The organism is Algoriphagus aquatilis, from assembly GCF_042657405.1.
Lineage (GTDB): Bacteria > Bacteroidota > Bacteroidia > Cytophagales > Cyclobacteriaceae > Algoriphagus > Algoriphagus aquatilis.
The window spans coordinates 83372-198714 of sequence record NZ_JBHSKS010000004.1; the positions used below are offsets into that span (position 1 = coordinate 83372).

General features: G+C 43.3%; 101 protein-coding genes and 1 pseudogene (1 of these 102 cut by a window edge). 47 read left to right on the forward strand and 55 right to left on the reverse strand.

The genetic code is table 11. The annotated features are described in order from the left end of the window. Positions 1–1828, reverse strand: a 1828-nt coding sequence (locus tag ACFPIK_RS06600) for an Ig-like domain-containing protein (protein WP_377913481.1), incomplete at its 3' end; no start/stop codon positions are given. A gap of 468 nt (positions 1829–2296) precedes the next feature. On the opposite strand from ACFPIK_RS06600, the gene ACFPIK_RS06605 reads away from it, so the two are divergent. Both ACFPIK_RS06605 and ACFPIK_RS06610 read left to right on the forward strand, forming a co-directional pair. After that, on the forward strand, positions 2297–3721 hold the full coding sequence (locus ACFPIK_RS06605; RefSeq protein WP_377914066.1) for an aldehyde dehydrogenase family protein: 1425 nt from the start codon (positions 2297–2299) through the stop codon (positions 3719–3721). 2 nt (positions 3722–3723) lie between these two features. Beyond that, positions 3724–4587: a prolyl oligopeptidase family serine peptidase gene (locus tag ACFPIK_RS06610; protein WP_377913483.1), complete on the forward strand. Its 864-nt coding sequence runs from the start codon at positions 3724–3726 to the stop codon at positions 4585–4587. 42 nt (positions 4588–4629) lie between these two features. Here ACFPIK_RS06610 and ACFPIK_RS06615 read toward each other — a convergent pair whose 3' ends face one another. Both ACFPIK_RS06615 and ACFPIK_RS06620 read right to left on the reverse strand, forming a co-directional pair. Next, positions 4630–4863 carry a hypothetical protein gene (locus ACFPIK_RS06615; RefSeq protein WP_377913485.1) on the reverse strand — a complete coding sequence of 78 codons (234 nt, stop codon included), beginning with the start codon at positions 4861–4863 and terminating at the stop codon, positions 4630–4632. After that, positions 4838–5440, reverse strand: coding sequence for an RNA polymerase sigma factor (locus ACFPIK_RS06620; RefSeq protein WP_377913487.1), 603 nt, complete (start codon positions 5438–5440; stop codon positions 4838–4840). The genes ACFPIK_RS06615 and ACFPIK_RS06620 overlap by 26 nt, the downstream gene beginning before the upstream one ends. A 339-nt stretch (positions 5441–5779) precedes the next feature. Between ACFPIK_RS06620 and ACFPIK_RS06625 the strand changes: the two genes are divergently transcribed. Continuing rightward, the gene (locus tag ACFPIK_RS06625) at positions 5780–6121 is read left to right on the forward strand and encodes a DUF3127 domain-containing protein (RefSeq protein WP_377913489.1); all 342 of its coding nucleotides are present in this window, start codon (positions 5780–5782) and stop codon (positions 6119–6121) included. A gap of 38 nt (positions 6122–6159) precedes the next feature. Beyond that, entirely contained in the window at positions 6160–6618 is a 459-nt protein-coding gene (locus ACFPIK_RS06630) for a hypothetical protein (protein ID WP_377913491.1), read from the forward strand. Between the two features lie 40 nt (positions 6619–6658). On the opposite strand, the gene ACFPIK_RS06635 is transcribed toward ACFPIK_RS06630, so the two are convergent. From ACFPIK_RS06635 to ACFPIK_RS06645, 3 genes are all read right to left on the reverse strand, one after another. Next, on the reverse strand, positions 6659–8230 hold the full coding sequence (locus ACFPIK_RS06635) for an Rne/Rng family ribonuclease (protein ID WP_377913493.1): 1572 nt from the start codon (positions 8228–8230) through the stop codon (positions 6659–6661). Between the two features lie 182 nt (positions 8231–8412). Continuing rightward, positions 8413–9243, reverse strand: coding sequence for a tetratricopeptide repeat protein (locus ACFPIK_RS06640; RefSeq protein WP_377913495.1), 831 nt, complete (start codon positions 9241–9243; stop codon positions 8413–8415). 18 nt (positions 9244–9261) lie between these two features. Further along, entirely contained in the window at positions 9262–9570 is a 309-nt protein-coding gene (locus ACFPIK_RS06645; RefSeq protein ID WP_187174447.1) for an HU family DNA-binding protein, read from the reverse strand. 145 nt (positions 9571–9715) lie between these two features. Here ACFPIK_RS06645 and mutY point away from each other — a divergent pair, with 145 nt between their 5' ends. The 5 genes from mutY (at position 9716) to ACFPIK_RS06670 (ending at position 19063) form a co-directional block, all read left to right on the forward strand. Beyond that, the gene (gene mutY, locus ACFPIK_RS06650; protein WP_377913497.1) at positions 9716–10765 is read left to right on the forward strand and encodes an A/G-specific adenine glycosylase; all 1050 of its coding nucleotides are present in this window, start codon (positions 9716–9718) and stop codon (positions 10763–10765) included. A 44-nt stretch (positions 10766–10809) separates the two neighbouring features. After that, complete coding sequence (locus tag ACFPIK_RS06655; RefSeq protein WP_377913499.1) at positions 10810–11280, forward strand: single-stranded DNA-binding protein; 471 nt, start codon at positions 10810–10812, stop codon at positions 11278–11280. A gap of 71 nt (positions 11281–11351) precedes the next feature. Further along, positions 11352–12701 (forward strand): gliding motility-associated protein GldE, encoded by a 1350-nt coding sequence (gene gldE, locus ACFPIK_RS06660; RefSeq protein WP_377913501.1) that lies wholly within the window; start codon positions 11352–11354, stop codon positions 12699–12701. Positions 12702–13095: 394 nt separating this feature from the next. Then, positions 13096–17589, forward strand: a complete 4494-nt coding sequence (gltB, locus tag ACFPIK_RS06665; protein WP_377913503.1) for a glutamate synthase large subunit — start codon at positions 13096–13098, stop codon at positions 17587–17589. A 1-nt stretch (position 17590) separates the two neighbouring features. Further along, positions 17591–19063, forward strand: coding sequence for a glutamate synthase subunit beta (locus ACFPIK_RS06670; RefSeq protein WP_377913505.1), 1473 nt, complete (start codon positions 17591–17593; stop codon positions 19061–19063). A 102-nt stretch (positions 19064–19165) separates the two neighbouring features. Here the strand turns inward: ACFPIK_RS06670 and ACFPIK_RS06675 are convergent, their stop codons facing one another. Both ACFPIK_RS06675 and ACFPIK_RS06680 read right to left on the reverse strand, forming a co-directional pair. Beyond that, positions 19166–19579: a DUF4890 domain-containing protein gene (locus ACFPIK_RS06675; protein WP_377913507.1), complete on the reverse strand. Its 414-nt coding sequence runs from the start codon at positions 19577–19579 to the stop codon at positions 19166–19168. Positions 19580–19662: 83 nt separating this feature from the next. Continuing rightward, complete coding sequence (locus ACFPIK_RS06680) at positions 19663–21003, reverse strand: NAD(P)/FAD-dependent oxidoreductase (RefSeq protein ID WP_377913509.1); 1341 nt, start codon at positions 21001–21003, stop codon at positions 19663–19665. Positions 21004–21144: 141 nt separating this feature from the next. Here ACFPIK_RS06680 and ACFPIK_RS06685 point away from each other — a divergent pair, with 141 nt between their 5' ends. Both ACFPIK_RS06685 and yjjX read left to right on the forward strand, forming a co-directional pair. Beyond that, the gene (locus ACFPIK_RS06685) at positions 21145–21852 is read left to right on the forward strand and encodes a YebC/PmpR family DNA-binding transcriptional regulator (RefSeq protein ID WP_377913511.1); all 708 of its coding nucleotides are present in this window, start codon (positions 21145–21147) and stop codon (positions 21850–21852) included. 20 nt (positions 21853–21872) lie between these two features. Beyond that, positions 21873–22439 (forward strand): inosine/xanthosine triphosphatase, encoded by a 567-nt coding sequence (yjjX, locus tag ACFPIK_RS06690; protein WP_377913513.1) that lies wholly within the window; start codon positions 21873–21875, stop codon positions 22437–22439. A 48-nt stretch (positions 22440–22487) separates the two neighbouring features. On the opposite strand, the gene ACFPIK_RS06695 is transcribed toward yjjX, so the two are convergent. Next, entirely contained in the window at positions 22488–23474 is a 987-nt protein-coding gene (locus tag ACFPIK_RS06695) for an NTPase (RefSeq protein ID WP_377913515.1), read from the reverse strand. Between the two features lie 70 nt (positions 23475–23544). Here ACFPIK_RS06695 and ACFPIK_RS06700 point away from each other — a divergent pair, with 70 nt between their 5' ends. Both ACFPIK_RS06700 and ACFPIK_RS06705 read left to right on the forward strand, forming a co-directional pair. Further along, a complete protein-coding gene (locus tag ACFPIK_RS06700) occupies positions 23545–24477 on the forward strand; it encodes a M28 family peptidase (protein WP_377913517.1) in 933 nt (310 codons plus the stop codon). A 105-nt stretch (positions 24478–24582) separates the two neighbouring features. Then, positions 24583–26310 (forward strand): chloride channel protein, encoded by a 1728-nt coding sequence (locus ACFPIK_RS06705; RefSeq protein ID WP_377914068.1) that lies wholly within the window; start codon positions 24583–24585, stop codon positions 26308–26310. Positions 26311–26738: 428 nt separating this feature from the next. On the opposite strand, the gene mtgA is transcribed toward ACFPIK_RS06705, so the two are convergent. Beyond that, positions 26739–27434, reverse strand: a complete 696-nt coding sequence (mtgA, locus tag ACFPIK_RS06710; RefSeq protein WP_377913519.1) for a monofunctional biosynthetic peptidoglycan transglycosylase — start codon at positions 27432–27434, stop codon at positions 26739–26741. 181 nt (positions 27435–27615) lie between these two features. Between mtgA and ACFPIK_RS06715 the strand changes: the two genes are divergently transcribed. After that, positions 27616–28080: a MaoC family dehydratase gene (locus ACFPIK_RS06715; RefSeq protein WP_377913521.1), complete on the forward strand. Its 465-nt coding sequence runs from the start codon at positions 27616–27618 to the stop codon at positions 28078–28080. Here the strand turns inward: ACFPIK_RS06715 and ACFPIK_RS06720 are convergent, their stop codons facing one another. The 6 genes from ACFPIK_RS06720 to ACFPIK_RS06745 form a co-directional block, all read right to left on the reverse strand. Continuing rightward, positions 28081–28806, reverse strand: a complete 726-nt coding sequence (locus ACFPIK_RS06720) for a tRNA threonylcarbamoyladenosine dehydratase (RefSeq protein ID WP_377913523.1) — start codon at positions 28804–28806, stop codon at positions 28081–28083. Continuing rightward, positions 28803–29450, reverse strand: coding sequence for a TatD family hydrolase (locus ACFPIK_RS06725; RefSeq protein ID WP_377913525.1), 648 nt, complete (start codon positions 29448–29450; stop codon positions 28803–28805). Before ACFPIK_RS06725 ends, ACFPIK_RS06720 begins: the two co-directional genes overlap by 4 nt. Before the next feature lie 113 nt (positions 29451–29563). Next, positions 29564–31999 (reverse strand): outer membrane beta-barrel protein, encoded by a 2436-nt coding sequence (locus ACFPIK_RS06730; protein ID WP_377913527.1) that lies wholly within the window; start codon positions 31997–31999, stop codon positions 29564–29566. 201 nt (positions 32000–32200) lie between these two features. Beyond that, positions 32201–32806 carry a superoxide dismutase gene (locus ACFPIK_RS06735; RefSeq protein ID WP_377913529.1) on the reverse strand — a complete coding sequence of 202 codons (606 nt, stop codon included), beginning with the start codon at positions 32804–32806 and terminating at the stop codon, positions 32201–32203. Positions 32807–32907: 101 nt separating this feature from the next. Further along, complete coding sequence (locus tag ACFPIK_RS06740; protein WP_465251613.1) at positions 32908–33324, reverse strand: nucleoside deaminase; 417 nt, start codon at positions 33322–33324, stop codon at positions 32908–32910. A gap of 40 nt (positions 33325–33364) precedes the next feature. Beyond that, positions 33365–34501, reverse strand: a complete 1137-nt coding sequence (locus tag ACFPIK_RS06745; RefSeq protein WP_377913533.1) for a hypothetical protein — start codon at positions 34499–34501, stop codon at positions 33365–33367. Positions 34502–34714: 213 nt separating this feature from the next. Between ACFPIK_RS06745 and ACFPIK_RS06750 the strand changes: the two genes are divergently transcribed. Next, positions 34715–35827, forward strand: coding sequence for a Na/Pi symporter (locus tag ACFPIK_RS06750; RefSeq protein ID WP_377913535.1), 1113 nt, complete (start codon positions 34715–34717; stop codon positions 35825–35827). Here ACFPIK_RS06750 and deoC read toward each other — a convergent pair. Together deoC and ACFPIK_RS06760 are read right to left on the reverse strand one after the other, a co-directional pair. Further along, positions 35824–36489: a deoxyribose-phosphate aldolase gene (gene deoC, locus ACFPIK_RS06755; protein WP_377913537.1), complete on the reverse strand. Its 666-nt coding sequence runs from the start codon at positions 36487–36489 to the stop codon at positions 35824–35826. The two genes, ACFPIK_RS06750 and deoC, sit on opposite strands and share 4 nt — an antisense overlap. Then, positions 36482–37708: an NAD(P)-dependent oxidoreductase gene (locus tag ACFPIK_RS06760; protein ID WP_377913539.1), complete on the reverse strand. Its 1227-nt coding sequence runs from the start codon at positions 37706–37708 to the stop codon at positions 36482–36484. Before ACFPIK_RS06760 ends, deoC begins: the two co-directional genes overlap by 8 nt. A 33-nt stretch (positions 37709–37741) precedes the next feature. Here ACFPIK_RS06760 and ACFPIK_RS06765 point away from each other — a divergent pair, with 33 nt between their 5' ends. Next, on the forward strand, positions 37742–38335 hold the full coding sequence (locus ACFPIK_RS06765; protein ID WP_377913541.1) for a methyltransferase family protein: 594 nt from the start codon (positions 37742–37744) through the stop codon (positions 38333–38335). A gap of 9 nt (positions 38336–38344) precedes the next feature. Here ACFPIK_RS06765 and ACFPIK_RS06770 read toward each other — a convergent pair whose 3' ends face one another. The 4 genes from ACFPIK_RS06770 to ACFPIK_RS06785 are packed head-to-tail and all read right to left on the reverse strand — an operon-like array spanning position 38345 to position 41496. Continuing rightward, positions 38345–38902, reverse strand: coding sequence for an FKBP-type peptidyl-prolyl cis-trans isomerase (locus ACFPIK_RS06770; protein ID WP_377913543.1), 558 nt, complete (start codon positions 38900–38902; stop codon positions 38345–38347). Next, positions 38899–39459: an FKBP-type peptidyl-prolyl cis-trans isomerase gene (locus ACFPIK_RS06775; RefSeq protein ID WP_377913545.1), complete on the reverse strand. Its 561-nt coding sequence runs from the start codon at positions 39457–39459 to the stop codon at positions 38899–38901. The genes ACFPIK_RS06770 and ACFPIK_RS06775 overlap by 4 nt, the downstream gene beginning before the upstream one ends. Positions 39460–39494: 35 nt before the next feature. Continuing rightward, complete coding sequence (locus ACFPIK_RS06780; protein WP_377913547.1) at positions 39495–40421, reverse strand: FKBP-type peptidyl-prolyl cis-trans isomerase; 927 nt, start codon at positions 40419–40421, stop codon at positions 39495–39497. A 40-nt stretch (positions 40422–40461) separates the two neighbouring features. Further along, entirely contained in the window at positions 40462–41496 is a 1035-nt protein-coding gene (locus tag ACFPIK_RS06785) for a DHH family phosphoesterase (RefSeq protein ID WP_377913549.1), read from the reverse strand. A gap of 186 nt (positions 41497–41682) precedes the next feature. Here ACFPIK_RS06785 and ACFPIK_RS06790 point away from each other — a divergent pair, with 186 nt between their 5' ends. Further along, positions 41683–42105, forward strand: coding sequence for a nucleoside-diphosphate kinase (locus ACFPIK_RS06790; protein WP_377913551.1), 423 nt, complete (start codon positions 41683–41685; stop codon positions 42103–42105). Positions 42106–42223: 118 nt separating this feature from the next. Here ACFPIK_RS06790 and crtD read toward each other — a convergent pair whose 3' ends face one another. Further along, complete coding sequence (gene crtD / locus ACFPIK_RS06795) at positions 42224–43687, reverse strand: 1-hydroxycarotenoid 3,4-desaturase CrtD (RefSeq protein ID WP_377913553.1); 1464 nt, start codon at positions 43685–43687, stop codon at positions 42224–42226. Between the two features lie 304 nt (positions 43688–43991). Between crtD and ACFPIK_RS06800 the strand changes: the two genes are divergently transcribed. After that, positions 43992–45200 (forward strand): Ig-like domain-containing protein, encoded by a 1209-nt coding sequence (locus ACFPIK_RS06800; RefSeq protein WP_377913555.1) that lies wholly within the window; start codon positions 43992–43994, stop codon positions 45198–45200. A 167-nt stretch (positions 45201–45367) separates the two neighbouring features. On the opposite strand, the gene ACFPIK_RS06805 is transcribed toward ACFPIK_RS06800, so the two are convergent. From ACFPIK_RS06805 to thpR, 5 genes are all read right to left on the reverse strand, one after another. Then, positions 45368–45682, reverse strand: coding sequence for a DUF202 domain-containing protein (locus ACFPIK_RS06805; protein ID WP_377913557.1), 315 nt, complete (start codon positions 45680–45682; stop codon positions 45368–45370). A gap of 43 nt (positions 45683–45725) precedes the next feature. Then, complete coding sequence (locus ACFPIK_RS06810) at positions 45726–46271, reverse strand: helix-turn-helix domain-containing protein (protein ID WP_377913559.1); 546 nt, start codon at positions 46269–46271, stop codon at positions 45726–45728. A gap of 142 nt (positions 46272–46413) precedes the next feature. Continuing rightward, entirely contained in the window at positions 46414–47958 is a 1545-nt protein-coding gene (locus ACFPIK_RS06815) for a RagB/SusD family nutrient uptake outer membrane protein (protein WP_377913561.1), read from the reverse strand. Positions 47959–47983: 25 nt separating this feature from the next. Next, positions 47984–51058 carry a SusC/RagA family TonB-linked outer membrane protein gene (locus ACFPIK_RS06820; protein WP_377913563.1) on the reverse strand — a complete coding sequence of 1025 codons (3075 nt, stop codon included), beginning with the start codon at positions 51056–51058 and terminating at the stop codon, positions 47984–47986. A gap of 486 nt (positions 51059–51544) precedes the next feature. Then, entirely contained in the window at positions 51545–52099 is a 555-nt protein-coding gene (gene thpR, locus ACFPIK_RS06825) for an RNA 2',3'-cyclic phosphodiesterase (protein WP_377913565.1), read from the reverse strand. A gap of 104 nt (positions 52100–52203) precedes the next feature. Here thpR and ACFPIK_RS06830 point away from each other — a divergent pair, with 104 nt between their 5' ends. After that, entirely contained in the window at positions 52204–53118 is a 915-nt protein-coding gene (locus ACFPIK_RS06830) for a universal stress protein (RefSeq protein WP_377913567.1), read from the forward strand. On the opposite strand, the gene ACFPIK_RS06835 is transcribed toward ACFPIK_RS06830, so the two are convergent. Both ACFPIK_RS06835 and ACFPIK_RS06840 read right to left on the reverse strand, forming a co-directional pair. After that, positions 53115–54044 (reverse strand): class I SAM-dependent methyltransferase, encoded by a 930-nt coding sequence (locus ACFPIK_RS06835; RefSeq protein WP_377913569.1) that lies wholly within the window; start codon positions 54042–54044, stop codon positions 53115–53117. The genes ACFPIK_RS06830 and ACFPIK_RS06835 overlap by 4 nt on opposite strands. Then, positions 54034–55404, reverse strand: a complete 1371-nt coding sequence (locus tag ACFPIK_RS06840) for an exopolysaccharide biosynthesis polyprenyl glycosylphosphotransferase (RefSeq protein WP_377913571.1) — start codon at positions 55402–55404, stop codon at positions 54034–54036. Before ACFPIK_RS06840 ends, ACFPIK_RS06835 begins: the two co-directional genes overlap by 11 nt. A 153-nt stretch (positions 55405–55557) precedes the next feature. On the opposite strand from ACFPIK_RS06840, the gene ACFPIK_RS06845 reads away from it, so the two are divergent. Next, positions 55558–56229 (forward strand): class I SAM-dependent methyltransferase, encoded by a 672-nt coding sequence (locus ACFPIK_RS06845; RefSeq protein WP_377913573.1) that lies wholly within the window; start codon positions 55558–55560, stop codon positions 56227–56229. Here ACFPIK_RS06845 and ACFPIK_RS06850 read toward each other — a convergent pair. The 3 genes from ACFPIK_RS06850 to ACFPIK_RS06860 form a co-directional block, all read right to left on the reverse strand. After that, on the reverse strand, positions 56226–58013 hold the full coding sequence (locus ACFPIK_RS06850; RefSeq protein ID WP_377913575.1) for an ABC transporter ATP-binding protein: 1788 nt from the start codon (positions 58011–58013) through the stop codon (positions 56226–56228). The genes ACFPIK_RS06845 and ACFPIK_RS06850 overlap by 4 nt on opposite strands. A 70-nt stretch (positions 58014–58083) precedes the next feature. Continuing rightward, complete coding sequence (gene solA, locus ACFPIK_RS06855; protein WP_377913577.1) at positions 58084–59223, reverse strand: N-methyl-L-tryptophan oxidase; 1140 nt, start codon at positions 59221–59223, stop codon at positions 58084–58086. Between the two features lie 47 nt (positions 59224–59270). After that, positions 59271–59867, reverse strand: coding sequence for a hypothetical protein (locus tag ACFPIK_RS06860; RefSeq protein ID WP_377913579.1), 597 nt, complete (start codon positions 59865–59867; stop codon positions 59271–59273). A gap of 275 nt (positions 59868–60142) precedes the next feature. On the opposite strand from ACFPIK_RS06860, the gene ACFPIK_RS06865 reads away from it, so the two are divergent. Then, on the forward strand, positions 60143–61294 hold the full coding sequence (locus ACFPIK_RS06865) for a tetratricopeptide repeat protein (protein WP_377913581.1): 1152 nt from the start codon (positions 60143–60145) through the stop codon (positions 61292–61294). Here ACFPIK_RS06865 and ACFPIK_RS06870 read toward each other — a convergent pair whose 3' ends face one another. Continuing rightward, positions 61295–62521, reverse strand: a complete 1227-nt coding sequence (locus ACFPIK_RS06870) for an FtsX-like permease family protein (RefSeq protein ID WP_377913583.1) — start codon at positions 62519–62521, stop codon at positions 61295–61297. 18 nt (positions 62522–62539) lie between these two features. Beyond that, positions 62540–62923, reverse strand: a complete 384-nt coding sequence (gene rbfA, locus ACFPIK_RS06875; RefSeq protein ID WP_377913585.1) for a 30S ribosome-binding factor RbfA — start codon at positions 62921–62923, stop codon at positions 62540–62542. A gap of 140 nt (positions 62924–63063) precedes the next feature. Here rbfA and ACFPIK_RS06880 point away from each other — a divergent pair, with 140 nt between their 5' ends. Next, the gene (locus ACFPIK_RS06880) at positions 63064–64404 is read left to right on the forward strand and encodes a hypothetical protein (protein WP_377913587.1); all 1341 of its coding nucleotides are present in this window, start codon (positions 63064–63066) and stop codon (positions 64402–64404) included. Between the two features lie 101 nt (positions 64405–64505). Continuing rightward, positions 64506–66128: a S8 family peptidase gene (locus tag ACFPIK_RS06885; RefSeq protein ID WP_377913589.1), complete on the forward strand. Its 1623-nt coding sequence runs from the start codon at positions 64506–64508 to the stop codon at positions 66126–66128. A 116-nt stretch (positions 66129–66244) separates the two neighbouring features. On the opposite strand, the gene ACFPIK_RS06890 is transcribed toward ACFPIK_RS06885, so the two are convergent. From ACFPIK_RS06890 to ACFPIK_RS06905, 4 genes are all read right to left on the reverse strand, one after another. After that, a complete protein-coding gene (locus ACFPIK_RS06890; protein WP_377913591.1) occupies positions 66245–66997 on the reverse strand; it encodes a LytR/AlgR family response regulator transcription factor in 753 nt (250 codons plus the stop codon). After that, the gene (locus tag ACFPIK_RS06895; protein ID WP_377913593.1) at positions 66994–68070 is read right to left on the reverse strand and encodes a sensor histidine kinase; all 1077 of its coding nucleotides are present in this window, start codon (positions 68068–68070) and stop codon (positions 66994–66996) included. Before ACFPIK_RS06895 ends, ACFPIK_RS06890 begins: the two co-directional genes overlap by 4 nt. Before the next feature lie 145 nt (positions 68071–68215). Continuing rightward, positions 68216–68860, reverse strand: coding sequence for a hypothetical protein (locus ACFPIK_RS06900; RefSeq protein ID WP_377913595.1), 645 nt, complete (start codon positions 68858–68860; stop codon positions 68216–68218). A gap of 11 nt (positions 68861–68871) precedes the next feature. Continuing rightward, positions 68872–71031 (reverse strand): TonB-dependent receptor, encoded by a 2160-nt coding sequence (locus ACFPIK_RS06905; protein ID WP_377913597.1) that lies wholly within the window; start codon positions 71029–71031, stop codon positions 68872–68874. Positions 71032–71373: 342 nt separating this feature from the next. On the opposite strand from ACFPIK_RS06905, the pseudogene ACFPIK_RS06910 reads away from it, so the two are divergent. The 3 genes and pseudogenes from ACFPIK_RS06910 to ACFPIK_RS06920 form a co-directional block, all read left to right on the forward strand. Further along, a pseudogene (locus ACFPIK_RS06910) lies at positions 71374–71700 on the forward strand (GxxExxY protein); the annotation flags it as partial. A gap of 69 nt (positions 71701–71769) precedes the next feature. Beyond that, complete coding sequence (locus ACFPIK_RS06915) at positions 71770–72792, forward strand: glycoside hydrolase family 43 protein (protein ID WP_377913599.1); 1023 nt, start codon at positions 71770–71772, stop codon at positions 72790–72792. A gap of 106 nt (positions 72793–72898) precedes the next feature. Beyond that, on the forward strand, positions 72899–74038 hold the full coding sequence (locus ACFPIK_RS06920; protein ID WP_377913601.1) for a Fic family protein: 1140 nt from the start codon (positions 72899–72901) through the stop codon (positions 74036–74038). A gap of 155 nt (positions 74039–74193) precedes the next feature. Here the strand turns inward: ACFPIK_RS06920 and ACFPIK_RS06925 are convergent, their stop codons facing one another. Next, positions 74194–75435: a M20/M25/M40 family metallo-hydrolase gene (locus ACFPIK_RS06925; RefSeq protein ID WP_377913603.1), complete on the reverse strand. Its 1242-nt coding sequence runs from the start codon at positions 75433–75435 to the stop codon at positions 74194–74196. A 74-nt stretch (positions 75436–75509) separates the two neighbouring features. Here ACFPIK_RS06925 and ACFPIK_RS06930 point away from each other — a divergent pair, with 74 nt between their 5' ends. Next, complete coding sequence (locus tag ACFPIK_RS06930; protein ID WP_377913605.1) at positions 75510–76613, forward strand: TolB family protein; 1104 nt, start codon at positions 75510–75512, stop codon at positions 76611–76613. Between the two features lie 49 nt (positions 76614–76662). On the opposite strand, the gene ACFPIK_RS06935 is transcribed toward ACFPIK_RS06930, so the two are convergent. From ACFPIK_RS06935 to lysA, 5 genes are all read right to left on the reverse strand, one after another. After that, positions 76663–78192 (reverse strand): cryptochrome/photolyase family protein, encoded by a 1530-nt coding sequence (locus ACFPIK_RS06935; protein ID WP_377913607.1) that lies wholly within the window; start codon positions 78190–78192, stop codon positions 76663–76665. 54 nt (positions 78193–78246) lie between these two features. Next, positions 78247–79323, reverse strand: coding sequence for a PorP/SprF family type IX secretion system membrane protein (locus ACFPIK_RS06940; protein ID WP_377913609.1), 1077 nt, complete (start codon positions 79321–79323; stop codon positions 78247–78249). 631 nt (positions 79324–79954) lie between these two features. Beyond that, positions 79955–83389 carry a T9SS type B sorting domain-containing protein gene (locus tag ACFPIK_RS06945; protein ID WP_377913611.1) on the reverse strand — a complete coding sequence of 1145 codons (3435 nt, stop codon included), beginning with the start codon at positions 83387–83389 and terminating at the stop codon, positions 79955–79957. A 352-nt stretch (positions 83390–83741) separates the two neighbouring features. Further along, on the reverse strand, positions 83742–84782 hold the full coding sequence (locus ACFPIK_RS06950; RefSeq protein WP_377913613.1) for a PorP/SprF family type IX secretion system membrane protein: 1041 nt from the start codon (positions 84780–84782) through the stop codon (positions 83742–83744). A gap of 205 nt (positions 84783–84987) precedes the next feature. Further along, entirely contained in the window at positions 84988–86211 is a 1224-nt protein-coding gene (gene lysA / locus ACFPIK_RS06955) for a diaminopimelate decarboxylase (protein WP_377913615.1), read from the reverse strand. 253 nt (positions 86212–86464) lie between these two features. Between lysA and ACFPIK_RS06960 the strand changes: the two genes are divergently transcribed. Together ACFPIK_RS06960 and ACFPIK_RS06965 are read left to right on the forward strand one after the other, a co-directional pair. Next, a complete protein-coding gene (locus tag ACFPIK_RS06960) occupies positions 86465–88138 on the forward strand; it encodes a sensor histidine kinase (RefSeq protein WP_377913617.1) in 1674 nt (557 codons plus the stop codon). Continuing rightward, a complete protein-coding gene (locus tag ACFPIK_RS06965; RefSeq protein WP_377913619.1) occupies positions 88135–88830 on the forward strand; it encodes a response regulator transcription factor in 696 nt (231 codons plus the stop codon). Before ACFPIK_RS06960 ends, ACFPIK_RS06965 begins: the two co-directional genes overlap by 4 nt. A 127-nt stretch (positions 88831–88957) precedes the next feature. Here the strand turns inward: ACFPIK_RS06965 and ACFPIK_RS06970 are convergent, their stop codons facing one another. Next, complete coding sequence (locus tag ACFPIK_RS06970; protein WP_377913621.1) at positions 88958–89968, reverse strand: dipeptide epimerase; 1011 nt, start codon at positions 89966–89968, stop codon at positions 88958–88960. A gap of 91 nt (positions 89969–90059) precedes the next feature. Here ACFPIK_RS06970 and ACFPIK_RS06975 point away from each other — a divergent pair, with 91 nt between their 5' ends. Together ACFPIK_RS06975 and rlmF are read left to right on the forward strand one after the other, a co-directional pair. Further along, positions 90060–91529: a M14 family zinc carboxypeptidase gene (locus ACFPIK_RS06975; protein WP_377913623.1), complete on the forward strand. Its 1470-nt coding sequence runs from the start codon at positions 90060–90062 to the stop codon at positions 91527–91529. A 22-nt stretch (positions 91530–91551) separates the two neighbouring features. Beyond that, positions 91552–92493: a 23S rRNA (adenine(1618)-N(6))-methyltransferase RlmF gene (gene rlmF, locus ACFPIK_RS06980; protein ID WP_377913625.1), complete on the forward strand. Its 942-nt coding sequence runs from the start codon at positions 91552–91554 to the stop codon at positions 92491–92493. A 312-nt stretch (positions 92494–92805) separates the two neighbouring features. Here rlmF and ACFPIK_RS06985 read toward each other — a convergent pair whose 3' ends face one another. After that, positions 92806–93276 carry a copper resistance protein NlpE gene (locus tag ACFPIK_RS06985; RefSeq protein ID WP_377913627.1) on the reverse strand — a complete coding sequence of 157 codons (471 nt, stop codon included), beginning with the start codon at positions 93274–93276 and terminating at the stop codon, positions 92806–92808. A 13-nt stretch (positions 93277–93289) separates the two neighbouring features. Beyond that, positions 93290–93742 carry a DinB family protein gene (locus ACFPIK_RS06990; RefSeq protein ID WP_377913629.1) on the reverse strand — a complete coding sequence of 151 codons (453 nt, stop codon included), beginning with the start codon at positions 93740–93742 and terminating at the stop codon, positions 93290–93292. Positions 93743–93863: 121 nt separating this feature from the next. On the opposite strand from ACFPIK_RS06990, the gene ACFPIK_RS06995 reads away from it, so the two are divergent. The 4 genes from ACFPIK_RS06995 to ACFPIK_RS07010 all read left to right on the forward strand — a co-directional run bounded on the left by ACFPIK_RS06995 (position 93864) and on the right by ACFPIK_RS07010 (position 96409). Beyond that, complete coding sequence (locus ACFPIK_RS06995) at positions 93864–94439, forward strand: hypothetical protein (RefSeq protein ID WP_377913631.1); 576 nt, start codon at positions 93864–93866, stop codon at positions 94437–94439. Then, on the forward strand, positions 94426–94713 hold the full coding sequence (locus tag ACFPIK_RS07000) for a winged helix-turn-helix domain-containing protein (RefSeq protein WP_377913632.1): 288 nt from the start codon (positions 94426–94428) through the stop codon (positions 94711–94713). The genes ACFPIK_RS06995 and ACFPIK_RS07000 overlap by 14 nt, the downstream gene beginning before the upstream one ends. A 43-nt stretch (positions 94714–94756) precedes the next feature. Beyond that, on the forward strand, positions 94757–95482 hold the full coding sequence (locus ACFPIK_RS07005) for a tetratricopeptide repeat protein (RefSeq protein WP_377913633.1): 726 nt from the start codon (positions 94757–94759) through the stop codon (positions 95480–95482). Positions 95483–95626: 144 nt separating this feature from the next. Continuing rightward, positions 95627–96409, forward strand: coding sequence for an undecaprenyl-diphosphate phosphatase (locus ACFPIK_RS07010; RefSeq protein WP_377913634.1), 783 nt, complete (start codon positions 95627–95629; stop codon positions 96407–96409). A 28-nt stretch (positions 96410–96437) separates the two neighbouring features. Here ACFPIK_RS07010 and ACFPIK_RS07015 read toward each other — a convergent pair whose 3' ends face one another. From ACFPIK_RS07015 to ACFPIK_RS07025, 3 genes are read right to left on the reverse strand one after another with little or no spacing between them, the layout of a single operon-like run. Next, positions 96438–96920, reverse strand: coding sequence for a GAF domain-containing protein (locus ACFPIK_RS07015; RefSeq protein WP_377913635.1), 483 nt, complete (start codon positions 96918–96920; stop codon positions 96438–96440). Further along, positions 96913–97932, reverse strand: a complete 1020-nt coding sequence (ribD, locus tag ACFPIK_RS07020) for a bifunctional diaminohydroxyphosphoribosylaminopyrimidine deaminase/5-amino-6-(5-phosphoribosylamino)uracil reductase RibD (RefSeq protein WP_377913636.1) — start codon at positions 97930–97932, stop codon at positions 96913–96915. Before ribD ends, ACFPIK_RS07015 begins: the two co-directional genes overlap by 8 nt. Further along, on the reverse strand, positions 97929–98723 hold the full coding sequence (locus ACFPIK_RS07025) for a DUF4382 domain-containing protein (RefSeq protein ID WP_377913637.1): 795 nt from the start codon (positions 98721–98723) through the stop codon (positions 97929–97931). Before ACFPIK_RS07025 ends, ribD begins: the two co-directional genes overlap by 4 nt. 135 nt (positions 98724–98858) lie before the next feature. On the opposite strand from ACFPIK_RS07025, the gene dgt reads away from it, so the two are divergent. Then, positions 98859–100202 (forward strand): dGTP triphosphohydrolase, encoded by a 1344-nt coding sequence (dgt, locus tag ACFPIK_RS07030; RefSeq protein WP_377914070.1) that lies wholly within the window; start codon positions 98859–98861, stop codon positions 100200–100202. Between the two features lie 170 nt (positions 100203–100372). Here dgt and hflX read toward each other — a convergent pair whose 3' ends face one another. Next, positions 100373–101641: a GTPase HflX gene (hflX, locus tag ACFPIK_RS07035; RefSeq protein ID WP_377913638.1), complete on the reverse strand. Its 1269-nt coding sequence runs from the start codon at positions 101639–101641 to the stop codon at positions 100373–100375. Positions 101642–101830: 189 nt separating this feature from the next. Between hflX and rfbC the strand changes: the two genes are divergently transcribed. From rfbC to ACFPIK_RS07075, 8 genes are all read left to right on the forward strand, one after another. Then, complete coding sequence (gene rfbC / locus ACFPIK_RS07040) at positions 101831–102385, forward strand: dTDP-4-dehydrorhamnose 3,5-epimerase (protein ID WP_377913639.1); 555 nt, start codon at positions 101831–101833, stop codon at positions 102383–102385. Next, positions 102385–103134: a tyrosine-protein phosphatase gene (locus tag ACFPIK_RS07045; protein ID WP_377913640.1), complete on the forward strand. Its 750-nt coding sequence runs from the start codon at positions 102385–102387 to the stop codon at positions 103132–103134. Before rfbC ends, ACFPIK_RS07045 begins: the two co-directional genes overlap by 1 nt. Positions 103135–103142: 8 nt before the next feature. Continuing rightward, positions 103143–104102, forward strand: a complete 960-nt coding sequence (locus tag ACFPIK_RS07050) for an NAD-dependent epimerase/dehydratase family protein (protein WP_377913641.1) — start codon at positions 103143–103145, stop codon at positions 104100–104102. A 162-nt stretch (positions 104103–104264) separates the two neighbouring features. After that, positions 104265–105680 (forward strand): tetratricopeptide repeat protein, encoded by a 1416-nt coding sequence (locus ACFPIK_RS07055; RefSeq protein WP_377913642.1) that lies wholly within the window; start codon positions 104265–104267, stop codon positions 105678–105680. Between the two features lie 107 nt (positions 105681–105787). Next, the gene (locus ACFPIK_RS07060) at positions 105788–106558 is read left to right on the forward strand and encodes a phosphosulfolactate synthase (RefSeq protein WP_377913643.1); all 771 of its coding nucleotides are present in this window, start codon (positions 105788–105790) and stop codon (positions 106556–106558) included. Positions 106559–106614: 56 nt separating this feature from the next. Continuing rightward, positions 106615–107550 (forward strand): DUF368 domain-containing protein, encoded by a 936-nt coding sequence (locus tag ACFPIK_RS07065; protein WP_377913644.1) that lies wholly within the window; start codon positions 106615–106617, stop codon positions 107548–107550. Continuing rightward, positions 107547–108284: a shikimate dehydrogenase family protein gene (locus tag ACFPIK_RS07070; protein ID WP_377913646.1), complete on the forward strand. Its 738-nt coding sequence runs from the start codon at positions 107547–107549 to the stop codon at positions 108282–108284. Before ACFPIK_RS07065 ends, ACFPIK_RS07070 begins: the two co-directional genes overlap by 4 nt. Positions 108285–108361: 77 nt before the next feature. Then, positions 108362–108946, forward strand: a complete 585-nt coding sequence (locus ACFPIK_RS07075; protein WP_377913648.1) for a DNA-3-methyladenine glycosylase I — start codon at positions 108362–108364, stop codon at positions 108944–108946. Here the strand turns inward: ACFPIK_RS07075 and ACFPIK_RS07080 are convergent. The 3 genes from ACFPIK_RS07080 to ACFPIK_RS07090 form a co-directional block, all read right to left on the reverse strand. Beyond that, positions 108943–110472, reverse strand: a complete 1530-nt coding sequence (locus tag ACFPIK_RS07080; RefSeq protein ID WP_377913650.1) for a sodium:proton antiporter — start codon at positions 110470–110472, stop codon at positions 108943–108945. The two genes, ACFPIK_RS07075 and ACFPIK_RS07080, sit on opposite strands and share 4 nt — an antisense overlap. Positions 110473–110653: 181 nt before the next feature. Then, positions 110654–111880, reverse strand: coding sequence for a Glu/Leu/Phe/Val dehydrogenase dimerization domain-containing protein (locus ACFPIK_RS07085; protein ID WP_377913652.1), 1227 nt, complete (start codon positions 111878–111880; stop codon positions 110654–110656). 72 nt (positions 111881–111952) lie between these two features. Continuing rightward, on the reverse strand, positions 111953–113026 hold the full coding sequence (locus ACFPIK_RS07090; RefSeq protein WP_377913654.1) for an anhydro-N-acetylmuramic acid kinase: 1074 nt from the start codon (positions 113024–113026) through the stop codon (positions 111953–111955). A 90-nt stretch (positions 113027–113116) separates the two neighbouring features. On the opposite strand from ACFPIK_RS07090, the gene ACFPIK_RS07095 reads away from it, so the two are divergent. From ACFPIK_RS07095 to ACFPIK_RS07105, 3 genes are all read left to right on the forward strand, one after another. Continuing rightward, on the forward strand, positions 113117–113833 hold the full coding sequence (locus ACFPIK_RS07095; protein WP_377913656.1) for a type III pantothenate kinase: 717 nt from the start codon (positions 113117–113119) through the stop codon (positions 113831–113833). Continuing rightward, complete coding sequence (locus tag ACFPIK_RS07100; protein ID WP_377913658.1) at positions 113823–115106, forward strand: hypothetical protein; 1284 nt, start codon at positions 113823–113825, stop codon at positions 115104–115106. Before ACFPIK_RS07095 ends, ACFPIK_RS07100 begins: the two co-directional genes overlap by 11 nt. Before the next feature lie 79 nt (positions 115107–115185). Further along, positions 115186–115343 carry the 5' end (the start) of a tetratricopeptide repeat protein gene (locus ACFPIK_RS07105; RefSeq protein WP_377913660.1) on the forward strand. 1141 nt of this gene lie beyond the right edge of the window, so the window shows 158 of its 1299 coding nt (coding positions 1–158); its start codon is at positions 115186–115188; its stop codon lies beyond the right edge, outside the window.

Genomic DNA, 115343 nt, shown 5'->3' on the forward strand with positions numbered 1-115343 from the left:
CTGTAATCAAAGTGGTGAACGTGTTGCTTAAAGAATATTCAACTCCGGTTGCCGCACTGAATGTAACCGTAACCGATGTCGCGTCACACGCAGGTGCAGGTACTGAAAGCGCTGGAGCTGATGGGGTAACCGGTGCTGCTGCAACAGTGAATGGTGAACTGATCACACAGCTCGTTCCTACTGTTCTTGCATATACTGTTCCGCTGCTGTTAACCGGTGCACTGAAGCTGCCACCTGTAATCAAAGTGGTGAACGTGTTGCTTAAAGAATATTCAACTCCGGTTGCCGCACTGAATGTAACCGTAACCGATGTCGCGTCACACGCAGGTGCAGGTACTGAAAGCGCTGGAGCTGATGGGGTAGCATTCACTACAACAAGAATTTCTGCCTTTTCACTTTCACATTCTCCAACTTTAGTTTGAGAAACAAAATAAGTTTGGCTACCTACCGTAGATGTTAAAATGGTCGGGGCTGCAGCAAGTGCATTTCCATTGGAATCATACCATTTAATCGAATAACCTGATTCTGGAACTACTGATAGCGTTTGGTTTCCAGAATTTTGACAAAAATCAAACTTTTGTGCATCCGGCGCAGGTGCCGTTCTAGGAACTATTACCTCAGTAGTAACACTCTTAGAACAACCTTGGGTTGTGAATGAATAGGTTACTGTGTAAGTACCAGGTGTACTGCTAGCAAGGTTTATTACTCCAGTTGAAGAATCGATAGATAATCCAGCAGTAGATGTAAATGTACCACCTTGAACTCCAATTACTTGAGGCGTAACAGTAGTTCCATGGCCACAAAATAAATTGGAATCGTAAATGACATCTGCAGTACCAAAGTTTATTCTAACCGGTATGGGGTCAATAAAATCATCAGCGGCAGCTGTTAAGGACGCTGATGATCTTGTTTTGACCATCAAAGTGTTCACTTTGATTCCCAAACAAGGATCTACGCTACGACCAATAATTTCTGAAATGTTAATTGCCGCTTCAACAAATTGAAGAGGCTGATAAGAATTAGTGCCAAATGCGAGGTTCGCAAGTGGAGCAGAAACCACTACGTTATTGACAAAGCCAAATGCATCTGTCCCTATAATCCCTGTTTCCTCGACATAAGCAAAACCCGAAGGTGTTTGCTTCCACAGATAAACTTTAATAGTTACCGCTGAACCTCCATTGGTGTATTCAATAGAGATAAGAACATCATTAATAGTTCTTCCACCACTAGTACCAGCAGAAGTAAACCTATTATTTGCAGTATTTCTAGAAACCGTATTCTGGAAAAATTCAAATTCCAAATAACTGGTACCATTAGTAACCAAGCGATCTGAGGCAACCACTAACCAATTGTCATTATCTGAAGCTGTGCCAATGTGAAGGAAAGCGTTTCCAATGTCCCCTTTACCACCTGCGTCCCCATTAGACCATACCCAAGAATTAGGATCATCACTGGATTTGGTTCCTTGCGAAAAGATTCGGTCAGAAATAGGACCATTTTTGAATCCATCCTGAAATCTAAATGAAATAGCTGGGTCAATAGCTATCCCATTTATGTTAAACACTGAACCACCTGACCCAATACCACCGGGAAACCAATCCCCTGTATTAGCTGGACTATTGGCAATTAAATTACCATCCATTTCAATCCCTCCAATTGGAATAATTACAGGGACATTTTGGGATTTCCCAAAAAATGGAAGCAGGATGCCAACCAAAAACACTAGCGTATTCACTAGTAATTTGGTTAACCCTTTTTTACCAAAGCTCCAAAAGGAAAGTCCTAAAGGAGACCTGGTGTAGGGGTTTAGTTCGGATAAATTCTCCATACAACAGTTATTTAAAATTTTAGAGTTCAAGCATTTAAAACCCCTCTTATTGGGAAATTTTTAAGTTTTTGAAGATTGACTAGACGGTTGATTCTATTTTTCAAGGCTTAAAAGGTGATATCCTTTATGGTCCCGAACCTTTAATTTCATAATCCTGTCAAGCTTCAGCAGCTTATTATCCCTTTATTGCTGTAAAAATACATTTTATTGTTTTTCATATCCAAGCAGAATTGAAAAAATTTTTGCACATAATGCATTTTTTTTTATTTGAAATGTAATTAAAAAGAATTGAGATCCATTTTATTGTCTTATAAAAGCGATTCACTCTATTTTTTCAGGCTTTAGAAACTGCAGCTTCTTTTTAATTTTTGACATTTCATTACGCCCTTGGGGATGGGGTTAAAAGCTTCCAAAAAATCACTAAGTTGGTTATCTGTTATTTGCCACAAACTTGAAATACAGAGATCAATGGTCCAAAAAGAAGCTGAGGGGGAACTCTCTCAATTATTTGAAAATCAACTTTATAAAAGTATTTCTTTGAGGAGATCCAGTCATGAAGAGCGGATTCTCAAATTGAAAAAGATAAGAGAATGGATCAAAACCCATCAGGAAGATATAAGGAAAGCTCTTTGGCAGGATTTCAACAAACCTGCTCCTGAGGTAGATCTAAATGAGATTTTTCCTGTAACCTCAGAAATAAACCATGCGATCAAAAATCTGAAATCATGGATGGCTCCAAAGAAAGTGTCTACACCATTACCTATGATTGGCACTTCTGCATGGATCCAAGTAGAGCCTAAGGGAAGATCTCTCATCATATCTCCATGGAACTTTCCTTTTAATTTGACGATCGGCCCATTGGTATCTGCAATTGCCGCAGGTTGCACAGCAATTATTAAACCCTCCGAATTTTCTCCAAAAACATCTGAACTCATTGCCAGATTGATTAGGGATCTATTTGAAGAAGACGAAATCGCTGTTTGCTTAGGAGAAGTAGAGGTTTCTACTGAATTACTTAAGCTTCCTTTCGATCACATTTTTTTTACAGGTAGCCCTACGGTAGGAAAAATCGTAATGAAAGCCGCGGCCCAACATTTAAGTTCAGTCACCTTGGAATTGGGAGGAAAATCACCGGTAATCATTGATAGCTCAGCTGATCTTAAAGATGCAGCTCAAAAGATTATCTGGGGGAAATTTGTCAATTGTGGGCAAACTTGTATTGCCCCAGACTACATTTTGGTCCATGATAGTATTAAAGATCAATTTATCATGCAGGCAAAAATCCAGATTCAAGGCTATTATGATCCCTCATTTAATGGCATTGAGAAAAGCACCGATTATGCAAGGATCATCAACTTAAAACACTTTCAGAGACTTCAAAATATGCTGAATGATGCTTTGGTAAAAGGTGGGCAAATCGCTTTTGGGGGTAAAACAGAAATTTCATCTAAATATTTTGAGCCTACTTTAATCGCCGCAATTAGTTCTGAAATGTCTGTATTCAAAGAAGAAATATTTGGTCCAATCCTGCCTATCCTTACATATAATAACCTTCAAGAAGCTATTGATTTGATCAATTCTCAGCCAAAACCTCTTGCCCTTTATTTTTTTGGAACCAACTCATCTCATTCTAAAAAAGTAATGGATGAGACTAGTTCAGGAAATATGGTCATTAATGACTGTGTACTCCATTTCCTCCACAACGAATTACCATTTGGAGGCGTAAACAACAGCGGAATCGGAAAAGCTCATGGCTACCATGGCTTTTTGGCATTCAGTAATGAAAAAGGGGTATTAAAGCAGCGTGTTGGCTACAATAATGTCTCTCTTCTGCGACCTCCTTATGGCATAAAAGCGAAACAAATTATCTCTTCTCTTATTAAATGGTTCTGATTATGAAGCAAAGCATACTTTTTATCCGTTCATTTTTAATTCTATTTATTTCTTCAGTTTTCCTTTTCTCTTGTGCAATTGATCAGGAAAAAAATCCTGATGTTCTTCCGGCTCTAGAGATTTCAAATGTCCCTTATGGCTCGGACACAAGGCAAAAGATGGACATATTTCTTCCGGCTGGCAGATCATCAGATAAAACCCCTGTAATTATTTACATCCATGGGGGTGCCTGGATAGATGGGGATAAGAGCGAATTTTTACAAGTCAAGCCTTTGGTTGAACAATCTTTCCCTGGATTTGCCATGATTTCATTCAATTACAGATTGTTTGATTTCGTCAGTAAACAAAATAGATTCCCGGCTCAAGAAGAGGATGTTAAAGCTGCACTCCAATTTATAAGGAGTAAGCTGAAAGAGTGGAATATATCAGAAAAGATCATTTTGAGCGGTGCAAGTGCAGGAGGACACCTAGCTTTGCTTCACGGGCTTAAAAACAAAGAGTCTGACATCAAGGGATTAATCGCATTTTTCCCGCCGACTGATCTAACCAGTCTCTTTGGGTTCAATAACCTTACCACCTTGGGGCTTACAGAGATCATGGGAGGCACACCCCTGACTGTCCCCGCAAATTATCAAAACGCCAGCCCGGTGAATTTTGCGAGTTCGGAAGACCCCCCTATCATCTTTTTTCACGGAGAAACTGACCAAGTCGTGCCCATCTCTCAAAGTGAAAAGTTGGAAACCGCACTAAAAAATGTTCAGATCCGTCATCAATTCATTCGTGTTCCCAACCAGGGCCATGGGTTTGCTGCAGATACCAATGCTGCCCTATTGAGACAGGCTAAATCTTTTTTGGGGGAATTATAGAAACGAAAATCCCGCTCAAATGAGCGGGATTACCAAATTTCGTCAGACTTTTTGAAGTCCCGTAGAATGAGCCATTTTCTTAATGGCATTCACTACTTTTTCGGAAGGCTGCAGGTTGACCTGCTCCAAAAACTCCATTGTGCTCAGCATTTCTACATATTCTTGCATCAAATCGTCATCGTTGTGCAAGGCTTGCATCAAGAGTTCTTGTTCTACCTCCGGCATTTCCTGATAAATATATCTCACCAGGTCATTTGGGGTAAAAGATTTTATCATAGGCAACAGTTAATTGTTTCATCTTTTTCCTGAGGTGAATCAGCGCATAGCGCATTCTGCCTAGGGCAGTGTTTATACTCACACCAGTCTGATCGGCGATTTCCTGAAAACTCATATCCAGATAATGCCTCATAATCAAAACTTCTTTTTGAGCTTCAGGCAGTTCTTCAATCAGCTTTTTGACCATGTCAAGAGTTTCCTCCTTCACACGGATTTCCTCGATGGAATCTTCAGCAAACTTCATGGAATTGAGCAGATTGGTGCCATCCTCCAAGATAATTGTTGGATACCTCTTTGCTTTCCGGAAGTGGTCAATCGCCAAGTTATGCGCAATCCTCATTAGCCAAGGCTGAAATTTACCCTCTTCATTATACTTGTCCGAATTCAAAGTTTGAATCACTTTGACAAACACATCCTGAAGTAAATCCTCAGCGATTTCCTGATCCTTCACGATCAGAAAAATTGTGGTGTATACTTTACTTTGATACCGATCTACTAAAAGATCAAAAGCAGCCTCACTGCCATTTCTATATTGAGCTATTAACTCACCGTCCTCAGGACCCAATCGCTTACTCATCTTAAGTTGGTTTAAGTACAACGTAAAAGTCTAAGCCATAGTATCTATTTAGGTGAGAAGAAAATTTAAACTCGATCGGTAAGTTCTTTTGGGAACACTAAATCTAACCTGATTTTATTAGCAAAATCAAGTGTTAAGGAAAATTCAAAATGAAATTTTGAAAAATTACACCTAACATCAAATTGTTTTTGAAACGCATGAAAATAAATTGCCAAATCGTTTTTCACATCAACTTAGACCAAAAAAAGGGCCAAAAACCTCTTTTTTGGCACTCCTAAAATCAGCCAAAATAAATCTCATTGATTACCTTCGTGATTATACATTGAAATAATCAGCATAATGGATTTAAGCGGAAAAGTAATCAATCAGCTTCCTGAAGTAAGTGGAAGTTCAAAAAGCGGCAACTCTTGGAGAAAGCAAGAATACATCCTTGAAACTGGCGGACAATATCCTAAAAAAGTATGCGTATCTATTTGGGGAGACAAAATCGATCAATTCGGATTGAAAGTTGGCGAACAGGTCACACTTGGAATTGATGTGGAGAGTAGGGAATACAATGGACGCTGGTACACTGAAGTGAAAGCATATAAAGTAGACCGATCTCAAGTAGGGGGAAGTACAGTTGGGCCTCCTGAAGATGTGTTCTATTCCGAAAGTGAAGAGGACAAGCTTCCATTCTGAGCTATTTAAACAATCTCTTTTTTTAACTGAGTTTTTGTATGTGGGACGATTTTAACCAAGAACCTGACTGGGATGATGAGAATGAATTTGACCCCAAATCCATGCGGGATCAAATTTACTCTCATCCTCTGATGAAAAAATCTATGGAGATCGTTTCTCTCACCCATGCTTTGGTGGGGAGTCTTGACGAAGCCAGAAAAGAACTATACGGGGGCATGATGATGGAAGATGCCTCTGCTATGAGTGCCAAATTTGCCGGAGCAGAGAGTGTTGACAGCTACATCTTGAAAATGGAAAATGCTACCATTATGAAGGTACATGCAAAACACCTACGCTCCATGACGTATCAACTTGCCATGGAAGAGACTCATGCAGAGGAACATTTGCAACTGCTTCGCGAAGCAATTGATGAATTTCGAGTTCTATTTGTGGATTGGGTAAAAGACTTCGGTTCTGCTGAAAAGTACGATGATGGATGGGGGCTTTTTACCTCCTAATCCACACTTTCAAAAAATATAGGAATAAAAAAAGCGAGACTTACTCAGTCTCGCTTTTTACTTGTAGTTCGATTTCTTCTCCAGATTCATCTTGGAATCTGTATTCCGTCACGGGTAGTGAAGAATCTTTGATCAGTCTTATCCATTTGAAGTACTTGAAAAACCATTTTACTCTCCGGCTAATCAGGCCTGTAGTAAAATACGCATGCAGATAGGGGTGCAGCCCGATGTGGATTTTGTCCACGTTTTGGATCGTAGCGATATGCTCCAGGTCATGCTCCAACTTATCAGCCACCAAAATGGAAGCTTGAATTTTGCCGGTACCGTTACAAGCGGGGCAGGTTTCCTTGGTCACAATGTTGACTTCAGGGCGAACACGCTGCCGAGTGATTTGCATGAGCCCAAATTTGCTCAGAGGCAAGACGGTATGCTTGGACCTATCAGATTTCATCTCCAGCATCATTGCATCATAGATTGCCTTCTTATTTTCGGCCTTTTTCATGTCGATAAAATCGACCACAATGATGCCTCCCATGTCTCGGAGGCGGAGCTGTCTGGCAATTTCTTTAGCAGCGACCAGGTTAGTTTTCAGTGCTGTAGATTCCTGGTCACTTTCTTGGTTGGACTTGTTGCCACTGTTGACGTCGATGACATGCAGGGCTTCTGTGTGCTCAATGATAACGTAGCCTCCCTGAGGAAGACTGACGGTCTGTCCAAACAAGCTTTTGATTTGCTTTTCGATTCCAAAACTTTCAAATAGCTTGACTTTACCGTTGTAAAGCTTGACAATTTTTTCTTTTTCAGGTGCTATAGACCTGATGTAGGAACGGATCTGATCGTAAGTTGACTCTTCTTCTACGGTGATTGCGTCGAATGATTCATTGAGCAGGTCTCTCACTAGTGAGGAAGCCATGCTCATCTCTCCGATGATTTTGTCCCGGCTTTTGGCTTTCAGCAATTTCTTCATTCCTTCTTCCCAATTGGTGAGAAGATTTCGAAGGTCTTTATCAAGTTCCGTCACGGACTGTCCTTCGGCCACCGTTCGGATGATTACTCCGAAGTTGGCAGGTTTGATCGAATTGATGAGTCTGAGTAGCCTTTTGCGCTCTTCGCTGCTTCGAATTTTTTTGGATACATTGACAGTATCCGAGAAAGGTACGAGCACCAAGTAGCGTCCGGGTAGAGAGAGCTCACAGGATAATCGAGGGCCTTTGGTGGAAATAGGTTCTTTGACTACCTGAACCAACACCTGAGTGGTCTTGGCTAGAGTTTTGTCGATTTTACCGACTTTATCTATTTCAGGTTCATTCTCGAAACCCTTCAGCATGTAGTTAGTATAGTTGTTGTTGCGTACCATTTTGGTAAACTTCAACAGACTATTGACATTCGGGCCAAGGTCCTGGTAATGAAGAAAGGCATCTTTCTCATACCCAACGTCAATGAACGCAGCATTGAGTCCATTGACGATCTTTCGGACCGTGCCCAAGTAAATGTCTCCTACTTTAAACTGATTGTCCATTCCTTCGGAATGCAGTTCAACCAGCTGCTTTTCCTGCAGTAAGGCAATTCGACTCCCGTTTTGAGCAGAATCGATTAACAATTCCGTACTCAAATTTTCGTCTTATAATATGTAAATGAACGTGTTGTGTAAAAACAGGAAAAGAAGAAGTGTATTACTTCTTCTTATGTCTGTTTTTTCTAAGTCTCTTTTTACGCTTGTGAGTCGCGATCTTATGTCTTTTTCTTTTCTTACCGCAAGGCATAGTCTTTTGAATTTAAAGTGTTTAGAATAATTTATAGCTTGTCGAGATAGCTTTGAACACTACTGATGATCATTGGATCTTGAGTAATTTTCTTTACCGACTCAAACTGTGCTTTCGCTTTGTTTTTTTCATTGGACTCAAAATAGCTAACTGCCAGATAAAATTGACCTTGAACATTCTGTGGATGATATTTAATCAATTCCTCAAATCGCTCAGCAGCTTTTTTATATTGACCGGATTGCATTGAAAGGATTCCCATGTTAAACAGCCCATCCTCATTTTGGGGATCCTTTTCGAGAACTTCCCGAAGCATGGTAATCCCTTCCATTGGATTAGCTGAAGACACATAGGTCATCGCAATTTTTGTTTTCAAGTCCAATCGGTTTGGATCTTTTTCCAAAACCTTACTGAGATATTTTCTGGTTTTGTCGGCCAGTGCTTCAACCTTCTTTTTATCCAATGCAAAAGAAAACGCTTCATAGCTTGCTTTCCCAGCTTCTTCTGCGAAGGATAAATTATCAGGCGAGGTTAGTGCTACCTGATCCCAATAATATGCGGCACTGTCAAATAAACCCTCTTCTTTATATATTCCTGCTAAGGTCTGAGCAGCAGCCACTTTCTCTTCATTAGTAGGAGCACTGAGAAAGTTTTGAATCAATCGATCAGCCTGATTTCTATTTTCAGAAGAAAGCTCATTCTCGTGAGATTCGGAAATGACATCCGAGGAAGGGCCAGATTGATCACCTGATTCCTCAACCTTTGCTGCCGTCGCATCATTATCTACCACCACTTTAGGGAGTGAGAATAATACTATGATTGAGACTATTCCTAATGCAACAAGAATGAGCTGAGATTTTTTCATACTAAAGGTTGCTCAGAATTAATCCTGAGGAGCCAATTGTTTGATTTTTTTGCTGTTTTTGATTTTCTCTACAAACACCTTGGAAGGCTTGAAAGCCGGAATATAGTGCTCGTCGATCACGATAGCCGTATTCTTAGAGATATTACGGGCGATTTTCTTAGCTCTTTTCTTATTGATAAAGCTGCCAAAACCTCTTACGTAGATGTTTTCTCCTTCTGCCATGGAGTCCTTTACGACTTTGAAGAACGCCTCGATGGCTTGTGTCACATCATCCTTCTGGATTCCGGTTTTGTCGGAAATCTTGGTGATTACTTCTGCTTTTGTCACAGTGATTTTAATTTAGAAATTACGAAATAAGCTTAACAACCTATTAACCAAGTGTTTTTGGGACTGCAAATGTACGAGAACCGACGCAATTAAAAAACATATTCAAAAAAATTCCCTTGGTTTGTATGCAGAAATATTCACCCTTATGAACAGTAAAAAGTCTGAAAATCAAGCTTTTTCAAATCAAATTATTTCTTGGTATAGAGAAAATCCTCGAGAATTACCTTGGAGAGAAACCTCTGATCCATACAAAATCTGGCTTTCCGAAATCATTTTGCAGCAAACCAGAGTGGCGCAGGGTTTACCTTATTATTATGCTTTTACCCAAACCTTTCCGACAGTAAAAGACTTGGCATTGGCATCAGAATCTGAAGTCCTCCGACTTTGGCAAGGACTTGGTTATTATAGCCGCGCCAGAAATCTGCACTCTTGCGCAAAGTCCATTTGGAATGACTTGGGAGGACGATTTCCATCCAGTTATGAATCACTTATCAAGCTAAAAGGGGTAGGCAGCTACACAGCAGCTGCAATATCGAGTTTCGCATTTGGTGAAGTAAAGGCCGTTGTTGATGGGAACGTATTCCGTGTATTATCCCGATACTTCGGTATCGACACAGATATAGCTAGTGGGAGAGCAAAAAAAGAGTTTGAAAAACTAGCCAACCAACTTATTCCGGAAAAAGCCCCTGCGGAGTTTAATCAGGCCATGATGGACTTTGGAGCAAGACAGTGCATTCCTAAAAATCCAGCATGCGAAAACTGTCCTCTCCAAGTCACTTGTTTTGCCTTTAAAAATGACTTAGTGGGTCAATTACCTGTAAAAATCAACAAAACAAAGGTTAAGGAAAGAAAGCTAGACTACCTAGTCATCCAATGCGGAGATCATTGGGTATGGAAAAAAAGGGGCGCAGGAGATATATGGACCGGACTTTATGATTTCCCTCTTTTGGAATCCGTGCTTTTGCCATTTGAAGGAAAAGAAAAACCGAAGCCATTATCTAAAAAATATCGACACATTTTGTCACATCAACGACTGGATGCAAGTTTTTCAAAAATGGAAATCCCGGCAGAAAAGTATTCTGAGCTTTCAGAATGGTGCAAAAAAGAAGGCTACTTGCTGGTGAATGAAAATGAAATAGAGCATTTAGCCAAACCTAAATTGATTGTGAATTTTTTGAACGATCAGGGTATTTGAGTAATTTCAATTTCACAATTTTTTTTCACACAAAACTTACAGCTATGGCAGGAGTAAACAAAGTAATTTTATTGGGAAATCTGGGAGCCGACCCAGAGGTGAAGTATCTTGAGGGAGACAAAGTAGTCGCCAATCTAAGCCTTGCAACCACGGAGGCATACAATGACCGAAATGGAAACAGAGTGGAACAAACCGAATGGCATGATTTGGAACTTTGGGATCAGCAAGCAAAAATCGCTGAGAAATACCTGAAGAAAGGATCACAAATCTATGTTGAAGGTAAAATCAAATCTGACAAGTGGACAGATGAGCAAGGCCAGAATCGAAAAAAAACCAAAATTAGAGTCTTAAGCTTCACCATGGTAGGAGGAAGGCCCGATGGAATGGGCAATCCAAATCCCTCCCCGCCACAATCGGATACATCTTCTCCTAGTTCAAAACCGACTACTTCCATGAGTTCGGGTGGAGGCCCTGATATCTCTTTGGATGACGCAGACGACGATTTGCCATTTTAACAATCACTTCAAATCCCTTTTCCCTTTGGTAAAAGGGATTTGTTAAATTTGTCCCACCAATATTAACACTAATGGACGACCCCTACCCGAGTTATTTTCTTATTGCTCAAGTCCCTGAGATAACATTTAGCTATATCCTATTAAATGGATTAGCGCTTATTTTTTTATTGATAGGTTCAGCTTTGGTTTCCGGCTCAGAGGTTGCTTTTTTTTCTCTTACCAAAGAAGATCTCGGAGAAATCAGCGAAACCAACCCGGAAAAAGGAAGATTAATCAACAAATTGGTCTCATCCCCCAAAAGGCTCCTCAGTACTATTTTAATTCTGAATAACCTCATCAATATCGCAATAGTCACCCTGACAACCTTTGTTTCCTGGAGTATTTTTGGAATGAACGCTACCGGAATAGTGGTGGTGCTCATTCAAACGGTGGGCGTGACCTTTGCCATCGTTTTCTTTGGAGAAATCGTACCCAAGGTCTATGCAAACCAAGCCAAAATTGGTTTTGCACTCAATCTTGCCCCATATATCAGTTTTTTTAATTCTGCATTAAAACCTGTGTCAGCATTTTTGATGGCTTTCAGCAATATCATTGAAAAAAGAATCCAACAAAAGGGTTACTCCCTTTCTGTGGATGAACTCAATCAAGCATTGGAACTTACTACGGAGGATACACCTGAAGAGGAAAAGGAAATTCTGAAAGGCATCGTAAATTTTGGTACTCTCAGCGTAAGGCAAGTGATGAAAAGCCGTATGGAAATCACCGCGGTCGATGCCGAAATTGATTTCCATGAACTCATGGATAAAATAAATAAGAGTGGTTATTCTAGAATCCCTGTATTTGAAGAGACCATTGACAATATTCTGGGTATTCTTTACATCAAAGACCTTTTACCACACATTGATAAAGACGAAACATTTGACTGGAAATCACTTATTAGAAAAAGCTTTTTCGTCCCAGAAAATAAAAAGGTGGACTCCTTATTAAAGGACTTCCAAAAGATGCGGGTCCACATGGCCATCGTGGTGGATGAGTATGGAGGCACGTCAGGGTTGGTCACTTTAGAAGATTTAATAGAAGAGATCATTGGGGAAATCAATGACGAGTTTGATGATACAGATACAATCTTTTTTCAGGAGATTGATTCCGACACCTTTATTTTTGAAGGAAAAGTTTCATTGAATGACTTCTGTAAAAAGCTGGAATTAGATCCGCAGATTTTTGAAGAGGTAAAAGGAGAAAGCGAATCCCTAGGTGGTCTGCTACTGGAACTCAACTCCAAATTACCTAAAAATGGAACCAAGATACCGTTTGAAAACTTCGAATTCACAGTTTTGGCAGTTGATTCCAGAAAAATCAAAAAGGTGAAAGTACACTTGAAATCTGGGGAAAAAGACAGCTCAACAGCCTTCACCGACTAAATTGTTGAATTTTTTTATTCTGTAAAATAGAAAATTTACAGAATTTTATTTCTTTTTTTCATTTAAAACATCCATTCAGAAGTCGTGAGTAGATTTTCTGAAAAATAAAAAATTCGAAATTTTTTTTTCAATTTTTCAAAAAAACCATTTTTATCAATTTGAACATATTTTTTGACCAAATAAGCTATAATAACAACCAACATTCGATCAAAAAAATATTTTTTTCAGATTTTAACTTCAAAAAAAATCAGATTTATAATTTCCAAAAAAATCAAGTAAGTTGTTTTTTATAAATAATACGGCATTAAAATAGCCACTTCATTGCCGTAATTTTAACAAAAGATTTTTTTTTTGTAATTTTTGGAAATTTTAAACCTATTAAATACTAACTAGAATGCAACAAGGTTTATATCGATCGGAGTTTGAGCATGACTCCTGCGGTATTGGCGCGGTGGTTGACTTGAGTAATACACCCACTCACGAAACTATCAGCGATGCCTTATACATGCTGAGCAACATGGAGCACCGTGGTGGCCGCGGTTCGGATCCCAAGACAGGAGACGGAGCAGGCATATCCATTCAGGTGCCACACCAGTTTCTAAAGGATGTAACCGCCCGTACTGAAATCAACTTACCCGAACCCGGTTTTTATGGGGTAGGGATGACTTTCTTTCCCAAAAACAAACAGCTTTACAAGAGATCAAAAGCCCTCCTAAACCAATTGATCGAGGAGCTGGATTTTGAACTTATTGGATATCGAGAAGTCCCCGTGGATGAAACAGTCCCTGGATCAGGCGCGCTAGACGTAATGCCAAATATTGAGCAACTATTCGTAAGTCATAAAAAAAGACTTACCGGAATTGATTTGGAGAGAAAGCTATATGTGCTCAGAAACTACGCCACCTCTAAGATAAACTCGGAGATTCCAGGAGTAAATCATTCTTTTTATTTCGCCAGCCTCAGCTCACTCACTCTTATATATAAGGGGCAATTGAGAACTGATCAGGTTTTGGCATTTTATAAAGACCTTCAAAATCCACGGATTGAGTCAGCCTTCGCGATCGTTCACTCCAGATTTTCAACCAATACCTTTCCAAACTGGAGATTGGCTCAGCCTTTCCGATTCCTCTCTCATAACGGGGAAATCAACACCATACGAGGTAACCTCAACAAAATGAAGTCCAAGGAGGCCTTGATGAAGTCCAAGTTTTTCACGGATGAGGAGTTGGCCAAACTGATGCCCATCACCAATAAGATGAACTCAGACTCAGCGAACCTCGATGCCATGGTGGAACTGTTGACCCTAAGCGGTCGTTCACTTCCCCATGCCATGATGATGCTTGTTCCTGAAGCTTGGCAGGATAATGAAGTAATGGATCGCGACCGGAAGGCTTTCTACAAGTTTCACGCATCATTAGTAGAACCTTGGGATGGTCCTGCCGCCCTTTTATTCACAGACGGTAAATCAGTAGGTGCAACTCTTGATCGAAATGGACTCCGACCACTCAGATATTTTATTACAAAAGACAACCGACTAATCCTTTCCTCTGAAGCAGGTGCACTGCCGATCAGAGAGGCTACCATAACTGAAAAAGGTCGTATCAGCCCAGGTAGAATGCTATGGGCAGATTTGGAAAAAGGACGTGTACTCTTTGACGAAGAAGTAAAAGGAGAAATCTGCCGACGACAACCTTATGAAAAATGGGTCAATGAGCAACGGACCAAGCTCCGATTTGTACCCGATCCGGAAGAACTTTCTCATCCTTATTCTACCGAGCAAATTCAAAAGAGTCAGACGGTCTTTGGGTATACTTCCGAAGAGCTGAAAGTCATTCTTGCACCAATGGGAGATACCGGCTATGAGGCAGTGGGCTCCATGGGTGCAGATACGCCATTGGCCGTATTGTCCAAGCAAAGCCAGCACATTTCCAATTACTTCAAGCAGCTCTTTGCTCAGGTAAGTAACCCTCCTATTGATCCAATCCGAGAACGCTTGGTGATGTCACTTTTCACCCGAATCGGTGAAGGACACAATATCTTGGAAGAAAGCCCTCAGCATACCAAGCAGATCCATATTTCCCAGCCTGTTCTTCTCAATGAGGATTTAGAAAAAATCACTAGAATGGGACATCTCGGCTACAGGTCCAAAAGACTGTTGGGCCACTTTGTAGCAGATCACAAGCCAGGCAGATTGTTGGAAGCTTTGGACAAGCTTTGTTTGGAAGCGGAGGAAGCCATCCTGAATGAAGGAAAAAATGTATTGATCATTTCAGATCGCAACAGTTCTGAAAACCATGCTCCCATTCCTTCCTTACTTGCCATAGGAGCCGTTCACCAACATTTGGTAAAGAAAAAAATCAGGACGAGAGCCGGATTGGTATTGGAATCCGCTGACATCAGAGAAGTTCACCATTTTGCCACAGCGATTGGATATGGTGTATCGGCTATCAATCCTTATTTGGCTTTAGAATCCTTATTGGATCTCTTCAAAAAAGGCCAACTGAGCAAAGTAAAAGACGAAAAAACCCTATTTGCCAATTATCAAGACGCCATCGGAAAAGGCCTTCTAAAGGTTCTTTCCAAAATGGGGATTTCAACGCTTCAATCTTACCAAGGAGCTCAGATTTTCGAGGCAATTGGATTGGGTCCTGAAGTGATGGACCGTTGTTTCAAAGGCACCGTATCCCGAATTAGCGGGATCTCTTTTGATGAATTGGCAGAAGAAGTATTGATCCGACATAGAGCAGCTTATGAGACGCATTCACCTGTACTCGAAACAGGAGGAGTCTATCAGTGGAAGCGAAGAGGGGAAAAACACATGTTTAACCCTGAGACGATCCATTTACTTCAGAAATCAACCCGACTGGGTGATTACGAGATGTATAAAAAGTTTGCTGCCAAAATCAATGAGCAAACTAAGGATGCGTTGACACTGAGGGGACTTTTTGAATTCAAAAAACAAATCAGTGTACCACTCGATGAGGTGGAGCCTGCCGAAAAAATCATGAGACGATTTGCCACTGGTGCAATGTCCTTTGGATCGATCTCTCATGAAGCTCACACCACTCTGGCCATAGCCATGAACCGAATCGGTGCAAAAAGCAACTCAGGTGAGGGGGGAGAAGACGAGATCAGATATGAGAAAAAGCCAAACGGAGACTGGGAACGCTCAGCCATCAAGCAAGTTGCTTCTGGCCGTTTTGGGGTGACTTCCCACTACCTGACCAACGCTGCCGAGCTTCAGATCAAAATGGCTCAGGGTGCAAAACCCGGTGAAGGTGGTCAGCTACCTGGACATAAAGTAGATGAGTGGATCGGACGAGTAAGACATTCTACTCCAGGAGTAGGATTGATTTCACCGCCTCCACATCACGACATTTATTCGATCGAAGACTTGGCACAGCTCATTTTCGACCTGAAAAATGCGAACAGAAAAGCCAGAATCAATGTGAAACTGGTGTCTCAAGCGGGAGTCGGAACTGTAGCTGCGGGTGTTGCCAAAGCTGCTGCCGACGTGATCTTGATCGCGGGTGCAGACGGTGGAACCGGAGCTTCACCACTCAGCTCAATCCGACATGCAGGGCTTCCTTGGGAGCTTGGTCTTTCGGAAGCTCATCAGACCTTGGTAAAAAACAACCTCAGAAGCCGTGTAGTACTTCAGACAGACGGACAACTCCGAACCGGTCGTGACCTGGCCATTGCTACCCTTTTGGGAGCTGAGGAGTGGGGTATCGCTACGGGTGCATTGGTAGTGGAAGGTTGCATCATGATGCGTAAGTGTCACCTGAATACCTGCCCTGTGGGCATCGCTACACAAGATCCTGACTTGAGAAAACTATTTACCGGCGACCCTGAGCACGTGGTGAATTACTTCAAATTCCTTGTTCAGGATCTTCGTGAAATTATGGCTTCTCTCGGCTTCCGAACTATTGATGAGATGGTCGGCCAAAGTCAAGTGCTTCAATCCACTGGACACCTCAATCACTGGAAGTGGGATAAAATCGACCTTTCTCCAATTTTCCATAAAGTGGAAGTGCCTGATCATGTGGGTATCCACAAGCAAATCGATCAGGAATTTGAGTTACAAAATGTACTCGACAGACAACTGATCAAAGCAGCGACACCGGCACTGGAGCAGGCTATCCAAGTACAAGGCAACTTCCAGATCAAAAATACCGACCGATCCGTGGGGGCTATGCTCTCCAATGAGATTTCAAAAATCTACGGAGGAGTGGGATTACCAGAAGACACCATTCACTTTAAATTCAACGGTTCGGCTGGTCAGACTTTTGGCGGTTTCTTGGCCAAAGGAGTCAACTTTGAACTGGAAGGTGAAGCCAATGACTACTTCGGAAAGGGTCTTTCCGGAGGTCGTCTCATCATCTATCCAAGCCGCAATGCGCGATTTGTGCCTGAGGAAAACATCATCATCGGCAATGTGGCCTTCTATGGAGCTACATCGGGTGAAGCTTATATCAACGGAAAAGGCGGAGAACGATTCTGCGTACGAAACTCAGGCGTCAAAACCGTCATCGAAGGAATCGGAGATCATGGCTGTGAATACATGACCGGTGGACTTGTGATCAACCTCGGTGAAATAGGTAGAAACTTTGCCGCAGGTATGAGCGGGGGAATCGCCTACATTCTCAAGGACTACATCACGGAGATCAATACCGAAATGGTGGACATTGATCTACTCGAAGAGGAAGATTTTGCCACGATCAAAGCCTATCTCAAGCGTCATGTCAAGCTGACCAACAGTGGTTTGGGACAAAAATTCCTAGACGAATGGGAAACTGCCAAACAGAAATTCATCAAAGTAATCCCAAGAGATTACAAGGCAGTTTTGGAAAAAAGAGCAAAAGAACAAGCTAAATCATTGGTGTAAGATGGGAGCGAAAGACGGATTTATCCAATTTAAAAGAGAAACACCTGTAAGCCGCGATCCAAAAGAGCGAATCGGCGATTACAGAGAAATATACGAGCCATTTTCTGGGGAAAAACTCAATCACCAGGCTGCTCGGTGCATGGATTGCGGAGTTCCATTTTGCCACAACGGCTGCCCTTTGGGTAATGTGATTCCGGAATTCAATGATGCAGTGTACAACAAAGAGTGGGCTCAAGCCATCAACATTCTTCGCAGCACCAACAATTTCCCGGAATTTACCGGTCGAATTTGCCCAGCTCCTTGCGAAGCTAGCTGCGTACTCGGCATCAATAAAGATCCTGTAGCAATCGAGCTGATCGAAAAGAGCATTGCAGAGAAAGCTTATGAATTAGGCCTAATCACTGCCAATCCACCTGCTTCCCGTACAGGGAAAAAAGTAGCGGTCATCGGCTCGGGTCCTGCCGGTCTAGCTGCTGCAGACCAACTGAATCAAGCAGGTCACGAAGTAACCCTTTTTGAAAAGGATGCGAAAGTCGGAGGCTTGCTTCGATATGGTATTCCAGATTTCAAATTGGAAAAATGGGTGATTGATCGTCGGATTGAATTGATGCGGCAAGAAGGGGTGATCTTCTCCACCAAAACTGAAATTGGAACGAGCATCAAAGCGGACTCCATCCTTCAAAATTACGATGCGGTCGTACTTTCTACCGGAGCTCAGCAACCCAGAGCGTTGAATATCAAAGGCGATAAACTCAAAGGAGTTCATTTTGCCATGGAATTCTTGGGAAGACAAAATCAGGTCATCGGAGGTGAACTGGGTGAAAATCCGATTTCAGCCAAAGGAAAACACGTCATCGTCATCGGAGGTGGAGATACCGGAAGTGATTGTATCGGTACATCCAATCGCCATGGCGCTGCATCTATCACGCAATTGGAATTGCTACCAAAGCCTCCGAAACAGCGAAATACGCTAAACCCTTGGCCGGAGTGGCCGATGACGCTCAGAACATCCAGTTCGCATGAAGAAGGTGCCGAGCGGATGTTTTCCATCCTCACCAAAGAATTTGTGGGAAATGAGGCAGGAGAAGTTACTGGCTTGACTCTAGTGGATATTGAGTGGAAGGAGAAAGGCGGACGGATGACTTTCGAAGAAATCCCAGGCACTGAACGTACAGTACCTTGTGACTTGGCATTTATTGCCATTGGCTATATGGGACCTGCTCAAAATGGACTCTTACAGGCTTTTGGAGTAGATACATTAGAAAACAGCCTCCCAAAATCAAAAAATTTCCAGAGTACAAACCCGAAGGTTTTCCTGGCAGGAGACATGCGCAGAGGCCAATCTTTGGTCGTATGGGCAATTTCCGAAGGCCGGGAAGCTGCTGTCAAAGTAGATGAATTCCTGATGGGATCATCGACACTACCGATGAAGGATGCTTCATTCTTTGAGGTAGAAGAGCAAATCGCGGGTTAAAGTCAGCGTAAACCCATTGGGCTTACACTGACCATCAATAGTACCCTGTTTAGTTGACCCACCTGCGATATAGAAAGCCCCGTGATGCGGGGCTTTCTTAGTTTATCTACCTCCGCCTCGATGGGGTCGATGCCGTGATTCAAAATCTCTTCTGTTTTCCACCATCCCTCCGGGTCTTCTTCCTGACTGACGGTCCACCTTGATTTCTTCCCATTGCTTCCTCTGCTCCTCGGTAAGGACTTCTTTGATTTTCTCCTCTTGAGCTTTCATTTCAGCTTTTCTTGCTTCCATCTCAGCTCGTTGCTTTTCCATTTCTGCAGCGCGATTTTTTGCGTGCTCCAGGTTAATTGCGAGGACTTTCTGCTTTTGCTCCTCAGATAATTTTAATTCCGAAGCCATCTTTTCGGTCATTCGCTGAGCACGGTCTTCAGGGCTTGGCATTTTTCTTTGATCTTGGGCAGCTACTCCCAGACTCATCATGGTCAGTAATGCTGCCCCAATCATCCATTGTTTCATAGGTGTTTTGGTTTGTTTGCAGATTAGACCAAGAGCATAGGTTCAGGTTTAAATCAATCTTCAAACCAATCTGTTAAGGAATCTTAAACCGAAGTTTTTGCCTCAATCAATTCCTTTCGTTCAGACACCCTCACATATTTTGGTCTGATCAAAAGCCTGAGGCTAGGGTCAAAACTCAGGTAATTCCACGACCAATCCAGAAATATGAAAAGTTTGTTTTTGACTCCCAAAATGGCCATCAAATGCACAAACAGCCAAGTCATCCAAGCCAAAGTTCCCTGAAACTTCAAAAATGGAAGATCGACTACTGCCAATTTTCTTCCAATGGTCGCCATTGAGCCAAGATCTTTGTATGAAAAAGGAATCATAGACTTACCCTTCGACAAATTTTTCAGGTTTTCAGCGAGATTGCGCGCCTGCTGAAGTGCCACCTGCGCCACTTGAGGATGACCTTTTGGATACATTCCTCCCGGCATCAGAGATTGGTCCCCAAGCACAAAAATTCCTTCAGTGTCCTTGAGCTTATTGTACTCATCTACCAAAAGTCTCCCATTTCCAGAATAAAACTCATCACCCAAACCATCAATTCGATTGGGTTTGATTCCCGCAGCCCAAAGCAGTGTTTGAGTCTGAATGGATTCTTTTCCTTCCAAGGTTACGGCCTGACCGTCGTAATCCAATACTCTGGTACTGACATGAATCTCCACTCCCAACTTGATCAAATAATCCATCGCCTTTTTCTGAGCTTCTGGTGACATGGCTCCAAGGAGATTTGGGCCTGCCTCGATTAGCACGACCTTCATGTTTTTAAAGCTTAGCTCAGGGTAGTCTTTGGGAAATACATTGTTCCGCAACTCAGCCATAGCTCCTGCCAATTCTACCCCAGTCGGGCCACCTCCCACGATAACGACATTCATGAGAGACTTCCGGTTTTCCATCTTTTCGATATTGATGGCGCGCTCGTAGTTGGAGATAATTTTGTTGCGGATATACAGGGCTTCCGAAACGGTCTTCATGGGAGAAGAGAAATTTTCAATATTCTTTGACCCAAAATAATTGGTATCGGCACCCATAGCCAATACCAGGTAATCGTATTCGATAAATCCTATATCCGTGAAAAGTACTTTGCTTTCTTTATCGACTCGAAGTACCTCAGCCATGCGGAAACTCACATTTTTGGTATTGTGGAATATCTTCCTCAATGGAAAGGAAATAGCACTGGGCTCCAATCCGGCTGTAGCCACCTGGTAGAAAAGTGGCTGGAATTGGTGAAAATTATTTTTGTCCAAGAGGATTACCTGAAACGGCTTATTTCTCAGACTTCTGGCTAGTTTTAATCCGGCAAAACCGGCACCAACGATCACTACTTTTGGAAGACCCAACTTGGGCAGATTTGGGATGGCTTGAGATGGGGAAGTCGACATGGGAAAAGTTTTCTCCTTTACACGGAATATTCATTGGTATGACCAAGTTTTCAGAAAGAATCCCAGCAAATCACTTAAAGAAATGCGATTCGGCTAAGTGAAAGAAATTGCTATTTTTGCCCACCACAAACGAGCAAATCCATGGGAAGAGCATTTGAATTCCGAAAAGAGAGAAAATTCAAGCGTTGGGACAAAATGTCCAAAGTATTTACCCGATTGGGTAAAGAAATCGTGATGGCGGTCAAGTCCGGTGGTCCTGACCCAATCAGCAATGCCAAGCTTAGGACCGTTATCCAAAACGCCAAAGGTGCCCAAATGCCCAAAGACCGTATCGAAGCGGCTATCAAACGGGCTTCCAATAAGGATGAAAAAGATTACGAAGAAGTAGTATATGAAGGCTATGGACCATTTGGAATTGCCATCATCGTGGAGACATCCACTGACAATACCAATCGTACCGTGGCTAATGTGCGCTCATATTTTACCAAAGCAGGTGGATCTCTAGGCACTTCCGGATCAGTAAGCTTTATGTTTGACCGAAAGGCTGTGTTCCGTTTTGCAAAAGCTAACTATGATTTGGATGAGCTTGAACTTGAGCTCATCGATTTCGGACTGACTGAAATTGCGGAAAACGAAGGTGAAATTTTTGCCTACACTGAATTTGAAGACTTCGGTACCATGCAAAAAGCCCTGGAAGATCGTGGAATTGAAGTGATTTCTGCAGATTTTCAGCGATTCCCGAGTACACTGACGGAGCTCACCGAAGAGCAAGAAGAAATCATCAACAAACTCATCGATCGTCTGGAAGAAGACGACGATGTCAACCAGGTATTTACCAATATGGCCTAAGGCATAAGCCTGGCTTAGTTATGAGTTTTAAAAGAAGAGAAAATTTCCGCCCAACCGACAAGAAACTGATCTTGGTCGGAAGTAAAAATCCGGTAAAAATCTCCTGTACGGAAGATGCCTTTACCAGAGCATTCAACAGCTCATTCTTGGTAGAAGGTATCAATGCCTCCTCAGGAGTACCCGAGCAGCCTTTTGGAGAAAGAGAAACCCTTTTGGGTGCAAAAAATCGAGCCCACAATTCCAGAGAGATTTTCCCTGAAGCTAACTTTTGGGTGGGAATTGAAGGTGGTGTCGATGAAGACGAAAAAGGAATGTATGCTTTTGCATGGATCTACATTCTACATGATTCGGGGAAATCGAGTCAGGCTAAAACAGGAACATTTTACCTGCCTATCGCTGTGGAAAAACTAATCAAGGAAGGTATGGAACTGGGAAAAGCTGACGACTTAGTCTTCAATACCGAAAATTCCAAGCAACAAGGTGGCTCGGTAGGGATCCTTACTCAAGGAGTCATCAACAGAGAGGAATATTACAGGCAAGCCATCATCCTAGCTTTGATTCCATTTCTAAATAAAGAGTTGTATTGATACTAAGTGCCTACTCGATCAACGATATCAAGCCTCCAAATTGGAGGCTTATTTTTTGAGGTTTTCTAAAAACCTGGTTAAAGCAACCTTCCAATCCGTATCCGCGTCCCATTCCGGACCTATGTAAAGCTCATCTCTGACGAGAAATCGGATGTAATATTTGACCACAGTTTTTGCCCCCTCTTCTCCCTCCAGTGGATTCAGCCCCATACTTTTCATCAAATCCGCCTGTCTACCCTCTACTTTAACCAATTGAAACTGGACTCGATCTGCAATCAACTGTTGAGTAGTTTTTGTTTCAGTAAGCCATGCGATCTGATACGGATAAATTGCCTCGAAAATAGCCTGAATCTGAGTTTTTTGAGTCGCTTGCTCGGCAAGGATCGCTGCTTCTGATTTACCAAACAGATCATATCTGAAAAAGCTCATGGCTCCTGTTTCAGCCGATGATCCTTCGAGTGGAATACCCAATTTGAAAACTTCGAGATTCAGAGGATTTCTTGGCAAAAATCGCTGGACTGATTGAGCTGTCTCCTGAGAGCTGATCTGGGGAAATTCAGCCACATCAATGACTAAGAGATTACTTGATTTTTTGTTTTTACCCGCTTGAATCAGTAAGCTTCCTGCATCCTTCCAATCTTTTCCAGTGACCCCATACAGTGCCGGCGAAGCAATAATTTTTCCATCTCCGGAAAAGGGGCCTATGTGAACACTCAGCTTCTCTTTTTGCCTAGTCACCAAAATGATGTTTTGAACCTTACGCTGAAGAAAAGCCTTGGCATAGTCTGCCTGCCTTGCCTCAGAAAGTGCAACTTGCTCCAATTCAAAGTAGGCCACAGGATCCGCTCCAGCCTCCACCAAATAAGGATGGATGCTATCTGCCAAAACTTGCCAAGTCATAGCAGGCCTCGCACCTGGATCTGTGGAAACTACAACAACGGATTTCCCTTCGAAAAAAGTGTTAGGCAAATTACCCTGACTCCAAGTGAAACCCGAAAACCCAAGAAAAAAGAGAATGGTGGAGATATATTTCATGAAATCCCTGAGGTGATGACCAATAGGTCAGTAATTTTACGAATATACATAACGTCCAATAGCTATGCAGATGAATAAGAACCCACACAAATTAATCATATTAATTCTGCTTGTTGGCATTCACTTGAGTGCTTTTAGTCAAGAAATAGATGCAAAGAAATTAATCAAACATATCGAGTACTTATCGTCTGACAAGCTGGCTGGAAGAAAGCCACAAAGCGAGGGAAGTATCCATGCACAAAATTACATCCTCAAGGAGCTTACTGGCTTAGAATTAGTCGAGCCTTTGTATCCTGATTTTATCCAGCGATTTTCTTTTTCCAACCCACGGGAGCAAAAGACCTATGACAATGCGGCCAATTTGGTAGCCTTTATCCCGGGGAGTAAGTCAAAAAAAGTCATTGTCGTCACCGCTCATTATGATCACGTGGGCATCGGAAGACCAGATGCCAAGGGAGATTCAATTTACAATGGTGCTGATGACAATGCTTCGGGAACAGCCGCATTATTGGTTTTGGCAGAATACTTTTCAAAAAACCGTCCTCACCATGGTATCCTTTTCGTGGCACTGGATGCAGAAGAGATGGGGCTTCGTGGAGCCCGCGCACTGGTAAATGATTTTCCCTATCCCTTAGAGCAAATCCAACTCAACCTGAACATGGATATGCTTTCCCGAAGCGATAAAAACGAGTTGTATGTCTCAGGCACCCATTATTATCCAAGATTCAAAAGCATACTGGAAAATGTAGCAGCAGGTTCAAATCCAAAAATGCTTTTTGGTCATGATGTGCCAGGGACAGGTCCTGATGACTGGACAAGATCATCCGACCATGGTGCATTCTTTGAGAAGAAAGTGCCTCATCTCTATTTCGGAGTAGAAGACCATGCAGATTACCACAAGCCAAGCGATGAATTTCAAAACATCCAACCGGAGTTTTACATCGATGCTGTAAACCTGGTGCTGAAATCACTCCTTGCTCTTGATAGAGAATTGCTGGAATAAATCCTCAGCTTGTGTATATTCTCATTTAAATCCAACACCCCTCTTTTTTATACTTTGGGAAAGACAGATCTAATCACCCGATTGCTTATCTGGAGGCTCAGACACATGAGCAATCAGACATTCATTCTTATATTGAGTGGGTTGATTGGTATATTCTCAGGAATTGCCGCAGTGCTTTTAAAAACAGCTGTGCATGGAATTCAGGATTTTTTGACAGAAGATTTTTACACGGAGTATGCCAACTTCATGTATATCATTTATCCACTCATTGGCATTTCGACTGCTTTTTTGATCGGTAAATTTGTACTTAAGGACATCGGAGGACACGGCATACCTGATGTTCTCTTTATCATCTCCAAAAACTCTAGCCTAATCCCAAGAGTAAAAATGTACAGTCGAGTCATCACTTCAGCATTGACCGTGGGATTTGGCGGTTCGGTGGGTTTGGAAGCCCCCATGGTCATGACTGGCTCTGCTATCGGATCAAATGTAGGATTACTGATGCACCTAAATGCAAAAAAGAGAACTTTGCTAATAGGATGTGGGGCTGCAGGCGCTATTTCAGCCATCTTTGGAGCTCCTATAGGTGCAGTGATTTTTGCGATAGAAGTTATCCTTATGGAAATCAGCACAGCGAGCTTTATTCCCCTGCTGATCGCCTCTGTGACAGGATCAATTACCTCAATGATTTTTATTGGAGAAGAAGCCCTCTTTAATTTTAATCTAAAAGAAAACTTTGAAGCGGCTCATATGCCCTATTACTTATTGCTTGGGATTATCTGCGGTTTGGTCTCATTATACTTTAGCAAAATGGTGCGGTCTACCGAAAAAATCATGGATGACATCGGAGATCAATGGATGCGGATCACTTATGGAGGTGCATTTTTAGGATTTATCATATTCTTTTTCCCACCTATCTACGGGGAAGGGTATCAAACCTTAAATACATTGATTGACGGAAATTCTGCAGCGGTCTTGGATAAGAGTCCGTTTTTCTCTTCGATAGAAAATCCGGTGATCATTTTGGCTTTTTTGGTGTTGATCATCTTGCTAAAGCCCATCGCATCTGCCATTACCATCGGAGCAGGAGGTAGTGGAGGGATTTTTGCCCCATCGCTCTATGTGGGGGGACTTACAGGTTTTGTTTTTGCATTTTCCAAAAACATGCTAGGGTTTCATATCCCGCTCCCTTTGGCTCATTTTACCCTTGTAGCGATGTGTGGAGTAATGGCGGGTGTACAGCATGCCCCGCTTTCGGCGATATTTCTCATTGCAGAACTTACAGGTGGCTACGAGCTTTTTGTTCCATTAATGTTTGTTTCAGCCATCTCTTTCATTGCCAAGACCTCTCTTCAAAAAGACAGTATTTATACCCTGCAATTAAAAGCTCAGGGAAAACATCTCCCTGAAAGTAAGGATCAAGAACTGCTAGATACCATCAGTATCACCCAAGTCATCGAACGAGACCTTCTTCCCATACATCCTGAGGCACATTTGGGGGATTTGATTGATTTGGTGAAAATCTCGAAACGGAATATTTTCCCAGTAGTGGACGATGATAAAAGCCTAGTGGGAATTGTGACCTTAGATGATATCAGAGATATCATGTTTGATCAGGAAAAGCAAAAAACTGTCCTAATCCGTCAACTGATGCATAGTCCTCCGGAAATCCTATTCTCAACTGAAAATATGCAATCTGCAATGGAGAAATTTGAAAAATCCGGAGCTTGGAATCTGCCTGTAATCGAGGATAATAGGTATTTGGGCTTTGTATCAAAAGCAAGAATATTCAGCGCTTACCGTAAAAGATTGATCCGTCAAAAACAAGATTAATCTACCAAAAAGAAGAATATTCGGATTTTTAAATTATCCACTCTTGTACTTTCATTTAGATTATTTTTTTTACACTTAACTTCAATTATCCACAAAATCAGAAGAAATTTTAATTCATAAATCACTGATTTTCATTGATATAATTGATCAATGTGGAAAAGTGTGGATAAATAATTGAAATTGTGGATAAATTTTTCTTGCGTTTTTTAACCCTCATTTCCGCTCAAATTAAAGGCATTTTTAAAAATCTTACCTATCGCTCAACTGCATCAAAACCTATCCAAGAAGAACCTAAGCCATCATGATTTTTAGAATAATCTTTGGTGAGGTTTAGTATATCAGTCATCTAAAAAATACGGAGGCCATTTACAAATCATTAATTTATTTCAACATCGGAATAGTTATATTTTAACAGGAATAATCCATTTTTATTTGCCAAATCCCAACGGTTCAAGGTTGTTCATTTGCCTTAAAATCCACGCTTGACGGCCTCTGATATAGCCTGTTGGTTTGGCTGGACTCCAACGTCTTGGGTTGGGAAGTACTGCCGCTATCAGTGCTGCCTGGCTTTGAGAAAGTTTGGAAGCACTCTTATTGAAAAAAGTCTGTGATGCTGCTTCGATCCCATAGATGCCATTTCCCATTTCGATTACATTGAGGTAGACTTCCATGATCCGCTCTTTGGACCAGATTAATTCTACCAAGACCGTGAAATAGGCTTCCAATCCCTTTCTCACATAGCTCCTCGATGGCCACAGAAACACATTCTTCACGGTCTGTTGAGTAATGGTACTTGCACCTTTAATTCGCTTTCCCTTCTTATTGTTTTCCCAAGCTTTTTCCATTGCCTCAATGTCAAAACCATTGTGATCCATAAATTTCTGATCCTCGGCAGCATAGACCGCCTGAGCGGCATGCCGCGACATTTCATCTATGGACACCCAGTCTTTGTACAGCCTTACATCCTTTTTTGGATCAAAGGCCTGCTCGACCAATCGGATGACCATCAAAGGAGTGACAGGTACAGGAACAAAACGATACAAAATCACCAGACCGATCGATAGGCCAAAAAACCAAAGGGAAATCTTCCAGATCAACTTTCCAATCCAGCGGATGACTTTCATAAAGATGAATTAAGGGGTGGTTTTTAATTCGTACAATTTGCTAGAAAAAAATGGGAATTTTGACATTGACGTAGCTGATCTTTGCTTTTGGTTAATCCTCGAAAAAAGTTAGATAAAACGAAATACCCATAAGATTTTGCGATTTCATTTAGATTTGCAATCCAATATTAACCCATTCCCTATGAACCCCATCACCATCGGCAGCTTCGAAGATTTTGAAAAATACAATGGTCTGGAGCTTGGCGCTTCGGATTACTTTCGGATTACTCAGAATCAAATCAATCTATTTGCCGATGCTACTCTCGACCATCAGTGGATCCATTGTGACCCGGAACGAGCCAAAGCAGAAGGTTCTTTTGGCAACACAATCGCTCATGGCTACCTTACTCTAAGCATCGTGCCCTACCTATGGGAGCAAATTGTGCAGGTCAAAAACCTGAAAATGATGATCAACTATGGCATTGAGAACCTTCGGTTTGCTCAGGCTGTGACCGTTGACAGCGAAGTGCGACTGGTTGCTTCTTTAAAAAATGTAGCAAATCTCAGAGGAACGGTGAAAGCAGAAGTTGATGTAAAACTTGAAATCAAGGATCAAAAAAAACCGGCTTTCGCCGGCGTATTGATTTTCCTATATCACTTTCAATAATCAGGAAGCCAAGAGATCATTGATCACCGTAGCTGCACAAGCACAGCCAAAAGCCGCTGGGAGGAAAGACATGGTTCCGTAAGCCGACTTTTTGAAATTGCGACCATCTGTGAGCATCAAGCTTTCCTTAATCACCTCTTCGGTACTGAATACAGCCTTGAATCCTCCGTAGATAGCTCTTCTCTTGAGTCGTTTGCGGAGCATTTTGGCCAATTTGCATTGGTAGGTATCCTCAAAATTGACAACCTTAATTTGTGTGGGATCTACCTTTCCACCAGCACCCATGGAACTCACCAGCTTGAACCCACGATTTTTTGCCCCTTCGATCAGGTGCATTTTTGGAGTAAAACTATCAATGCAATCCACCACATAATCAAATTCATTGTGCTCAAGCAATGCGGTCATTTCATGGGGATTGAGAAACTGACGGATGGCAGTAATCTTGAGACTTGGATTAATGGCCAGGAGGCGCTGTTCCATCCATTCAGCTTTGGATTGACCGACATTAAGCTGGGTAGCGGGAAGCTGTCGGTTGACATTGGAAATATCGACGGTATCTCCATCAATGATGGTCATCGTACCTATCCCTGATCTCGCAATAAATTCGGCGGCAAAAGAGCCGACCCCACCAAGACCGACTACCAAGACATGTTTGGAAGCCAACTTTTCCAATCCTTCGCGACCGACTATCAATTCGGTACGGCTCAACCAAGCAAATTCACTCATCTGATTTTTCTTTTGGAGATGGTATTCCAGTTGAAAACGGCCTGTCTGGCCAGCTTTTCCACAGGAAGGCGCAAAATTAGGGAAGCTGCCCGATAAATCGAATCGATTTCCAAACCTGAATCATCTGTTTCGAAAAAGAGCCGGTCAATTGGACACCCTTTCAGCCATTCTGTTGCATTGCTGTGTTCTTGGAGCAAATGCTTTCCAAATGAAAAATAAACCGGAAAGGACAACAACTGCTTGGCCAATTCAGGCTTTTGGTTCCAGCCATGCCAAATGATAGCAGGAGGATTTTTTTCTGATTTGAGATATTCCAAAAGAAGGTCATGTCCCTTGACACAATGCAAAATGAGCGGAATATCCAATGCGCTTGCCCATCTCGCTTGGGCATAAAAAGCTCCTTTTTGCAGAGAAATTTCCGGCCCTTTGATCCGATCAAATCCAGCTTCTCCAATGGCAACTACCTGGTCTGATGTTTGGGAAGCCGCTTGAATCTGAATGAGTTTTTGCTCCCAATGAAGATCTAAATACCAAGGATGTATTCCCATCGAGCAAGGTGAGGAAGTCCATGAAAAAGGCGCTAGATGGTTGAATATAGCGCATTCTTTACCAGATTGATGGGTATGAAAATCCCAAAGTTGCATGGGATAAACTTCAGGATTTTTGAGGGAAAAGAAAAAGCCATTCCCATGAATTTGATCTGCCCCAAAAACCCTGTCGCTTTTTGGGGCAGATCAACTATGGAAAGGCTCAGGGATTAATCCAATCGGTTGCGTTCTTCGGTACTTCCGGAGCTGGATCGTACTCTGAAGCTTTCTCCTTTGGCAAAATTATATCTCAAAGTAACTCTCACCCCTTGATTGCTCCTATACTGTCTAAAGCTGGTATCGATATCGGCAAAATCGACTTTGGCTCGGATCACCTGACTGCGGAATAAGTCAGTACCATTGACAGAAAGGGACATTTTATCCTTCATGATGGACTTGATCACCCCCGCGTCAACCCAGGCAAATCCTTTGATCATACCTTGTCCCCAAATCTGTGGACTGAGATACATCCCGACTACTTCCATTTTGAAGCCTTTTGGCAAGTTGAAGTTTTGCTGAGATCGGATCATATACGAAATCTGCTCTACATCCAGAAAATCTTGCCCCAATTGGGATTTAAACTGGTTGTAATTTGCCTGGACCATGTTGGAGGTATTCCACCATTTTTGGATTTCCACCGGAATGATAGCCCGGAAGTTGGCATTTTTGGTTTTGTCAAAATTATCCGTGAAAGTAGTGGTACTCCTTTCTTCCTGATTTTGCTCAAAGACCTGCATAAAGGCATCCGCTGTCACACTGTATCCTAGGGTAAACTGATAGGCTCCTTTGACCACATGGTTCATTTCAAAATTGGTCGAATACTGAGGCCTCAGATTGGGATTGCCTTGCTCTGAGGTAAGCGGATCGATGTAATAAATGAACGGATTGAGCAAGCGATAATTTGGCCGTGTGATTCTTCGGTTGGCATTGTAGACAATTTGGTACTTGTCACTCACTTTATGCTGTAGAAATACACTCGGGAAGAGGTTGAAGTATTCCTGCTTGTTGACTTGGTTTAAGGTGATCGAATTACCCAAAATGTCTGAATATTCCCCTCTCAATCCCGCCTGATAGCTCAATTTAGGGTTGAAATCTCCTTTCAACGACAGGTATGCCGCCAAGACATTTTCCTTATAAATGAATCGATTGGAATTGGGATCACGGTTAAATGGCCCTTCCTCTATCGCTCTACTCAAATCCAAATCATTGTCTGATTCGACCCAACTCCCTTTGACCCCGGCTTCCAAGATTTTTCCTCCTTTGAGAGGCTTGGTCAAATCCACCTTGGAAGTCAGGATCGTATAATACATGTCGTTTAGGGTACGCACCTTATCCCGATTGCCAAGACTTGGGTCTACCCCAGTCCAGTAATTGTTGCTCAGGATGGCCTCGCTTTCCGAGTCCATGATGGTAAAATCCACATCTGCGGATATTTTGGAACCCAGTGTATCCAATTTGGCGTCATAATGGAGATTGGTAAAGAGCCGCTGTCTTTTACCCCCAGAATCATTTACAGAACCGATAAAGCTTTTTTCAACTATGCCCGGATTTGATACTACCGTCTCGGATTGATTAGTCGTCACGTCCGAGGTAGAAGAAGCCTGGATATTCAGACCGAGGTTTTGATTTTTATTGATTTCATAATTGGCCGATCCATTGAATGATGGAGTCTTATACCTGGAAGTAATCCGAGAGTCTTGAAAGAAATTGGAGAGTCCTTGAGTAGTGGTAAAATTTCGGTTAATCTCCAGATCATTGTAATTGGCAAACTCATTGTAATTGAGTGTCCCGTTGGCAGACAGTTTACTTTTTTTCACATTGAGAGTCGCTCCTACAGTAGGTGCCCAAAGACCATTGTATTGACCCCCCAATTGGATATTGCCAAAAACCCCATCGACATTATTCTTTTTGAGCTGAATGTTGATCACCCCTGCTGCACCTTCTGCATCAAATCGGGCAGATGGATTATTGATGACTTCGATACTCTTGATATTATCGGCCGGCATGGATCGGAGGAAGTTAGCCAAATCAACCGCACTCATGTAGGTAGGTCGGTCATTGATCATGACAGTAGCTCCTGAGCGTCCATTGAGGTTGATGTTTCCCTCTGAATCCACAAATATTCCCGGAGATCTCCCAATGACGTCTAAGGCATTAGCCCCCTCCGCCATGACAGTTCCCTCTACATTCACGATGGTTTTGTCCGGCTCAATGATGATTTCCGGACGGGAAGCTTTCACAGTGACCTCATCCAATCCGGTCATTTCATCCTCTACAGTCAGGCCACCGAAATTCTTTTCAAGGCCCGGTGCGAGATCAAATTCCTCCGAAGAGAACGTCTTGTAACCAATGGAAGAGATGACTAGTCTCACCTTGGCCGTCTTGACGGATTCGATCAAGAAGTTCCCCTCTTCATCGGAGACGGCTCCATCTATCAGGGCTCCATCGGGGGAGATCAAAGCCACATTGGCAAAGGGAACGGGCTGCCCTTTCTGGTCGGCGATTTTCCCGGAGATTTTGGCTAACTCTTTTGGAGATGCAGCCAGATTGCTTATTCCCAGCAGGTAAAAAAAGATGGCTAGGAAAAATAAGTTGGTCGTTTTCATTTTAATGTTGAATCATGTGCTATCCATCCCTTAGGAAAATGAAGTGCCAAGGCACAAAAAGCGGCTAAAAATGCTAAAAATTGAGGTTTTCAAATTTCTTGGGTAAAAAGCTGTACCAATATCGTACAGTTTTATTTTCGGTTTAGGACACAAAAAAGCCTAGGCTTTTGACCTAGGCTTATGAGCTACTTGATTTGAGGATTACTTGGCAGCTGCGTATCGCTTGCTCACTTGATCCCAGTTGATCACATTCCAGAAGGCTGCGATATAATCAGGTCTTCTGTTTTGATAATGTAGGTAATAGGCATGTTCCCATACGTCAAGACCCATGATAGGAGTACCTGGGCACTCTGCCACATCCATCAAAGGATTGTCCTGATTTGGTGAAGAGCATACGCAAAGTTCTTTTTTGGCATCCACGCACAACCAAGCCCATCCTGAACCGAAACGGGTAGCAGCTGCTTTGTTGAATGTTTCTTTGAAAGCATCAAATGAGCCAAACTTGGCATCAATTGCAGCTGCCAATTCGCCTGTAGGGACTCCACCGCCAGTTGGAGAAAGAATCTGCCAAAACATACTATGATTCCAATGACCTCCACCGTTGTTTCTTACGGCTGTGTTAGAACCTGCCACTTTCATCAATTCTTCAAGAGATTTGCCTTCCAAGTCGGTACCGGCTATCGCATTGTTGAGATTGGTCACATAGGCATTGTGATGCTTGCCGTGATGGATTTCCATGGTTCTGGCATCAAAATGTGGCTCTAATGCATCAAAAGCATAAGGGAGGGAAGGGAGTTCAAAAGCCATTAGTATGAGGTTTAAGTTGAAGATTAGTTAAGGTTATTTTTACAAACTACGCCAACTCAACCAGACTTTGCCAAAAAAGGTTCTGATTTTGTAAAAAAGACTTATTCCCGGAGTTTTTTGAAAAAATCCAGCATCAATTGCTCGGATTCTTTGGCCATCAACCCGGAAAAGACCTTGGTTTTAGGATGAAGCATTTCCGGATTGCATTGATGGAAACCTCTCTTTGGGTCAGATGCTGCAAAATAAATCTCCCCGATTTGCGACCAATAGAGCGCCCCTGCGCACATGGGGCAGGGCTCTAGGGTGACATAGAGTCTGCAATCGGTAAGGTACTTAGCCCCTAAAAAATTGGCCGCTGCAGTAATCGCCAAAATTTCCGCATGGGCCGTAACGTCCGTGAGCTTTTCGGTTTGGTTGAAAGCCCTCGCGATCACTTTGTTTTTGGATACAATGACAGCACCCACGGGTATTTCTCCTTCTTCGAAGGCGAATTTGGCCTGCTTTAAGGCCTCATTCATGAAATACTCGTGGGTGAAAATTTCCAAAATGGTAAATCTCTTATTGGAACATGGCAAAGATTTCTTCCCTTACTCCCTTGTTGATGATGACTGCCAGGATCAATGACACAATCAAACCGATCAATGCCTTGAAAATATCTTTCCTTGCAAGTCGAAACGCCCGAACAAGCCATGCATTTTTTCGCTTAGCTTTTCCATGCTTTCCAATAGCTATGGCCAATTCTCTACCCGCCAACAATCCAATAAATACCCATGTGGTACTCATCGGCACTTTATTGTACATTTTGAAATAGAAAAGAATGACTGCATAGACCAAGTCCACAATAGTAGCTGCTCTGACATCTGTCACATTGGATTTCTCCGTGACGATTTCCTGAATTTTATCTCCTTTCAGATAAAAGAGAAAACCGAGTCCCAAGAATACAAATCCCGCGTATACTGAAAATTCAAAAGTGTCTAATTGTCTAGGAAGAAATACGGCAATGTTAGCCGCATCCTGCATGATCCAGACTGACCATAGTACACCTGAGGTGATCCACTGCAAAACCATCCAGTAAGGTTTGGCTTGGCCCTTTAAATAGTTTTTTACAAAGCGTTCCAAAATAAACCAAACGACAATCGCCATTACAAATGCCAAAAGGTAGCCGACAAAACTTTTGAACATGACGTCCAGGATAGTACCGGCTTTGTACGTGAAGACATTCAAAAGCAAAAAAGTGGTTGAAACCGGCATTCGCATTCTGGTAAGAATCAACAGGACAATCGGGGCCGCCAGTTGAAGAAATACAAAACTCTCAGGAGCTTTTTCCAAGCCCGGCACACTGAGTCGCTCGTAGCTTACATCGCCGGAAAAAGTTACCCAGCTATAGGTAACCGTACCTACCCAAATCACTCCCATAAATAACCAGAGGATCCACCAAGGGCGGTTGTTGTTGGATGCGATAAACGTGCCTATGGTCTGAATACTGTCGTTGGCTATGGCTGAATAGGCTGCCAAAGCAAAACCAAACCACATCGCAGCATAGGTGTAGGGAGTAACCAATCCAGCAATTGCTGTCAGAATTATGATGGTAATCAAAAAAGGCTTTTCATTTCTCGTAAAATCGAAAATGGAGTAGGTCTTTTTCGATAACTTTTCTTGATTGATATTTTGATCAATGGGCTTCTTTTTAGCCATAGTGTTGGAAGGTGATGAGATATCTTGGGCAAAATTAAAGAAGATAATCGGCAAGCTATGTTAACAAATTGTTAACTAAGGACAAAACCTTCTTTGTAACCCTCATTTTGGATTGCTTTTCGCAAAAAAATTTCAACTTTTGCCTAAAATTCTGTTTAAAATTTGGAAGTATCTCTCACTTTCAATTCTAAAAATTCTGACAGCATAACCTAAATGGAACTCTTGGAGGAGCAAAAACCATCCGGAAATAAACACCTCCTGAGGTATGCCCAGGTTTTTTTGGCACTGTTGCTTTTCATTTTTGCAATAGATTTATTGACTGTGGCGATGGGCCGGATCAATAGCGGTGTTGCATTGGAAATCCTTCAGGCCACTAAAAATCCCTTCATAAGCCTTTTTATCGGATTACTAGTCACGGCTCTTATTCAAAGTAGCTCGACAGTTACGGCCAGCGTGGTGGCTATTGTCGCCTCCGGCAATCTTACCTTGCAACAGGCCGTTCCCATCGTGTTGGGTGCCAATATTGGGACAACACTCACTTCGACATTGGTATCTTTTTCCTATATCATGGACAAGAAGGCATTTCGGAGGGCTCTTTCAGCAGGAATTTCCCATGACATTTTCAATATCCTGTCTGTGGTTATTCTTTTCCCTATGGAAATTTACTTCGGGTTCCTTTCCGGTATTGCAGGCAAAATTGCTGGTTTATTTGCTTCTGATAATTCCTTTGAAGGTCCAATTATCTACAATCGGATGTTTACCAGGACACTAACTGACTGGATCGTGGATCAGATCAATATCCCATTTGTGACCATGTTACTTTCTGTCTTTTTGGTGTTTTTTGCCATCAAGGTTCTTTCTACAGCGATGTACCGGTCTTTTGTCAAGGACTCTTTTGAAGATATCAATAAGGTGATTTTTCAGAAAACGGGCCTCTCTTTCTTCTATGGCATTTTCTTCACTGCTGCAGTCCAATCCAGTACAGTGACCACCTCACTGGTCGTCCCTCTGGTCGCAAATAAAAAAGTGACTCTTACCAAAGCTTTCCCCTTTATCATCGGAGCCAATATAGGAACCACTATCACAGCCGTCATTGCATCCATTTACAAAACGGAGGCGGCCATCGCTTTGGCTATCGTACACATCCTATTCAATAGTTTGGGAGCTTTGATTTTTTTGCCTTTCCCTGAGGTGAGAAGAATCCCGGTCTGGATTGCCAATTACATGGGAAAGACTTCTGTCCAAAACAGGATAGTGGGATTTGCTTATATCTTACTGACCTTTTTCATTATTCCATTCCTGCTGATTTACTTTAGCAGAGACTAAAGATTGGCATTTCGCCAAGCCTCCATGAGTGCTTTTGCACTGCTGGTACCTATTCGGTCAGCACCTGCTTTGATCAAATCCAATGCAAAATCAAGGGTTTTGATCCCTCCACTGGCTTTGATTCCAACTGCCGACGGAAGCACTTCCCGCATCCAGGCAATATCTTCCACTTTAGCGCCTGTAGGAGCATAACCCGTGGAAGTTTTCACATAATCAGCTCCTGCATCCTGACAAATCAGACAAGCCTCACGGATTTGGTCTGAGTTGAGATAGGCTGTTTCAATGATGACTTTGAGAATTCGTTCTTCTTCGTGGCAAATTTTGGCGATTTGCGCGATCTCTATCTTTGGCCAGCTCATCCCCGAATGAAAAGCCGTCTGGGACCAAACCAAATCCAATTCATCTGCTCCGTTTTTGATGGCCTCTTTGGCCTCTGCAACTTTGGTGGCTGTATCTTCAAAGCCAAAGGGAAACCCGATCACCGTGACCACTTGAATATCCTGGCCTTCAAGGTCTCTTTTTACTTTTTTTACCCAAAAAGGTGGTACACATATCCCAACAAACTGCTCCTCGATCGCATCTCTAACCAGCACATCCAATTCCCTGTCAGTCATGGTAGGTTTCAGTAGGGTGGATTCCAAAAATCGATTGAAATTATTCATGGTTTTTTTGTTGGTCTTCTTCTGTAACGAAATCACTTAAATACATGTATTCCAAGGTTAAATCTCCATCCCGAGCAATAGTCGCACGCTCAAGAATAGGTGAATTTTCTTCGAAAAGTGCAGGAATGACCCATTTCATCAATTGCTTTCCAAATTCCGCGCTGGACTCTCTGGGAAGTTCGCAAGGCAAATTATCGATGGCCATCACCGAGATACTGGTCTGCTTACCAAAAGCCGGCAACTCTGTCCCTGTCTCCCGATCTACATCGTAAATAGGTTCAAGAATGGTAGATGCCCGAAAGGTAGTAGGAATAGAACCACCCACATCACAGGTAATGTCAGCAATCACGGAAATGGAAAAGTCGGGGGAATTAATATCCTCCAACTCAAAAAGCCTGGGAGCACCGGGATTCCAATAGGCTGCGGCAATGAGAATTTCACCGGCCTCCGCAAATTTTAAAAAATGGCTTTCATACAATTCCGGGTTTGCATAAAACTCCTCTCTGTCAAATCCACCATCCGACTTTCTGCGATTAAAATCTCCTGAAGACAAGACCACAAAAACAGGTTCCTCAAAATAGCTATGCAAAAACTCATGCGCATCTACTCTGGCAATTCCGAGAATTTGAAGGATTTCCAGGGCTCCTTTGCCTACTCGTCCCTGTCCCGTCACCACGATCTTAACTGGTGGAAGTGTTACTTTTTTTAGCTCATCTTTCAAATCATCCAAATCTCTACACGCTGAGGCACGTCGTAAATCATAGAGCCCAGTCTTTTTTCCATAGGTCAAAAAAGCATTGTAAGCTCCTACGATTCCAGCCCATCGACCAAAGGCTACCACACGCTCACCCTGTTCATCCTTCAACACTTCGTAATCAATTAAGCGGATGTCTTTGCTGAGGACACTTTTGAGCAAAGCCCTGTTTTTGATCTGCTTTTTGATGGTATGGGAAAAGAAAAAATAGGTCTTGCCTGCTTTCAGTTGGTCTATCGGGACTTCCTTTACCCCAAAGAGGTAATCTGCCTGAGAAATATCATCCACAACAGCTATCCCCTGAGCTCGGAATTCCTCATCTGAATAGCATCGGAAAGGGCTGGATTCCACCAAAAAAGTCAGTGCGGCACCATACTTTTCAGAAATCTCTTTGAGCTGCAAAGGTGTAAATGGTACCCGTGCATCAGGGGGTACTTTTCCCTCGCGGATTATTCCAATTTTCATAAAAATCTAAAGTCTTGGGTTTAGTTTTGGGTTATGGCTAATCTCTTAATGATTCTCAGTTGGGTCTTATTCTATTCCCTACATACCGCGCTCGCCTCTGGCAAGTTAAAAAGATTTTTGGAGGCAAAATGGCCCCAAGAGATGAAATGGTATAGATTATTCTACACCTTATTTTCTGTCGTATTTTTCCTAGGAATCCTGATTCAAGCTCTTTTTTTACCTAATCAACCATTCATTGAAGGCAGTCCCTATTTGAGCTATGCAGGTTATATGCTGGCCACTTTGGGGGTTGTGTTGGCCTCTCGCTCCTTTAAAGAAATCTCGCTTTCTTTCTTTTTTGGACTTTCCGGCAAAGGCCCTGATGCCTCCGAGAAATTGATCATCCGTGGTATTTATTCCTTGGTGAGGCATCCACTTTACCTGGGCATGGTTCTCATTTTTGTAGGATATTGCTTAGTGTCAGGTTCAGTAGGTTCATTGATTCATTTGAGTTGTCTGGCAGTTTATCTCCCTTTTGGGATTTATTTTGAGGAAAAGAATCTTTTAAGAAAATACGGTTCCGCCTACTTAGATTATCAAAAAAGTGTACCCCCATTTTTTCCTATAAAACTAAAAAAAGGGCACTAGGCCCTTTGATTAGTCGATTCCCAAGAAATCCACTTGGAATACCAAAACGGAATTTGGCGGAATTTTATCATTGTTTGACCTATTTTGATAACCCTCCGGAGAAGGAATAATCATTACTGCCTTAGAACCTGGCCTTAATCTCTTGAATCCATAATTCCATCCATTGATAACTCCTGATCCAAAAGATTTTAGAAGAAAACTAAATGGCTGGTATACCCTTCCTTCCACCCAAATATTATTTGCTCTTGCTACACTTTCTATGGAGGTATCGAAGACCGTTCCCAGTTCCATTAGCTTTCCAATGTAGTCCGTGTAAATCACCGTATTGTCGGTAGGTCGAGATCCAACCCCTTCTTTTTGAACAATGACCACCACTCCGCTCGGGTCATGTATTCGATACAGACTGTCTATCTTAGCAGTATCCAAATAGCCTGCAATCTTTTTACGATCTATTTCTAGATTTCCTGCGAAATCATATTCGGGTCCACGATCAAAAGGATTAGTTGTCTCACAGGACATTAGCGTCATGAAAAAGAGAACTGCGAGAGGAAGTAAATTGCGCATCATGGATTGGAGTTTGGTCCCTTTTTGACATCAATAAGGTCAAGTTCAAAGATCAAAGGAGAATTGGCCGGGATGGTACCATTTGCCTGAGACCCATATCCCAGTCTGGAAGGGAAAATAACTGTTGCTTTTTCACCGGGATGCATCATCGAGATGGCAAATTCAAACCCAGTGATGGTGAATCCAAGGCCTACCGGAAATTTGAGCGGCTGGTAATTTCTTGTGGAAACGAAAATCCCGTTGTCTTTAGCCACTTGCTCAATGGAGGAATCAAAAACCCTTTTATCGAGTGTCCTTCCGGTATAATTGACCCGTACGGTATCTCCTCTTAGGAGCGCATTGCGCTCGGGCTTGGCAGAAACTTGCCAGAACATATAAAATCCTTCTATCGGCTCGGAATATTGCTTCACACTGGTGATCGGATTTGCCTGAAGATACTTTTCAATGGCTTCTTTATCTCTTTCCAAGATGACTTCCTGTGTCTGATCAGGGTCTATGCAAGAAACAACTGAGATTGCTCCGACCAGAAGTAGGAAAAAAGCGAATAATCTGGAGTTCATATGTTCTGGTTTAGTTTATTGAATGTATTTCAGATTTATTTCTGAACGTCAGTAACCTCTACGTCAAACACCAAAATGGAGTTGGCAGGAATCAAGGCTCCGGCACCATTTTCTCCATAAGCAAGTGGTGAAGGAATGATGAATTTAGCCTTAGACCCTTTTTTAAGAAGCAAAAGCCCTTCGTCCCATCCTGGGATTACTTGACCCATTCCGACATTCACGGGAAGTGGCTCATAAGGGCGCTCTTCACTGAACATGTTATTTGCCTTGGCAATCTCAGGGAAAGACGTGTCAAACAGCGTTCCGTCCAAGAGGTATCCCGCATAATTGACATACATAGTCGTACCCGGTGTAGTAGCCTCACCTGTTCCTTCTTTTTCGATCACGTAGTAAAGGCCATTGGAAGTTTTTTGAGCAGTAAGACCCTTCTCAGCCACATAAGCATCGATGGTCTTGGCTTCTTCCACTAACAGAGCCTTGGCTCTTTCAGCGCTTTTTTCTTGCTCTTTTTTCATCACCTCCTCGTAAAAGGCCTGCATCTCTGCTTCTGTTTTGACTGCATAAGCACCCAATTTCACTTTGATGACATCATCTTCTTTGATAGGAGCCGGCTGATTTCCGCTGAATACAATTTTTGCCGGAGCTTCAAAAGTGATTGAATCACCAATTCTTAGACTAAGGAAAATTTCATCCATCCCGTTTTGAGCGGTGATGGAATCATTGGCCATCAGGTAGCCTGGGAATGGCTGGGTAAGTGTGCTGTAGATTACAGAATCTGAAGCAGTGGAAATTTCCAAGTTGTAAAGCAGAAAGTCGCCGTTGGTCGCCTTTTCAGAACCTTCTTTTACATAAGTGTATTCGATTGCGTCTTTTTCTGTCACTTTGGTTTTCTGACAAGAAGACATGGTACTTGCACCGGTAAGAAGTGCAAAGAGCGCCACTAGGCTTTTGTAATTTTTCATAAAGGAGTAAGTGTATTTCAATTTTGGTTTCTCAAGGGATTTAATCTGCCACGACAGGGTCTGAGTGAAATAGCTCCACTTGGCACTGTTCGACCAATGATTCAAAACGCTCGACTGTTTCTTTGAGCGTTTGAGCAGATTTTCCTCCGGCAGCATTTTTATGTCCTCCTCCGTTGAAGTGAGACGCAGCAAATTTATTGACTGCTACATCGCTGCTGGATCGGAAGGAGATTTTAATTCCATCTTCTCGCTCTGAAAACAAGGCCGCAAGCTTGATCCCATCCAAAGATAGGGCATAATTCACCAAACCTTCGGTGTCGCCGGTTTGGCTTTGATATTTTTTAAGATCTTTTTTACTGATGACAAAGTACGCTGTGTGAAGATCTTCCCTGACCACTAGCCGTCTGGTGATAGCAAATCCTATAAACTTCAGCCTGTTTACTGAATTGGAATCATAGATGAGGTTGGCGATTTGGGATGAATCGGCTCCTTTGTCCAGTAATTCGGCAACCACCAAATGGACATTTTTTGTGGTATTTGGATGCCTAAAGCCACCTGTATCGGTCATAATCCCTGCGTAAAGACACTCTGCGATGTCTTTATCAATGAGCGATTCATCGCCTAATTCGACAATGAGTTCATATACTAACTCGCAGGTCGCGGCGGCTTTGGTACTCCAGTATCTGAAATGTGCAAAGTCTTCAGGGTCTTGATGATGATCGATATTGACCACAAAGGCTTTTGACTTCCGGATCAATTCCCCCAATTCGTTTACCCGATTTAATACCGAAAAGTCAAGGCAAAAGATCATATCCGCTTCCTCCAGTCTGGATTGTGCTTGAGCCTTTTCCGAAGGTTTGGAAAAATCCAAGACCTCATCGTTGCCTTTCATCCAAGTCAAAAAATAGGGATAATCTGTAGGGGTAACTACTGTCACCTTATGGCCTTTCTTAATCAGGTAATTGGCAAGCCCCAGAGAAGAACCCAACGCGTCCGCATCCGGCTTCACGTGGGTGGTAATGAAAATATTCTTGGGGGAGGAAAGTTCTTTTTTAAACGTAGCTAAAGCTTCCATTAGATCAAATCAGCGGCACATCTGGCTCCAGTAGGGTGCAAATGTCAGGAAATTTTCCAGAATTCCCAAAGTATCAAGATTCCTGATAATGAAGCATCTAGCGGATATTTCTGGAGGGCATAGGAGATACTAAAACGAAAACTCCTATTTTTGCGCCCGAAATAAACCAATGCAAATCCCAAACCCATGGCAGGAAACAGAACATTCACCATGATCAAGCCGGATGCTTTTGAAGCCGGAAACTCAGGCGCTATCCTGAAAATGATCGAAGAAGCAGGCTTTAAAATCGTGGCCATGAAAGCTACCCGATTGACTCAAGAACTGGCTGGAAAGTTTTACGCGGTGCACAGCGAAAGACCATTTTACGCTGACCTATGCAAGTACATGTCCTCTGGACCTATTGTAGCTGCTATCTTGGAAAAGGATAATGCCGTAGAAGATTTCCGTACGCTTATCGGTGCTACCAATCCGGCAAATGCTGCGGAAGGAACCATCAGAAAAATCTTCGCAAAATCCATCGAAGCCAACGCGGTACACGGATCCGACTCTGACGAAAATGCAGCTATCGAAGGCAGCTTCTTCTTCAACCAATACGAGCGCGTGATCTGATCTAGGTACTAAAACACAAAAAAGCCATCCAGAAGCAGCTTTGGATGGCTTTTTTAGTCTAGAGATCAGTGTTCAGTGATCAGTAAACAGTCTCTGATCACTGAGACTGACCGCTTCACTACTTTTCAACAAACTCCGTCATAATCTTTGCCGATAACAAAGACAGCGGAATGCCTCCCCCTGGGTGCACACTGCCTCCGCAGAAGTACAGGTTTTTGATATCGGAGGAATAGTTGGCGTGGCGGAGAAATGCTGCAAAACGATTGTTGCTACTATTACCGTAGAGTGCCCCTTGAGCTGAGGAGGTTTTGGATTCAATGGAACGCGGCTCAAGGATTTCCTCCACTTCGATCAAAGGTTCCAGATCGGTCTTAAGGATTCGGTTGACCTTGGCAATGATGTTTTTTCTTGCTTCCTCGATAAGCTGATCCCAATCCTGACCCTGATTGTTGGGCACATTGATCATGGTAAACCAATTCATACATCCCGCTGGTGCATCATCCTCCTTGTACACCGAGGTGATATTGATATAGACTGTAGGGTCCTGGTAGATACTTCCCTTTTTGAAAATATGCTCAAACTCGGTTTTGTAATCGTCCGAAAAGAGAATGTTATGAAGATCCAACTCAGGAAACACTTTTTTGATCCCCCAATAGAAAATCAGAGCCGAACTGGACTTGGGCTGCTCGAGCAGCTTTTTGGGCTGCTTTTGGTTTTTCAGGATGGTCTTGTAGGCGTTGACCATGTCCATGTTATTGATCACCACATCTCCGGTAACACGCTCCCCTTTCACCCGGAGGCCAATAGCTTTCCCATTTTCCACCAAGATTTCCTCCACGGGAGCATTGAAGTGGTAGTTCACACCCAGTGAAAGCGCCAAGCGATAGAGGCTGAGAGTGATGTCGTGCATGCCCTTTTTGGGAAAAAAGGCACCGATATTAAACTCCAGGTGAGGAATGATATTCAGCGTGGCGGGAGTCTGGAAGGGGTCCGAGCCGTTGTAAGTTGCATACCTGTTAAAAAGTTGCACCAGTTTAGGCTGTGCAAAAAGCGCCTCATTAGCTTTGTTCATAGTCGAAAAGATCCCCAGCTTTCCCATCTTCAGATAGGACTTCAGGGCCTGTGGACCTATCCAAGTTCCCAACTGATGCAGGGAGCGATGCATAAACAGGGGCGCCAGATGATCATAGATAAATGCCGAACGCTTCAATGCCTGTCGGATATTCACTGCCGGTTCGCCCAATTGGGTCTCCACCTCTTCGGCAAAGCGATTCGGATCAGCCCACGCCTTGATGGTACTTCCATCTTCCCAGAAATAATGGCAGGCCACGTCCAGCTTCTGGTACTCAAAGTGCTCCTTAGGGTCTTTTCCTGCCAGTCTAAACAGCTCCTCCACCTGATCAGGCAGCGTAAAAAGGGAGGGTCCGGCATCAAATCGGTAGCCTTGAATCTCGATCTCCGAGAGCTTTCCTCCCGGGTAGGCATTGGCCTCGAAGACCTCGACCCGATAACCCTTCAGGGCCATTCTGATAGATGCGGCTATTCCGGCTATTCCGGAACCCACAATCAAAGCTGTTTTCATTTCCTTAAGGTGGTGATGAGACAAGGTAAGATCCGGTTTTTGAAGGAAAATGTTTAGGGAAAAGGAAGAAATATTGGTGATGAAGGAGAAACAGCATAGGCAAATCCCTTCAAATCAATCAAGTACAGGATAGGCTTTAAAAAAGGGCGGCAAACGCCAATCATTCAGGTTTTCCTATTCTTCAAATGACCTTTTGTTTGTACAAAAGGTCATTTTATTACATTTTTTGACAAAAAAATTTTATAAAAGGCTTTTTTTTGAAAATGAAATGCATTTATATTGCTTCAAAATAAACCAAACTCACATGAGAACTTTTAAAACAAATCTTTTAGGAATGGCCCTGGCGGGGTTGATTCTTAGCGCCTGCAGCCAGACAGGCATGTATGAAACGGCTGACTTAATGAACGAGCAAGCCGAGGCTTCAAAATCCGGTTTCCGATTGGATCCTTTTGGAGTGGGCAATGAAAATGCACTGACCCTTGCCGGTGGTGGTAATTGGGAAACGGATTGTATAACAGCCTCTTCTGGATCAATTTATAAAGCAACTGGCGATCTAACCGCAACCTTTGGCAATCAAAATAATCCAGGTACAAAAACTTTGAATGTTGAGGTTTGGAATACACCTACCACCATTGAATATCGATTCACGCTTTCCAGTTCAAATGCTAATGGAAATAACCTTCAATTCTTTGATGAAACAGCTACTAATCAAGAAAACCCAACAGGTACTTGGGTAAGTGTTGGTCAACTTACAGTGGGAACTCCATTTGTTGTTTCTAGACCACTTCCTACAGGATGGGTAGCAGGTCAGTTCATTACTGAACAATGGAGACAAACGGGTGGTGGAAATCCACTTGATGCGGGAGATGTATCCTATGCATTGATAGGAATTTGCACTACAACATCCCTTTCTGCAGGAACTACCGAACCAATTTGCGAAAATGCTTCTTTTAGCTTGACCGCTACTGTTTCAACTTCAGCTGAAACCCTAACAGGAGGTTTTATTCAAATCTTGAATTCAAGCAATGTAGTAGTTGCATCTGCAGATGTTACATCTACAGTTCGTTCTGTCACATATAATGTCCCTACCGGAACAGCTGGTAATTATACTTACTCCGCCCAGTATGTAAGATCTACACCATCCTTTAGATATCAAGGAAGTGTTTCTTCAACAACCTCTACTGTAAATGTAATTGAATGCGGTGGTTGTGATGAAAATTTCACTTATTCAGTTAATGGTGATGAAGTGACCTTTACCTACATCCCTGCAGAAGACGTTACCGGAGCTAATCTGGCATTCACCTTCCCACAAAGCGCCTTGGATACTCCTCTTCAAGGATGGACTTACAGCGGTCAAACCATGCAAAGAACAATGGACCTGAAAGCTTGTGAAACTTACACTTGGAAAGTAACCTTAACCTGCAAGCCTTTGAATAATCCACAGAATAAGTGGACGGATTTCAAAGTAAATGGCGTTTCCAAAAAAGGATCTCTAAATAATATCGATTGTTGATTAAATCAGTTAATTAACAATCCAATCCCCCGACCACCTCGGGGGATTTTTTTTACCCATTCTTTTGGGTTATGCTTTTCCTTTTCGGGCTATGGAATATATTTAGGAGTTCACTTTTTACTAGTAGGGCATTCTTTTTCTCCCTCTATTCCCCTTCAAAAACCCACTCACCCCTCCTTCTCATACTCCAGCTTATAATTCCCCACATGGATTTTGCTCTCTTCGATTTTTCGCTTGTGGCGGAAGTAATTCAGGGTGCCAAAAATCAGTATGCCTGCAGAAATCAGATAAAATACAACTTGGTAATAGATACTTCCCTCCACCTGCAGGAGATTTTTGATGCTTAATCCAGCGACCAAAAAGTACATGGACGTCCTGAGAAAGGATAAAAACGTGGTCTGATTGGCGAGAATGGTCCGCTGAAGGGCGAGGTTTTCTCTCAATAAAAGATCTCTGTTGATGGTGTTTTCGAGCTTGGACATGACGATGGAGGCTACATTGATTAAAGGTAAGGGATTGTAGGGTTTAGCTTTCTGACCTATCCCTGAAAATCTCCACCCCGACAGGATAATAGGAGTTCTCTTCCAGTAAAATCCGGACCACATTGACCCCTACCATCACCCAAGTAAACAATCCCATCCCGGCTAAAATCAACACAGGGAAAAACAGAAAAGCCAAAAATCCACAGGGAATCATCACAGCAAGCACATTTACCTGAAAGTTAACTACCTGCAGGACCTCCTTTTTGAGACCGGGAAATTGGCGTTTTACCCAAATCCAAAGCAAATACGTGGGAAGAATCAAAAGCAGAAGGGCAGAGAGATGGAGGAGTATCCTGGGAACAATGGGAAATTTTTCTTCCTGAAGATCTACTTGCTCCTTTGGAGTCAATCGGTCGAGAGGGAAGTCCAGCACCTGCGCCAGTGAAAGCAAGGTGTAGGATCTGGGTTTGACTTTTCCGGATTCGATCCGCTGGATCGTTTTGGAAGTGGTATGGATCCTTACCGCAAGGTCTTCTTGGGTCCACCCTTTTTTAATTCGTTCCGATCTGATGATTTCACCCAGGTTCATAGGCATTTACTTTTCACAAAAGTCCCCCAAAAAATGGATTCTCACTGCTCCCAGAACAGGACATTTAACAGACATTTCCCAAAAACTAAAAAAGTCCGACTCATGGGAGCCGGACTTTTCACTTTATAACCTTTTATGAGAATTAATATCCTGGGTTCTGCGCAATAGGGGCAGAGGTGTTGGTCAAGATCTCTTCCAATGGAATCGGCCAGATAAACAAATGGCTGGAGTACGGCAAGGAGTGATCGGTCGGGATATTCACATTGGTCGTGTAGAAGTTTAGACCTGTGATGGATCTGGAAGTGGCTTTGGCCGGGATACCCGGCATTCTACCTTCCCCTGCCAAGCGGTGAATGTTCGGGAATCTTCTGCCTTCTGCAAGGAATTCAATTCTCGTCTCACGGATGATGGCATCGATCAAGGCATCTGCATTTGCAAAATCAGCAGTGGTGTAAGCCGGAACTGAAGCAGGAAGCGCACGGCTTCTTACCGAGTTGAGCAAAGTCACCGCTGCCTGGGTATTGCCCAATCTTGCATTGGCTTCAGCCGCTGCAAGTACGATCTCGGCAAAACGGATCACGATGGAAGGATCAGAAAACGTCACTGCATCGGTGTACTTGTTGGTAAAGATTCCCAAAGGCCCTTGACTTACAAAGCCATCTGTAGCACCTCTTACACTTCTTCGGGTATCTTCCGGATGCCACCAAGTTGCTCTCCAGATCAATGGGCTGATTTTTACCAGACCACGAGCACCCAAGTTAGGGTTGCCATACATGTTGGCAAGCGCACCGTTTACACCCGGGTTAGAAGCCTGCGTATTTTGGAAAGAAAACACGTTGTCTGTGCTGGTACCACCACTTCTGAATGGAGCCAATGGATTGGCAGTCACCGCATATCGGCTGGAGATTTTGTTGAACTCCGTCAGTACATCAGCCCATCTTTCCATGTGCAAAAGCACTCTGGCTTTCAAGGCGATCGCTGAACCCTTGTTGGCACGGAAAGGGCTGGATCCATTGCCCATAAGGCTCTCTGCCTGATTCAAATCCGCCAAAAGCTGATCATACACACTTTGCACAGTACCTCTTCCTACTGCTTCACCTGGACCTACCTTAGATACGTCATTGATGGCAAAGGTTCTGTAAGGGATGCCCGGTGCATTAGGATCATCAGAATAAGGTCTGGAGAAATAAACTACCAACTCATGATGAGCCAAAGCTCTCAAGAAAAGGGCCTCCCCCAAAAACTGATCTCTTACAGCCTGTGTGATTGCACCTTTTGACAGCGCACCGTCTAGGTTTTCGATCACGATATTGGCACGGTTGATCATTCTGTAGAGAGAGATCCACTGACCATTGTTGTTAGCAGTCTGTGGGTTGAATCCGTTGATGTAAGTGATTTCATAAAACAACTGGTCGTTGTACATGTCTTCACCTCTCATATCACCCTGCTGCACAGAAGCCGCACCAAACGGATAGCCTCGCTGTACTGACCCTAGATAAAACCCTCGCTGAGCAGCTTCATAGATACCCAACACGGCTGCATTAACCCTGTTCCCATCGGCAAAAGCTTCCGCATCCGGAATAATATTCGCTGGCTGCAGATCAGTCACTTCGCAGGAAGACGTCACGCCTACCATTGCCAAAGCCACCAAAACTGACTTTACTTTAGTTGAAAATATTGTTTTCATGTTTGATCGATTTTAGGATTGAAAATTAGAATCCAACATTAAGGCCCACAGACCAAGTTCTGATGATCGGAGCCACGTTCCAGTCGATTCCGAAGTTCAATTGACCACCGAATTGGTTGGATTCAGGATCGATTCCGGAGTACTTGGTGAAGATCAAAGGATTCTGTACCTGAGCAAAGAATCTTGCTGATCTGATTGCACCGTTGAATGCATTGTTCAGCGTAGCAGCTGGCACTCTGTAGCCGACTACCATGTTTTGAACTCTCACAAAGTCACCTTTTTCTACAAATCTGCTGTTGGAAGCAGCGGTCTGCCAGGTGTTGGCATCACGGCCGGCATAGAGTCTAGGCACATCGGTCACCTGACCGCTTTCCGTCCATCTGTTTAGGATTTCCCGGTGGTTGTTGGAGAATCCCAGGCCAAGCAACCCTCTTAGGGATTCGTTCATGATGTAGTTGCCACCAGAATATCTGATGAAGATTTCCGCATCAAAATTTCCATAAGTGAAGCTGTTTGACCAGCCACCCTGATACTTAGGAAGTGTATTACCTAAGAAGAATTGAGTAGGTGCTGTACCTGCTGTGGCTACATTGGATGGATTAGCAGGATCAAATGCTCTCCAAGTGGCTGCTCCTACAAGCTGCACGATGTTGTCCCCGCTGAAGTACATCGCGTTACCGTTGGCAGGGTTGACACCCGCCCACTTAAATCCGTAAAGCTGTGCAATAGGTCCGCCTACTTCCGTTCTGTTGTACGTACCGGTCAGAGGCTGTACCAAGTTGGTCACCTCATTGCGGATCCAGGTAAAGTTGAAATCAGTGTTCCAGGAGAATTTACCATTGTTGATGACGTTTGACAAGGCACGGAATTCCACACCCTCGTTAAACATAGCGCCCACGTTTTGGCTGATGGTGTTGTTTGGAATACCCAAAGAAGGAGCAGTCGGTGCATTCAATACGATACCGTCTACGTTGTTTTTGAAGTAATCCGCAGATACAGTCACCTTACCGATAGTCATGTCAAGACCTACGTTGAACTTTTTGGAAGTCTCCCACTGCAAAGCCACGTTGGCCACGTTGGTATATCCAATACCTGCACCGGCAGCAGCCTGCACAGGACCAAATCCACCTGCATAAGGGAAAGAACCGCCTGGTAAGCTCACGTTTCCTACTTCTGCGTAAGATGCTCTTACTTTCAAGTCTTTGATCAAGGTAGAAGTGAAGAACGATTCGTCAGAAACTCTCCATCCGATCGATCCACCTGGGAATGTACCTCTTCTATTTTCGGTAGCCAGCTGAGAGATACCGTCATTTCTTACTGCGAAAGACAATAAGTATTTGCCTTTGTAGCCATAGTTGAATCTCGCGAAGTAGGAGTCAAAACCCTGCTCCTGGAATCCACCACCAGAAAACTGGTTGTTGTAAGAGTTGGAGATCAAGTTTCTCAATCTGAAAAACTCATCCGAGAAGTCCGTACCGGAAGCACTGAAGTTGTAGAAATTGGTGTACTGATATTCAACCCCTGCAGTGACATTGATGCTGTGATTTTCCGCCAAAATGGTCTGATAGTTCAACGTATTCTGCCAGTTCCATCGGGTAGCCGGATTAAATGCCATCGTCACCGAACCGTTGGAGCTTCTACCGTCACCATGCTTAGGGCTAAGGGTGGTAAAGTCATCCGCCAAGGTCACGTCGATACCGATTTGTGTTCTTGCGGTCAAGCCTCTTGCAAGGTCAACCTCAGCATAAGCATTACCTAAAATTCGGTGATTTCTGTTTCTGTAGAAGTTATTTGCCAGGACATAGGCAATGTTCGGAATGTTGTTGTCCGGACCGGCAAGGTTTGCACCGAAACCGGTGGTAGCACCATTAGCCGTAATGTTGAATCCACCGAAGGCAGTATTTGCCGGATCGTAGATAGGGACATTTGGCAATGCTCTGGTCGCGTTGTAAATCGCTCCTGAAAGTGAGTTTGCACCGTTGTTCAGACCCGTAATCTCTGTGTACGCATAAGAAAGGCTTTTTCCGATTCTTACTTTCTTAGAGATGGAATGATCGATATTTGATCTGAAAGCATATCGCTTCAGGTCATTGGTTTTTACCACAGACTCCTGGTCGGTGAAACCGAGAGAGAAGAAATACTTGGTGGACTCAGAACCGCCGGAGATCGAAAGGTTGTGCTGCTGCGTATTGCCTGATCTCAAGACAGCATCTTGCCAATCGGTGTTCACACCAGGATTTGCCAATGGAGATGCGTTTACATTTGCTCTTTTTTCGTTGGCAATTGTTACCCATTCATCCCCGTTCAGCAGGTCAAACTGCGCTACGGCTTCATTGATACCAAAGCTGCTGTTATAGTTAACTTGCGCTTTTCCAGATTTTCCTCTTTTGGTCGTAATCAAAATCACCCCATTTGCGGCTCTTGAACCGTAAATCGCAGTAGCAGAACCATCCTTCAAAACCTCATAAGATTCTATATCCGCAGGGTTGATGTTAGCCAATGGGTTGGAGGCAACTGCACCGGATCGATCAGAATCCACTACCGGTACGCCATCGATCACGATCAATGGATCCGCACCCCCTGAAAGTGAGTTGACTCCACGGATACGAATGATGGGTCTGGAGCCCAAAATACCACTCGGAACGGTAACGGAAACACCAGCCGCTCTACCTGCCAATTGGGAATCGAAGGATGGAGCCACGAGATTTTCGATCGAGCCGTTGTTGATTGAAGCTACAGAACCCGTAATTTCTCTTCTTTCCTGAGTACCATATCCGGTCACTACGATTTCACTTAGCAATTTCACATCCGGGTCCAACTGCACATTGATGGTGGTAGCAGATCCGATGCTGACCTCTTTGGTCAAATAACCCACAAAACTGAATACCAATGCACTGGCATCAGAGGGAACTGAGATGGAATAAGTTCCATCCAAATTGGTCACTGTACCTTGGGTGGTACCTTTCACAACCACACTGGCACCAGGGACGCCCTCCGGCTCTTCGGAAGAAGTAACCCTACCAGTGATCGTTTTAGTTTGCGCGAGCACTGACACAATGGTCAGAAAACTCAAAGCAAAACCTAATAAAACTTTCTTCATAGGTCGATTATTTAGACTTTTTAACTTTTAATCAAGCCAATATCAACCTAAAAGCGCAAGAGAAACAAACCCTAACTTGATGAGAGAGCAGGCTCAAAACCAAATTTTATTTCTTATTTATCGATTTAAATTTTATAAAAAATGGAAGACCTGCCTATATGGCCCACCTTCAGGACATCTTTGATACCAAGTCCTAATCTTCAAAATATAATTTTAAGTTTTTAATTTTCTAACGTGATTTATTCTAGATAGGAGAAACTCAAATTTTTATCCCTCCAAAAAAAATCAGCTGTTTATTCACTTTCCTTAACAATTTGTTAATTGATGGAAAAAAAACAGTTTTTTCTTCTGAATACTAACACAGCAATTTTTAGCCTAAAAGAATGAATTTGAAGTGTGAATCAGAATCACCAAATTTTCTAAAGGAGATTTTTTTTTGATAAAAAATGGAATATTTAGCTTGAGTGGTAGGTTATCACCAATAATTTACCCGTTTATACCAAAAAACAGCTCTTTTTGTATTTGCCATTTACCCTCATTCTTTTTCAAAATAGCCATCCTATCTACTTTAAATTCGGCATCAAATTGTAAGTCTTTGACCAGCTCCAACACCCCATCAAACTTGCTTGGCTTAAGATCTTTAAAAGCCAAAGTCAAATGTGGATGGTAGTTGCGGTCACTTAATTCATCTACCAAGAGGAGCTCTCTTTTACAAAAGGATTTGAGATTTTTCTGAAGTTCAAGTAATTCAGGATTGGTCCTAATCCCCTGAAAAATCACCCGCTGACCAAAAGTCCCTATTCCGGAAATGCCGACGGAAAAGGACTTCTGATTGACCAAAAACTCACTGAGTCGATCTGTCAATTGATCTTCCTTTGCCTCATTATATGAAAAAGGCATTTTCAGAGTGATGTGAGGAGGAGATTTCAATGCATACTTCAACCCAAACTTTTTCCGTATTTCCTCCTTGATTTCATGAGATTTTGAAATGATGGGATCGGGCGGAATCAGAGCCAAGAAATACTTCTGAATTATTTTCATCACTATAAAATTACCCAAAATCATCCTCGAGCGCTCAAATCGCAAAAAACAATTCGCTTTACCCAATCTATCTTTTAACTTATAGCAGATTTAAAACCCACCTTATGAAGTACTTTTCCAAGGCAATGGTAGGCTTAGACCTAACCGAAATGGACGATATCCTGATCAAAAAAGTAGCGGTATTCGCAAAATTCCTCGGAATTGAAAAATGCTACTTTGTACATGTCTCCAAAAATCTGGAAATCCCACAAGAGATCCTTTCACAATACCCCGACCTCGTAGCTCCCACCGATGAATCCATTGAGGCAATCATCAACAATAAGCTCAAAGAACATTCTTTCCCTGCAGAGGTAGAAACGGAGGTTTTCGTAGAAGAAGGAAGTCATCCACTGGATACCTTCTTACGCTGGGCAAAGCTGAAAGATGCCGACGTGATTATCATGGGAAGAAAAGAAGATCTCCCAGGTCATGGCGTACTCGCAGATGGTGTGGCTAAAAAAGCCCCCTGCTCGATTCTCCTACTCCAGGAAAAGAGAATGGTGAAACTCCCTAAGAAAATCCTGATGCTGACCGATTTTTCTTCCCACAACCATATGTTTTATGAATTTGGAGAGCAGATCGCTACGAACGTAAATGCAGAACTTGTCCCAATGCACGTCTTTGATGTACCTCATGGCTATTCCAAAACCGGAAAATCCTTTGAAGAATTTTCAGAGATCATGAAAGAAAATGCGAAGAAGGATTTCAAAAGATTCGTCAGCAAGCATGAAAAGACAGACTTGGAATGTGAAATGGTCCTAAATGACGGAAGAAACATCGCCGTTCAGATTACCGAATTTGCGAAAAAGATCGACGCCGATCTCATTCTTCTGGGATCAAGAGGAAGGACGAAATCAGCGGCTATTCTTTTAGGAAGCACCGCCGAAAAACTCATCAGCTACAATAAGCTGCTACCCATGCTGATATTCAAGAAAAAAGGAGAAACCATGGGCTTTTTCGATGCCCTCTTCAAAATTTAATCTTGTTTGATCAAATAAAAACAAGCTTGATCACCTTTGCCCTCCCTATTGTAGCGGAGGGCTTTTTCTTGCAAAGCATTTCGCTCTTCTGCACTCAGATAGGCATTGATTTTTGAATGATCCAGTCGCTCTCCATTTTCATAGAGCACAGTGCCCCAAAACTGAAAATCACTAGAGTCGAACTCAATTTCAGTTATGCTAAATCCTACACGCTCAGAAACGAGTCGCATTCCTGCCACAGTAGGAATGATCAGATGTCTTGGGGCATCCAATTGCACCCAAAGCGCTCTTTTTTCTTTCCAAATCTGAGCATCCGCCACAGGACAGCGAATCAAAAGTCTCCCTCCGGGTTTAAGATGCTCATAGCAAGACCTCAAAATGGCTTGTGGATCCTCCATGTGCTCAAAAGAATGATGCATCATGATCACATCAAACAGGAGATCTGAATCTTCGATGCGTTTTTTCCAGAGTTTCAAGGACTCAGATATCTCTTCCGAACGATCAATAAATGGATCAAACCCATGCAAGTCCCTAAAACCGGAAACACTGAGTTCATAGAGTAACTGACCGTTTCCGCATCCTACATCAGCTATTCTGTCCTTGAATCGGGGCTTGAGTTTTTTCAGCCAATACCCATAGAGCGGAGCGATTTTTTGAAGACCTGTACTCAGAAAAACCTTCATTCGAAGTGTTTTCAGAAACTGAACGGAGGAGGAGGATTTTCTAAGGGTAGAAAAGGAGTAGTAATCTTTAGGATAATAAGGGGAAAAATCTTCTATGAAGTCTTTCAATTGAAGAGAACCACAATCCAAACACTCGGAATAGTAAAAATTGCCTCCCAGTCTAAGCATTCGTTCTGTAGCCACAAACTCTGTCAACCGATCAGATTTGCAGAATTTACAGCACGGTTCTAAATCAATAGGCATTTTCTCTATTGAATAACAACTCGTATACGGTCTTTACCATAATCTCCATATCCATCAAAAAAGTCCAATTGTTGATATAGAAATAATCTAGTCTTACCCTTGACCGGATCTGGTAAGGATTCTCAATCTCTCCTCTATAACCTCTTACTTGGGCGAGCCCGGTGATTCCAGGCTTGATTTTATGTCTTGAATTATAGCGGTCGATCTGAGTCTTGAATGTTTCATTCATCGGAATCGTATGTGGACGTGGTCCTACGATAGACATATCTCCCATTAGTACATTGAGAAACTGTGGCATTTCATCCAGAGAAGAATTTCTCAAAAATGCTCCAATGCGAGTTACCCGAGGATCATTTTTCTTAGCCTGATGGGTATCCGAATAGTCATTTGGAGTCATGGACCGGAATTTCAGACAGTTGAAAACCTGATTGTTTATCCCATTTCTTTTCTGAATGAAAAACACGGGACCTTTTGATTCAAGCTTGATCAATAGGCCCACTAAAGGAATCAGCCAAGACAAGATGAAAATCGTCACCAACCCTGCAAAAACTACATCAAATACCCGCTTAGCCAGGCTGTTGAGCGGATTGTCGAGGGGAATCTCATTGACATTGATGACAAAAAGATCTCCATACTTCGAGAAGGAAAGGTTTTTTTCCAATTGAAGACTTCCGCCCGGGATCATTTTTACCTTGATGTAATTTTCGTCAGCAAAGTTGATCACCTTCTTGACCAGACTTGGCTCCAGCTTTTCGTGGATATAAATGAGATCCAAGTCCAAATTTGGTGCTTCTTCAAAAAACTCACGAATACCGCCACGGGTCTGACTGCAATCTGCCTTGTCATCAAAATATCCCAGGAAATTGATCCCGAAGTCCTTTCTGATTCTAAACACATCAGCCAACTTTGGACTCGTACCCCCTTTGCCTACAATCACCGCATTTTGATAGTTGTTGCCTTTGGCTCGATACTTTTTCAATACGATGTGGACGGAGACCCGATAAATGCCCATCAGGGTACCCATGGTCAACCCTAGCGAACCTATTTGTATCCAGCGGTAATTGCCCGACTGAAGCGGTGTCCACAAAATCGCTGTAGCACCTAAAAACCAAAGTAAGGTGATTGAAAAACTGGAAAGGGTTTGATCATATTCATCGGTTCGACCGATTTTATAATCTTTTCGAAGCACTGAAATTAAAACCCAAAGTAGCGCTAATGGAAGAAAGGCAGTAAAACCAGCTCCCTCAAAAACCCCCAATTTCTGCAAAACCACATTCGCAACCGAAAGGGAAAATAGTGAGATTAAAAAGTCGCTGATTGTGAACAACCAGGGAAAATACACGTCAAACTTTCTCTTCATAAAAATTTAAAACTTCGATGGCTATTTTCTTTACTTCAAAAACCGAGCTATTTAAATGGTTTTCGACAGGATAGCGTGCTAAAATTAAGAAAGAAATTCTCAAGCCTTATTACTTTTGGATGAATTTCTAACCTCCAGGTCTATCCTTTGTCTATGCAGTACCTATACGAACTTTTTTCATCTTCAGACAATCCAAATTCGCTCGGAGCAAAATTTAGAGCAAAAAGATTGGCAACTTTTGAAAAACTGTTTTTTGAAACCCTTGGAAATCAGACGCAAATTCGCATCCTAGACGTAGGAGGCACGGATTATTTTTGGAAAAACAGCCTAGTCCCAAATCATCCGGGAGTGACAATCACCCTACTCAACCTCCATCTTGAGGAAAGTTCCCATCCGAACATTTTGGCTCAACAAGGTGATGCCACAGACTTGAGAAATTTTGAAAAAGACAGCTTCGACCTGGTTTTTTCAAATTCAGTGATCGAGCATCTGTATACCCTGGAATACCAGCAAAAAATGGCTGCTGAAATTCAACGTGTCGGGAAACACTACTTTATCCAGACACCTTATAAGTACTTTCCAATAGAGGCTCATTATGCGCTTCCTTTTGCACAGTTTCTACCTAAAAGTCTTGTCTACTCCATTTTGACCAAGACAAGGCTCAGTAGATTGAAGCGCTGGGAGCCCAAAGCCGCCCAGCAATATCTGGATGAAATTCGGCTCTTGGATAAAATTGAAATGGGCGAATTATTTCCAGCAGCAAAGATTCTTGAAGAAAAAGCATGGGGGCTGACCAAGTCATTGACTGCCCACACCTTGGGCTAATCAGCAAACTGAAGTCTGACCAAGTTGGCATAAAAACCACTTGTATCCTTGAGCAGCTCTGTATGACTGCCCTGCTCCACTATTTTTCCTTCACTCAGGACATAGATCCGGTCTACTTTTCGGATGGTCGCCAAACGATGGGCAATGATTAGTGTAGTCCTTCCCTTCATTAATTCATCCAAAGCTTCTTGCACCAAGGATTCTGACTCAGCATCCAAGGAGGAAGTCGCCTCATCCAAAATCAAAATCGCAGGATCTTTCAAGATGGCCCGAGCAATGGCCACTCGCTGACGCTGACCTCCGGAAAGCTTTACTCCCCGCTCCCCAACCAACGTGTCCAATCCCTCCGGAAACTGGGAGATAAACTGCCAAGCATTGGCCTTTTTGGCAGAAAGCACAATCTCTTCCTCGCTGGCATCCGGCTTGGCATAGGCGATGTTTTCTCGGATCGACCCTCCAAATAGCAATACTTCTTGGGGCACGATTCCTATTTTTCCTCTAAGGGATTTCAGATCCCAATCTTTGACATCGCGATCATCCACCCGAATAGACCCATTCTCGACTTCGTAAAACCGTGAAAGCAGCTGGATAATGGTGGATTTTCCAGCCCCTGAATGACCCGCTAGTGCGACTTTTTCTCCGGGCTTGACATGAAAAGACACCTCTTTCAGTACTTCTACCTCAGGTCGGCTTGGGTATCGGAACCGAACTTGATCAAATTCAATTTCTCCTCTGAAAATCGGGGAGGTATCTCCCGCTTCAGATTCTGCTTCCTCTTCCAAAATCTCCAACACACGCTCTGAGCTGCCTATTGCTTTTTGCACCTGACTGTAAATATCTCCTAAGCCGGCAATAGAGCCGCCAATAAACGTGGTGTAGAGGACGAATGACACCAGTTCGCCCACGCTCATCTCGCCTGAAGCCACAAGGCTGGCCCCATACCACATGACGCCGACTATTCCCCCAAAAAGTGCGAAAATGATAAACGAGATAAATGCTCCCCGGAATTTGGCAGTCGTCAACGCTACCCCTACCACTTTACCCAAACCGTTGCCATATCGGGCGGATTCATACGCTTCTCCTACAAAAGACTTGACCGTAACGATCGACTGAAGTGTCTCCTCCACGATCACATTAGCCGCAGCTAGTTCATCTTGAGTCTTTTTGGAAAGTCTTCGGATAAATCGGCCAAAGACCATCGCGAATAGCACCAAAACAGGAAAAGTGCCCAACATAAATAAGGTCAGCTTAGGCGTATTGAATAGCAAAAAAGCAACCCCCGCCACCAAGGTAATCACCTGACGAAACAGCTCTGCAAGGGTGGTAGAAAAGGTGTCTTGGAGCTGGCTGACATCCGAAGTGATTCGGCTGATGAGCTCGCCTGTTCTCCTTTTGTCAAAAAAACTCATCGGGAGTCTTACCAATCTGGAATACAGGGACATTCGAATATCCTTCATCGAGCGTTCTGAAACCAAGGCAAATAACCAAACTCTAAAAAAGGAAAACACACTTTGGACTGCCAGAATACCTATCAAAATGAGTGCAATGGAATTGACATCATTAACGATCCATACTGATCCCTGGGCTGTATCGATCAGCTTGCCTGCTACAAAAGGAAAGGTCAGTAAAGTCAAAGATGAAAAAAGCAGGAACAAGAGTCCTGAGAAAAACGCCCACCTGTAAGGCATCAGAAAACGAAAAATGCCTCCCAGCTTGTTCAGATTCTGCTTGTTCAACTTCCGCTTTTCTTCAGGCTCTAGGGCAGTTCCTCGTTTTTTTGCCATTTGATCACTTGGGTATTTGAGTCGCCAAAAGTAGGGTTTTCAACGCTTAAAAGATAAAATAAGCCCAAATCTATTGGGCAATTAGGATTGAAGATTTCAAGATTCTGTTCGCCAAAACTTCCCCCAAGGCAGCTGAATGCTTGAAGCCATGTCCGGAGCAGGCTGAAACCCAAAGAAAATCCTCCCTGCCATTGCTGGGCTCAATCACGAATTTGGCATCTTCTGTCACGGTGTAAAAGCACACGGTAGATTTGAGAAAATTATTCTTTAAACCCTTGATTTTACCCTGAACTTTAGTCTTCCAAAACTCCTGCTGCTCTTCTTCACTGACTTCACGGTCAATTAAATCGGGATGGCCAATATCCAAAAATGACTCAGAAGCCATTTTCACGGAAACCCCGTCTAGGGATGGAAATCCGTAAATAAAGTCCTCAGGCGCTCCTCCAAAGCCCCACATCCACACTGGATAAGCCTTCCAATCCGTAAAACCAGGCTCGATTTCCAACCAATGCAATACCTGCCTGCAAATTTTAAATTTCTTTTTCTCTTCACTGGAGACGAAATCCTTGATCCAGCCACCGGCAGTCAAGACTACTTTTTTCACCCACAAAGTTTCATTTTGAAGTATAATCTCATAGCCATCGTTTTTTTCTCGGATAGCTTGCACCGGAGAATCATTCCGCTGCTCAGCTCCGTTTTTTCGGGCCAAATCCAATTGGATTTCTATGGCTAGTTCAGGTTTAAGAAATCCCGCTTCTTTTTCTTGGTAAATTTTGCCGGAGGTAGGTATCTGAAAGGCAGGAAAGGAAGTAGCAATCTCCTCCAAATCGGGTATTCTGTGTTCGATTTGTTGATTAGTGGCAAACCGAACTGTCCGCTCCCAAAACCCCTCTGATCCATGCTTGGCCCACGGATTTTCTCCCGAATCAATCAACAAGCCACCAGTCCGGGTACGGATGATTTCTCCGGTAATGGATTCAAGTTCAGCCCATATTTCATGAGATCGTTTTACCAATGCCACATATTCTTCTCCTTCTCCGACTGCCAATCGGGTAATCCTGGTCTCTCCATGACTGGAACCCAGGGTATGGGGTGGAGCAAATCGATCCAGACCAATGACTTTCGCGCCAGTTTTGCTGAGTTGATAGAGAGTGGCACTTCCTACAGCGCCCAGTCCGATCACAGCTACATCATACGATTGATTTTCCATGATCGAATATTAAAAAACAATGCCGGATTTGTCTTCCGGCCCGTACTTTAATTTTTACCCATTTGGGCATCTATGAGCTCCCTTTTCAGTTTTCGCTCACGTTCCAAAGCATTTTTTCGATGTTGGTCAAATTCAGCCTGCACGTCTTCCAGATCTTTTTGAGCCTTTCTCACCCTACCAAAACTCCGGAAATACTGAACTGAGAAAAAGGCCATGGCACCGGCCAAAGCTACCACGAGCAACCACATGAGGGTGGAGTAAAGATTTTTCTCAATCGCGAAGCCCAAAAATGAAAAGCTGTCCTTCTCCAAAATTGCAGCCTCTTTTTCCTGATTGGCTTGTTCCAAAATCTGTGAAAAGTTGGCTAAAGAATCTACCACCGAAGACTGCTTTAGCTTAAGATCTGCTATTTCCTTTTTCAGGACTCGGACCGAATCTAGGACATTGGTTTTGAGCTTTTCCAGGTTGGCTTTCTTGACCACTTCATACTCCTGAAATCCATTGGAAACTCGGTAGAGGTAATCAAACTGACTGGTAATTGTCCCTGAATTCAGCGAATTCTGGACTGACGTCGTATCCTGTGCATAAGTAGGAAGGTGAAAAATGAAAAAGACAACCAGTGCGGTGAATACAGAAAATCTCATTTGATTACAGGGTGGGGTTCTTGCAATGGTGTTTCAAGAAACGTGCCTTTTTGAAACCAATTGGGATTTTTTCTCAGCAATCTTGTTAAAATATTTTTTGTAATTCCATTGAATATCAGAGGATCCCGAATACAATAGGCTATGGCCTTTAGGTTGTCTTCTGGACTCATCAATGAAAAATAGATTGGCACTATTGAATATGTAAGGCTGAATACACAACTTGAACCATGCGGTATTTCTTTTTTTTACTTCTGATGAGCCCAAGCCTTTTGACCATGGCACAGGCTGTTACTAAATCAGCCGACAGAAGGCAGATTGGTCTCGAAGCTTTCGATCAAAATGATCTTCCAAAGGCATTTGGAATGTTGGATTCATGGCTTTCCGACCATCCTGATGATGGAGAAATCTACCTCTATCGCGCAAGGATATGGAATCAATTCAAAAATCCCCAAAAAGCCGACATCGATTACACCGCTTATCTTCAGTTTTTCCCAGACCATGGCGAGGTATACCTTGAGCGGGGCAGAGCAAGGTTTCAAAGCAGCCTGTATGAACTGGCAAAGCAGGATTTTGAAGCGTTCCTGCAATTACCACGGGGAGAAACCAGCCAAGTGATTTACAGAAAGTCGGCAGCTGCGGCTGGCTTTTCTCAGGTCTTTACCGCACAGACCCCAAATCCAGCCCAAGCCTATTTCCACCTTGGGCTTTGCAGTATCGAGCTAAAGGAATTTGAGCAAGCCGTGGTTTACCTGGATTCAGCGATTCGATACCAAGCAGATGAGCCAGATTTCTACGCTGAAAAAGGTAAGGCCCTAGCCTTGCAAGGTGAAAAAGAAGAGGCAAAACTGAATTACGAAAAGGCCCTAGACCTCTATCCGGATCACTACCTGTCTCGGCAACGGATGGCTTTTCTCACCCAGTCCAGCGATGAGGAGGCATTGGAAGCTCTTACCCAATCCATTGCCAGTGCTCCCGAAAATCCCGAACCCTTCAAACAAAGAGGGTATTACCGATTGAGTCACAGAGACCCTTCTGGCGCTAAAGATGATTTTCTTCAAGCGCTTTCCATGGAGCCCGACGATGCACAGTTGTGGTTTTACCTAGGAAGCAGTTGGGTCGGATTAAAGAATTTCAAAGAGGCAGAAAAAGCGTTCAGCAAAGCTTTAGAACACGATCCCCAAAACGTGGAATACCTACTGCACCGAGGACAATCCAGATACCGAATGAGAGAATTTGACCATGCTTTGGCGGACTTTACCCTGGTCACTTTTTACGATCCCGAATATGACAGTGGGTTTTATCACAAGGGGATTACCCTTCAGCGAATTTCGGGTGGGAAAACTGGATGTCCTGATTTGAGAAAGGCAATGGACTTGGGAATGGAAGAAGCGAAGACCGCTTGGCAAAAAGCCTGCGGGCAAAACTGATTACAATTCCTTGACCGTATCTACTTGGGAAGCAATCCAGGCAGGTCTCCAGGAAGCAAGCAACGTAATGGTGACGACCGCGACGCTAATCCAAAGAAAGTCTTGCAAGTTGATCCTTACCGGGTAGGCGTCTACCACTCCAGAGGAAATACCCAAAGAAATCAATCCAAATTTTTCCTGAGCTCCTACCAAGGCAAACCCTAAAATCAATCCTAACAGCGCTCCGGAAAAGGCGATCATTGCCCCTTGTTTGAGGAAAATAGACCGAATTAGGCTGTTTTTGGCTCCCATTGCTTTTAGAATTGCAATGTCTTTTTTCTTCTCAATGGCCAGCATGCTCAAGGAGAAAAAGATATTAAACGAGGCGATGGCCAGGATAAAGGTCAGGGTAAGGAAGACGAAGAGTTTTTCCAACTTGACTGTACGGATCAAGCCTGCATGCTGCTCATCTGCATTTTTCACTGAAAAATCAGGACCCAACTTCTGAATAAGCTTCGCTTGAACTTCAAGAATGGAGGCACCCTCTTTGACTTTGACCTCGAGTGAAGTACGCTTGTCACCATAATTGAGCAGATTTTGGGAAAACTCCAATGGAACAATCACATACTCGTTGTCAAAGCTTTGTTCAATACTAAAAAATGCCCTCGGCTCAATTTGAGCACTGGAATAAAGCTGATTGGGGTCAATACTGCCCGCCGTGCGGGGAGCCTTAGGATAATAGACTTTTAGGGCTGAATTAATTTCTCCCAAATTGACTGACAGAAAAAACCCCACTCCTCGGCCGAGAATTGCACCGGGTCGCAGGGAGGTACCCAGCGTGGTATCGCCCCAAAAAAACCCTTTTGCAAACCTATCCTGATCCAGAAAATTATCAGAAACACCTTTGAGCCTTACTACCTGCTGATTGCCCCGATACTCCAAAAGCGCATTGTCTTCAATGACTTCGGTAAGGATACCTACGCCATCGATTTGCCTAATGGAATTGAACCACTCTTCGGTCACCACGAAGCTTTTGCCCTTGACAGGTTCAATTTTCAGTTCGGCATCAAAGCTGGCAAACAAACTTCTGATCAGATCCTCCAGTCCGTTGAACACAGACATGACCGCTACCAGTGCCATGGTACTGATGGCCACTCCCACCATGGAGATGATGGATAGGACAGTAATAAAATTGCGCTTTTTCTTACTGCGAAAGTACCTGCCGGCTATGAAGGAACTGGTATTCACGGGTTGATTAGGATTGAATTAATCTTCCTCCTCTTCGTCGTCCTCCTCGGGTGCCGGAGGAATATTGAGATCAGAAATAACCTTGTCCATATGCTGAGCATAGGTGGCTGAATCATCCGGAAAAAATGCCAGTTCAGGAATAATTCTTACAGACTTTCCGATCCGCTTAGCCAAGGCATGGCGAATGTCTTTTTTATGGTCATTGATGTGCTCAAAAAGCTCCTTGGAATCTGCCAAGAGAAAACTGAGATAGGCCTTCGCAAATCCCAAGTCGGGGCTGACCATTACCCTAGTGATGGTTACCAAAGATCTGCCGATAAGGTGCTTTGCCTCTTTTTGAAAAATATCCCCAAGTTCTTTTTGGATCAGTTTTGCGTATTTTTGTTGTCTTTTGCTTTCCATGTGAAGTATTTGTGTGACAAATTTAGCGAAATACTTGGGCATGCTTTAATTTCGACCCAAACCAAGTCAATCCCCCGACCACCTTGCTTAGTTTTTTCAAAGTCAACGATCCTTTTCGCCTTATCGGAATTGTAATTTATATGATACTGATCGCTGTGGTCATGTTGCTGTTTTTTCCATTCCCTATCACAGAGCCTAACCTAATTTGGATGGTATTAGGGGAGCGACTCAGTGAGGGGTTCTACTTGTATCAAGATGTATTGGATGATACAGGGCCCCTTTCTGCAGGAGTATTTTCAGCTATTCACCTTTTGTTTGGCCGCAATGAACTGATATTCGATATTTTGGGCCGATTGCTGATCTTTTTCCAGATTATTTACTGGAACAATACCTTGATCAGGTATCGGGTTTTTGACGAAAACACCTACCTACCGGCAATTATCATGGCGGCACTTTTTCATTTTTCTTTCGATATGACTACGCTTTCGCCGACCCTTCTGGGCAGTACATTTCTAATGCTTGCACTCGGTCAGCTTTTTTCTCAGACCGTGTTGCAAAAAGAAACCAGTGAGTCCACCCTTTTAATTGGTATTTATGGAGGATTGGCGACTGGATTTCATCTGAATTTCGTTCTCTTTTTACCCTATATCATTTTCACCGGATTAGCGATTTCTGGATTTTCGATCAGACAGCTTTTCCTTTCACTGGTTGGGTTCTTCCTGCCTGTTTTACTCATTTTGGTATTCTACTACTGGAATGATGGTCTGCAGGAGACATTGCAGGCATGGCCAATGATCTTCACTTACCAGGCATACGAATACCAACCGATGCTGAGTTGGCTGATTCCGGGAGTAGTCCCGATCATTCTCGCTTTTGCAGGATATTTCTTCGGGTCCTTTTTCCGAGGAGCTACAATCAACCAACAAAAGCAGCGTCAATTGATTATCATTTGGCTGATTTTTTCCGGCTTGTTTTTCTTTTTGGTCAAAAGGCAAGCTGCCTACCAGCTACTCATTTTCATTCCAGGACTTACCTATTTGATCACCCAGTTTTTCCTTCATTTCAAAACAGGAATCATCGCCAGATTAGGTTTTGTCTTATTGGTTTTTGGGTTACCATTTGGAGGATTAGCTTATTGGGACAATCGGATAGACGTGGACAAAACCTATTTTGTCCAACCTTCCCCTTCAGATCAATCACCCAATAGGGGTAATGTAATGGTTCTTGGAAAGGATTGCAGCAGCTACTTAAATCATCCACTGGGAGGTCCATTTTTAAACTACCACCTGACTAAAACTTTTTTGAACAGCGAAAAAACGCTGGAACAGAAATCTGAACTCTTCAGAAAGCTGTCCCAGCAAAAAGCAGATTTCATCCTTGATCAAGAGGGAAGTTTCAAGTCCTTACTGGAAGAACTTCCCGCTCTTAAAGAACACTACGAAGAGGCAAGCCCAGGAGTATTTGTGAAAATCTACAACTAATCTGACGCTACTCGTTTACAGAATTGTAGCGATTACATCCCTTTCACCAGATTTAACAACCCAAGAAGGCCAAACTCACTCTTAAGGTCTTACATTTAACTATGATTAAAGCCCTCCTAAAACCCTCTCTAGGACTTACCATCGGCCTATTGGCGATGGGCTGCAGCAGTACAGGACTACTGACAGCACCCACACTCACCTATCAAAATACTTCCCCTAGAACTCGTGAACTGAGCGATAGTGAATCAAAACAATGGGGCCATTTAGATCTGCTGCGGGATACTGTGCCCGGAATGAGTGTCAACCGAGCCTATGAGGAACTAATCAAGAAAAAGAAAGGCCAATCCGTCATCATTGCCGTAATTGACTCCGGAATAGACTTGGCCCATGATGATATTAAAGATGTGCTATGGGTCAACCCCGGTGAAAAAGCCGACGGCTTGGACAATGACGGAAATGGATTTGTCGATGACATTCATGGATACAATTTTCTGGGAGAATCCTTCCATGAGCAACTGGAATTTACCCGAATTCTCAGATTGAAAATCGGAGACGAAGCACTCCAAAACAAGGCCAAAGAAGAGCTTGATTCGAAGCTACCTGAAGCCAAAGCGGCCCTACCGCAGCTACAGCAGATCGAGCAGATTGTGAGTATGGCACATCAAAACATCCAAAAGAAGCTCGGAAAAGAATATTACTCCTTGGCCGATTTGGAAAACTATGATCCTCAAACTCCCCAAGAGGAGCAACTCGTTGGTATTTTGATGCAGGTATTAGGCATGGGAGAGGACATTCCTTCGGCTATTGCAGATTTGAAAGAAGGAATAAACTACTACCAATCTCAGCTTTCTTACAACCTCAATGTGGATTTTGACGGGCGAAAGCCAGTCGGAGACAATCCTTACGACTTTTCGGATAGTAAGTACGGAAATGGAGATCCCAACATCCGTGATCCTGAAGAAAGCCACGGAACACACGTGGCGGGGATAATCGCTGCTAACAGGACCAATAAAAAAGGTGTAAAGGGCGTGGCCCAAGCTGTAAAAATCATGAGCATCCGTGCTGTGCCCGATGGAGATGAATACGATAAGGACATCGCCAACGCAATCCGCTACGCAGTAGACCATGGAGCGAAGGTGATCAATGCCAGTTTTGGAAAGAAATTTTCTCCAAATGCAGAGTGGGTGTATGAATCCTTGAAATATGCAGCCAGCAAAGATGTCCTTTTTGTCCATGCGGCAGGCAATGATGGATTGGATTTGGATGATCTTCAAAATTCCAATTTTCCCAATGATCATTTGGGCAAAAATGCACCCGAACTTATCGATAATTACCTTACCGTCGGTGCCCTTTCTCCAGTATATGGATCTGAAATGATCGCATCATTTTCCAACTACGGAAAGTCAAACGTAGATGTATTTGCCCCAGGCGATGAAATCTATTCCACCATGCCCGGAAATAAGTACGATTTCCAAGGGGGCACTTCCATGGCTGCACCGGCAGTGGCAGGTATCGCCGGAATGATCCGATCATACTATCCACAACTCACCGCTCCTCAGGTGAAAAGAATAATCATGGAGTCCGGGCTTTCCTTACCGATTCAAGTGACCGTAGGCGGCAAAGAGAAATCACTGGCTGACCTCTGCAAATCCGGCAAAATTGTCAATCTATACAATGCTCTGATATTGGCTGGAAAAGTATCAGCAGGACAAGTTTCTCTCTGAGCTTACTTTACCTGAGCTGAAAAAGCCCTTGAATGTGAAATTCAAGGGCTTCTTCTTTACTGATCAAAAGGGACCTTGCAGAAGCAGTCGGATAGCTGTCTGTTTTACACGCCACTTTATCTATCCAGCCAATCCTTTAGGTCAGTCACCTTTTCGCGACTTACCAATATATCCTGATCGGTACAGTTGCTGAGCTTAATTTTCAATCGACTGTTAGAATAGGTCAAGACTTCCTCAATGGCTTCTACATGGCTGAGGTATTTTCTGTTGAGTCGAAAGAAAGCCGCAGGATCGACTTGGGCCTCAAGCTGCTCAAGCGTAGAATCGAGCACATACTTTTTCCCCAAATGTGTTTGGAGAAAAGTCACTCGCTCCTCACTGAAGAAAAAGGCGATTTCCTCGACCGGGACACTTTGGATTTTTTCTCCAAAGCGGACCAAAAACCTGCTTTTGAAGGACTTGGCCTGAGATTGAATCAGGGATTTGAGCAGGTTCAAATCCAAGTTGGATTGAATGGCTCGAGACCTGAATTTTTCCGCCGCCCGCTCCAGATCTTTTGGATCGATGGGTTTGAGTAAGTAGTCGATGGCATTTACTTGAAAAGCTCGAATGGCATACTGATCAAAAGCAGTGGTAAAAATTATCGGGCTCGAAACGTTTACTTTTTCAAAAATCTCAAAGCTGATCCCATCAGCCAACTGGATATCGCAGAAAATCAAGTCTGGAGAAGGGTTTTCACCAAACCAACGGACTGCACGACTGACCGTATCCAGATTTCCGATCAACTCGGCCTCAGGAAAATACGCCAAGAGCAATTTACTCAAGCGAGCGGCAGCAGGTTTTTCGTCTTCGATAAGTAAAATCCTCATGAGTTGACTTTCAACAGTGGAAGTTTGACCAAAAACTCATCCTCCGTCTGGAAGATCTCCGGATTTCGCTCGCTCAAAATCCGATAGCGGGATCGGATATTCTCCAACCCAACTCCAGTGGATGGCTCAATTTGACTGATTTTGGGCTGAAAGGAATTACTTACCCAAAGCTCGTTTCCTTTTTGGAGAATGGAAATGAATAGGGGATTTTCCTGAGAAGCGATGTTGTGCTTGATGGCATTTTCCAGCAGGAGCTGTAGTGAGAGCGGAGGTAAATAACAGCCTTTGCAATCGGACAAATCGATATTGAAATTAAGATTTTCTTCAAACCGGATCTTTTGCAGCTCGAGGTAGTTTTGAGCAAATTCCAGCTCCCGGTCGAGTTCGACCAGTTCTTCCTGCTGCACATCGAGGACGTAGCGGTAGATTTTGCTCAGTTTCTGTATGAAAGCTACTGATCGGTCTGCATCCTCATAGACCAGATTGGAAAGCGCATTGAGCGAATTGAAGAGAAAGTGTGGATTGAGCTGATCTTTTAGACTTTGGTATTGGCTGGCGAGCTTTTCGGAGCGGAGCTGCTCGGCTTCTATGGCAGATTTGCGCCATTCCATCAGCCAGGAACGGGATGTGAAAATGGCCATGAAAACAAATGCTATGGTCATAGGAGTAAAGGTAAACCTGAGGACTCCTCGCCATGGGATTTGATCTTCAGGAAATTTCCATTCTATCCAGGCATAAACAAAAACGATCATAAAGCTCACCACAAAAGCATAAATCATGTAGGTAGAAACCGTCACTACAAGTCTTTTTACTGGTTCGTGAACCCAAGAAACTCGAGGATCCCAATATTCCTGAACACGGCTGCCCCCATAACTCAAGGCCATAGAAACACAAAAGGAAAACATAAAATCCGGGAAGAGGCTGATCAAATCCTCCCAACTCAAAAAGCAAATCGGGCAGAAAAAGACTTGTAAAAAGAACGCAATTACGAAATTGACCAAAAGGAAATTTCTAAGGTCATTCCAAAGTGTTTTTTCGCCCTTACAGTTTGTTTGAGTTGATTTTTGGGTCATGGGGAAATTTAGGAAAAAGCTGAGGATTTAGGATATTTCGATATACTTCGACCGGCTCAGTACTAGTGCTCAGGTTTCAAAATAAGGACCTCCACCTAGGTCAGTTCTTGGTGGAGGTTGTTGGTTTAGTTATTCAAATCGGGCTTTATTTACAAGCGCCGGCCACTTGCTCGGCTTCTCTTTTTCCCCAAGTCGGAAGAAGATAGTTTTCATTGATTTTGGCTTCTTCTTTAGCAAAAAGCTCCAATCCGACTCGTGCTAATCCGCAGGCTTTCTCGGGTCCCTGCCCAAAGAATTGAGCCATTCCCTGCTCCATTTGGGCCATCATAGTAGTAGCTCGCGGATTTTCCTTATCCAGGGCAATCGCTTTTCCAAACGTCTGCATTGCCAAAGGGCTCAATTCTTGGCCTCTGCTCATGGGATCCACAGCTAATTTGCCCATGATGATGAAGCCCTTCAAGACTGTGATTTCTGAATTGTTTGGCGCGATCTTGTCTGCTTTACTCATCAGCTCCATGGCTTGGTCAAAGTATTGGTCCTTATTCACCTCAAAGCGAAACGCAGCGATGGTCTGCAAGTATGCGGCGTAATAATACGGCAGCCACTCGGTGGTTTTCGCCTCGGCGATTCTCACGAATCCGTTGATCACGGATTGGGATTGTTCCAGGTTTTGAATGGTTTTCATGGCTTGGATCTGCTTTTTCATCGCAGATTCGTAGGCAGGATCATTGGCTGAGGCATTCCAGACGAATGCAAACACAAGTGAAAGGGTAGCTAGGATAATTTTCATAGTAGTGAGTATTAGAGGTTGTTTAGATTATTTGCGTTTTTGTCTTTAGAAATCGTGAAGAAAATTCCCAGAAACAGGAAGCGTGGAGCGCCTTGGCCAAGTGGCATGGACTCAAATCTTCCTTGCTCATTTGGAGCTTGTGCAAACTGGTAACCGAAGATGTTTCGGTGGCCGGTTACGTTGGTGATGGCTCCGTGAATAATCAGATTGGGTCGTGGTAAATAGCTCCAACTCAGGCTGAGATTTTGAAAGGAGCCGGTTTTGGAATTCATTTCGCCTGGGCGATTTGGGTCAGTGTAGGTCAAGCCGTCATTGAAGGACCAAGAGAGTCCAAGTTGAGATTTCAGATGGGGTACAAAGTGCTTGACCACCACACTCAGGTTATGCTTAGGTGCAAAGTCAGGCTGAACCTGTCCGGTGTACTGGAAATAGCTTCGGTTACTGTCCACAAAGCTGTAGGTGATCCAGTAGTCGGTATTTCTCAGGCTTTCACGGTCGCGAAAGAACACATCAAACCCTCGGGCAAAGCCTTCCCCTTCATTTCGAACGCTTTGTGGGTTTTGTGGATTTCCCTCAAATCGGACCAAGTGATCGTAAGACTTGTGAAAAGCTTCAGCACGGAAGGTTTTGCCTTCTTTTTGGTAGAGGTAGTTTAGGATCAAATGCCCGGATTCTGTGTTTTTCAAGTTGGCGTTCAACACCCTGAATCTCTCCTCCGGCAATTGGTGGAATCGTCCTGCGGCAAGTGAAAGTGTCCCGTTTTCGGAGATTTTATAGGCAAGGGAAGCTCGGGGATCTAGCCACTTTTGATCAGCCAAGGCAGAAAAACCCACCCTTAGCCCAGATCGAAGGACAAACTTCTGGCTGATGTACCAATCCCACTCGGTGAAAAGGTAGCCTTGATTATCTCCAAAATTGCGTTCCAGATTTTCTTTGGTCAGGGCTTCTGAGTAGTCATTTCGAAAGAATTCTGCTCCATTTTTCACAGCTAAATGATCCGAAAAATCATAGCTCGCAGTCCATTTGGCATGAGTGAGCTGACTTATTCTTTCTATTTCGGTTCCTCCAAAGTTGAGACGATCCTTATTGGAAGAATACGAAACGCCTCCGAAAAGAGACCAACCGCTTTCATAGGCTTTTCTCCAATTGGTTTGTGCATAGGAGTAGGTGTTTTTCACATGGATCAGCATACCCCGATCAGCGACTCCCGGCTGTGCTTGCCAAAGTTTCATGCCGCCTGACTCGGTTCGTGCGAGGACTTTCCACAGGCCACCTTTGGCTGTTTTCTGTTGTGCAGCTAGCTCTAAGTCTCTCCCGTATGGAGCTCTTTCCCAATCAAAGTCTTGTTTGATGATTCCTTGATAGGGTTTTAGGTCAAAGAGATTTCCGGTGACAGTCAGGCTTCTTTTTTCATTGGCTAGGGTGTGTGCATAGCCCCCACCTACTGACATAATGGAGAGGTCGCCTTGGTTTCGCTTAGCCAGATCTTTAGTGTTCAAAGCCAAGGCAGATGAAAGTGCCTGACCAAATTCTGCGGAATAGCCGCCGGTGGAGAAGAAGGTTCCCTTGAACAGGTTGGGATTAAATCGGGTGCGGGTGGGCACATTTCCAGCAGTGGTGCCATAGGCATTGCCCACGCGAAGGCCATCGATAAAAATCCCAACTTCACTCGCATCTCCCCCACGAACGAAGAGCCTGCCATCATTCCCTACTGTGGAAGTTCCGGGAAGTGTTTGGAAAGCACCAACAATATCTCCCATGGCAGATGGCGTGGTGACGATGTCGAGGGGGCGAAGAATGACCGATTTTTTTTCATCCGAGGCTTCCATAGCCCCCGCAGAAATAGTGACCGTATTCAGCTCATTGAATTCTTCCTTGAGAATCAGAGTAGGGATTTCCAGGGTTTTTCCAGAAAGTTCAACCACCACCTCTTGAGATTTGAACCCCATCATGCTGAATACCAGAATTTGGGCACCGGTTTCGGCTGTTTCGAATTGAAAGGAACCACCTTGGTCGGTGCTGGCTCCGTCAAAAGTTCCCTTGAGGAAGACATTGACCCCGGGAAGGGGTTGATTTTTCCCGTCTAGGACTTTTCCTAAAAGATTGGTTTGGGCAAATCCAAGGTTTTGGATCCAAAGGAAGAGAATCAAAAAAGAGAAGATCGGCTTCATAGTTGGCTAATAGTTGAACCAAAATTGAAGCACTGGTAGCGATCAAAAAATCAAACCAGACTGAAGTGTCAAAATCCGTGACTGAAGTGTGGGTTTTTAACCATTTAGAAATTAAGGGTATGAAGAAGAGAGGAAAAAGAATAGTGAATCGGAAGGAATGGTGACCTATTCCACATGGAAAAAGAAACCCTTAATTCTCTCAATTTCCTTAATGGTTGAAAAATTTTAAATTGAACTATACTTTTTAAGCATATGAAATACAATACCAAATCATCCGTGACCAAACTGTCCTATCTGGTAACGGGCTGTGCGATAACGGTTCATTAAGCCCTTGGTCCGGGTCTTTTGGAAAGCGTCTATGAAAAATGTCTTCTTTTTGAATTAGAAAAGAACGGTTTTAAAGCACTACAACAAGTTCCCATTACAATCAACTATGAGGGAAATTTGATCGACTCTGAATTGAAGTTAGACTTACTTGTAGAAGATACGATCATAGTTGAGCTCAAAGCTGTTCAGGAACTTCTCCCAGTTCATTCAGCTCAATTGATTAGCTATATGAAACTGCTTAAAAAACCGCAGGGCCTCCTATTCAATTTTTATTCGGATAACCTTACCAAATCAATGAAGCCTTTAATTAATGAGTTTTTCGACAGGTTACCTGTAGAATAGTTTGTCCTTTAATTGTGTTCAAAATGTACTTGGTTAGAGTAAATTAGCCATTCTCTAATCCTATTTCTCATGTATTTAAGATTCTCAATTCTCCTTTTCATCATAGCCATCTCTTGTACTTCACCTCAATCCAAAAGCAAAGAAGAGCCTAAACTCTCCGGCAATCCTATCTTCGAAGGCTGGTATGCCGATCCGGAAGGGATTGTATTTGGAGATGAATACTGGATCTATCCGACATTTTCTGCTGCTTTTGAGGATCAGTTGCACTTTGATGCCTTTTCTTCCAAAGACTTGGTAACCTGGGAAAAGCACGAACGCATCTTAGATAATTCGGCCATTACTTGGGCCCGTCAGGCGATGTGGGCACCTGCTGCGATCGAAAAAGATGGGAAATATTACCTCTTTTTCGCTGCGAATGACCCGCTTACTCCGGAGCGACCAGGCTATGATCCCAATAATGACATCAATCATTTTGGCGGAATCGGCGTCGCGGTGGCAGATTCACCTGCCGGACCATTCAAAGATTTACTTGGAAAGCCGTTACTATCGGATTTTCACAATGGAGCTCAACCCATCGATCAGTTTGTGTTTAAGGATACCGATGGCACGCACTATTTTTTCTATGGAGGTTGGGGGCATTGCAATATCGGAAAGCTGAATTCTGATTTCACAGGATTTGAACCTTGGGAGAATGGGCAGCTTTTTCACGAAATCACACCGGAAGGCTATGTGGAGGGGCCATTTATGTTTTTGAGAAATGGTGTGTATTACCTCATGTGGTCGGAAGGCGGCTGGACGAATGACAGCTACAAAGTCGCCTATGCCATGGCCGAAAAAGCTACCGGGCCCTACCGCCGAATCGGTACTATTCTCGAGGCAGACACTACGATTGCCACCGGTGCAGGACACAATTCCGTCATCCAAAAACCCGGAACTGACGAGTGGTACATGGTTTACCACCGCCGTCCAATTCCCAATGAAGGCAGAGACCATCGGGTAACCTGTATTGATGTGATGGAGTTTAACGAAGACGGAACGATCAAGCCGATCAAGATGACTTTTGAGGGAGTGAAGGCGAATCCTTTCAAATAAGAATCAGGGGAAATCAGACGCCTAATTATCCTACTCAGAAGAAAGTAAAATAAGATTTTCTTTATTTTACTTTTGTTAATAAAAGTAAAATAATGATCTTTGGTTTATGATTCGGATCGAAGATTTTGTTTCTGGCCGTTATATTCCCGGATACCAGTATCGGTATTTTGTCCCCGAAAAGGTCAATCAGGAGTGGATATGGGCCAGCCCCAAGATCAATCGGCTTTTGGAGCGAGCTTCCATCAGGTTGGGTGAGTTGAACTCATTTGCACGAATGGTGCCCAATATCGATCTATTCATTCAGCTCCATGTAGCCAAAGAGGCCGTTATTTCCAGTAAAATCGAAGGCACACAGACACGGATTGACGAAGCTTTGCTACCGATAGAAAGCATTGATCCTGAGCGGCGGGACGATTGGCAGGAGGTGAATAACTATATCCAAGCGCTTAATTCAGCGATTTCTGAGTTGAATACGCTGCCACTTTCCTCCCGACTCCTTCGCAATACGCATCAGCAGCTTATGCAGGGTGTGCGGGGAGAAAACAAGCAACCGGGTTCATTTCGTCAGAGTCAAAACTGGATAGGTGGAAATTCTCTTTCCACAGCGGTATTTGTCCCGCCCAGCCACGAGTTGGTCCCTGACCTGATGAGTGACTTGGAGCAGTTTCTCCACAACCAAGAAATCTTTGTTCCCAGTCTGATTCGGATTGCCTTAGCGCACTATCAATTTGAGACGATCCACCCTTTCCTTGACGGAAATGGTCGGGTAGGACGATTATTGATCACGCTGTATTTGGTCAGTGAGGGAATTTTGGACAAACCGCTGCTTTATCTTTCCATGTTTTTTGAAAAAAACCGCAGCCTATACTATGATCAGCTTTCCGCTGTCCGAAGTAAAAATGCTCTCGAGCAATGGATTTGCTATTTCCTGGAAGGGATCGAAGAAACGGCAAGTATCGGTGCTTCGACCTTGTCTTCGGTTCTAGATCTGAAGAAAACCCTTGAAGATCAAATTGAGGAAGAATTTGGGAGGCGAAGTGTTGTTGGCAAAAAACTCCTACATGGTCTTTTCCAAGAACCAACAATTTCTGTGGAGAAAGCAGCTCAGATGACCGGTTTGAGCTTCAAAGCTGCCAATGACTTGGTGCTTCTTTTCGTAGAAAAAGGAATCCTAAAAGAACAGACAGGACATTCCCGAAATCGTGTTTTTGTCTTTGCAGACTATTTGAAAGCCTTTGAGCACTGATTGAAAAAAAGTAAAATAAGATTTCTGTTATTTTACTTTTGAAGGCGAAGATAAAATAGGGGCGGGGCAAAATTTCCATTAAAGATAAAAACGCCTCTGAGACTTCCCAGAGGCGCATTCTATTGTAGGAGAATAGGAGTTTCTTAACTCTCAAATCAAAACCTCACTACCGCTTCCACTTTCTGACCGCCTCTTTCGATTACCACTTTGGTAGAGTCTCCTTTTTGGAAAGCACTCAAGGCGCGCATGTAGCTCATCATATCATAGACCGTTGAGTCGCCGAGCTGAACGACCACGTCACCTTTTTGAAGTCCTGCAGCTTGGGCAGGTTTGCCTTCGGATACCCCGTCTACCCGCATGCCTTTTCCATCGAACATATAGTCAGGCACAACACCCATCGACACAGTGAAACGAGGAGAATCGCTGGAGTCTTTGGTCTTGGTAAAGGCAAGTTTGGGTTCATTGTCTAGCGCAGTCACCACCCGGGAAATGTAACGGACGACTTTCACTAACCCTTCATAGTTGATTTTGTCCGAGTCGTCGCTTGGCTTGTGATAGTCTTCATGCTGACCGGTGAAGAAGTGTAATACCGGCAAATCCTGTAGGTAAAACGACGTGTGATCGGAAGGACCCACACCAGATTCAGAGGTAACTAGCTTCAGGCTGTCGGTGTTAATTTGATCAAACACAGGGACAAAGCTCGGGCTGGTTCCTACCCCATTGATCGCCAAAGATTTTTCCTCATTCAGCCTTCCTACCATGTCCATATTGATCATGTAGTTGACTGTTTTGAGATCGATGGTTGGGTTTTTAACAAAATAATTGGATCCCCAAAGGCCATTTTCTTCCCCTGAAAAAGCAATAAAGAGAATGTTGTTTTTCAGCTCTTCGTACTTCAGAATTTCAGCCAAAGCCAAAAGCGCAGCCGTTCCGGAGGCATTGTCATCCGCGCCGTTGTGAATAGCGGAATCTCCGCGGTGTAGTGAGCCTTGTCCGCCCATTCCCAAGTGATCAAAGTGTGCTCCGATCACGATGGTTTTATCCGCTTTTTTATCCAAAAAGGCGACCACATTCCGCCCTGTAATTCCTTCTCCATCTGTGCCGATTACAGCCTCTTCATGGGGATTGGATGGTTTGGATACAGTAAAGGATTGGAAAAACCCTTCTGTTCCTTTAGGCTGTAGACCGAGTTTTTCAAATTCTTTGGCCAGGTACTCAGCGGCTTTTTGCTCTCCTTCTGTGCCAATAGCCCTTCCTCCCAAATCATCTGCGGCAAGGAAAACGACATCTTCCTGTAAGGTGGTCAAGAGCTTTTCGTCTGTTGGCGGTCCATCACAAGAGGTTATAAACAGTAAGGAAGCTATGATGTAACTGGATTTGAAAAGAAAATGCTTCATGAGTTTTGTCGATTTAGTCCAAAGATAATAATTGGTATCTTGGGCCTGCAATTCTTTTATTATCAAGCCTAAAAATGAAGAAACTCCTTTATTCGCTAGCTCTCCTGACTGTAGCCTGTGCCCCAAAAACAGAAACAGCTACGGAACCTGATGTCAGATCTGCCACAGATTCGCTTCTCCTTCATCCTGAAGAGATGAAATACCTCAAAAACATCAAGCAGCTCACGTTTGGGGGAAATAACGCCGAAGCCTATTGGTCCTTCAACGACTCTTTGCTGGTCTTTCAATCAGACTTTGCCGGATGGGACAATTCCTGTGATCAGATGTTTTATCTGAATTGGAGAGAAGATGACCTTTCAACTAATAAGCCAAAGCGACTCAGCACAGGATTGGGAAGGACCACCTGTTCCTATTTTCTACCCGGAGATCAAACCATCGTCTACGCTTCCACGCACTTGGTAGACCCAGCTTGTCCTCCTGTTCCCGAGCGAAGGTCGGATGGCAAATACGTGTGGCCCATTTATGACAGCTTTGACATTTTCACAGCCGACTTAAATGGTACTATACTTTCTCAGTTGACCAAGGAACCTGGTTACGATGCCGAGGCAACTGTTTCACCAAAGGGTGACCGGATCGTTTTCACTTCGATGAGAACAGGAGATTTGGAGCTTTTCACCATGAATATCGATGGTACAGATGTGAAGCAAATCACTTCAGATTTGGGCTATGACGGAGGGGCATTTTTCTCCCCTGACGGAAGCAAGCTTGTCTGGAGGGCATCACGTCCTCAGACTGAGGAAGAGATCAAAGAATACCAAGACTTACTTAAAGAAGGTTTGGTGAAGCCGACAGAGATGGAGCTATACGTGGCCAATGCGGACGGCACAGACATCCGAAAAATCACCAGCCTTGGCAAAGCCAACTGGGCACCCTTTTTCCATCCTTCTGGCAACAAGCTGATTTTCGCATCCAATCACCAGACTGAGCGAGGATTTCCTTTCAACCTGTTTATGATTAATCTGGACGGCACCGGCCTCACTCGAATCACCCACGATGGGACATTCGATGCATTTCCTGTTTTCTCCAATGATGGCAAATACTTGGTTTTCGCCTCCAACCGAAACAATGGCGGTACCAGGGACACTAACTTGTTTGTGGCCGAGTGGATTGGAGATTAACCTTTAATGAACCAAAGCAAAAACCACCTTTCGGGGTGGTTTTTTGCATTTAGAGGGCTTCTAGATTTTTCAGGTAATTTTCCGCCTGATCCATCACTTCTTGTGGATTGCTCATTTTGTCCCAAGTACGGTACATCATACCGATGCGAGGATTTTTCTCCAGTTTTTCCCGATTTCGGGCATAAAAATGCCAATATAGGCTATTGAATGGACAGGATCCCTGACCGGTTTTCTTAGCCGAGTCATAGGCGCAATGATCGCAGTAATTACCTTGTTTTTTGATGTAGTTGGCAGAAGAGACGTAGGGCTTTGTACCTACGATACCACCATCGGCAAATTGGCTCATGCCACGGGTATTGGTGATTTCTACCCATTCAATGGCATCGATGTAGATACCGAGGTACCATTTATCCACTTCATCGGGATGTATTCCAGCTAACAGTGCAAAATTTCCCGTCACCATCAAGCGCTGAATGTGATGGGCATAGGCTAGGTCCAAGGATTGTCCGATGGATTCTTTCAGGCAGTTCATCTTGGTATTTCCTGTCCAAAACCAATCCGGCAGCTTCCGCTCGTGACCAAAGAAATTGAGCTCAGCAAACTCAGGCATCTTGGCCCAATAAATCCCGCGCATGTATTCCCTCCAGCCGATGATCTGTCGGATAAAACCCTCCACTTGAGCAATCGAAACCTGGTCCTGATGAACATACCAATGTTTTTCAACTGATTGGACCACCTCTAGTGGAGAAATCATTTTTGTATTGAGGGAGAAGCTCAATCGGGAATGGAAAAGGTAAGGATCCCAAGTAGTGAGTGCATCTTGGTAGGCCCCGAAATTGGGAAGTAATTGCTCGCAGAAATGCTCCAAAATCTCCAAACTTTCCTCTCTCGACACGGGCCACGAGAATTGCTCCGGATCGATAGTTCCGATGGTTTTTACTCCAGTCTTTTCGATCGTCTCAGCAATTTCTCGAACGTTTTTGGGATGAAGCAAGGGCTTTCTCAGTAGTTTCTTGTCTCTAAGCGCCTGTCTGTTATCGTGGTCATAGTTCCACTGTCCGGTTAGTGGCTCTTTTCCATCCATCAGGATGTCGTATTTCCTGCGCATTTCCCGATAAAAAGTCTCCATGAGGTAGGTTTTTTTTCCTTTGAAAAAATCCTTCAAAAATTCTCTGGAAGTCAAAAAATGCTCGGTGTCAACAGCTGATGATGGAATAGGTAGGCCTCCACAGACTTCTTTAAGAATCTGATCCAATCGATATTCGTCAGGCAATTGATATTCAAATCGAGTGAATCCTTCCTTTTGGATCAGGTGTCCAAGTTGATCTTTGAGGTTTTGTCGATTTTCAGGATGATCTAGGGAAAAATAAAGAATTTGATGGCCCTTTTCCCGCAAGGTCTGGGCGAAATTGCGCATGGCCAAGAAAAAGCCGACTACTTTTTGGATGTGATGCGTTACATAGTCTGTTTCCTGACGCATCTCCATCATCAAATAAGTCGCGGAATCGTCAGTTTTTTCAAACCATGAATGAGATAGATTCAGCTGATCTCCAAGAATCAAACGTAAAGTTTTGGGCATAAAAAAAGGACTTTACCGAAGTAAAGCCCTATTTGGGGGTGATTGTTTAGCGTCTTAGTATTTGAAGCAAGGCATGGAAGACTTTCTGCCTGCACCTTGCTGAGAACCTGCAAGTAAGGAATATCTGATGGAGATCTCGTGAGCACCGGCGCTGTTGGCATTACCGAGGTTGGAGACGTTGTAGTCGTAGCTGTATCCAACATCCAGACCGTTTCCTAAGGAGATTCCAACCAAACCGATCAAAGATTCATGTTGGACGTTTTCGCTGCCTACTACTGGAATACCTCTGTACCAGAGACCGATCACTAGGGGTTGGATGTTTAGCTGAGCTCCAAGGTCAAGTTGTTGGAATGGCTCCTGATTCTTGTAGTTGAAGGCAAGTACCAGTTCTTTGGATCCCACTTTGTTGTTCATGAAGTTTCTGGAGTAACCGTTTGAAAGGTCGAATTTCACACCACCGTGAGCAGAGACTTTCAAAGGAAGCTGGCTCATCTGACCGTCCAAGAAAGAGATGTTGGGTTGGCTCAAGTGGTGAGCAGAAAGTCCGAACCAAACTGATTCGTTGTTGAAAAGAAGACCAGCAGAGTAGTCTACAAATTGATGTCTGAAATCAGCCCCAAGTTTTTCACCTGAGAAATCAGAGATGCTACCGCTCATGTCGTCGATTTGGCTACCGAAAACCAAGTTGCCAAAGTAAGCGTCACGGTCGATGTAGGAAACTTGTCCACCCACTCTAAGGAAAGATCTGAAACCAAGACGAGCTCGGTATGAGTAAGCTGCTCCGATTTCGGAGATACTAAGGTTAGCTTGGCTTTGCTGAGATCTGTTAACGATCAAGCCTACACCAGAATTGATATTGAAAAGGTAAGAATCGAAACTAGCAGAGTAAGAGTTGATGGATTGGTCTAGACCAGGCCACTGGTTTCTGTAGTTGACACCCATTCTGCTCATTTCAGAACTTCCTGCAAAAGCAGGGTTCAAGTAGATTGGATTCGCGTAGAACTGTGAGTACTGAATATCCTGAGCTAAGGCGGCGTTGAAAGATGAAAGAACAACCCCTGCCAAAGCAAGAGCCTTGCTCACTCTTGCGAGGGCTTTGAGGCTTTTTCCGATGGCGTTAAGTGAGTTCATTTTAGGTCGGGGTTTTGGTTGGTGTTTCGTGTTTATTTATTTGCTTTTGATTCTCTTTTTTTTGTTGGTTAGGTTTTCAGAATCTTTTTTTTGCTTTTTGTTATTGCTTATTTGATGTTGCTTTATCTTTTATGTTATAATGAAATATAGAAGTTTATAGATAATATATCCTAATTGTATATAGTGTTTTTGAATGCACTTTATATACACATCAAAGCAATTTTAAATTAATGTATGTTATATACATATATTGGTTTACATGGGTATTTTTCTTGTATGTAAAATTCAAGGTCAAAATTTAAAAAGCCGTTAAAAAATGAAAAGAAAGGCCTTTTTGAGATTGAATTTCTCCTTTATTGCTCGAAAATCAATTAAAAATCAACAGTCACCCCCTTGATCTGCGAGAATCAAAATCATTCGCATTACAGGTATTTGGTGAAGTTATATATGTGACTTGTGTCACATATATGTTCTGTATTTTAAGGCAGATACATTTGTGAATATGAATCTTATAAATAAAATATGTATGTAAAAAATAGATTATATATTTTCAAAAGCAGAATATTGGATATAAAAAAATGCCAGTCTGAGGACTGGCATTATAATGACTTATCAAGTAATAGGATATTGATTATCTGATCAAAGAGATTGAGCCGGATGCAGATTTTTTGATTCCTTCCCAATTCACATAATCTATTCGATAGATGTAATTGCCTCCAGGGACCATCTGACCTTTGTAGGTACCATCCCAACCGGTGATTTCCAGCCCCGAACCTGCGTAAAGTTTTTCTCCCCAGATGTTAAACACTTGTAAAGTGAATTCCTTGACTCCTTTCATTTTCGGAATAAAGCAGTCATTCAGGTTGTCCCCATTTGGAGAAAAGGCATTTGGAATAACCATCATTTCCTCGGGTTGAGTCACAACCACTTTACTCAGTTCCTTAAGCGAACAACCATAAATATCCATTCCGGTTAGCTTGACTTCGAAAGTACCTGCGGTTTTGTAAACATGCACTGGATTTCTCTCCTGAGATTTATTTCCATCACCAAAATCCCATTCCCAAGAAATAAATTCAGGAGATATTTCGCTTTCAAAAATGATTTGCTCTTCAATGGTCACTTCGGGCTCACTGCTGAAGTTGAGTTTACGGAATTCAAAATTTAACCTGGCTCCACCTTGGTAATTGTAGTCAGGGAAAGTGACTTTAGCTTCTACTTCAGTTTGGCATCCTAAAGCATCTTTTACAGTTACTTTGAGTATCCCACTCTGGTTAAACTGGATTTCATTGCTGGTTTGATTGCCATTTTCCCATTTGATGACATATGGAGCTTTCCCTCCTGAGATTGCCACCCAAGCTCTTCCTTTGAGCTGACCTAAGTCACAATCCATTTCTATGGCATTTTCTATTCTTGCCTGAAGCGGATTGGCTTCTTCAACTTTTACTTCTTTCGAAATTCCACAATTGCTTTCATCAGATACTTGCACTTTATAAGTGCCTGATTTGAGATTAGTTCTTTCCAAACCAGTAAAACCATCCTCCCATTTGACCTTTACCAATCCTTTTCCTCCTGCCACAGCGAGTACGATCCTACCGTCATTTCCTCCACCACAACTTACCGGATCTACCCTCAAAATTGACACAGTCAATTGGGATTGATTTTTTACGGAATATTCCTTTTCTACAGAACATCCAGTGGCATCGGTAATTTTGACTTTATAAGTACCTGCTGCAATATTTTGCAAAGAAGATTGTGTGGATCCATTGCTCCATAGGTAGGAATATGGGGTATTGCCGCCTGAAATTTTTAGAGAAATAGCTCCATCAGGAGTTCCTGCGCAAGATGGATCTTTTAAAGTCTCTTCGATGGTGATCGGTAAAGGAGATACAAGGTCAACCGAGGTACGGAATGAACAGCCATTTTTATCGGTAATGTCCACGGTAAATTTTCCTTGACCAAGACCATTCAAGTCTTTAGATACTGAGCCATTACTCCACTTATAGGTATAAGGTGCAGTTCCTCCTTTAGGGGTTAAGGTGATTTTGCCATCATTTCCAGAGCAGGATGGGTTGACAGGGATGGCAACTGCACTTAACGCTTCTTGAGGACCAGAGATCTGGAAATTGGAGTTGATTTCGCAGTGCTGGTCTTTAATACTTACAGAATATGTGCCTGGAGCCAGATTACTTCTAGTAACAGCAGTGGACCCATCAGACCATTTGACTTGAATAGTCCCAGTTGCTCCTGATAGGGTAAGATCGATCTTTCCTGAGTTGATTCCGAAGCAGGTGACATCCTGTTTTTGGAAAGAAGCTAAAGCAAGAGTGGAAAGATTTTTAACAGCGAACTCTTTTTCTATGGAGCAGCCGGTTGCATCGGTAATTTTGACTTTATAAGTGCCTGCTGCCAAATTTTGAAGGGAAGGCTGAGTAGACCCGTTACTCCATAGATATGAGTAGGGTGTATTGCCTCCTGAGATTTTTAGCGAAATGGTCCCGTCAGAATTTCCTGCACATGATGGGTCCTTCAAAGTCTCTTCGATAGTGATAGGCATCGGAGAAACCAAGTCAAATGAGGTTTGGAAACTACATCCGTTTTTATCAGTGATATCCACAGTGTACTTACCTTGTCCCAATTCACTGAGGTCTTTAGTTACAGATCCATTGCTCCACTTGAATGTATAAGGAGCAGTACCTCCTTTTGGATTCAGGGTGATTTTGCCATCATTTCCTGAGCAAGAAGGATTTTGAGGAGATCCTGTCGCACTTAAAGCCTCTGAAGGGCCAAGGATCTGGAAACTACTGCTGATCTCGCAGTACTGGTCTTTTAAGATGACAGTATAAGAACCTGGGGAAAGGTTGGTCCTGTTGATAGAAGTAGATCCATCCGACCAAGCAGCCTGTATGGCTCCACTTGCGCCAGTAATATTCAGGTCGATCCTGCCACGGTTGTCACCAAAGCAGGTGACGTCTTGCTTCTGAAAAGAAGCCAAAGTGAGCGTAGATAGATTGCTGAGGACATATTGTTTTTCTACACTACACCCAGAAGCATCCGTTACTTTCACCGAGTATGTGCCTGGCGACAAGTTTTGAAGTTGATTCTGAGTGCTACCGTTGCTCCATAGATAAGAATAAGGAGTGGTTCCTCCGGTAATATTCAATTTGATCTGTCCGTTGGCAATGGAACCGCAGGAAGGCATGGTCAAGGTTTCTCCAATTTGGATGGTGCTTGGAGATGATATAGTATAAGACCCTTGGAAAGAACAGCCTTTGGAATCTTTAACCAATACTTGGTAAATCCCTGCAGAAACTCCAATAAGATCTTTTGAAGTAGATCCATTACTCCATAGGTAAGTGTATGGTGCATCTCCACCTTGAACGGACAGGTTGATTCTTCCACTAGTTGGCGATGCACAAGCCACATTTTGAATAGACTCTGCCACACTCATACCCGCAGTACCGGCCTTTATCTCAAATGAAATACTGGTCTCACAGTTAAATTTATCAGCAACTTTTACCACGTAGGTTCCTGGAGCCAGGTTGTTGGCCTCCCAAACATCCTTTAGTCCATTACTCCAAGAGATTTGGTAAGGAGGTTTTGCAGGATCATAATCGTTTCTTCCGATTTTGACACTGATTTTTGCGTATCCATCATTTCCCGAACCACAAGTAGCATCTTTCTTCACTACAGGATTAAGTACTAGAGGAAATGGCGGCTGAATGACAATTCGCTCTTGATGTACCCGTCCTTCAGAATCTGTAATCCAAACTGTGTAAGTTCCGGCATTAAGATTGGTTCGGTTTTGTACTGACTCGTTTGTATTCCACTTAAAGGTATAAGGAGGCTTTCCTCCACCTACTGTCAAATTGATGCTTCCTCGTTCGCTATGGGAACATAAGGCAAGCTTACCGCTGACCTGAACCCATATTTCATCCATGGATTGAATCCTCTCATTTTTAAATGAAGGAAATTTGAAAGCAGATTGGGCAAATGCAGCTTGCTGCAAGAAGGAGACTATTGTCGCCATCAAAAAAACTACCTGCCAATATTTGAATCTTACTTTCATAATTTGAAACCCTTCCTAAAGGTCTGCATTTTGAATGTTTATTTGCGCATTACAAATAGTTTTTTTTGCTTTTGAAATTTTTACATCTCAATTTTTGTAAGCGAAATACAACAAAGAGTCTTTCCTAGTTTTACCCTCTTTGAAGAAAATAGAGGTTAAAAATTTAATAATGCAAGTATTTGACAGGGAGTTGTAAACGAACTGACTTCTTGGAAAAATTAAATTATTCTGAAAAATATCATATAATCAAAAAACCTGTCTAGCTTTTACCTTTTTCGAGATATGAAATGAAAAAAGGCTGATTTTCAGTGAGAATAAAATTTTTTGGCACCCTATCCTCTAAATTCAGAAATCAATATCTAAAGCATGGTATTACTCTAGAGCGCTGGTTTCTTGATCTAGGATCTCCCCATAGAAAAGTATAGCGAATAGATATCTCATGCGCTCCACCGCTGTTTCTTTGGTTGAGTTTTGAAACTGTAAAGTCATAGGAATAGCCGATGTCTAATCCGGATTCCAATGAGACACCCACTAGGCCAATTACCGCTTCATTGTTTGGTAGGTTATTTTTGGTAGGCAAACCTCTATACCACATACCCAATACCAAAGGGTGTAGATAAAGCTGAGCTCCTAAGTCCAATTGATTAAAAGGATCTTGCTGCTTGTAGTTAAACGCGAATGAAAGGGATCTTTCTTGATAGGAATGAGTAAAATAATCCCTGCCTCCGGGGCTTAGATTAACTTTATATCCACCTTGAAGCGAAACTTTCATCGGAAGTACATTCGTCCTGTCGTTTATAAAGGAAACATTAGGCTCATTTAGATGATGAGCTGAGCCTCCCAACCAAAACTTATCATTGTAAATCATTCCCCCAACCGCATAAGTCACAAAACTGTGGCGACTATCAAGAGGTATTCCGTTAAGTTCATCCGTAATCCCTCCCACAGTTCCGTTTACGATATCGATCATGGATCCAAACACGAGGTCAGAGAAAAAGGCGTCACGTTGCATGTAGCTAGCTTGAGCACCAAGACGGAAGTAAAACTTCTCGGAAAGTTTCAGTCGGTAAGAATAGCTTAATCCGACTTCGTTCGTCGACAGGTTGGCAAGTGTCTCTTGATTTCCATTAAAAATTAAACCAACTCCACTATTGTAATCAAAAATATAATGGTCAATGTATGCGGAATACGAATTAAAGCTATGATCCAGCCCTGGCCATTGATTTCTATAATTAATTCCCACTCTGGTGAGTTCACTTGCTCCAGTTAGTGCAGGATTTAAATACAAAGGAGCAGCATAAAACTGGGAGTATTGGACATCCTGAGCTGATAGGATGTTAGATCCCAAAAGCCACAAGGTAAGTAGTAGTGTCCAATAAAATTTCCTCAGCATAACCTAACCAACAGTAGATACAAAGTTACCAATCAGGTCTTTATACCATTATTGACTTTTACTAATAAATGGATTTGATACTACCAGGGCTTGTGATTGGGGCGAGCAATCCACATATTTTTTCCAAAAGTTTTTCTAAAAACCATCAGAACGTTGACCCAAACTCAATAATTATACCAAAGGCACCCTTTTGAGGTGCCTTCGATTAAAATTCATGTATTTCTTGATGCCTGATCAAATCTTCAAATTCTTCGCGTCTTCGAATAAGTCGTGCTTTACCTTCCCAAATTAGGACTTCAGCCGGTCTAAGTCTTGAATTATAATTGGAAGACATGCTGTATCCATAGGCTCCGGCATTTTTTATGACTAAGAGATCCCCCTCCTTCACTTCGTTCAATTCACGATGGGAGGCAATCGTATCCGTTTCACAGATATAGCCGACTACATTGTACTTTTCTTTTTTCCCTTCGGGATTACTCAGGTTATAGACGCTATGATACGCATCATACATCATCGGACGGATGAGGTGATTGAGGCCGGAATCCACCCCTACAAAAGTGACCGATGGGGTTGGTTTGACAACTGTGGATTTTACTAATAGAAACCCTGCCTCACTCACCAAGAATTTACCAGGCTCCAGCCAAAGCTCTAATTGACGCCCGTATTTTTTGCAAAACTCCTGGAAGGCTGCACCGACAGCTTTCCCAACCTCCATCACATCCGTGGCTACATCCTGTGGTTTATACGCTACCTTAAATCCCCCTCCAAAATCTAGAAATTTCAGGTTGGGAAATTGCATCGCTGCTTCGAATAGCACATTTCCACCACGTAGAAATACCTCTGCATCCAAGATGTCTGAACCCGTATGAATATGGAGCCCAACGATATTCAACCGGTATTTTTCAACCAGCTGCAAAATCTCAGGTAGCTGCTCGATAGATATACCAAACTTACTTTCCTTGTGGCCTACAGATATTTTTAGATTTCCACCGGCCATGATGTGCGGGTTGATGCGGATGCATGCCTCCAAAGTCCCTCCGTAGGTTTGCCCAAACCGCTCCATCAATGGCAGACTATCCAGATTGATCATGATGCCTAAGTCCACGGCTTCCTGGATTTCTGAAAAATCTACCCCACTTGGCGTGTACATGATTTCACTTGCTTCAAATCCTACTAGCATCCCCAATCTGGCCTCTTCGATGGACACGGCATCTATTCCTGCACCTGCTTTTCGGATCAGCTTGAGTACATTGATATTCGAAAGTGCCTTGGTCGCATACTTGATTTTGAGCGGAACTGCAGCAAAAGCCTCTTGTAGAGTCTTGACCTGAGAGACTATTTTGGCGCCGTCGTAAATGTAAAGCGGGGTTCCAAATTCTTCCGCTAAGCTGGAAAAAGCAACTCCTTGAATGTGCGTGGGATTAGGCACGGGATAGTAGGTTTAAGATTAGAGGGACAAAAATACCCAATAATAAAAAAGGAAGGCTATCGCCTCCCTTTTTTTTGGATGTAGCAATTAAGAAACCGTTCAAATTCAATATGCGAGGATACAACCAGAAATCTTTTTCTGAAAGAACTAATTTCAATAAGCCGTTAAAACATGTTAACTCCAAAGAGTAGCCTAGTTAGAAAGTTAAATTTGTGCCATGTCTAAAGGCAATATTACCTTAATCATCGTTTTAATGTCCCTCGCAAGCTTTGGCTTGATGGGGTTCCAATACTATTGGGTAAGAAATGCCATCCGGATCAATCAGGAACGATTTGACCAAAATGTACTTCAGGCGCTATCTAGGACTGTAAGTGATCTCGAAAAGGGAGAAACTTCGGACGCGCTTTTGAATAAACTTATCGAAGACCCTATTCTAAAAGAGGCTGTCTTTAAAAAAATCGATCCCATCGATGTAATTCAGATCAAAACCAGACCCACGTATACGAGGCCTTCTCTAGTAGATACCATGCTGATTGCTCCTATGCCTCAAGTGAGTAATACTTTCCGAAGGATCCTACAATCGAGAGGTTTGGATGTATCCGTTTTTTCGGAGCTGGAAAATTTCTTTGCCTACATGACCCCGGAAATGGCGTCGAGCATGTTTACTCCGGATGAAATGCAGATTCTCCTGCAGGAGAAAGAACGGCAGTTGGAATACCTCAATAAGAATCCGGCTGCAAACTCTCGGGCATACACTGGGTTTGTTCCCCAAATCAGTGCAGAAATCAATCTTTCGTCAGATGCTATTGATAAAATCCGAAAGACCAATATCAAAATCGATCTGGTCAACCAAGCGATCAATGAGCTTGCAGAAGGGCAAAAAGAAATCCTGAATAGGCTGGACACCGCCGAAGTGAGAAGAATGCTCAAAAACCAGCTCAAGGAGAAAGGAATTATCGAAGCCTTTGAGCTCGCTATACAAAATGACGAAGGTCAGTTGGTTGGAGTGGGAACGATAACAGATCCTTTGCTCATCAAAAATCAAGGTGTACAATCCAAACTCTTTCCAAATGACATTCTCGGGAAGGAAAATTTTCTTTATGTCTATTTTCCTGAAAAAGGGAGCCATGTATTTAGACAGGTTTGGCTTCCGATTTCCAGTTCGATTGTTTTCATCCTAGTCATTATCTTTTGCTTTGTCTATGCGATTAAGGTCATTATCCGTCAGAAGGCCCTTTCTGACATTAAAAATGACTTTATCAATAACATGACTCATGAGTTCAAGACACCTTTGGCCACGGTAAGTCTCGCCGTAGAGGCTCTACAAGATCCGGAGCTCAGCAATCAGGACAAGTTTCGAGCAAGGTATTTGGGCATCATTAAGGACGAAAACAAGCGGTTGGTATCCCAAGTCGAGAAAGTACTACAGGCAGCAGCATTGGATAAGAATGATTTCAAACTCAAACTTGAAACCATTCATTTGGCAGAGCTTCTGGAATCTACCGTAGAGCACATCAGCCTCCAAGTCGAAAGCAAGGGTGGTAAAATCGAATTCCAAAACCTTCTGAAAAATCCGGAAATAGAAGGAGATGCTTTTCATTTAACCCACATTTTCAACAATCTACTGGATAACGCAAATAAGTATTCCAAAGAAAGCCCAAAGATCAAAGTGGTTGCCAAAGATGATCAGGATCAGGTAATCGTCACGATTCAAGATCAAGGAATCGGGATGAGCAAGGAGGCCGTAAAGAAGATTTTTGATAAATTTTATCGAGTACCTACCGGAAATGTGCACGATGTCAAAGGCTTTGGCCTGGGACTATCCTACGTCAAAACCATGCTGGAAGCCCACAAGGGCGGAATCTACGTGCAGTCAGAGCCCGGTAAAGGAAGTACCTTCACCATTAACCTACCCAAAAAGCAATGAGCAAAGCCAAACTATTAGTCGTAGAAGATGATCCAAACTTGGGCGACATTCTCAAAGAATACCTCGAAATGAAAGGCTATGAGCCTACCCTTTGCAGAGATGGAGAAGAGGGCTGGAACAAGTTTAAGAAAGATAAATATGACCTTTGTCTCTTGGACATCATGATGCCAAAGAAGGATGGCTTTACGCTGGCTAAGGAGATCAAAAAAGTACAGGAAGACCTACCTATCCTTTTCCTCACGGCTAAAAACCAAAAGGATGACATCATCGAAGGACTCAAAATCGGTGCCGATGATTACCTTACCAAACCCTTCAGCATGGAGGAATTGCTACTTAGAATTACCGCAATTCTCCGAAGAACTCAGAAATCCACCGAAGTAGTGACTCTTAAAACTTACTCCTTTGGAGACTTTGTCCTACACTACGATGAGCAGTTTATCGAAGGGCCGGGAGGCAAACATAAGTTGACTTCTAAAGAAAATGAGCTGATTCGACTTTTGGCTTCCGAGATCAACAAACTGGTCAACCGAAGCCATGCACTCAAGCAGATTTGGGGCGATGACAGCTATTTCAATGCGCGCTCCATGGATGTGTACCTCAGCAAAATCCGAAAAATCCTCAAGGATGATCCCAAAGTGCAGATCATCACGGTTCACGGGGAAGGATTTAAGCTGATCGTGGGAGAGGGATGATTGGAGTATCTAGTATCTAGACGTTAGTATCAAGAAAAAAGCCCTGGATTGAATCAATTCGGGGCTTTTGGTTTTTTAGGAAGAGATAATTCCTGACGAAATCCGATATCCCAAATCCGAAATAGAATCAAAGCAACTCCGCTCCAATCCCCGGCCCATCCGGGAAAGTCACTTTAGCCGGAGTGATTGTCACCCCTCTTGCAGGATCTTTGGCCAGTAGCATCGCCCCATCCATATCCACATAGTCCAGGAGCGGAGCTATATGTGCAATTGCGGTGATTCCGACGGAGGACTCAGTCATGCAGCCCACCATAGTTTTCATCCCGAGGGATTTGGCTTCCTGAATCATACGCAGTCCAGGTGTAATTCCGCCCGCTTTCACCAGTTTGACATTGATCGCATGGAAAAGTCCGTGGCATTTTTTCACATCGCTTTCCACGATGCAGCTTTCATCTGCCATCACAGGAAGTTTGGAATGCCTGAAGACCTCTTTCATCCCCTCCAAGTCATCTTTTCCCAAAGGCTGCTCCATAAATTCCACGCCGAGATCGGCTAGTTCTTCCGAATTGCGGATAGCTTGCTCGGCTGTCCAAGCACAGTTGGCATCAATTCGAAATACTGATGGGGTATGCTTTCGGAGTTCGCGTACGATTTCCAGATCGTGTTCAGTTCCGAGTTTGATTTTGTAAATCGGCCAATCCACCTCTTTCATCTTGGCGACCATTTTCTCTACGGTATCAATGCCGATGGTAAAGTTGGTAGTGGGTATTTTTTTAGGATCAAGGTTCAGGTATTGGTAGAGTTTTTTCCCTTGTTTCTTACTGAAAATATCCCAAGCTGCCATATCCAGTGCACACTGCGCAAAGGGATTATTTCGAAAAATTACCTTACCCATTTCCCAAAGTTGCTTAGGAGTTTCCCATTTTCCGGATTCCACTATGGGGCGAAATTCCTCCAGGCAAGCACTCATGTTTTCGATAGTTATGCCGTAAAACGGATTGGTAGTCGATTCTCCTAATCCATAAATTCCATCTTCCTCCAGCTTGACGATGAGGGTGTCTTGCACATCACGGCTTTGGTGCGCGATAGTAAAGGTGTGCTTGAGCGGAAGGTCAAAAACCTGATAGCTGAGCTTCATGGCATGATTTTTTGGGTATTGGCAAAAATAAGCCATTTTATTTCACCCGAATGGCTAGTTTTAAAATCGATAGACTTCAATACCACTTTCTATGAAAACCGCTTTCCTGACATCCTTCCTACTCTTTTTATTAGCATCCTGTTTTCACTCTTCAGCACAGGTACCCTATCAAAAAATGCAGGTGGAAAAGCTGGAAGCAGCCTATGAAAAATACAAGGAGTCTGCCATCACTCACCGAAGATTCAAACACGCAGACCTTCATCCCTTGATCCAAAAACATGGGTCTGAGTTTAAGTTGGAGGAATTGGGAAAATCCGTCGAAGGGAAAAGTATCACCTCGATGAAATGGGGTCAAGGCGTCACCAAAGTCATGCTTTGGTCCCAGATGCATGGCAATGAAAGTACGGCTACGATGGCACTTTTTGACCTGTTCAACTTTCTGGAAGGGAAAAATGATGGATACGATGAGTTAAGAAACCTGCTGAAAAATAAACTCAGCCTGAAATTTATCCCCATGATCAATCCCGACGGAGCAGATGCCTTCAAGCGCAGAAATGCATTGGATATCGATCTGAACCGGGATGCAATTTCCCAGATTTCTCCTGAGGCGGTGATTTTGAAAAAGGCCCGGGACGACTTTGAGCCTGAGTTTGGGTTTAACCTCCACGATCAGCAGATCTACTATAATGTGGTGAACACCCCGAAGCAGGCCACCATTTCACTTTTGGCTCCTGCATATAACTATGAGACAGAAATCAATGAAGTTCGAGGTCGTGCCATGCAGACCATCGCTGGGATGAATGAACTTTTGCAGGAATTGATCCCAGGACAAGTCGGTAAGTATGATGATGCTTTTGAGCCAAGAGCGTTTGGGGATAACATTCAGAAATGGGGTACAAGTACGATTTTGATCGAATCAGGTGGCTACCCTGGAGATCCTGAAAAGCAGTACATCCGAAAGATCAACTTCATGATCATCCTCAATGCCTTGCATCAGATCGCTACCCGAGGCTATGAACAATACACCACCGAGCAGTATTTCGCGATCCCAGACAATGGCTTCCAACTGATGGACTTGATCATTAACGAAATGCAGGTGAAGGTAAAGGGGTCATGGTATCCCTTAGATATTGCCATTCGCAGACGTGAAACTGAAAATGCAGCCGGTTATTTCATGAGCGCATCGGTAGAAGACCTCGGAGATATGCAGATTTTCTTTGGGTTCGAGACCTTGGATGCCACAGAACTACAATATCTTGAAGGAAAAGTGTATTCCACCGCTTTTGAATCCGTCAAGGATATTTCGGAGGAAAAAGCCCTTGAGTTACTTCGGCAGGGCTTTATGGCGGTAAAGGTAAAATCAGGTGAAGCCAGACAAGTTCACAGCCTGCCTATTTTGGTTTTGAAATCGACCGAAAAGTACTCCAGTGGATGGATGACGGGTTCGGCCACCAATTTCTTTTTGGCTAAAGAAGGAAAACCAAGATATGCAATTGTGAATGGTTACCTGATCGATTTGGAAAACCCTAAAAAGCAGGAAATCAGGAATCGGGTATTTTGATTCAGAAATAGTAAGGACCATTGTGAAAACCGAAAACAAACTTCACCCTAGCAATCTCCACCAGAACCGATATGATTTGAAATCACTTTCGGAAACTTTGCCTGAACTCAAACCCTTTCTTTTTACCAACGAGTATGGAAACCTGACTCTGGATTTTGCCAATCCAAAAGCTGTCAAAGCCTTGAATCAGGCGCTTTTAAAGCATTTTTATCAAGTCCATTATTGGGATATTCCGGAAGGATTTCTTTGTCCGCCCATTCCCGGTCGTGCCGATTACATTCATCACTTGGCAGATTTATTGGCTCAAAGCAATGCTGGCAAAATCCCTAAGGGGTCAAAGATTAAAGTGCTTGATATTGGTACGGGGGCCAATTTGATCTATCCGATTTTGGGAAATTCAATCTACCAATGGAGGTTTGTAGGATCGGAACTGAATCCGAAAGCAATTGAATCCGCTCAACAAATTCTTAGGCAAAATCCTGGATTTCAAGGTAAAATCGAGGTACGGCCTCAGTCTGATTCTTCGATGATTTTTTCCCATATCATTCAATCCGAAGAGTTCTTCGATCTTACCTTGTGCAATCCTCCTTTTCACGAATCAGCTCAAGACGCCCAAGAAGGAAGCATTCGAAAAGTGAGAAACCTAACAGGAAAGACAATCCAAAAAGCTGATTTAAACTTTGGCGGACAAGCCACCGAGCTTTGGACTGAGGGAGGAGAGGTGGCTTTTATCCGAAAAATGATTGTTGAGAGCTTGAACTTTAAGAATCAGGTCTATTGGTTTACCAGTTTAGTCTCAAAATCTGAAAACCTGAAACCTCTACAAATTCAGTTGGAAAAGGTAGGAGTCGTTGATCAAAAAATCATCGAGATGGCCCAAGGGAATAAAATCAGTCGGTTTGTTGCCTGGACTTTTTTGCAGTCCAAGCAGAAGGAAGCTTGGAAGAACTATCGCTGGATTTGAAGAAGTCTTTCCCCGATTTTTATCCCAAAAGCCGGCAACTCATCAAGAATGTTGTAAGCTAAATACAACGTCCAGATAGGTTCATCTCGATCTGCTTCAAAGCTGTCCCGATCCGAATTTAAATCCTAACCAAGCCCCACCAAACATCAATAGCAGCGTCAGCAAAATAAGTAACAGTAGTGTAGATAGAGGCATCTCCCAATCTTCGCCACCAAATTTGAATTTGACAGGTTTGTTCCAGTTCATCATGCAGAAATTCTCTTTTTGAAAGAGTTTTTGGTCTCAATTCAGGGAATTAGGAGTGAAGGTAAGTTACTTCTTGTGAAGAATGTACCGATCTGCCAATTCTCCTTTTATCTGTTTTCCATCTTGATCCAAGTGCCAAATTCGGTTCTCTCCGACTTTGTATTTTCCGGGCGCATCTCCAATCAAGCCTTTGAACTGAACAAAAGATCCTGATGAATCCCATTCGAATTTGCCTGTGAAAATTTCCTCCCGAGCATCATTAAGGCCCAAGTAATTGGTTTTGAGTTGGAAGGAGCCATCTGGATTTAGTGTCACCCAAGTTTCGATTCCTTCGCAGCTTGCACATGGCAGTACATTGAAATAGGTCCCAGCCCAATCCACGGAAGTTTGAGAATTGTCACCGACTGCATTTGGCTGACTAATCTCGATTTTTTCTGGTAAGGAGTCTAAAGTTATTGCTTGCTTTTCTGGAGGATTGCTACAGGCAAAATGTAAGAGGGCAAGAATTGAAAGCGGGAAAGTGAATGATCCTTTCATGGAAATTTAATCCTTATACCCCAAACTGATTTAGGTGATGATCCAAGTGCTTGTAAAATAGGTTATTCCATTCCAGAGCAGTCATTGGACCAAAAGAGAGCGATTCTTTTCCTTCAAAATGGTCCTTGCCTAAGGCTAGGGTATGCTCTAGATGATGGATTAACCTTGCTTTTTCTTCCTCAAAATTTTTCCGGTCTGCAATCACAAAAGCCGGGGCCGTCGGGATGTTTTTCTTATAAGGCACTTCATTGACCACTCCCTTTTTGACAAATGCCTTTAGCAAAAACCGCATGACTGGATTTGGCTTTGGATACTTATCCGTGTAGGCCATGTCATAGGCCACGCAGCAATGGGCAAGCATCTGATCCACCGACATTTTACCCCAGCGTGGCTTAGTGTCTGCTTGGAGTTGGTTGATTCTTGAGATTAGTTCTGCAGTTACTTCGGGGTCGAATATGTTTTTCATGAGCGTGGTGTTATAGCCAAGTTAGTAAACCTAAAAAAAACCAGGAAATTTTTTCTTTTAAAATGGTTTATAATATAAACCTATTTATATTTGAATCGTTCTATTAATCAAAAAGAACGCTATGGAAAAAGAACTGAGTAGCAAAGAGTCCTTGGCACTGATCACGGAGATGATCAGTCAGGCGAAAAAAGAAGCTGCAGGCGATGGAAGCTTCCATTTACTGCTTTGGGGGTGGGTGATCGCGGTGTGCGATTTGGGCCACTATGGTCTGGCGAAAGCTGGTTTTGATGCACCGTATTTGGTTTGGCTTTTGGTCATACCTGCTACACTGATCAGTGTCTATTTCAGCAGAAAATTTGCCAAACAGGCGAGGGTAAAGTCCCACCTAGATTCCGTTTTAGGTGAACTTTGGTTGGCGATCTATTTAGTGATTATAGCCTTGGTCCTTTTCATGTCGGTCCTGGATTTTAATCATAATCCCGTGATTCTGTTGGTTTCTGCGATTGGTGTTTTTATAACGGGCTCCTTAATTAAAGCCAAAGCACTCAAACTAGGTGCGAGTATGTTAGCGGCAGGAGCACTGGTTGGTTTTATGCTTCCTGTAGATGAACAATACTTGGTGTCAGGAATTGCCATGATTTTGGGATATCTTGTGCCTGGTTATTACCTGAAAAAATCTTACCGTGAGCAGTTTTAAGCCTCTCGATCCTTTACTCCATTCTCAACTGCGATTGGCGGTCATGTCCTTACTCATTGGCTTAGAAGAAGCGGAATTCACCTTTTTAAAGGAGAAAACGGAATCTACGGCAGGCAATTTAAGCGTACAGCTGGACAAGCTAGAAAAAGCTGGATACATCAAGATCGAAAAATCCTTTCGTGACAAACGCCCTCTAACTACCTGCAGCATCACACCTGCCGGGGTGAAGGCCTTTGAATCCTATGTGGAAAACCTTAAAAATTACATCTCCTAAAAAAATTTCTTCATTTAGTTTACAACATAAACCAATTTATAATATGAAAACGAACTCTAGAATTTTCACCTTACTTGTGATGATCACGTTGATTGCCATGGACTTTCCACAAGATCTCAAGCGACTTGGCTACTTGGCCTATCTCGATCAGAACAAAAACAGCTGGAAATCAAACGTAGTCCTAGCCACCAAGGCCTACCAAACCAAGCCGGACACTGAAAACAAATACCAGCTCGCGCTCATGGAGTACGGACTGCTCAATGCTACGATGAAAGATCAGGACGAAAAATTATTCGATGCCTATGTGGATGGTCTAGAAAACAGACTCGAAGAACTGGCAAAGGACAAAACCTATGGGGCTGAAGCAAAGGGGCTCCTCTCCTCGGTCTATGGATTCAAAATCTCCTACAGCCCTTGGAAAGGGATGATGCTCGGCGGCAAAAGCAGCGACTTGCTGGAGGAAGCAATGAAAAATGCTCCCAACTCTCCCATCGTCCAAAAGATGTATGCCAGTAACCAATACTTCACCCCGGAAATGTGGGGTGGAGACAAAGACAAAGCCTTGGCTGCCTACCTGAAGTCGAATCAGCTCTTTGAGCAGCGCAACGACACACAAAACTGGATGTATCTCGATAACTTGGCTTGGATTGGAATCCTCTATCAGGAAATGGGGCAAAAATCCAAAGCAATGGAGACTTGGCAAAAGGCATTGACTATTGAACCTAATTTTACTTGGGTCAGTAAGGGATTGCTTCCTGCTTACCAATAATGGCTGGGAACAAAAAAGCAGCGGTTTTAGCTGCTGCTTTTTTTGATTTGGTTCCGTATTGCTTCAACCCGACAGCGATGAACCGAAAAATAACTAGGTCATCGAAGTTGGATTCGTATTTTTGAGAGCTAATCTGATTTCATTATGTCTCTTTTTCAAAGTATCATCATCGCTATCATCGAAGGGCTTACGGAGTTTTTGCCAATTTCCTCCACAGGACACATGATTTTGGCCTCTGCCGCGATGGGTATCCACGAGGATGAATTTGTGAAAACCTTCGAAGTTTTTATTCAGCTTGGGGCGATTTTGGCTATTGCCCTGATGTACATCAAGCGGTTTTTCCGCAGCTTGGACATTTATTTCAAACTGCTTGCGGCATTTTTGCCCACTGCGATTGTGGGTCTGCTCGCCTATGATTTCATCAAGGGCTACCTGTTCAACCCCATTGTCGTATCAGTTTCCTTGATTTTGGGTGGCGTGATTTTGATTTTCATCGACAAAAAAGTTGTCAATCAGCAAACTACGCTTAAAGAAGTGGAGGACATCTCCTACAAAAACGCCTTTTTCATTGGCCTCTGTCAGTGTCTTTCCATGGTGCCAGGCACTTCCCGTGCCGCAGCCACGATCATTGGAGGGGTATTCAATGGCCTGGACAAAAAGCAGGCGACAGAATTTTCATTCCTTCTCGCCGTGCCAACCATGATGGCTGCTGGAGGCTATGACCTGATCAAGTCCGATTTAGCCTTCACCACCGAACAGCTAACGATCTTGGCTATTGGCTTTGGAGTTGCTTTTGTTTCGGCTTGGTTTGCTGTGAAGCTATTTTTGAAATACGTGTCGAACCACGGATTTACCGCGTTTGGCTGGTATCGGATTGCCTTGGGGATCTTGTTTTTGATCTTTATGTGGGGGACAGATCTGGGATAAATCAGCTTCCTAGGAACTTTCTCTGAGATCAGAAGGTCTTTGCCAAAATCCCCATCAACTCTTCCAAGTACTTTTGATCGGTCTCATCAAAATCCGCGAGCTTATCGCTGTCCACATCGAGCACCATGGCGACATCTTCCCCTTTGAACACAGGTACTACGATCTCTGATTTGGAAGCAGAACTGCAGGCAATATGCCCCGGAAAAGCTTCCACATCAGGGACGAGCTGGGTTTTCTTTTCTTTCCAAGAAGTGCCACAAACGCCTTTCCCAAAATTAATCCGGGTACAGGCGATCGGTCCCTGAAATGGCCCGAGGACCAACTGCTCCTCTTTCACCAAGTAAAAGCCTACCCAAAAGAATCCAAAAGCTTCCCGCAGTGCGGCGGCTACATTGGCTAGGTTGGCATAAAGGTCGTTTTCACCAGTAATCAAAGCCTCGATCTGAGGGATCAGCGCTTCATAAGTTTCCGCTTTGGTGGCGTTTTGAGGAAGAAATAAAGTTTCAGCCATGGTAATAGATATCAAGTCGGTCTGTGTCGATGGAAAGTGTTTCTGAAGGATTTTGGTTCAGTATTGGGGCGGAGATTCCCCGATCAAATCGAGTCGGAGCCGTAAACACGCGGGCCTCATCCCAAAGTCCCGATTCGATAAACTGACTGAGAACCTGGCTCCCGCCTTCCACGATTAGGCTTTGGATTTTTCGGGAATGAAGTTCTTTTAAAATTACCTTAGGATTGATTTCCGACAATCGGATCCACTCTAAATTTTCAATGGTTTCACTTTTTACAGTATTGAAAATCAGTGTTGGAATGGACTGATCAAACAAGTTCAAATTCTTTGGAAGTCCTAAATGTGAATCGAGCACCACACGAATCGGGTTTTTCCCAACCCAATCCCTGACATCCAATCTTGGATTGTCGTATGCTGCAGTATTTTTTCCTACCAAAATGGCATCTTCCTCAGCCCGCCACTTATGCACCAGCTGTCGGCTTTGAGCATTGCTGATCCACTTGGAATCGAAATTTTCCCTTGCCACCAATCCATCCTCAGTCTGTGCCCATTTGAGGATCACATACGGTCTTTGCTTTTCGATTTGGGTGAAAAAGCGACGATTTTGCCAGCGGGCTTTCTCTTCGAGGACTCCGGTCTCTACGGCTATTCCTGCATTTTTGAGGATTTCGATTCCTTTTCCTCCTACCAGAGTATTGGAATCTACTGCTGCGATGATTACTTTTTTTACCTTCTTCTCCACCAACAGATTGGCACAGGGAGGTGTTTTTCCCCAATGCGCACAGGGCTCGAGCGTGACGTAAACGGTGGATTCTGGAAGCAGGGATTGATTTTCCACCGAATTGATCGCATGGACTTCAGCATGAGGTCCGCCATAAGCCCTATGCCAGCCCTCTCCGATGATCCGATCTTGATGCACAATCACACACCCCACCATGGGATTGGGACTGACATATCCTCTGCCCCATTCGGCAAGTTCCAAGGCTCGGCGCATGTATAGCGTGTGATTCATCGTCTGCTCAGCGTAATTCGGTCCAGGGTGGTTCGCTGATCGGATTTTACCTCCACATTGATAAGGGTGTCCGCGACAAAACGATTGTCTTTGGGATCAATATAGAGCGTGTAGCGACCCGGGGAAAGTTTAAAAAGGAATGCTCCACCGGAATTGGTATGTGTACTTAAGGAGTCATTTTCTGAAATGGCGTAAATCGCCGGCTTAAGTTCAGTTGGAAAGACTATCCCATTCAGCTCACTACGCCCAATGCTGGTGTAGGCCTGTATCGTTGGGTTATAAGCCAACTTAAGCGGAGAAGCTTGAGTCACCCGGATGGATTTTTCCAAATCAAAATCCAAAACCAAATCATAAGAAATGCCAGCCTCCAAATCGACTTTAAGGTCTTGTGAATAATCGGTGATATCCGAAGGTAAGGTGAGTGGATATCGAGTATCTCCCTGATAGAGCGCATGGGAAGTACCGAGCTTGAGTGTGACAGCCGTGATTTGACCCAATTGGAATTCCTTTCTGGAGACTGTCAAGGCATTACCATTAACGAGTCGAGTTAGATTGATGCTTTTTTTGGCGGGTTCGTAAGGCATCCAGATTTTTTGGATTTCACCTTGTCTTCCACTTTGGACAAAGTCAATTTCAACTCCCTGAATTTCTACCACAACGGAATCCCATTTGGCAGGGGCATCCACCAGCAGGACATTGACCAATGCTTTGGGACTATTGTCAGGCCCTTCGCAGCCCATGCCAAAAAGCCCAATTCCAAGTAGAAAAAGGAAGATTTTCAATCGATTCACGGAGTAAATTTAGGCCAAATCTTTTCATTACTAATACGAGGCGAAAATCCAGAGGAAAGAATATCAAGAACTCTTATCAGGAAACTTTTTCGAAGGGGACCAAGAAGTCTCCGGACCTTCTTAATTTTGGGCATGATGAAATGGGAAAGACTGTTGGCTTCAGGTCGCTTTGGTGAAGGCATGAAACCGGCAACTTCGGATACCGTACGCAGTGAATTTGAAGTAGATTATGACCGAATTATTTTTTCGGCACCCTTTCGCAATCTTCAGGACAAGACACAGGTTTTTCCACTTCCAGAGCAGGCCTTTGTTCATACTCGACTTACCCATAGCCTTGAAGTCTCGAGCGTGGGAAGATCCTTGGGCAAGTCTGCAGGAGAGTTTTTGTTGGAAAAGTATCCCAATCTGCAAGCCTTGGGAATTACTTCCTCTGCGATTGGCTCGATCGTGGCAGCAGCAGCGCTGACACATGACATCGGAAATCCTCCTTTTGGCCATGCCGGTGAGGAAGCCATTTCTGATTTTTTCAGATTGCATCCCATGGGCAGAGCTTGGGAAAAACACGTCCGAGTAGATCAATGGGCCGATTTGGTCAATTTTGAAGGAAATGCGCAGGGTTATCGCATGTTGGTTTCCAAGCAGTTTGGACTCAAATTGACCTATGCCACGCTTGCCGCTTTCACGAAATATCCTCGCCCAAGCCTCATTGCCCAGCGGGATATCGCCCGCAAAAGCCAGAAGAAATTCGGATTTTTTATCAATCAATTGACCGATTTTGAGCAAATGGCTGATGCACTTGGTATGGAGAAAATCAGCCAAGACTCTTGGGCGAGACATCCTTTAGCCTTTTTGGTGGAGGCAGCTGACGACATCTGCTACAGCATCATCGATCTCGAAGATGGCTGTACTTTGGGATTGGTCACCTTTGAAGAAACCCTGAAGCTGCTCAAACCCATCTTGGGAGATAAGTTTGATAAAGAAAAGCTGAAAGACCGGACTCAAGCTCAAAACCTAGGAGCTTTGAGGGCTTTGACTATTGGACAGCTTATCCGAGAAACAGTGGAAGTATTTGCCCACTATGAGGAAAACATGCGCAAAGGAAACTTTGACAAAGCCCTCACGGATATGATTCCTTCCGCCAAGGCTTTGGCAGAGATCTCCAAAGTCTCGGTTCAAAAAATCTATCGTTCCAAAGTAGTCTTGGAAAAAGAAGCGGCGGGCTTCCAGGTTTTGGACGGTTTGCTGAGTGTATTTTCGCAAGCCCTGTATCATCAGTTTTATGCGCCTGAGTATTTTTCCGGACAGGACAAGAGCATTTTGAGACTGCTTCCCGAGGACTTTCCGCTCAAGGGCTGGGGAGCGGCGGTTAATCCGTATCCCATGCTTCGGGCACTGGTGGACTTTATCTCGGGCATGACAGATAAGTATGCCTTGAATCTGTATCGTAGGGTGAAGGGGATTTCTTTCCCGGGGGGGTGAGAGTAATCAACTCTAGGTAAAGGAGATTTTACCTCATTCTAAAATCTCCAAGTCACCATAGGTTAAAAAGAAGCTTAATTCCAGCCTAATTGAAAAAAGACCAACTTCAGGAGAAGCAATGCAACTTCTCCTTTTCAAAAAGTCTTAGCCAGGAAGATCAAATTTGGTTTTTACTCACTCTCTTCCCATTTTCCGCTCCAATCCACTACCTCATTCTCCAAATAATGGGGATAGATTTTTCGGTGTTGCTTTTTGACCTCTGCCACCAGCGCCTCCCGAAACCCTTCCACATTATCGCCCAATCCAGCGGCCATAAATACCGGTTTGATCCCATTTTTCTTCTCATAAGCATCGGAGAGCGCCTTGAAATCCACATAACGCGTCTCCTGAAGCTCATGCTCGCTGATATGTTGAGATTCTTCCTCAGAAGGCATTTGCTGTACCTGGTCAATTTTGTTGAAGACCAGTAAAATGGGCTTATCTCCCGCCTTGATCTCCTGAAGGGTTTGAGTCACCACTGCGATGTGATCTTCAAAAGCATGGTGGGAGATGTCCACCACATGCACGAGCAGGTCTGCTTCACGAATTTCGTCCAGAGTGGATTTGAAGGATTCGATCAGGTGGGTTGGAAGCTTTCTAATAAATCCAACCGTGTCGGAAAGAAGGAAGGGAATATTCTCCAGGACTACTTTCCTTACTGTTGAATCCACCGTTGCAAAAAGTTTGTTTTCAGCGAGAATATCTGTCTTGGTAATGAGGTTCATCAAGGTGGACTTACCCACGTTGGTGTAGCCGACCAAGGCCACACGCACGATGCCTTTTCTACCTTTTCGTTGGGTAATTCCCTGCTTTTCGATCTCGCGGAGTTTTTCTTTGAGTAGGGTGATTTTGTTTCTAATATCTCGCTTATCTGTTTCAATTTCTTTTTCACCCGCTCCGCCTCGAGTACCTGTACCTCCTCGCTGTCGCTCTAAGTGGGTCCACATATTGGTTAAGCGTGGCAGGAGGTATTGAAATCTTGCGAGCTCCACTTGGGTTTTCGCTTGTGCTGTTTGGGCTCTTTGGAGAAATATATCCAGGATAAGAAGTGAGCGGTCATAAATTTTGACCTTGATCTCATTCTCCAAATTCCGCATTTGGGATGGGCTAAGGTCATCGTCAAAAATGACCATGTCCACGGCAAAGTGCTCGACGTAGGCTTGGATATCTTCGAGCTTTCCTTTGCCCACAAAAGTCCGGATGTCCGGTTTATCCATTTTTTGAGTAAAGCGGTAGACTGTTTTCGCCCCCAGTGTTTCTGCCAAAAAGGCCAATTCATCCAAGTGCTCCTCAACTTCCTGATCACTCTGATGCTGCCGGATTAGTGTTACCAAAACGGCTGTTTCTACTTTGGGGGCCGTTTCATGCAATTTTTGGAGTTTTCGGGAAATTTTACTCATGGCTTTTGTATCAGATAGGAGAGGGCATTCTTGGGGAAAAGGTTCAACGCCTTTTATCAAATCCCTGCTAGGGAGTATTTGATTTTCAGTCCTCTTGCCCCAAATTTGGGCATAATTCCTCAGAATAGATTAGGATACTCTCTTGCTGAGTGGTTATTTTACCGATTATAGCTAACTAAATTCGCCAAAATGGCTGAAATTAAAATTACCCCCATCTCTGGAGTTGTAGAGATTTTCCCAAGAATTTTTCCTGACAATCGTGGCTATTTTTTCGAATCCTTTCGTCAGGATTGGCTCGAAAAAGTAGGAATTACTGAAAATTGGGTTCAGGACAATCAGTCTTTTTCCCAAAAGGGAACAGTAAGAGGCCTTCATTTTCAACATGCCCCCAATGCGCAGGCCAAATTGGTACGGGTCATTTCGGGTAAAGTGCTGGATGTTGCACTAGATCTCAGAAAAGACTCACCTACTTTTGGTCAGTTCTATTCCACAGTTTTGGATTCCGAAAAAAACAACTTGCTGTATATCCCTGCCGGATTTGGACATGGATTTTCGGTATTGGAGGACGCCGTTTTTGTCTATAAATGCTCTAACTACTATCACAAAGCTTCCGAAGGTGGAATCTTATGGTCAGATCCTTCTTTGGGAATCGATTGGATGGTAGACCAGCCGATCATTTCTGAAAAAGATCAGGTGTGGCCTACCTTAGAGCAGTTCAGAACTCAAACTGGAGGTGGATTGTAATGGGCTGGCTGGATTTTCTTAAGAAAAAACCTGCGGAAGTTGAACGCTTGGACCTTTCATGGTTGCAAGTGGATATGCACTCCCATCTGATTCCAGGTATAGACGATGGCTCTAAGTCTATGGAGGAATCACTAGGGCTGATTCAACGACTGGCGGAGTATGGCTTGAGGAAAATCATCACCACGCCGCACATCATGTCGGAATATTACCGCAACACGCCTGAAATCATCCGAATGGGTCTTGAAGATTTGAAAAAAGCGGTTTCAGCTTCAAAAATCCAGATTGAAATAGAAGCTGCTGCAGAATATTACATGGATGAGATTTTTTTGGAAAAGGTAAAAGGAGGTGAAGAAATTCTCAGTTTTGGAGGGGGCTACATACTGGTAGAGACTGGCTTTATCAACAAACCCCAAATGCTGCTGGACATTATTTTTCATTTAGAAATGGCAGGTTTTAAACCGATTTTGGCTCACCCTGAGCGCTATCAGTACCTCATAGCAGACAAAAAACTTCAGGAAGAATTGATTGAAAGAAATCTGCTCTTTCAGGTTAACCTTCTTTCACTTACCGGGTTTTATTCCAAGCAAGTGAAGGATTTTGGCGAGATGCTCTTAGAGCGAAATGCTGTTGCCCTTCTTGGCACGGATTGTCATAATGCCCGATACTTGGACATGCTGGAGACGCTTCCCAAGCATCAAAAAACTTACGAAAAGATTAAAAAGCTGGAGCTTATCAATCATCAGCTCTGAATCAGCTAATGAATATTCTCATTACAGGTATTACCGGATATTTTGGAAGTCAACTGGCTAAGGAGTTCAGTCAGCTTGGAAAAATCCATGGAATTAAACGGGGAAATTCCAACCTAAATCTCCTAAAGGACGCTGATTTATTTGTACAATGGCACGAAGGAGACATCACAGATACAGACTCCCTTCTGGACGCAATGAAGGACATCGACCTAGTCATTCATGCAGCTGGAATGGTCTCTTTCGCTTCCAAAGATGAAGATCTACTCTATAAAATCAACAGCGAGGGTACCGCCAATGTGGTCAATGCCATGCTCTCTGCGGGAGTGCCGAAATTAGTTTATGTTAGCTCCATAGCGGCCATTGGCCGAACCTCCGAGGTAAAAGAGTACGATGAAAACTTCAAATGGGTGGATTCTCCGCTCAATTCAGGATATGCGCTATCCAAATATTGGGGGGAACTGGAAGTCTGGAGAGCAGAGCAAGAAGGTCTGGAGACACTTGTCATCAATCCGTCGGTAATACTTGGCAAAGCCAACTACGAAAAAAGCAGCGGATCGATCTATCAATATGTACTGAAAGGTAATTTGTTTTACCCCAAGGGAAATATCAACTACATCGATGTCCGAGACGCAGCTGCCATCACCAGATTATTGGTGGAGAAAAATGCATGGGGTGAACGCTTTATCCTCAATAAAGAGGGGAAATCATACCGAGAGTTTTTCGCTTTACTTGCAAAAATCTTTGAGACCAAAGCTCCAAGTATCCGGATTTCCAATACGCTACTTAAAATAGTTTTACCTGTCATCAGTCTATTGAGGGGATTGAGACTTTCAAATAGCCCTCTCAATAGGCAATTAGCCGTAAATGCTCAAAGGAATTGCTATTATTCAAATGCAAAGGTGCAGGCACTATTGCACTACCAATACCACTCTTTAGAAGATACCTTGAAGTGGGCAAAACAACCCTGATCAAACTTATTTTTACATCTAGGCGTTTAGCCAACAGAGATTTCACCCAAATTCGCCTCCACTTTAGCTCAAAATTCTAACCTGAGCTTCAAAAAAATTAACAAAACCAACTAGTGGGATACCCGAAATATTGGTATCTTAAAAAAACCATAAGACTATCGAATGACCGGAGATCACGATCACGACTGGGAAGAAGACAAAAAGCTTGTAGAGCGATTTGAAAATTCCCTGAAGTCCAACTTGGACCTGTATTTCGAAGAAGAAGAGCTGGAAGACATCATCCGGTTTTACTTTGATCAGCAAAAATTCCTTAAAGCACTAAGAGCGTCCGAATATGCCCTCGAAAAGTTCCCCTTTTCGGTGGAGATCCGATTGCAAAAGGCACAGTGTCTGATTTTCAACGACGAGTTGGAAGAAGGCCTGGATATCCTTGAGCATCTCAACAATCTGTCCCCAAATAATGAAGACATTGTCTTAGCCCTAGCCAATGCCCATATTTTGGCAGGTACGTTTCAGGAAGGCATTGATCTTCTTGAAAACTATCTGCCCATGGCAGAGGATAAGGCAGAGGTGTTCTATTCTTTGGGAAATCTGTACCGGGCCAAAGGAGACAATACTAAAGCAAGCGAGTATTTCAAAGACGCTGTAAAAAATCGGATCAACCACGAAGACGCGCTTTTTCAATTGGCCATGATCACAGAAGAGGAAGGTTCCTTTGACGAGATTCTGGAGTTTTACCAAGAGTTTATCGATCAGGACCCTTACTCTGCGGGAGCCTGGTATAACCTGGGAGTTGTATATAATCGCCTCGGTCGATTTGAAGATGCCATTCAGGCATATGAGTATGCCTTGTTGATTGATGACGCATTTGCCTCGGCTTATTTCAATCTGGGCAATTCACTGATGAATACCCAACAGTATGAAGCTGCCTTGGAAGCGTATCAAAATACCATCAATTGTGAGGGCGCCAATGCTGAAAACTGCTGCTACATGGGTGCTGCTTATGAAAAGATGGGTAAAATCGATGAAGCATTTAAGTATTTCAAAAAATCAGCAAAGCTGGACGAAGAGTATGACGATGCGTGGTTTGGATTAGGAATGTGTATGCTCAAAAAAGAGAAGTTTTTTGAAGCTATTCATTATTTCAAAAAAGCGCTCAATCTCAACAAGGACAACCCAAACTATTGGGTAGGTCTAGCTGATGCAGAGTTTAACTTGGGTAATCTTCAGGCAAGTTCGGAAGCTTACGAGGAAGCAATCAACCTCGAGCCGGGAATCATGGAAACTTATGTCAACCTCTCGGTGATTTATTTTGAGCAGAATCGTTTTGAAGAAGCGGTAGATGTGATCCGAGAAGGAATAGAAGAATCTCCGGAGGAGGCAGAACTTTACTACCGAATTGTGGTATATCTGATCAAAATGGGGAAATACAAAGAGGCCTTCACTTATTTGGAAAATGCGTTAACTTTGGACTTCGATAGGCATACGATTTTGTATGAGCTGATGCCTGAATTACAAAAGCAAAAGGCCATTTATAAAATCATTGACCAATATCGGGATAGCACTACCCAGCTCTAAACATTAAAACCTAGCAAATGAAATCGAGCATTACTTTAAAGTCACATTTTGAGTTGACTACCCAGCATGCGAGATTCCATGTGGCCTTAAAATAAAATAATTAACACATGAATTACGTGCTGAAGAATCTCCCTGTGAGGACTGAAAAGCCTCGCAACACGGGATTTACTATGGCGATGGACAAAGGTCTCAGCCTGAGAGAAACTGAAGATTTTGTAGAAAGCTGCTCCGACTATGTGGACATTGTGAAGTTGGGATGGGCCACTTCTTTCGTAACCAAAAAACTGAAGGAGAAAATTGCCGTTTATCGTGAGGCTGGCATACCTGTCTATTTTGGAGGTACACTTTTCGAAGCATTTATCGTACGTGGACAGTTTGACGATTACCGAAAAGTACTGGATACCTATGGGTTAGAATATGCTGAAGTTTCGGATGGCTCCATCTCGCTCAATCATGAAAAAAAGTGTGAGTTCATTAGCACACTTGCACAGCAAGTCACTGTATTATCAGAAGTTGGTTCAAAAGATGCAGCCAAAATCATCCCTCCTTACAAGTGGATCGAGCAAATGCAAACCGAACTAAATGCTGGCGCTTGGAAAGTAATTGGCGAGGCTCGTGAAGGTGGTAATGTTGGCCTTTTCCGTGATTCAGGTGAAGTAAGACAGGGTCTGGTTGAGGAAATCCTAACTCAGGTTCCTGAGGAACGCATCATTTGGGAAGCCCCACAAAAATCTCAGCAGGTATGGTTTATCAAACTTCTGGGAGCCAATGTAAATCTTGGAAATATCAGCCCATCCGAAGTGATCCCTTTGGAAACTATCCGATTGGGACTTCGTGGTGATACTTTCGATCATTTTCTGGGTGAAATCAAACTTTAATAACTTCAACAATCCTATAAAGGCTGGTCGGTAATCGGTCAGCCTTTCTTTTTCCCATGAATTCAATCAAAAAATACGGCCTCACCTATCTTAAGGGCATGGCTATGGGCGCAGCAGATATCGTCCCTGGTGTCTCAGGTGGGTCTATAGCCTTAATCGCAGGAATTTATCAGCAATTATTAGACAGCATCAACTCCTTTAATCTGGAAAACCTTCTGCTATTAAAATCATTTGACTTCAAATCATTCTACGAAAAAGTAAACGGCTCTTTTCTGCTAAGCCTTTTGTTGGGAATTCTGACAAGCATTTTTGCACTATCTAAAGTGATTACTTTTTTAATGAATGAGCATCCAATCCCACTTTGGTCTTTTTTCTGTGGATTGATTTTGGTTAGTGCCTTTCTCATATTAAAGGATATCAAAAAATGGCATCTTGGAGTAGTAATCTCTGTGCTGATAGGGACGATCATTGCTTGGTGGGTTACCAATCTCCCCCCCACTACATCGCCCGATGCCCAATGGTTCACCTTTGTGGCTGGAGCTATTGCCATTTGTGCAATGATTTTGCCCGGAATTAGCGGGAGTTTTATACTGTTGATTTTAGGTAAATATGAACCCATCTTGAAAGCCGTATCAGATAAAGACATTTTCACTTTGGCACTTTTTGCGTCAGGTTGTATAGTTGGTATTCTTTCATTTAGTAGGGTGGTCTCTTACCTCCTGCGCAAATTTCATTCTGCTACCATTGGCCTGTTGTCCGGATTTATGCTTGGATCGGTCAATGAGCTCTGGCCCTGGAAAATCATCACGGCATGGAGAACTTCATCCAGCGGTGAGCAAAAGCCTTTTCTGACTGAAAACATCCTTCCTTCTGAATACCTAATTCAGGTAGGGGAAGCGCCACAATTAGGTTCTGCAATTAGTGCATTCATCGGAGGAATCGGATTAGTCTTGTTTATTGAGTGGTTGGCTAGCAAACTTCAGCATTCATGAGAAAATTTGGGTTGATCGGGTTTCCTTTAGGACATTCCTTTTCTAAGAAGTATTTCACCGCAAAGTTTGAAAGAGAAGGTATTAACGGCTGTCAATTTGATTTGTATGAAATTCCTCAAATTGAAGACTTTCCTGAAGTACTTTTAAAACATCCTGAGCTGGAAGGAATGGCAGTAACAATTCCCTACAAAGAGCAAGTAATTTCCTTTTTGGATGAGCTCGATCCTGCTTGTAAGACGATTGGTGCAGTAAATTGCATTCAAATCAGGGGAGGGAAAAAAACCGGATTCAATACCGATTATATTGGATTTAAGCACTCCCTTCAGGCATGGTTAGGCGATGAGATACCCAATGCTTTGGTCTTGGGAACAGGAGGAGCCTCCAAAGCAGTCAAACAAGCTTTAAAAGATCTTAAAGTTGCTTTTTTATCCGTATCCAGAAGCAAGGATGAGCATCAACTCAGCTATGAGGAGTTAAGTGAAAATGTTGAATTTCTAAAAAATTACCCCTTAATCATCAATACCACACCACTGGGTACCTTTCCTAAAGTGGACGGAATTCCAGACATTCCACTGGACCAACTTACTTCGGCTCATCTGGTTTATGATTTGGTCTATAATCCACCCGTGACAAGATTGATGCAGGAGTGTATTTCTAGAGGTGGAAAAGCCAAAAATGGTCAGGATATGTTGGAACTTCAGGCTGAAGCGGCATGGAAAATCTGGAATAGCTGATTATATCGACCCTTTTTTTGAGTCCTATAAATCAAGAAAGAGCTTGCTAGTGATCTTTGATTTTTTCACTTTTCAGGATGGAGACAAATCAATCCTTAATCAACCGATGCCCTTGGTGCTTAGGCTTTCCCGATTACATCACTTATCATGATACAGAGTGGGGCGTACCCGTTCATGATGATCAAATCCATTTTGAATTTTTAGTTTTAGAAAGTGCCCAAGCGGGTCTCAGTTGGGCAACAATACTGAAAAAGAGAGAGGGTTATCGAAAAGCCTTTGCCGATTTTGATTACCGCATTGTTGCAGAATTTCCCGAGACTTATGTTCAGGAATTGCTTCAGGATTCCAGCATCATCCGAAATGCTCAAAAGATCAGAGCTGCAATCAACAACGCCCGGCGATTTATGGAAGTACAGCAAGAGTTTGGCTCTTTTTCAACCTACATCTGGGGATTTGTAGGAGGAAAACCAAAAATCAACTCGTTGAAAAGAGGAGAACCCTACCCCGCTACATCTCCAGAATCAGATCAACTGGCGAAAGATCTAAAAAAAAGAGGGTTTAAGTTTTTAGGAAGTACTATCGTCTATGCCCACATGCAAGCCACCGGACTGATCAATGACCATCTGATGGATTGCTTTCGATATGAGGAAGTAAAGTTTTAAACGAAGGCGATAAATACCAGCCAAACCAAGAAAAGGATCGGAAGAAGGATCGGAAGAGTAAACCGGATAATGTAACCGAAGAAAGACGGCATCTTAACTCCACTTTGCTCTGCGATGGATTTAACCATGAAGTTTGGCCCGTTACCTATGTACGTCATAGCTCCAAAGAACACCGAAGCGATGGAAATTGCCAACAATTGGAAAGTAGTATCTGAATCGTTCATGGTATTAGCCGCGAATTCTTTCACTTGGGCAATATTGCCAATATCAGACCCTTCGGAGGCCATGGCAGCTGCCAAGAAATTGAGGTAGGTAGGAGCGTTATCAAGTACTGCTGAAAGAGTGCCTGTTCCCCAATAGAGGGTATTCACCGTGATCAATTCAGCTCCTTCTGGAGACTTTGCAAAATTGCCAACCAACTCCAAAGCAGGCATCATCGTCCCGAAAATACCAATGAAGATAAAGGCTACTTCACGAATCGGTTCAAAATTGAATTCGTTGCCTTTGATGGCGCGCTGATCCGCAAACTTGTAAGAAAGAAATGCCACCGAAAGCATGATGATTTCTCTCAGGAAAGAAAACTTTTGGCCATCATAGTGAATGGCAGGTACGCCCTCAATGACATTGGGGTCCAAGAATACTGCACAAATTACCACGAAAAGCCAGCCGAAATTCTTGGCTCCGATCATGGTAAATTTATTGGAATAGCTGATTTCCTCGGAGTAGTCATCTTCTTCCGAAGCTTTTCCAAACTTGCGGTCGATAAAATAAAATACAGTTCCTAAAAGTGCCAAAGCCATGGCCCAAGCAGGCCAATTATGCTCAATAGTCCAAAAGAATGGAACCCCTTTAAGAAACCCCAAGAAAAGCGGTGGGTCGCCGATAGGAGTCAGTGAACCGCCCACATTGCTCACCATCAGGATAAAAAACACTACATGATAGGGCTGAATGTTAGCTTTATTCAATCGAATAAATGGCCGAATCAAAAGCATAGAAGCACCTGTAGTTCCGATCAAATTAGATACTACTGCGCCTATCAGGAGCAAAGATACATTGGCAAGTGGGGTCGCTTTTTTGTCAATCTCTATCAAAATCCCGCCCGATGCTACATAGAGAGAAGCTAGTAAAGCGATGAATTGCACATATTCAGCGAGTGCATGTACAGGAGCATGCACATTATCCAATACAAACAAGTAATAGAGAACGACCAATACGGCAAATCCTACGGCAATTTTTGGATAATTGTGATGCCAAAAGTGCTCGTAAAATAAAGGACCTGTCGCGATCATCAACAAAAGCGTAACAAATGGGATAACCAACCAAAGAGGAGCTATGTGATGCTCTTCGGCATGGGCTTCTTCGGCATGGTCAGACCCCAATTGATCCGCAGAGGCGGAGTGGTCTTCGGTTTGTGCCAGTTGTTCAGTATTTTGATCAAAGGAGAGTGCATAGCAATCTGACGCTTCAATCATTCCAAAAAATAATATTCCGAAAAGTATGAAAAGACTTATAAGATATTTCTTCATTGGATTGACTTAATGGGCTGGGTTTTACTTTCCGGCAATTTATCGAATTTTTATGTGGGATTTGATAAGATTGGGTGGTCGCTAAACTACTGAATTTGATGCAAACTCTATAATCGCAAATAGAACCCCTGCCGAATTTCACGATAAATTAATTCAGCAGGGGGGATTGTTGAGGTAGCTTTTACACGAGTTGTGTCAATGCTATTTTAAAGGAAGTTTGGGCAATGTTTTTCCGAGCAGGATTCTCTTCATGTGTTCTTTTCAATGCTTTTTCGATCGTGGAGGAAACATCTGAAAAGATCGCTTCGTCAGTCACTGCGGCATGGTCGCTCATCAGATAAGCAAATACTCTGGCCATTCCACAATTAGCGATGAAATCAGGAATGACCGAAATCCGTTCGTCAGTCCAAACACCTGTAGGTCCAAAGAAAATCTCGGGATCCGCGAAAGGTACATTCGCACCACAGGATATGACTTCTAATCCCGCTGCAACCATTCGCTCTGCTTGGTCTTTGGTGATCAATCTGGAAGCCGCAGCCGGAATAAAAATCTCACTTTTCACGTCCCAGATTTTGGAATTGACTTCGTGAAAGGGAAGTAGATTTTCTGAAATGAGCTGATTTCCTTCCCTCTTTAAAAATAATTCCCGGATTTCGTCCAAAGAAAATCCATCCTCTCTGATCAGACCTCCGGCCCGATCGATAATTCCTACAATTTTAACTCCTTCCACCGCAAGAAAACAGGCTGCTGCTGCACCCACATTACCCCAACCCTGGATGATGGCTCGTTTTTCCCTGATGTTTCCTCCCCAGATAGAATAATAATGGCGGACGGCTTCTGACACACCATAGCCTGTAATCATATCTGCAACAGTATACTTTTTTGGACCGTTTGGGGTAAACTTTGGATCTTCCAGAATTTTGGACACACCCTGCCGGAGCTGTCCGATCTTCCTGATTTTTTGGGGCTCGTTGGCATGGAAATGGCCGTTGACAATTCCCTCCTGGGGATGCCACAGGCCATAAGACTCAGTAATTGGAATTACTTCGTGAATTTCGTCCACATTGAGATCGCCTCCTGTGCCATAGTAATTTTTCAATAGCGGCATTACGGCTTTGTACCAACGCTGAAGTACTCCCTCTTTTCTGGGGTCGCTAGGGTCAAAGTTGATTCCGGACTTAGCTCCTCCTATGGCGGGACCAGAGACGGTAAACTTTACCTCCATGGTCTTTGCCAGCGACTCCACTTCCCTTTTGTCGAGACCTTTTCTCATTCGGGTACCTCCACCCGCGGCACCGCCTCTGAGGGAATTGATGACTACCCATCCTTCCGCTTCCGTTTCACTGTCGCTCCACTCAAATACGATCTCCGGAGTCTTGTTTTCAAATTTCTTTAGCAGTTCCTGCATCTTATTTGGGTTTATATTTGGGCCCAAAAATAGAAAAATAAAACTGCTGTGGCTTAGGCGTATTTTCCGGGCTTATCCATAGATCAGCCCCCCTGAGGAATCTCTGCTCGCGCCGGTCACTGAGGAGAGACAATTAATATCTCCTCTCAGCCTCAACGCTCCCAGAAATGCAAAAATCAAGGCTTCCTTGAATTCAATAAGTTCTGAAGGAGCCTCTATTTGATTCCAGTTATGATTCAAATGACGATCCAAGCATTCCTTGAAATAGAAATTGTATGCCCCACCACCAGTCAAAAGTACACTTGGCTTTGCAGAAGCAGCATAATGGGTAATTACTTTGGCAATCTGAATGGCAAAATGCTCAATCAGTGTGCTGAGCAAATCTTTAGGCTCTAGTCTGCTGGCTTCCAAAAGGGGGAAAAAGTTATTTTCCATATCCTCTCGGCCCAATGACTTGGCTGAAAAGGAGTGGTAAAACGACAAGGAGTTTAATTTTTCCAAAAGTGATTCATCCGTTTTTCCTTCCTTTGCCCAAGTCCCTCCTTCGTCAAAGGGTTTTCCCAATTTTTTGGCCAATGGGTTAAGCAAGAGATTGAAAGGACTAGTGTCAAAGGCAATTCTCCTGCCTTCATGCTCCATGGACAAGTTGGAAATACCTCCCAGGTTGATGCAAAAATCCACCTGAGGAAAAAGTAAGCGATCCCCAATAGGAACTAAAGGTGCCCCTTGTCCTCCCAATTGGACATCAAGCATTCGAAAGTCAGTGATGACTTTTTCACCCGAAGCCTGATGCAGCGCCCAACCATTACCGATCTGGAGACTGACTTTTTTGGATGGTTGGTGGAATACGGTGTGACCATGGGAGGCTATTGCCATGGGCTTGATTTGATTTTCTGCACAAAACTCCTTCACTTTTTCCCCCATCCACCTTCCAAAATCTATGTCCAAAAGCGTAAGCTCAAATCCAGATAACTGATGGCTGGCTTGAAGCCTTTCACCGAGAGCATCAGGAAAAGGTTCTGTTTTGGCCTGAAGGATTTCAAAAGACCATCCATCTTGGTATTCAAAATGGCAGTGAGCAATGTCCAAACCGTCCCCGGAAGTGCCGGACATGAGACCTATCAAGGTATAGCGTTGTGGATGCATGGGTTAAAGATTGTTAAGCGGGGGAAAGAATCAAAGATAAATTAGAGGCAGGAAAAGTCTCTTTTTTATTAATACCTAATTTGCAATGCCATGAAAAGTCTAGTCATCGATATCGGAAACACACGAATCAAATCAGCGCAGTTTGATAAAGACCAGCTTTTGGAGGAGAAATCTTTTGATTCTTTGGAAGAATCGATTGAGTACTTTAGCCGAGTAGATTTTGATCACTGCCTGATAAGTTCGGTAAGGTTTTCAAAATCTGAATTACTGGCCAATCTCCCTTTTCACTTTCTTTTTCTTGACCATCAGACTTCCACTCCATTGATCAACGGGTATGCTACACCCCATACTTTGGGCTTGGACCGATTGGCGGCGGCTGTTGGAGCTTGGAATCTTGCAGGCAAAAACCCAGTCTTGGCGATCGATATGGGGAGCTGCATCACCTACGAACTTGTAGATAATCGTGGGGTATACCTGGGAGGAGCCATAAGCCCCGGTATAAAAATGAGAGCACAAGCCATGAATCTCTTGACCGCAAAGCTTCCGGAAATTCCACTTTTCCCAAGGACTGAATCGGATTGGGGAGATTCGACCACCTCTTGCATGAGTTCAGGAATTTGGTCTGGCGTAAAATTCGAAATCGAAGGATTTATAGGCTCCGCAAGTCTTAAATTTCCTGAAATATCCATTTATATCTGTGGAGGTGATTCTCAATCTTTTGAATCATTAGTAAAAGACCACATATTTGTAGTCCCAAATTTGGTTCTACATGGGCTAAATTGTATTCTAAATCACAATGTTGAGTAAAATAGGGTTGAAAACAGTGGGTGTCCTTTGCACCCTTTTATTATTTACGCAGGGATATGCCCAGACCAGTTCTTCTGTCTACAGCGCCCTTGGCATCGGAGATTTTAATTCAGGAGGCCTTACCCACAATCAGGGTATGGGGGGTATGGGCATCAGCTTTGCTACCGGATGGCACGCCAATGTGGTTAATCCAGCACTTACTACCCGAAATACCATTTTCAACTTCCAAGCCGCTCTAAATTATAAGAGAATCAATGTCAACAATGGAACAGAAAATTCATTGGTTGATGGAGGAGGGCTATCTTACCTTGCTATCTCTCTTCCTATCAAATCCGGTAAGTTCACCTCAGGGATGGGTCTTGGGCAGATTTCCAGTATCAATTACCGCCTCCAGGTAGAAACTCCAGTCACAAACTCTGAATTAAAAGCCTCCAATTTTCTGGAAGGAGACGGCGGTATTTCTGAAGCCTACATCAATTTTGGTTACCTCCTCGCAAAAAATTTAAGCATCGGGGTACACGGATCTTACCTTTTTGGATCATCTATCCGATCCAACCAATTGCTGATTTATGACTCAAAAGATGTGGAAGTAGGTCAGGCATCTGAATATTATGAAAGATTAACAGTTTCCGATGTCGGGTTCAAAGCGGGTTTGCATTACATGTTCAAATCATCAGCCAAGAGTAACATTCACCTCGGAGCCATCTATCAGAAATTGGGTGATGTTAATGGAACTGCGTTTGCAAAATTGGCCGCAATTGGCCAAGCTAGTAGGCCAAATACAGACGGTGACCTGATTGCTGATAATCAAAGAGGAAGTATTTACATACCAAATCGTTACGGAGTTGGTATTACCTATGAGAAAAACAATAAATTCGCGGTCGGTTTGGAAGGACAGTACCAGGATTTTGCCGATTACAGAAACTTCTTCGGAGATCCGCTGACCCTCCAGTCTAATAAAAAAGTGGGCCTCGGGGTTCAGTTTGTTCCGGACTTTCAAAGTTTCGATAACCTCCTGAAACGCGCTACTTATAGGATTGGATTGGAGTGGAATCAGACTCCTTATCTCCTAAACCAAAGTACCATCAATGATATTGGCATCAACTTTGGAACTTCAATTCCTGTGAACCAATTGTCCTTGGTGAACTTCGCAATCAAGGCCGGCCAAAGAGGAACACTGGACAATGGGTTGATCAGAGAGTCTTATGTCAATTTCACCTTTGGCCTATCTCTTAATGACAACAGCTGGTTCTACAAACGAACATTTGAGTAAAAAAAAGATTACAGATTAACCAATAACCAAACAAAGGGATAGCTCCCAAATTCAAAAACTGAATAAAACCTAGACGAACATGAAAATTAAATCAACCCTTCTTGTCCTAGGAGCACTACTCGTGGCCGGGTTTGCTCAAGCCCAGGAATGGAACTGGCCAACAGATCCTGCCCAAGAGGCAAAAGCTAGAGAACTGAATGCAGCCTACACAGACTACATGAAGTCTGAACAGTTTGT

What these genes read in the sequence shown, in the direction of transcription:
- ACFPIK_RS06715 (WP_377913521.1), top strand. Translation starts at nt 27,616, where the DNA reads ATGAACCCCATCACCATCGGCAGCTTCGAAGATTTTGAAAAATACAAT.
- ACFPIK_RS06760 (WP_377913539.1), bottom strand. Translation starts at nt 37,708, where the DNA reads ATGAAAATTGGAATAATCCGCGAGGGAAAAGTACCCCCTGATGCACGG.
- ACFPIK_RS06850 (WP_377913575.1), bottom strand. Translation starts at nt 58,013, where the DNA reads ATGGCAAAAAAACGAGGAACTGCCCTAGAGCCTGAAGAAAAGCGGAAG.
- ACFPIK_RS07045 (WP_377913640.1), top strand. Translation starts at nt 102,385, where the DNA reads ATGGGCTGGCTGGATTTTCTTAAGAAAAAACCTGCGGAAGTTGAACGC.
- ACFPIK_RS06805 (WP_377913557.1), bottom strand. Translation starts at nt 45,682, where the DNA reads ATGTCCAAGCTCGAAAACACCATCAACAGAGATCTTTTATTGAGAGAA.
- ACFPIK_RS07060 (WP_377913643.1), top strand. Translation starts at nt 105,788, where the DNA reads ATGAATTACGTGCTGAAGAATCTCCCTGTGAGGACTGAAAAGCCTCGC.
- ACFPIK_RS06830 (WP_377913567.1), top strand. Translation starts at nt 52,204, where the DNA reads ATGAAGTACTTTTCCAAGGCAATGGTAGGCTTAGACCTAACCGAAATG.
- ACFPIK_RS07090 (WP_377913654.1), bottom strand. Translation starts at nt 113,026, where the DNA reads ATGCATCCACAACGCTATACCTTGATAGGTCTCATGTCCGGCACTTCC.
- ACFPIK_RS06605 (WP_377914066.1), top strand. Translation starts at nt 2,297, where the DNA reads ATGGTCCAAAAAGAAGCTGAGGGGGAACTCTCTCAATTATTTGAAAAT.
- ACFPIK_RS06945 (WP_377913611.1), bottom strand. Translation starts at nt 83,389, where the DNA reads ATGAAAGTAAGATTCAAATATTGGCAGGTAGTTTTTTTGATGGCGACA.
- ACFPIK_RS06615 (WP_377913485.1), bottom strand. Translation starts at nt 4,863, where the DNA reads ATGATAAAATCTTTTACCCCAAATGACCTGGTGAGATATATTTATCAG.
- ACFPIK_RS06790 (WP_377913551.1), top strand. Translation starts at nt 41,683, where the DNA reads ATGGCAGGAAACAGAACATTCACCATGATCAAGCCGGATGCTTTTGAA.
- ACFPIK_RS06680 (WP_377913509.1), bottom strand. Translation starts at nt 21,003, where the DNA reads ATGTCGACTTCCCCATCTCAAGCCATCCCAAATCTGCCCAAGTTGGGT.
- ACFPIK_RS06920 (WP_377913601.1), top strand. Translation starts at nt 72,899, where the DNA reads ATGATTCGGATCGAAGATTTTGTTTCTGGCCGTTATATTCCCGGATAC.
- ACFPIK_RS06970 (WP_377913621.1), bottom strand. Translation starts at nt 89,968, where the DNA reads ATGAAGCTCAGCTATCAGGTTTTTGACCTTCCGCTCAAGCACACCTTT.
- ACFPIK_RS07100 (WP_377913658.1), top strand. Translation starts at nt 113,823, where the DNA reads ATGTTGAGTAAAATAGGGTTGAAAACAGTGGGTGTCCTTTGCACCCTT.
- ACFPIK_RS06995 (WP_377913631.1), top strand. Translation starts at nt 93,864, where the DNA reads ATGGAAAAAGAACTGAGTAGCAAAGAGTCCTTGGCACTGATCACGGAG.
- ACFPIK_RS06745 (WP_377913533.1), bottom strand. Translation starts at nt 34,501, where the DNA reads ATGGCTAAAAAGAAGCCCATTGATCAAAATATCAATCAAGAAAAGTTA.
- ACFPIK_RS07070 (WP_377913646.1), top strand. Translation starts at nt 107,547, where the DNA reads ATGAGAAAATTTGGGTTGATCGGGTTTCCTTTAGGACATTCCTTTTCT.
- ACFPIK_RS07065 (WP_377913644.1), top strand. Translation starts at nt 106,615, where the DNA reads ATGAATTCAATCAAAAAATACGGCCTCACCTATCTTAAGGGCATGGCT.
- ACFPIK_RS06890 (WP_377913591.1), bottom strand. Translation starts at nt 66,997, where the DNA reads ATGAGGATTTTACTTATCGAAGACGAAAAACCTGCTGCCGCTCGCTTG.
- ACFPIK_RS06780 (WP_377913547.1), bottom strand. Translation starts at nt 40,421, where the DNA reads ATGAAAAATTACAAAAGCCTAGTGGCGCTCTTTGCACTTCTTACCGGT.
- ACFPIK_RS07095 (WP_377913656.1), top strand. Translation starts at nt 113,117, where the DNA reads ATGAAAAGTCTAGTCATCGATATCGGAAACACACGAATCAAATCAGCG.
- ACFPIK_RS06880 (WP_377913587.1), top strand. Translation starts at nt 63,064, where the DNA reads ATGATACTGATCGCTGTGGTCATGTTGCTGTTTTTTCCATTCCCTATC.
- ACFPIK_RS06900 (WP_377913595.1), bottom strand. Translation starts at nt 68,860, where the DNA reads ATGAAAATTATCCTAGCTACCCTTTCACTTGTGTTTGCATTCGTCTGG.
- ACFPIK_RS06685 (WP_377913511.1), top strand. Translation starts at nt 21,145, where the DNA reads ATGGGAAGAGCATTTGAATTCCGAAAAGAGAGAAAATTCAAGCGTTGG.
- ACFPIK_RS06835 (WP_377913569.1), bottom strand. Translation starts at nt 54,044, where the DNA reads ATGCCTATTGATTTAGAACCGTGCTGTAAATTCTGCAAATCTGATCGG.
- ACFPIK_RS06810 (WP_377913559.1), bottom strand. Translation starts at nt 46,271, where the DNA reads ATGAACCTGGGTGAAATCATCAGATCGGAACGAATTAAAAAAGGGTGG.
- mutY (WP_377913497.1), top strand. Translation starts at nt 9,716, where the DNA reads ATGAACAGTAAAAAGTCTGAAAATCAAGCTTTTTCAAATCAAATTATT.
- ACFPIK_RS06930 (WP_377913605.1), top strand. Translation starts at nt 75,510, where the DNA reads ATGAAGAAACTCCTTTATTCGCTAGCTCTCCTGACTGTAGCCTGTGCC.
- ACFPIK_RS07055 (WP_377913642.1), top strand. Translation starts at nt 104,265, where the DNA reads ATGACCGGAGATCACGATCACGACTGGGAAGAAGACAAAAAGCTTGTA.
- ACFPIK_RS06785 (WP_377913549.1), bottom strand. Translation starts at nt 41,496, where the DNA reads ATGGAAGCTTTAGCTACGTTTAAAAAAGAACTTTCCTCCCCCAAGAAT.
- ACFPIK_RS06895 (WP_377913593.1), bottom strand. Translation starts at nt 68,070, where the DNA reads ATGACCCAAAAATCAACTCAAACAAACTGTAAGGGCGAAAAAACACTT.
- ACFPIK_RS06675 (WP_377913507.1), bottom strand. Translation starts at nt 19,579, where the DNA reads ATGAAACAATGGATGATTGGGGCAGCATTACTGACCATGATGAGTCTG.
- hflX (WP_377913638.1), bottom strand. Translation starts at nt 101,641, where the DNA reads ATGAGTAAAATTTCCCGAAAACTCCAAAAATTGCATGAAACGGCCCCC.
- ACFPIK_RS06860 (WP_377913579.1), bottom strand. Translation starts at nt 59,867, where the DNA reads ATGAGATTTTCTGTATTCACCGCACTGGTTGTCTTTTTCATTTTTCAC.
- ACFPIK_RS06700 (WP_377913517.1), top strand. Translation starts at nt 23,545, where the DNA reads ATGAATAAGAACCCACACAAATTAATCATATTAATTCTGCTTGTTGGC.
- ACFPIK_RS06765 (WP_377913541.1), top strand. Translation starts at nt 37,742, where the DNA reads ATGGCTAATCTCTTAATGATTCTCAGTTGGGTCTTATTCTATTCCCTA.
- mtgA (WP_377913519.1), bottom strand. Translation starts at nt 27,434, where the DNA reads ATGAAAGTCATCCGCTGGATTGGAAAGTTGATCTGGAAGATTTCCCTT.
- ACFPIK_RS06705 (WP_377914068.1), top strand. Translation starts at nt 24,583, where the DNA reads ATGAGCAATCAGACATTCATTCTTATATTGAGTGGGTTGATTGGTATA.
- ACFPIK_RS06735 (WP_377913529.1), bottom strand. Translation starts at nt 32,806, where the DNA reads ATGGCTTTTGAACTCCCTTCCCTCCCTTATGCTTTTGATGCATTAGAG.
- ACFPIK_RS06610 (WP_377913483.1), top strand. Translation starts at nt 3,724, where the DNA reads ATGAAGCAAAGCATACTTTTTATCCGTTCATTTTTAATTCTATTTATT.
- ACFPIK_RS06990 (WP_377913629.1), bottom strand. Translation starts at nt 93,742, where the DNA reads ATGAAAAACATATTCGACCCCGAAGTAACTGCAGAACTAATCTCAAGA.
- ACFPIK_RS06770 (WP_377913543.1), bottom strand. Translation starts at nt 38,902, where the DNA reads ATGATGCGCAATTTACTTCCTCTCGCAGTTCTCTTTTTCATGACGCTA.
- ACFPIK_RS06840 (WP_377913571.1), bottom strand. Translation starts at nt 55,404, where the DNA reads ATGAAGAGAAAGTTTGACGTGTATTTTCCCTGGTTGTTCACAATCAGC.
- ACFPIK_RS07085 (WP_377913652.1), bottom strand. Translation starts at nt 111,880, where the DNA reads ATGCAGGAACTGCTAAAGAAATTTGAAAACAAGACTCCGGAGATCGTA.
- ACFPIK_RS06985 (WP_377913627.1), bottom strand. Translation starts at nt 93,276, where the DNA reads ATGAAAGGATCATTCACTTTCCCGCTTTCAATTCTTGCCCTCTTACAT.
- ACFPIK_RS06915 (WP_377913599.1), top strand. Translation starts at nt 71,770, where the DNA reads ATGTATTTAAGATTCTCAATTCTCCTTTTCATCATAGCCATCTCTTGT.
- ACFPIK_RS06865 (WP_377913581.1), top strand. Translation starts at nt 60,143, where the DNA reads ATGGCACAGGCTGTTACTAAATCAGCCGACAGAAGGCAGATTGGTCTC.
- ACFPIK_RS07010 (WP_377913634.1), top strand. Translation starts at nt 95,627, where the DNA reads ATGTCTCTTTTTCAAAGTATCATCATCGCTATCATCGAAGGGCTTACG.
- ribD (WP_377913636.1), bottom strand. Translation starts at nt 97,932, where the DNA reads ATGAATCACACGCTATACATGCGCCGAGCCTTGGAACTTGCCGAATGG.
- gldE (WP_377913501.1), top strand. Translation starts at nt 11,352, where the DNA reads ATGGACGACCCCTACCCGAGTTATTTTCTTATTGCTCAAGTCCCTGAG.
- solA (WP_377913577.1), bottom strand. Translation starts at nt 59,223, where the DNA reads ATGGAAAATCAATCGTATGATGTAGCTGTGATCGGACTGGGCGCTGTA.
- thpR (WP_377913565.1), bottom strand. Translation starts at nt 52,099, where the DNA reads ATGAAAATAATTCAGAAGTATTTCTTGGCTCTGATTCCGCCCGATCCC.
- ACFPIK_RS06740 (WP_465251613.1), bottom strand. Translation starts at nt 33,324, where the DNA reads ATGAATGAGGCCTTAAAGCAGGCCAAATTCGCCTTCGAAGAAGGAGAA.
- ACFPIK_RS06960 (WP_377913617.1), top strand. Translation starts at nt 86,465, where the DNA reads ATGTCCCTCGCAAGCTTTGGCTTGATGGGGTTCCAATACTATTGGGTA.
- ACFPIK_RS06625 (WP_377913489.1), top strand. Translation starts at nt 5,780, where the DNA reads ATGGATTTAAGCGGAAAAGTAATCAATCAGCTTCCTGAAGTAAGTGGA.
- dgt (WP_377914070.1), top strand. Translation starts at nt 98,859, where the DNA reads ATGAAATGGGAAAGACTGTTGGCTTCAGGTCGCTTTGGTGAAGGCATG.
- ACFPIK_RS06640 (WP_377913495.1), bottom strand. Translation starts at nt 9,243, where the DNA reads ATGAAAAAATCTCAGCTCATTCTTGTTGCATTAGGAATAGTCTCAATC.
- ACFPIK_RS06845 (WP_377913573.1), top strand. Translation starts at nt 55,558, where the DNA reads ATGCAGTACCTATACGAACTTTTTTCATCTTCAGACAATCCAAATTCG.
- ACFPIK_RS07075 (WP_377913648.1), top strand. Translation starts at nt 108,362, where the DNA reads ATGGAGACAAATCAATCCTTAATCAACCGATGCCCTTGGTGCTTAGGC.
- ACFPIK_RS06725 (WP_377913525.1), bottom strand. Translation starts at nt 29,450, where the DNA reads ATGCAACTTTGGGATTTTCATACCCATCAATCTGGTAAAGAATGCGCT.
- crtD (WP_377913553.1), bottom strand. Translation starts at nt 43,687, where the DNA reads ATGAAAACAGCTTTGATTGTGGGTTCCGGAATAGCCGGAATAGCCGCA.
- rfbC (WP_377913639.1), top strand. Translation starts at nt 101,831, where the DNA reads ATGGCTGAAATTAAAATTACCCCCATCTCTGGAGTTGTAGAGATTTTC.
- ACFPIK_RS06975 (WP_377913623.1), top strand. Translation starts at nt 90,060, where the DNA reads ATGAAAACCGCTTTCCTGACATCCTTCCTACTCTTTTTATTAGCATCC.
- ACFPIK_RS06815 (WP_377913561.1), bottom strand. Translation starts at nt 47,958, where the DNA reads ATGAAAACAATATTTTCAACTAAAGTAAAGTCAGTTTTGGTGGCTTTG.
- deoC (WP_377913537.1), bottom strand. Translation starts at nt 36,489, where the DNA reads ATGAATAATTTCAATCGATTTTTGGAATCCACCCTACTGAAACCTACC.
- gltB (WP_377913503.1), top strand. Translation starts at nt 13,096, where the DNA reads ATGCAACAAGGTTTATATCGATCGGAGTTTGAGCATGACTCCTGCGGT.
- rbfA (WP_377913585.1), bottom strand. Translation starts at nt 62,923, where the DNA reads ATGGAAAGCAAAAGACAACAAAAATACGCAAAACTGATCCAAAAAGAA.
- ACFPIK_RS06720 (WP_377913523.1), bottom strand. Translation starts at nt 28,806, where the DNA reads ATGAGTGAATTTGCTTGGTTGAGCCGTACCGAATTGATAGTCGGTCGC.
- ACFPIK_RS07050 (WP_377913641.1), top strand. Translation starts at nt 103,143, where the DNA reads ATGAATATTCTCATTACAGGTATTACCGGATATTTTGGAAGTCAACTG.
- ACFPIK_RS07005 (WP_377913633.1), top strand. Translation starts at nt 94,757, where the DNA reads ATGAAAACGAACTCTAGAATTTTCACCTTACTTGTGATGATCACGTTG.
- ACFPIK_RS06935 (WP_377913607.1), bottom strand. Translation starts at nt 78,192, where the DNA reads ATGCCCAAAACTTTACGTTTGATTCTTGGAGATCAGCTGAATCTATCT.
- ACFPIK_RS07080 (WP_377913650.1), bottom strand. Translation starts at nt 110,472, where the DNA reads ATGAAGAAATATCTTATAAGTCTTTTCATACTTTTCGGAATATTATTT.
- yjjX (WP_377913513.1), top strand. Translation starts at nt 21,873, where the DNA reads ATGAGTTTTAAAAGAAGAGAAAATTTCCGCCCAACCGACAAGAAACTG.
- ACFPIK_RS06630 (WP_377913491.1), top strand. Translation starts at nt 6,160, where the DNA reads ATGTGGGACGATTTTAACCAAGAACCTGACTGGGATGATGAGAATGAA.
- ACFPIK_RS06655 (WP_377913499.1), top strand. Translation starts at nt 10,810, where the DNA reads ATGGCAGGAGTAAACAAAGTAATTTTATTGGGAAATCTGGGAGCCGAC.
- ACFPIK_RS06620 (WP_377913487.1), bottom strand. Translation starts at nt 5,440, where the DNA reads ATGAGTAAGCGATTGGGTCCTGAGGACGGTGAGTTAATAGCTCAATAT.
- ACFPIK_RS06965 (WP_377913619.1), top strand. Translation starts at nt 88,135, where the DNA reads ATGAGCAAAGCCAAACTATTAGTCGTAGAAGATGATCCAAACTTGGGC.
- ACFPIK_RS06670 (WP_377913505.1), top strand. Translation starts at nt 17,591, where the DNA reads ATGGGAGCGAAAGACGGATTTATCCAATTTAAAAGAGAAACACCTGTA.
- ACFPIK_RS06730 (WP_377913527.1), bottom strand. Translation starts at nt 31,999, where the DNA reads ATGAAAACGACCAACTTATTTTTCCTAGCCATCTTTTTTTACCTGCTG.
- ACFPIK_RS06820 (WP_377913563.1), bottom strand. Translation starts at nt 51,058, where the DNA reads ATGAAGAAAGTTTTATTAGGTTTTGCTTTGAGTTTTCTGACCATTGTG.
- ACFPIK_RS06925 (WP_377913603.1), bottom strand. Translation starts at nt 75,435, where the DNA reads ATGAAGCATTTTCTTTTCAAATCCAGTTACATCATAGCTTCCTTACTG.
- ACFPIK_RS06940 (WP_377913609.1), bottom strand. Translation starts at nt 79,323, where the DNA reads ATGAACTCACTTAACGCCATCGGAAAAAGCCTCAAAGCCCTCGCAAGA.
- ACFPIK_RS07015 (WP_377913635.1), bottom strand. Translation starts at nt 96,920, where the DNA reads ATGGCTGAAACTTTATTTCTTCCTCAAAACGCCACCAAAGCGGAAACT.
- ACFPIK_RS06950 (WP_377913613.1), bottom strand. Translation starts at nt 84,782, where the DNA reads ATGCTGAGGAAATTTTATTGGACACTACTACTTACCTTGTGGCTTTTG.
- ACFPIK_RS06775 (WP_377913545.1), bottom strand. Translation starts at nt 39,459, where the DNA reads ATGAACTCCAGATTATTCGCTTTTTTCCTACTTCTGGTCGGAGCAATC.
- ACFPIK_RS06885 (WP_377913589.1), top strand. Translation starts at nt 64,506, where the DNA reads ATGATTAAAGCCCTCCTAAAACCCTCTCTAGGACTTACCATCGGCCTA.
- ACFPIK_RS06695 (WP_377913515.1), bottom strand. Translation starts at nt 23,474, where the DNA reads ATGAAATATATCTCCACCATTCTCTTTTTTCTTGGGTTTTCGGGTTTC.
- ACFPIK_RS06750 (WP_377913535.1), top strand. Translation starts at nt 34,715, where the DNA reads ATGGAACTCTTGGAGGAGCAAAAACCATCCGGAAATAAACACCTCCTG.
- ACFPIK_RS06905 (WP_377913597.1), bottom strand. Translation starts at nt 71,031, where the DNA reads ATGAAGCCGATCTTCTCTTTTTTGATTCTCTTCCTTTGGATCCAAAAC.
- ACFPIK_RS06800 (WP_377913555.1), top strand. Translation starts at nt 43,992, where the DNA reads ATGAGAACTTTTAAAACAAATCTTTTAGGAATGGCCCTGGCGGGGTTG.